General features: G+C 72.0%; 108 protein-coding genes (2 of these 108 running past the window's edge). 55 read left to right on the forward strand and 53 right to left on the reverse strand.

The features are described 5' to 3' along the window. Positions 1–380, forward strand: the 3' portion of a protein-coding gene (locus ABIA38_RS06085; protein WP_424637382.1) for a pyridoxamine 5'-phosphate oxidase family protein. It extends 277 nt beyond the left edge of the window; only the last 380 of its 657 coding nucleotides appear in the window; the start codon falls outside the window, past its left edge; its stop codon occupies positions 378–380. A gap of 37 nt (positions 381–417) precedes the next feature. Here ABIA38_RS06085 and ABIA38_RS06090 read toward each other — a convergent pair whose 3' ends face one another. The 5 genes from ABIA38_RS06090 to ABIA38_RS06110 form a co-directional block, all read right to left on the reverse strand. Next, positions 418–1,095: an ABC transporter gene (locus tag ABIA38_RS06090; protein WP_424637383.1), complete on the reverse strand. Its 678-nt coding sequence runs from the start codon at positions 1,093–1,095 to the stop codon at positions 418–420. Beyond that, positions 1,092–1,919 carry an ATP-binding cassette domain-containing protein gene (locus tag ABIA38_RS06095; RefSeq protein ID WP_424637384.1) on the reverse strand — a complete coding sequence of 276 codons (828 nt, stop codon included), beginning with the start codon at positions 1,917–1,919 and terminating at the stop codon, positions 1,092–1,094. The genes ABIA38_RS06090 and ABIA38_RS06095 overlap by 4 nt, the downstream gene beginning before the upstream one ends. Before the next feature lie 153 nt (positions 1,920–2,072). After that, positions 2,073–3,467, reverse strand: a complete 1,395-nt coding sequence (locus ABIA38_RS06100; RefSeq protein ID WP_424637498.1) for an alpha/beta hydrolase — start codon at positions 3,465–3,467, stop codon at positions 2,073–2,075. A gap of 638 nt (positions 3,468–4,105) precedes the next feature. Further along, entirely contained in the window at positions 4,106–4,867 is a 762-nt protein-coding gene (locus ABIA38_RS06105; RefSeq protein WP_424637385.1) for a group II truncated hemoglobin, read from the reverse strand. Between the two features lie 178 nt (positions 4,868–5,045). Next, complete coding sequence (locus tag ABIA38_RS06110) at positions 5,046–5,174, reverse strand: hypothetical protein (RefSeq protein ID WP_424637386.1); 129 nt, start codon at positions 5,172–5,174, stop codon at positions 5,046–5,048. Positions 5,175–5,340: 166 nt separating this feature from the next. Between ABIA38_RS06110 and ABIA38_RS06115 the strand changes: the two genes are divergently transcribed. Beyond that, positions 5,341–5,712 (forward strand): VOC family protein, encoded by a 372-nt coding sequence (locus tag ABIA38_RS06115; RefSeq protein ID WP_424637387.1) that lies wholly within the window; start codon positions 5,341–5,343, stop codon positions 5,710–5,712. A gap of 497 nt (positions 5,713–6,209) precedes the next feature. Here ABIA38_RS06115 and ABIA38_RS06120 read toward each other — a convergent pair whose 3' ends face one another. Further along, positions 6,210–7,886, reverse strand: coding sequence for an amidohydrolase (locus ABIA38_RS06120; protein WP_424637388.1), 1,677 nt, complete (start codon positions 7,884–7,886; stop codon positions 6,210–6,212). Continuing rightward, a complete protein-coding gene (locus ABIA38_RS06125) occupies positions 7,883–9,424 on the reverse strand; it encodes an APC family permease (protein WP_424637389.1) in 1,542 nt (513 codons plus the stop codon). Before ABIA38_RS06125 ends, ABIA38_RS06120 begins: the two co-directional genes overlap by 4 nt. Positions 9,425–9,570: 146 nt before the next feature. Here ABIA38_RS06125 and ABIA38_RS06130 point away from each other — a divergent pair, with 146 nt between their 5' ends. After that, on the forward strand, positions 9,571–10,254 hold the full coding sequence (locus tag ABIA38_RS06130) for a TetR/AcrR family transcriptional regulator (protein ID WP_424637390.1): 684 nt from the start codon (positions 9,571–9,573) through the stop codon (positions 10,252–10,254). A 191-nt stretch (positions 10,255–10,445) separates the two neighbouring features. Next, the gene (locus ABIA38_RS06135; protein WP_424637391.1) at positions 10,446–11,120 is read left to right on the forward strand and encodes a lysophospholipid acyltransferase family protein; all 675 of its coding nucleotides are present in this window, start codon (positions 10,446–10,448) and stop codon (positions 11,118–11,120) included. 567 nt (positions 11,121–11,687) lie between these two features. Here the strand turns inward: ABIA38_RS06135 and ABIA38_RS06140 are convergent. Then, entirely contained in the window at positions 11,688–12,554 is an 867-nt protein-coding gene (locus ABIA38_RS06140; RefSeq protein WP_424637392.1) for a spermidine synthase, read from the reverse strand. Positions 12,555–12,713: 159 nt separating this feature from the next. Here ABIA38_RS06140 and ABIA38_RS06145 point away from each other — a divergent pair, with 159 nt between their 5' ends. From ABIA38_RS06145 to ABIA38_RS06160, 4 genes are all read left to right on the forward strand, one after another. Then, positions 12,714–13,370 (forward strand): MBL fold metallo-hydrolase, encoded by a 657-nt coding sequence (locus ABIA38_RS06145; RefSeq protein ID WP_424637393.1) that lies wholly within the window; start codon positions 12,714–12,716, stop codon positions 13,368–13,370. Positions 13,371–13,742: 372 nt separating this feature from the next. Continuing rightward, positions 13,743–14,141: a hypothetical protein gene (locus tag ABIA38_RS06150; RefSeq protein WP_424637394.1), complete on the forward strand. Its 399-nt coding sequence runs from the start codon at positions 13,743–13,745 to the stop codon at positions 14,139–14,141. Positions 14,142–14,285: 144 nt separating this feature from the next. Further along, entirely contained in the window at positions 14,286–15,239 is a 954-nt protein-coding gene (locus ABIA38_RS06155; protein ID WP_424637395.1) for a hypothetical protein, read from the forward strand. A 77-nt stretch (positions 15,240–15,316) separates the two neighbouring features. After that, positions 15,317–15,799: a hypothetical protein gene (locus ABIA38_RS06160; protein WP_424637396.1), complete on the forward strand. Its 483-nt coding sequence runs from the start codon at positions 15,317–15,319 to the stop codon at positions 15,797–15,799. A gap of 79 nt (positions 15,800–15,878) precedes the next feature. On the opposite strand, the gene ABIA38_RS06165 is transcribed toward ABIA38_RS06160, so the two are convergent. The 3 genes from ABIA38_RS06165 to ABIA38_RS06175 all read right to left on the reverse strand — a co-directional run bounded on the left by ABIA38_RS06165 (position 15,879) and on the right by ABIA38_RS06175 (position 18,777). Beyond that, positions 15,879–16,943, reverse strand: a complete 1,065-nt coding sequence (locus ABIA38_RS06165) for an NAD(P)-dependent oxidoreductase (RefSeq protein WP_424637397.1) — start codon at positions 16,941–16,943, stop codon at positions 15,879–15,881. Between the two features lie 95 nt (positions 16,944–17,038). After that, a complete protein-coding gene (locus tag ABIA38_RS06170) occupies positions 17,039–17,509 on the reverse strand; it encodes a helix-turn-helix domain-containing protein (RefSeq protein ID WP_424637398.1) in 471 nt (156 codons plus the stop codon). A 113-nt stretch (positions 17,510–17,622) separates the two neighbouring features. Then, entirely contained in the window at positions 17,623–18,777 is a 1,155-nt protein-coding gene (locus ABIA38_RS06175) for a winged helix DNA-binding domain-containing protein (protein ID WP_424637399.1), read from the reverse strand. 117 nt (positions 18,778–18,894) lie between these two features. Here ABIA38_RS06175 and ABIA38_RS06180 point away from each other — a divergent pair, with 117 nt between their 5' ends. Both ABIA38_RS06180 and ABIA38_RS06185 read left to right on the forward strand, forming a co-directional pair. Beyond that, a complete protein-coding gene (locus ABIA38_RS06180) occupies positions 18,895–19,479 on the forward strand; it encodes a TetR/AcrR family transcriptional regulator (protein ID WP_424637400.1) in 585 nt (194 codons plus the stop codon). 134 nt (positions 19,480–19,613) lie between these two features. Continuing rightward, positions 19,614–20,375, forward strand: a complete 762-nt coding sequence (locus ABIA38_RS06185; RefSeq protein WP_424637401.1) for an SDR family NAD(P)-dependent oxidoreductase — start codon at positions 19,614–19,616, stop codon at positions 20,373–20,375. Between the two features lie 231 nt (positions 20,376–20,606). Here ABIA38_RS06185 and ABIA38_RS06190 read toward each other — a convergent pair whose 3' ends face one another. Then, positions 20,607–21,227, reverse strand: coding sequence for a TetR family transcriptional regulator (locus tag ABIA38_RS06190; RefSeq protein WP_424637402.1), 621 nt, complete (start codon positions 21,225–21,227; stop codon positions 20,607–20,609). Between the two features lie 140 nt (positions 21,228–21,367). Between ABIA38_RS06190 and ABIA38_RS06195 the strand changes: the two genes are divergently transcribed. Next, positions 21,368–22,306, forward strand: coding sequence for a zinc-binding dehydrogenase (locus ABIA38_RS06195; RefSeq protein ID WP_424637403.1), 939 nt, complete (start codon positions 21,368–21,370; stop codon positions 22,304–22,306). An 87-nt stretch (positions 22,307–22,393) separates the two neighbouring features. On the opposite strand, the gene ABIA38_RS06200 is transcribed toward ABIA38_RS06195, so the two are convergent. After that, the gene (locus tag ABIA38_RS06200) at positions 22,394–23,263 is read right to left on the reverse strand and encodes a helix-turn-helix domain-containing protein (protein ID WP_424637404.1); all 870 of its coding nucleotides are present in this window, start codon (positions 23,261–23,263) and stop codon (positions 22,394–22,396) included. A gap of 114 nt (positions 23,264–23,377) precedes the next feature. On the opposite strand from ABIA38_RS06200, the gene ABIA38_RS06205 reads away from it, so the two are divergent. Then, entirely contained in the window at positions 23,378–23,887 is a 510-nt protein-coding gene (locus ABIA38_RS06205; protein ID WP_424637405.1) for a VOC family protein, read from the forward strand. A 5-nt stretch (positions 23,888–23,892) separates the two neighbouring features. On the opposite strand, the gene ABIA38_RS06210 is transcribed toward ABIA38_RS06205, so the two are convergent. Further along, on the reverse strand, positions 23,893–24,450 hold the full coding sequence (locus ABIA38_RS06210) for a DUF6817 domain-containing protein (RefSeq protein WP_424637406.1): 558 nt from the start codon (positions 24,448–24,450) through the stop codon (positions 23,893–23,895). 282 nt (positions 24,451–24,732) lie between these two features. On the opposite strand from ABIA38_RS06210, the gene ABIA38_RS06215 reads away from it, so the two are divergent. After that, positions 24,733–25,290 carry a hypothetical protein gene (locus ABIA38_RS06215; RefSeq protein ID WP_424637407.1) on the forward strand — a complete coding sequence of 186 codons (558 nt, stop codon included), beginning with the start codon at positions 24,733–24,735 and terminating at the stop codon, positions 25,288–25,290. 16 nt (positions 25,291–25,306) lie between these two features. On the opposite strand, the gene ABIA38_RS06220 is transcribed toward ABIA38_RS06215, so the two are convergent. Further along, the gene (locus tag ABIA38_RS06220) at positions 25,307–26,539 is read right to left on the reverse strand and encodes a cytochrome P450 (protein WP_424637408.1); all 1,233 of its coding nucleotides are present in this window, start codon (positions 26,537–26,539) and stop codon (positions 25,307–25,309) included. Positions 26,540–26,701: 162 nt separating this feature from the next. Here ABIA38_RS06220 and ABIA38_RS06225 point away from each other — a divergent pair, with 162 nt between their 5' ends. Both ABIA38_RS06225 and ABIA38_RS06230 read left to right on the forward strand, forming a co-directional pair. Then, positions 26,702–27,613: a helix-turn-helix domain-containing protein gene (locus ABIA38_RS06225; protein WP_424637409.1), complete on the forward strand. Its 912-nt coding sequence runs from the start codon at positions 26,702–26,704 to the stop codon at positions 27,611–27,613. Between the two features lie 31 nt (positions 27,614–27,644). Next, positions 27,645–28,532 (forward strand): TIGR03854 family LLM class F420-dependent oxidoreductase, encoded by an 888-nt coding sequence (locus tag ABIA38_RS06230; protein ID WP_424637410.1) that lies wholly within the window; start codon positions 27,645–27,647, stop codon positions 28,530–28,532. A 93-nt stretch (positions 28,533–28,625) separates the two neighbouring features. On the opposite strand, the gene ABIA38_RS06235 is transcribed toward ABIA38_RS06230, so the two are convergent. From ABIA38_RS06235 to ABIA38_RS06245, 3 genes are all read right to left on the reverse strand, one after another. Further along, positions 28,626–29,048: a hypothetical protein gene (locus ABIA38_RS06235; protein ID WP_424637411.1), complete on the reverse strand. Its 423-nt coding sequence runs from the start codon at positions 29,046–29,048 to the stop codon at positions 28,626–28,628. A gap of 171 nt (positions 29,049–29,219) precedes the next feature. Next, complete coding sequence (locus tag ABIA38_RS06240) at positions 29,220–29,894, reverse strand: response regulator (protein WP_424637412.1); 675 nt, start codon at positions 29,892–29,894, stop codon at positions 29,220–29,222. Beyond that, positions 29,891–31,114 carry a sensor histidine kinase gene (locus ABIA38_RS06245; protein ID WP_424637413.1) on the reverse strand — a complete coding sequence of 408 codons (1,224 nt, stop codon included), beginning with the start codon at positions 31,112–31,114 and terminating at the stop codon, positions 29,891–29,893. The genes ABIA38_RS06240 and ABIA38_RS06245 overlap by 4 nt, the downstream gene beginning before the upstream one ends. A gap of 302 nt (positions 31,115–31,416) precedes the next feature. Between ABIA38_RS06245 and ABIA38_RS06250 the strand changes: the two genes are divergently transcribed. After that, positions 31,417–31,734, forward strand: a complete 318-nt coding sequence (locus ABIA38_RS06250; RefSeq protein WP_424637414.1) for a type II toxin-antitoxin system PemK/MazF family toxin — start codon at positions 31,417–31,419, stop codon at positions 31,732–31,734. A 48-nt stretch (positions 31,735–31,782) separates the two neighbouring features. On the opposite strand, the gene ABIA38_RS06255 is transcribed toward ABIA38_RS06250, so the two are convergent. Beyond that, positions 31,783–33,204 (reverse strand): ATP-binding protein, encoded by a 1,422-nt coding sequence (locus tag ABIA38_RS06255; protein WP_424637415.1) that lies wholly within the window; start codon positions 33,202–33,204, stop codon positions 31,783–31,785. Beyond that, a complete protein-coding gene (locus ABIA38_RS06260) occupies positions 33,201–34,928 on the reverse strand; it encodes an FAD-dependent oxidoreductase (protein WP_424637416.1) in 1,728 nt (575 codons plus the stop codon). Before ABIA38_RS06260 ends, ABIA38_RS06255 begins: the two co-directional genes overlap by 4 nt. A 196-nt stretch (positions 34,929–35,124) precedes the next feature. Here ABIA38_RS06260 and ABIA38_RS06265 point away from each other — a divergent pair, with 196 nt between their 5' ends. The 4 genes from ABIA38_RS06265 to ABIA38_RS06280 all read left to right on the forward strand — a co-directional run bounded on the left by ABIA38_RS06265 (position 35,125) and on the right by ABIA38_RS06280 (position 40,215). Continuing rightward, positions 35,125–35,706, forward strand: coding sequence for an ArsR/SmtB family transcription factor (locus ABIA38_RS06265; protein ID WP_424637417.1), 582 nt, complete (start codon positions 35,125–35,127; stop codon positions 35,704–35,706). Continuing rightward, positions 35,703–37,010 (forward strand): MFS transporter, encoded by a 1,308-nt coding sequence (locus ABIA38_RS06270; protein ID WP_424637418.1) that lies wholly within the window; start codon positions 35,703–35,705, stop codon positions 37,008–37,010. Before ABIA38_RS06265 ends, ABIA38_RS06270 begins: the two co-directional genes overlap by 4 nt. A 115-nt stretch (positions 37,011–37,125) precedes the next feature. Further along, positions 37,126–38,253, forward strand: a complete 1,128-nt coding sequence (locus ABIA38_RS06275; protein WP_424637419.1) for a uroporphyrinogen-III synthase — start codon at positions 37,126–37,128, stop codon at positions 38,251–38,253. 231 nt (positions 38,254–38,484) lie between these two features. Then, the gene (locus tag ABIA38_RS06280; protein ID WP_424637420.1) at positions 38,485–40,215 is read left to right on the forward strand and encodes a helix-turn-helix domain-containing protein; all 1,731 of its coding nucleotides are present in this window, start codon (positions 38,485–38,487) and stop codon (positions 40,213–40,215) included. A 47-nt stretch (positions 40,216–40,262) separates the two neighbouring features. Here the strand turns inward: ABIA38_RS06280 and ABIA38_RS06285 are convergent, their stop codons facing one another. The 4 genes from ABIA38_RS06285 to murJ all read right to left on the reverse strand — a co-directional run bounded on the left by ABIA38_RS06285 (position 40,263) and on the right by murJ (position 44,605). Continuing rightward, a complete protein-coding gene (locus ABIA38_RS06285) occupies positions 40,263–40,487 on the reverse strand; it encodes a hypothetical protein (RefSeq protein WP_424637421.1) in 225 nt (74 codons plus the stop codon). A 380-nt stretch (positions 40,488–40,867) separates the two neighbouring features. Further along, complete coding sequence (locus ABIA38_RS06290) at positions 40,868–41,713, reverse strand: DUF4097 family beta strand repeat-containing protein (RefSeq protein ID WP_424637422.1); 846 nt, start codon at positions 41,711–41,713, stop codon at positions 40,868–40,870. Positions 41,714–41,872: 159 nt separating this feature from the next. Continuing rightward, positions 41,873–42,388: a hypothetical protein gene (locus ABIA38_RS06295; protein WP_424637423.1), complete on the reverse strand. Its 516-nt coding sequence runs from the start codon at positions 42,386–42,388 to the stop codon at positions 41,873–41,875. Positions 42,389–42,769: 381 nt separating this feature from the next. Beyond that, entirely contained in the window at positions 42,770–44,605 is a 1,836-nt protein-coding gene (murJ, locus tag ABIA38_RS06300) for a murein biosynthesis integral membrane protein MurJ (RefSeq protein WP_424637424.1), read from the reverse strand. A 120-nt stretch (positions 44,606–44,725) separates the two neighbouring features. Between murJ and ABIA38_RS06305 the strand changes: the two genes are divergently transcribed. After that, positions 44,726–45,361, forward strand: coding sequence for a TetR/AcrR family transcriptional regulator (locus ABIA38_RS06305; RefSeq protein WP_424637425.1), 636 nt, complete (start codon positions 44,726–44,728; stop codon positions 45,359–45,361). A 2,128-nt stretch (positions 45,362–47,489) separates the two neighbouring features. Further along, complete coding sequence (locus tag ABIA38_RS06310) at positions 47,490–48,338, forward strand: helix-turn-helix domain-containing protein (RefSeq protein WP_424637426.1); 849 nt, start codon at positions 47,490–47,492, stop codon at positions 48,336–48,338. Positions 48,339–48,380: 42 nt separating this feature from the next. Here ABIA38_RS06310 and ABIA38_RS06315 read toward each other — a convergent pair whose 3' ends face one another. The 3 genes from ABIA38_RS06315 to ABIA38_RS06325 form a co-directional block, all read right to left on the reverse strand. Then, positions 48,381–49,073 (reverse strand): L,D-transpeptidase family protein, encoded by a 693-nt coding sequence (locus ABIA38_RS06315; RefSeq protein ID WP_424637427.1) that lies wholly within the window; start codon positions 49,071–49,073, stop codon positions 48,381–48,383. 209 nt (positions 49,074–49,282) lie between these two features. Further along, positions 49,283–50,689, reverse strand: a complete 1,407-nt coding sequence (locus ABIA38_RS06320) for an MFS transporter (protein WP_424637428.1) — start codon at positions 50,687–50,689, stop codon at positions 49,283–49,285. A 125-nt stretch (positions 50,690–50,814) separates the two neighbouring features. Next, positions 50,815–51,138: a cupin gene (locus tag ABIA38_RS06325; RefSeq protein WP_424637429.1), complete on the reverse strand. Its 324-nt coding sequence runs from the start codon at positions 51,136–51,138 to the stop codon at positions 50,815–50,817. Between the two features lie 241 nt (positions 51,139–51,379). On the opposite strand from ABIA38_RS06325, the gene ABIA38_RS06330 reads away from it, so the two are divergent. The 3 genes from ABIA38_RS06330 (at position 51,380) to ABIA38_RS06340 (ending at position 55,513) form a co-directional block, all read left to right on the forward strand. Further along, on the forward strand, positions 51,380–52,108 hold the full coding sequence (locus ABIA38_RS06330; RefSeq protein WP_424637430.1) for a TetR/AcrR family transcriptional regulator: 729 nt from the start codon (positions 51,380–51,382) through the stop codon (positions 52,106–52,108). Positions 52,109–52,632: 524 nt separating this feature from the next. Continuing rightward, the gene (locus tag ABIA38_RS06335; protein WP_424637431.1) at positions 52,633–54,408 is read left to right on the forward strand and encodes an LCP family protein; all 1,776 of its coding nucleotides are present in this window, start codon (positions 52,633–52,635) and stop codon (positions 54,406–54,408) included. 646 nt (positions 54,409–55,054) lie between these two features. Then, positions 55,055–55,513, forward strand: coding sequence for a CBS domain-containing protein (locus ABIA38_RS06340; protein WP_424637432.1), 459 nt, complete (start codon positions 55,055–55,057; stop codon positions 55,511–55,513). A gap of 51 nt (positions 55,514–55,564) precedes the next feature. On the opposite strand, the gene ABIA38_RS06345 is transcribed toward ABIA38_RS06340, so the two are convergent. Continuing rightward, the gene (locus tag ABIA38_RS06345; RefSeq protein WP_424637433.1) at positions 55,565–56,659 is read right to left on the reverse strand and encodes an alkene reductase; all 1,095 of its coding nucleotides are present in this window, start codon (positions 56,657–56,659) and stop codon (positions 55,565–55,567) included. A 90-nt stretch (positions 56,660–56,749) separates the two neighbouring features. Then, positions 56,750–57,166, reverse strand: a complete 417-nt coding sequence (locus ABIA38_RS06350; RefSeq protein WP_424637434.1) for a RidA family protein — start codon at positions 57,164–57,166, stop codon at positions 56,750–56,752. 194 nt (positions 57,167–57,360) lie between these two features. Between ABIA38_RS06350 and ABIA38_RS06355 the strand changes: the two genes are divergently transcribed. From ABIA38_RS06355 to ABIA38_RS06365, 3 genes are all read left to right on the forward strand, one after another. Further along, complete coding sequence (locus ABIA38_RS06355) at positions 57,361–57,789, forward strand: MarR family winged helix-turn-helix transcriptional regulator (protein WP_424637435.1); 429 nt, start codon at positions 57,361–57,363, stop codon at positions 57,787–57,789. A gap of 93 nt (positions 57,790–57,882) precedes the next feature. Further along, positions 57,883–58,515: a GNAT family N-acetyltransferase gene (locus tag ABIA38_RS06360; RefSeq protein WP_424637436.1), complete on the forward strand. Its 633-nt coding sequence runs from the start codon at positions 57,883–57,885 to the stop codon at positions 58,513–58,515. Positions 58,516–58,822: 307 nt separating this feature from the next. Next, positions 58,823–60,247: a PLP-dependent aminotransferase family protein gene (locus tag ABIA38_RS06365; protein ID WP_424637437.1), complete on the forward strand. Its 1,425-nt coding sequence runs from the start codon at positions 58,823–58,825 to the stop codon at positions 60,245–60,247. On the opposite strand, the gene ABIA38_RS06370 is transcribed toward ABIA38_RS06365, so the two are convergent. Together ABIA38_RS06370 and ABIA38_RS06375 are read right to left on the reverse strand one after the other, a co-directional pair. Continuing rightward, the gene (locus ABIA38_RS06370) at positions 60,193–60,891 is read right to left on the reverse strand and encodes a response regulator (protein ID WP_424637438.1); all 699 of its coding nucleotides are present in this window, start codon (positions 60,889–60,891) and stop codon (positions 60,193–60,195) included. The two genes, ABIA38_RS06365 and ABIA38_RS06370, sit on opposite strands and share 55 nt — an antisense overlap. Before the next feature lie 165 nt (positions 60,892–61,056). Beyond that, positions 61,057–62,373, reverse strand: a complete 1,317-nt coding sequence (locus ABIA38_RS06375) for a sensor histidine kinase (RefSeq protein WP_424637439.1) — start codon at positions 62,371–62,373, stop codon at positions 61,057–61,059. 161 nt (positions 62,374–62,534) lie between these two features. Here ABIA38_RS06375 and ABIA38_RS06380 point away from each other — a divergent pair, with 161 nt between their 5' ends. The 6 genes from ABIA38_RS06380 to ABIA38_RS06405 all read left to right on the forward strand — a co-directional run bounded on the left by ABIA38_RS06380 (position 62,535) and on the right by ABIA38_RS06405 (position 71,180). Next, positions 62,535–63,251 carry an ABC transporter ATP-binding protein gene (locus tag ABIA38_RS06380; protein WP_424637440.1) on the forward strand — a complete coding sequence of 239 codons (717 nt, stop codon included), beginning with the start codon at positions 62,535–62,537 and terminating at the stop codon, positions 63,249–63,251. Beyond that, positions 63,248–65,602, forward strand: a complete 2,355-nt coding sequence (locus ABIA38_RS06385) for an FtsX-like permease family protein (RefSeq protein WP_424637441.1) — start codon at positions 63,248–63,250, stop codon at positions 65,600–65,602. The genes ABIA38_RS06380 and ABIA38_RS06385 overlap by 4 nt, the downstream gene beginning before the upstream one ends. Positions 65,603–65,800: 198 nt before the next feature. Next, complete coding sequence (locus tag ABIA38_RS06390) at positions 65,801–66,721, forward strand: branched-chain amino acid transaminase (RefSeq protein WP_424637442.1); 921 nt, start codon at positions 65,801–65,803, stop codon at positions 66,719–66,721. 127 nt (positions 66,722–66,848) lie between these two features. Next, positions 66,849–67,082 carry a hypothetical protein gene (locus tag ABIA38_RS06395; protein ID WP_424637443.1) on the forward strand — a complete coding sequence of 78 codons (234 nt, stop codon included), beginning with the start codon at positions 66,849–66,851 and terminating at the stop codon, positions 67,080–67,082. 469 nt (positions 67,083–67,551) lie between these two features. Continuing rightward, entirely contained in the window at positions 67,552–69,285 is a 1,734-nt protein-coding gene (locus ABIA38_RS06400; RefSeq protein WP_424637444.1) for an ABC transporter ATP-binding protein, read from the forward strand. Then, positions 69,282–71,180, forward strand: coding sequence for an ABC transporter ATP-binding protein (locus ABIA38_RS06405; RefSeq protein ID WP_424637445.1), 1,899 nt, complete (start codon positions 69,282–69,284; stop codon positions 71,178–71,180). Before ABIA38_RS06400 ends, ABIA38_RS06405 begins: the two co-directional genes overlap by 4 nt. Positions 71,181–71,245: 65 nt before the next feature. Here the strand turns inward: ABIA38_RS06405 and ABIA38_RS06410 are convergent, their stop codons facing one another. Then, on the reverse strand, positions 71,246–72,499 hold the full coding sequence (locus ABIA38_RS06410) for an MFS transporter (RefSeq protein ID WP_424637446.1): 1,254 nt from the start codon (positions 72,497–72,499) through the stop codon (positions 71,246–71,248). A 210-nt stretch (positions 72,500–72,709) separates the two neighbouring features. On the opposite strand from ABIA38_RS06410, the gene ABIA38_RS06415 reads away from it, so the two are divergent. Beyond that, positions 72,710–73,405 carry a FadR/GntR family transcriptional regulator gene (locus ABIA38_RS06415; RefSeq protein ID WP_424637447.1) on the forward strand — a complete coding sequence of 232 codons (696 nt, stop codon included), beginning with the start codon at positions 72,710–72,712 and terminating at the stop codon, positions 73,403–73,405. Between the two features lie 57 nt (positions 73,406–73,462). Further along, a complete protein-coding gene (locus ABIA38_RS06420) occupies positions 73,463–74,677 on the forward strand; it encodes a threonine synthase (RefSeq protein ID WP_424637448.1) in 1,215 nt (404 codons plus the stop codon). Between the two features lie 34 nt (positions 74,678–74,711). On the opposite strand, the gene bioB is transcribed toward ABIA38_RS06420, so the two are convergent. The 4 genes from bioB to ABIA38_RS06440 form a co-directional block, all read right to left on the reverse strand. Further along, positions 74,712–75,773, reverse strand: a complete 1,062-nt coding sequence (gene bioB, locus ABIA38_RS06425) for a biotin synthase BioB (protein WP_424637449.1) — start codon at positions 75,771–75,773, stop codon at positions 74,712–74,714. Positions 75,774–75,975: 202 nt separating this feature from the next. Then, positions 75,976–76,590, reverse strand: a complete 615-nt coding sequence (locus tag ABIA38_RS06430) for a DJ-1/PfpI family protein (RefSeq protein ID WP_424637450.1) — start codon at positions 76,588–76,590, stop codon at positions 75,976–75,978. Between the two features lie 79 nt (positions 76,591–76,669). Continuing rightward, a complete protein-coding gene (locus ABIA38_RS06435) occupies positions 76,670–77,071 on the reverse strand; it encodes a pyridoxamine 5'-phosphate oxidase family protein (protein WP_424637451.1) in 402 nt (133 codons plus the stop codon). 136 nt (positions 77,072–77,207) lie between these two features. Beyond that, positions 77,208–78,095: an isocitrate lyase/PEP mutase family protein gene (locus tag ABIA38_RS06440; RefSeq protein WP_424637452.1), complete on the reverse strand. Its 888-nt coding sequence runs from the start codon at positions 78,093–78,095 to the stop codon at positions 77,208–77,210. A 206-nt stretch (positions 78,096–78,301) separates the two neighbouring features. On the opposite strand from ABIA38_RS06440, the gene ABIA38_RS06445 reads away from it, so the two are divergent. Further along, positions 78,302–79,795, forward strand: coding sequence for an AMP-binding protein (locus tag ABIA38_RS06445; RefSeq protein WP_424637453.1), 1,494 nt, complete (start codon positions 78,302–78,304; stop codon positions 79,793–79,795). A 284-nt stretch (positions 79,796–80,079) separates the two neighbouring features. On the opposite strand, the gene ABIA38_RS06450 is transcribed toward ABIA38_RS06445, so the two are convergent. Together ABIA38_RS06450 and ABIA38_RS06455 are read right to left on the reverse strand one after the other, a co-directional pair. After that, on the reverse strand, positions 80,080–80,748 hold the full coding sequence (locus ABIA38_RS06450) for a helix-turn-helix transcriptional regulator (protein WP_424637454.1): 669 nt from the start codon (positions 80,746–80,748) through the stop codon (positions 80,080–80,082). Between the two features lie 161 nt (positions 80,749–80,909). Beyond that, positions 80,910–81,518, reverse strand: coding sequence for a superoxide dismutase (locus ABIA38_RS06455; RefSeq protein WP_424637455.1), 609 nt, complete (start codon positions 81,516–81,518; stop codon positions 80,910–80,912). 135 nt (positions 81,519–81,653) lie between these two features. On the opposite strand from ABIA38_RS06455, the gene ABIA38_RS06460 reads away from it, so the two are divergent. From ABIA38_RS06460 to ABIA38_RS06470, 3 genes are all read left to right on the forward strand, one after another. Beyond that, positions 81,654–82,706 carry a questin oxidase family protein gene (locus ABIA38_RS06460; RefSeq protein ID WP_424637456.1) on the forward strand — a complete coding sequence of 351 codons (1,053 nt, stop codon included), beginning with the start codon at positions 81,654–81,656 and terminating at the stop codon, positions 82,704–82,706. A gap of 162 nt (positions 82,707–82,868) precedes the next feature. Continuing rightward, positions 82,869–83,183 (forward strand): hypothetical protein, encoded by a 315-nt coding sequence (locus tag ABIA38_RS06465; RefSeq protein WP_424637457.1) that lies wholly within the window; start codon positions 82,869–82,871, stop codon positions 83,181–83,183. 67 nt (positions 83,184–83,250) lie between these two features. Continuing rightward, positions 83,251–83,892: a uridine kinase gene (locus ABIA38_RS06470; RefSeq protein WP_424637458.1), complete on the forward strand. Its 642-nt coding sequence runs from the start codon at positions 83,251–83,253 to the stop codon at positions 83,890–83,892. Positions 83,893–83,900: 8 nt separating this feature from the next. Here the strand turns inward: ABIA38_RS06470 and ABIA38_RS06475 are convergent, their stop codons facing one another. Further along, positions 83,901–84,734, reverse strand: a complete 834-nt coding sequence (locus tag ABIA38_RS06475) for an aldo/keto reductase (RefSeq protein ID WP_424637459.1) — start codon at positions 84,732–84,734, stop codon at positions 83,901–83,903. An 89-nt stretch (positions 84,735–84,823) separates the two neighbouring features. Then, positions 84,824–86,095: an MFS transporter gene (locus tag ABIA38_RS06480; RefSeq protein WP_424637460.1), complete on the reverse strand. Its 1,272-nt coding sequence runs from the start codon at positions 86,093–86,095 to the stop codon at positions 84,824–84,826. Between the two features lie 130 nt (positions 86,096–86,225). Here ABIA38_RS06480 and ABIA38_RS06485 point away from each other — a divergent pair, with 130 nt between their 5' ends. Beyond that, positions 86,226–86,681: a MarR family winged helix-turn-helix transcriptional regulator gene (locus ABIA38_RS06485; RefSeq protein ID WP_424637461.1), complete on the forward strand. Its 456-nt coding sequence runs from the start codon at positions 86,226–86,228 to the stop codon at positions 86,679–86,681. A gap of 98 nt (positions 86,682–86,779) precedes the next feature. Here ABIA38_RS06485 and ABIA38_RS06490 read toward each other — a convergent pair whose 3' ends face one another. Next, positions 86,780–87,829: a lactonase family protein gene (locus ABIA38_RS06490; protein ID WP_424637462.1), complete on the reverse strand. Its 1,050-nt coding sequence runs from the start codon at positions 87,827–87,829 to the stop codon at positions 86,780–86,782. Positions 87,830–87,875: 46 nt separating this feature from the next. Next, positions 87,876–88,343, reverse strand: coding sequence for a hypothetical protein (locus ABIA38_RS06495; RefSeq protein WP_424637463.1), 468 nt, complete (start codon positions 88,341–88,343; stop codon positions 87,876–87,878). A gap of 198 nt (positions 88,344–88,541) precedes the next feature. Between ABIA38_RS06495 and ABIA38_RS06500 the strand changes: the two genes are divergently transcribed. Then, complete coding sequence (locus ABIA38_RS06500) at positions 88,542–88,775, forward strand: hypothetical protein (RefSeq protein WP_424637464.1); 234 nt, start codon at positions 88,542–88,544, stop codon at positions 88,773–88,775. A 114-nt stretch (positions 88,776–88,889) separates the two neighbouring features. Here ABIA38_RS06500 and ABIA38_RS06505 read toward each other — a convergent pair whose 3' ends face one another. Continuing rightward, a complete protein-coding gene (locus tag ABIA38_RS06505; protein WP_424637465.1) occupies positions 88,890–89,615 on the reverse strand; it encodes a DedA family protein in 726 nt (241 codons plus the stop codon). Positions 89,616–89,821: 206 nt separating this feature from the next. Here ABIA38_RS06505 and ABIA38_RS06510 point away from each other — a divergent pair, with 206 nt between their 5' ends. Continuing rightward, complete coding sequence (locus ABIA38_RS06510) at positions 89,822–90,292, forward strand: GNAT family N-acetyltransferase (protein ID WP_424637466.1); 471 nt, start codon at positions 89,822–89,824, stop codon at positions 90,290–90,292. A 79-nt stretch (positions 90,293–90,371) separates the two neighbouring features. On the opposite strand, the gene ABIA38_RS06515 is transcribed toward ABIA38_RS06510, so the two are convergent. Next, entirely contained in the window at positions 90,372–90,776 is a 405-nt protein-coding gene (locus ABIA38_RS06515; protein ID WP_424637467.1) for a PPOX class F420-dependent oxidoreductase, read from the reverse strand. A 115-nt stretch (positions 90,777–90,891) separates the two neighbouring features. Between ABIA38_RS06515 and ABIA38_RS06520 the strand changes: the two genes are divergently transcribed. Further along, positions 90,892–91,401 (forward strand): N-acetyltransferase family protein, encoded by a 510-nt coding sequence (locus tag ABIA38_RS06520; RefSeq protein ID WP_424637468.1) that lies wholly within the window; start codon positions 90,892–90,894, stop codon positions 91,399–91,401. Here the strand turns inward: ABIA38_RS06520 and ABIA38_RS06525 are convergent. Further along, entirely contained in the window at positions 91,398–92,075 is a 678-nt protein-coding gene (locus ABIA38_RS06525) for an SDR family oxidoreductase (protein WP_424637469.1), read from the reverse strand. The two genes, ABIA38_RS06520 and ABIA38_RS06525, sit on opposite strands and share 4 nt — an antisense overlap. A 138-nt stretch (positions 92,076–92,213) precedes the next feature. On the opposite strand from ABIA38_RS06525, the gene ABIA38_RS06530 reads away from it, so the two are divergent. Together ABIA38_RS06530 and ABIA38_RS06535 are read left to right on the forward strand one after the other, a co-directional pair. Next, positions 92,214–92,717 carry a GNAT family N-acetyltransferase gene (locus ABIA38_RS06530; protein ID WP_424637470.1) on the forward strand — a complete coding sequence of 168 codons (504 nt, stop codon included), beginning with the start codon at positions 92,214–92,216 and terminating at the stop codon, positions 92,715–92,717. Positions 92,718–92,895: 178 nt separating this feature from the next. Next, a complete protein-coding gene (locus tag ABIA38_RS06535) occupies positions 92,896–94,218 on the forward strand; it encodes a hypothetical protein (RefSeq protein WP_424637471.1) in 1,323 nt (440 codons plus the stop codon). A gap of 120 nt (positions 94,219–94,338) precedes the next feature. Here ABIA38_RS06535 and ABIA38_RS06540 read toward each other — a convergent pair whose 3' ends face one another. Further along, the gene (locus tag ABIA38_RS06540; protein ID WP_424637472.1) at positions 94,339–95,643 is read right to left on the reverse strand and encodes a bifunctional folylpolyglutamate synthase/dihydrofolate synthase; all 1,305 of its coding nucleotides are present in this window, start codon (positions 95,641–95,643) and stop codon (positions 94,339–94,341) included. 60 nt (positions 95,644–95,703) lie between these two features. Then, on the reverse strand, positions 95,704–96,162 hold the full coding sequence (locus tag ABIA38_RS06545) for a flavodoxin family protein (protein WP_424637473.1): 459 nt from the start codon (positions 96,160–96,162) through the stop codon (positions 95,704–95,706). A gap of 212 nt (positions 96,163–96,374) precedes the next feature. Here ABIA38_RS06545 and ABIA38_RS06550 point away from each other — a divergent pair, with 212 nt between their 5' ends. From ABIA38_RS06550 to ABIA38_RS06570, 5 genes are all read left to right on the forward strand, one after another. After that, the gene (locus ABIA38_RS06550; protein ID WP_424637474.1) at positions 96,375–96,725 is read left to right on the forward strand and encodes a hypothetical protein; all 351 of its coding nucleotides are present in this window, start codon (positions 96,375–96,377) and stop codon (positions 96,723–96,725) included. Between the two features lie 23 nt (positions 96,726–96,748). Continuing rightward, positions 96,749–96,943 carry a DUF2304 domain-containing protein gene (locus tag ABIA38_RS06555; protein ID WP_395865676.1) on the forward strand — a complete coding sequence of 65 codons (195 nt, stop codon included), beginning with the start codon at positions 96,749–96,751 and terminating at the stop codon, positions 96,941–96,943. A 104-nt stretch (positions 96,944–97,047) separates the two neighbouring features. Continuing rightward, positions 97,048–98,637: an ATP-binding protein gene (locus ABIA38_RS06560; RefSeq protein ID WP_424637475.1), complete on the forward strand. Its 1,590-nt coding sequence runs from the start codon at positions 97,048–97,050 to the stop codon at positions 98,635–98,637. Between the two features lie 183 nt (positions 98,638–98,820). After that, complete coding sequence (locus tag ABIA38_RS06565) at positions 98,821–101,340, forward strand: ATP-binding SpoIIE family protein phosphatase (RefSeq protein WP_424637476.1); 2,520 nt, start codon at positions 98,821–98,823, stop codon at positions 101,338–101,340. A gap of 291 nt (positions 101,341–101,631) precedes the next feature. Next, a complete protein-coding gene (locus ABIA38_RS06570) occupies positions 101,632–102,006 on the forward strand; it encodes an RNA polymerase-binding protein RbpA (RefSeq protein WP_360318572.1) in 375 nt (124 codons plus the stop codon). Positions 102,007–102,141: 135 nt separating this feature from the next. Here the strand turns inward: ABIA38_RS06570 and ABIA38_RS06575 are convergent, their stop codons facing one another. The 4 genes from ABIA38_RS06575 to ABIA38_RS06590 form a co-directional block, all read right to left on the reverse strand. Next, entirely contained in the window at positions 102,142–102,732 is a 591-nt protein-coding gene (locus ABIA38_RS06575) for an FxsA family protein (RefSeq protein ID WP_424637477.1), read from the reverse strand. A 4-nt stretch (positions 102,733–102,736) separates the two neighbouring features. Continuing rightward, the gene (locus ABIA38_RS06580; RefSeq protein WP_424637478.1) at positions 102,737–103,585 is read right to left on the reverse strand and encodes a polyprenol monophosphomannose synthase; all 849 of its coding nucleotides are present in this window, start codon (positions 103,583–103,585) and stop codon (positions 102,737–102,739) included. After that, a complete protein-coding gene (locus tag ABIA38_RS06585) occupies positions 103,582–104,007 on the reverse strand; it encodes a hypothetical protein (protein ID WP_424637479.1) in 426 nt (141 codons plus the stop codon). The genes ABIA38_RS06580 and ABIA38_RS06585 overlap by 4 nt, the downstream gene beginning before the upstream one ends. A gap of 807 nt (positions 104,008–104,814) precedes the next feature. Next, on the reverse strand, positions 104,815–106,302 hold the full coding sequence (locus ABIA38_RS06590) for a PLP-dependent aminotransferase family protein (protein ID WP_424637480.1): 1,488 nt from the start codon (positions 106,300–106,302) through the stop codon (positions 104,815–104,817). A gap of 178 nt (positions 106,303–106,480) precedes the next feature. Here ABIA38_RS06590 and ABIA38_RS06595 point away from each other — a divergent pair, with 178 nt between their 5' ends. Further along, the gene (locus ABIA38_RS06595) at positions 106,481–107,074 is read left to right on the forward strand and encodes a YczE/YyaS/YitT family protein (protein ID WP_424637499.1); all 594 of its coding nucleotides are present in this window, start codon (positions 106,481–106,483) and stop codon (positions 107,072–107,074) included. 6 nt (positions 107,075–107,080) lie between these two features. On the opposite strand, the gene ABIA38_RS06600 is transcribed toward ABIA38_RS06595, so the two are convergent. Further along, positions 107,081–108,703 (reverse strand): amidohydrolase, encoded by a 1,623-nt coding sequence (locus tag ABIA38_RS06600; RefSeq protein ID WP_424637481.1) that lies wholly within the window; start codon positions 108,701–108,703, stop codon positions 107,081–107,083. Between the two features lie 89 nt (positions 108,704–108,792). Then, positions 108,793–109,233, reverse strand: a complete 441-nt coding sequence (locus tag ABIA38_RS06605) for an Lrp/AsnC family transcriptional regulator (protein ID WP_424637482.1) — start codon at positions 109,231–109,233, stop codon at positions 108,793–108,795. Positions 109,234–109,305: 72 nt separating this feature from the next. Between ABIA38_RS06605 and ABIA38_RS06610 the strand changes: the two genes are divergently transcribed. From ABIA38_RS06610 to ABIA38_RS06620, 3 genes are all read left to right on the forward strand, one after another. After that, positions 109,306–110,280, forward strand: a complete 975-nt coding sequence (locus ABIA38_RS06610; RefSeq protein ID WP_424637483.1) for a tyrosine-type recombinase/integrase — start codon at positions 109,306–109,308, stop codon at positions 110,278–110,280. Positions 110,281–110,382: 102 nt separating this feature from the next. Beyond that, entirely contained in the window at positions 110,383–111,516 is a 1,134-nt protein-coding gene (locus ABIA38_RS06615; protein WP_424637484.1) for a CaiB/BaiF CoA transferase family protein, read from the forward strand. 133 nt (positions 111,517–111,649) lie between these two features. Then, positions 111,650–111,655: the beginning of a DUF3050 domain-containing protein gene (locus tag ABIA38_RS06620; RefSeq protein WP_424637485.1), read on the forward strand. It continues 834 nt past the right edge of the window; 6 of the gene's 840 nt are visible here — the first part of the coding sequence; it begins with the start codon at positions 111,650–111,652; its stop codon lies beyond the right edge, outside the window.

Here is a 111,655-nt window from a genome sequence, read left to right on the forward strand (position 1 = left end):
CGCTCGTGCTCTCCCGCTCGGCGATGCACCACTCGATGGACTACCGCTGTGTGATCGCGCACGGCCCGCTGACCTATGTCGGCGACCGGGACGAGCAGTTGCACGCCTACCGGGTGATCATCGACCACCTGGTGCCCGGTCGCGCCGACGACGTGCGGGCGCCCAACCCGAAGGAGAACGCGCAGACCGCGGTGTTGCGCCTCGACCTGGACGAGGTGGCCGCCAAGGTCCGCGACCACGGCCTGGCCGAGGACCCCGACGACCTCGAACTCCCGTACTACGCGGGGGTCGTGCCGCTGACCACCACGCGCGGCCCGATCCGCCCGGACCGCGACCAGGAACTCCCCGACCACCTCGCCCGCTGGCTCGGCGCGTCCTGACCCGGCGCGGCGACGCGCAACCGCCGGGCCCGCTCGGTCAGTCGTGTTCCACCCGGGCCGCCAGCCGGCAGGTCGCGGCGACGGCGACCACGAAGACGCCTGCGGTGATGGCCAGTTGGAGGGTGGGCAGGTCCACCTTGTCATTGCCGGCGGCGTCGGTGACCACCTTGAGCACCCGAGCCGTGGGGGTGCCCGGGGTGATCAACGCGGCCAACGTGGCCAGGGCGGCCGGCGGGACGGCGTAGGCCGGGCGGCGCAGCACCGGGCGGTTGGTCAGCGCGCCGATGGCCACGCCGGCCAGGATGGTGACCAGCTGGGCCACCGCGCCCGCCGCGATCGCCTCACCCCGACTCACGCCGTGTGTCGCGTGGTTGGCGATGCGGTCCGTGCCGGCCGCGAGCGCGCCGGTGCAGGCCGCGGCGAGCAGGCCGGACCCGCCCAGCGCGACCAGGAGTGCGGCCAGGTGGGCGCGGCCCGGGCCGACCGCGGCCGACGTGGTGTGTCGGGCCGCGGCGGGCTCGACCGTGACCGCCACCCGGGTCAGCCACACCGCGGTCGGCATGATCGCCGCCGCCGCCCACGCGAACGAGGACAACAACGGATCGCCGCCGGCCACCCCGATCGCCATCACCGCCGCGTACAACAACACCGGCGGCACCCAGCGGTAGGAACGCAGCAGCAGCGCCGCCTGATAACGCACCACGGCGGAGATCACGCGTGGTCCCCTTCCCGCTGGACCGAGCGCACGCTGACCCCGGGCACCGCGGTGAGCAGATGTCGCAGCAGCGCGTCCGAATGCGCCGTACTGCTGTGCAGGCGCAGTACGCCCGGCCTGGCCTGTTCGCGGACCGGATCGCCCGGGAGCCGGTCGAGTTCGGGGCCGTGGCCGGTGTCGATGTCGATCACCACACGAAGCGCCCGCACCCCGGGCACCACCGGGGCCACCGCACCCGCCTCGACCCGGTAGGACTCGGTCACCGCGTCGGCCAGCCGCCGGGGATCGTGATCGACGAAGACCACGGTGGCGCCGGCCTCGACCCGCTCGACCACGCAGCCGTCGAGCACATCGCGCGAGGCGGCGTCGAGCCCGGTCCACGCCTCGTCCAGGACCAGCAGGTCGGGCTCGGCCAGGAACGCCTGGGCCACGGCCACCTTTTGGCAGGTGCCCTTGGACAACCCGCGCAGCGGCGCGCGTACCTTGTCCGCGAAGCCGAGGCGTTCGGCCCAGTCCTGGGCCCGCCGCCGGCTCTCCCGCCCGGTGAGGCCGTGCATCCGGCCCAGATGGGTGAGGTATCGCAGTGCGGTGAGCGGCAGTTCGGGCGGGAAGCGCTCGGGTACGTAGGCGGCCGAACCGCGTTCGCCGACCGTGCCGGTGGTCGGTTCGCAGACGCCCGCCATGACCCGCAGCAGGGTGGACTTGCCGCTGCCGTTGCCGCCCTCGACCCGGACCAGGCCGCCGCGCGGCAGGTGCAGGTCGACCGCCCGCAACACCCATGGGCCGCGCAGGCCGTACCGCTTGCCGACACCCGTCAGGTGCACCGCCGTCCCCCTTCACCGGAACCTCGGCAGCAGACCCTACGGCAGCCCGCAGGCCGACGCACCCCGGCCGAACTGCCGTGCCGGGCCGGGCGCTTCGGCATATGCGTGCGGGCCCGCCGCCGAAGCGACGGGCCCGCGCGCGGTGCTCGGGTCCTACAGCGCGCCCTTGGCGACCTTCCCGGTGTCCGCCGTCGACTTGGCGGCGGCCGGGTTCGGTACCGGGTCGGGCTGCTTCTGGCAGACCGCGTCGGCCGGGCCGTGGCCGTTGCCCTTGGGCGTCTTCCCGGTGGCCAGGTACTCGTTCAGGTAGTTGTCCAGGCAGCTGCTGCCGCTCATCGAGATGCCGTGGTTGCGGCCTCCCTGCTCGACCACCAGGGCCGAGTCACGCAGCAGGCGGTGCATCGTGACGCCACCCTCGTACGGGGTCGCCGCGTCGTTGGTCGCCTGGAAGAGCAGCGTCTTGGGCAGCCGGTCGTTGGCCACGTTCACCGGCTTGAGGCTGGAGGTGGGCCAGAACGCGCACGCCGCGTTGAACCACACGTTGTTCCAGGTCAGGAACGGCGCCTTGGCGGCGGTCTGGACCGCGTCCTTGTGCCAGGTCCACCAGTCCTTCGGCCAGGCCGCGTCGCGGCACTGGGTGGCCAGGTAGCCGCTGTTGATGTTGTCGTTCTCCGGGCTCGCCGCGGCCAGGTCGTTGTACGCGGTGCGCAGCGGCTTGGTGACGTTGTTGACCACGTATCCCGAGAAGCCCTCGGCCAGTTCGGCCCAGTAGGAGTCGTTGTACCCGCCCTGCGCGAACGCGTCCTCCAGCTCCGAGGCGCCGACGACGCCCTCGGCCGGGGTCCGGCTCAGCTTGCCGCGCATCTCGTACCAGGCGCTCTCCACCTTCGCCGGGTCGGTGCCCAGGTGGTAGTTCGCGTCGTACTTGGCGACCCACTCGAAGAAGGCCTTCATGTTGTTGTCGAAGGCCACGTCCTGGGTGATCTGGCTGCCGTACCAGACGCTGTCCTTGCTCGGGTCGACGATGCTGTCCAGGACCAGGCGCTTGACCCGGCTCGGGAACAGCTTGGCGTAGACCGAGCCGAGGTAGGTGCCGTACGAGTAGCCGAAGTAGCTGAGCTGCTTGGCGCCGAGCGCGGCGCGGATCGAGTCCATGTCCGCGGCCTGGGCCGGGGTGTTCATGTACTTCAGGAAGTCGCCGTACTTGGTGCCGCACGCCTGTGCGAAGTCGTACACGCGCTTGATGTTGGCGAGTTCGTCACCGAAATCGTTCGGGACGGTGTCCGGACGGACCGGGTTGTTGAAGCCCGGGATGCAGTCCAGGTGCGGCTCGCTGGCGCCGGCGCCGCGCGGGTCGAAGCCGATCACGTCGAACTGCGCGGCCACCTCGGGGCGCAGGTTCTTCGCGACCGAGCCGGCCATGCCGCGGCCGGGGGCGCCGGGACCGCCGGGGTTGACCAGGAGCGGGCCGAGCGACTTGGCGGCGGTGTGCTGAATCCGCGACACCGCGATGCTGATCTGCTTGCCGCCGGGGTTGGCATGGTCCATCGGGACCTGGAGCGACCCGCATTCCATCTTCGGATACCGCGCGCTGCCGCAGTTCTTCCAGGTGATGGGGGTGGCCGTGGACTCCGCCGAGGCTGCGGGCGAGTCGTCCGCCAGGGCCGGCGGAGCGAAGGTAAGGAGCCCGCCCACCAGGGTCGTGGCGGCTGCGAACGCGACGAGAGTGTGTCTCTTCACGTGGGTGTTCCTCCATGTGACGGAGCTGTCACGAGTGACATCGACGCCGCAGATGCTGCCGTGTGGAAGACCCGTGCGACGAGGGGGCGGTAGATACGGGGCGCTAATCATTGCCAAGCAGAGTGGCTACCGTTACCCAGATTTTGGGTTTGCCGCGCCGAACGTCCGTTTGACGGTATATGTAAGCGAACTGACGGAGAGTCAGCCGCGCCCGCTCCGTGCCCGACGCGCGTAGCGAACCCGCGAGTCGCCGCGCTCGGTCGCGGGTTCGCGCCGCCTGCCCGGGAGTTCGCCGGCGGGGCGACGCCCGGGCGGGCGCGCCGGATCCGGTTCGGTGCCGGTTCGGTGCGGGTCCGCGTCCGGTCTGCGTACGGTCCCGGTCCGGATCCGGTACGGTCCGGGTCCGATTCCGGTCCGGATCCGGACCGGTCGCGCTCCCGTCCCGCTCAGCCCCGGTAGGGCGGCGTCTGGCCCCAATCCCAGCGCGGCATCGGGGTTTCGGGCAGCGGCGGCGGGTTGGGGCCGGAGTAGAGGATCGCCATCCGGGTGCCCCACTCCAGGTAGTACGCGAGCACGCCGCGGAACTCCGGGTCGGCGGGCAGGCCCACGTCGTCGGCCGTCTCCAGGAGCAGCGCCACCCACCGGCGGCGCTGCGTCTCGGTGATCCCCCGGCCCAGATGCCGCGAGGCCATGTGTCGGTGCCCGCCCGACTCGGTGCTGTAGCGGGCCGGTCCGCCGAACACCTCGGCCAGCCAGGACGCCACGTGTTCGGCGTGGTGCGCGTCCATGTCGGCGAACACCGGGGCCAGGATCTCGTCCCGGGCCACCCGCTCGTAGAAGGTGGTGAACAGCCGCTCGAACGCCGGTGCCCCGCCCGCCCATTCGTACAACGTCGGGTTCGAGCCGCCCCGGCCGACCACCTCGGTCACCGTGTAGTGCCGCATCTCCTCGATCGCCGATACATACGGCCGGATGGCGGCGAAGAACGCGGCGAAGTGTTCGCCCTTGCGGAAGCCGTTCAGGTGCTCGTCGGTCGACGTCCAGCGAATCCGCAGGACGTAGGCGGACGGCTCCTCCTGACACCGGCTCAGCTCGTAGTCCACACACTCCGGGGCGACCTCGAGCGACTTCGCCGCGCGAGCGTAGGCGGCCTCGAATTCGGCGCCGTCCGGCTCGGCGATCGTGTAGCGGATGTATTCGACGATCATGAACGGTCCCCCATGGCAAGGCGCTGGTTCGATCGTGTCAACCATAGGCAGGATCGCCCGCCGGATGATCATCGACGCGAGCCGGTTTCGCCATCCGCGTAAGGTTCACCGGTTCGCGCGGGACCGGCCGGTCCGCTCACCACGTGACCTCACCGCTTGTTCTCACCACGTGTCCTCATCACGTGTCCCAGTGCAGCACCTCCGAAGTGGGCACCCGCGGCCCGCGCTCGAACTCCGTATCGATCGTGCGTGCGAGCGGCAGCAGCGCCACCGGCACCCGCGTACTCGCCCAGGCGGAGCGGGACACCCCCCGGCTTCCTCGACGACAACCTCGCCGCCCTCACCTCCGCCGAGCGCTGCCGGCCGACCACCCTCCTCGGTAAGCTCCTCGCCGGGTAGGCCGTCGAAGTCGTCCCACCTCCACGCATCAAGACATCAAGGCGCCGAGGCACCAAGGCACGGAGGGACTGTCGTTGATCGGCCGATTGCAATGCGTCGTACTGGATTGCCCCAACGCCCGCGCGCTCGCCGGGTTCTACGCGGAGCTGCTCGGCGGCACGGTCGACCGCCCCGACCCCAGATGGGCGGTCGACGACAACTTCGCCACGCTGCACACCGAGTCCGCCCTCGTACTCGCCTTCCAGCGCGTCCCCGACCACCGGCCGCCCCGGTGGCCCTCCGCCGCGCACCCGCAACAGGTCCACCTGGACGTCGAGGTCCCCGATCTCGCCGAGGCCCACGACCGGGTGCTCGAACTCGGCGCCGCGCTACTGCACATCGACCCCCGCGGTTGGCGGGTGTACGCCGACCCGGCAGGCCATCCGTTCTGCCTGCTCGGCCGCTGACCGCGCCGAACCCGCCCGAACCGGCCCCGGGCAGTCCCCCTCTTTCCACCGGGCCCGACCCGCCGCGCAGCTCGACCACGAGGTGGCCCGGGTCCGCGAGTCGAGCCGGGAGCCGGCCGGCCCCGGATGTGCCGGAGCCCGTCCTCCGATCCCGCCGGGCGCGACGCGGCGGGATCGAGAGGACGGGCTCGGCCCGGCCCGATCGACGGGCCTACTGCGGGGGCGCGGGCGGTTCGGACGTACGCCCCGCAGAGTCACTCGCCCATTTGACCACCTGGCAGGCCAACCAGGCGATCTTGTGGCCTCGCGACCACGCGCGCGACCCGCTACCCGAGCCTCGTGGCGAGTTTGCCACCCGGCGCGTTGCGGATCACGATGCACGCGACCATACGGTCCGGCTTCGTCGTCCATGTCGCCGGGTCGGGCATGAACTCCCGGTGCGCCAACCGGGCCCGGTCCGGCTGCCGGTTCGGCACCGGAGCCGGCATCCGGTCGCACTACCGTCCGAACACCCGCTCACCGCCCACGAATGTCTCCAGCACCCGGGTCGCGCCGATCTCCTCCGCCGGTCCGGCGAACGGATCCCGATCGAGCACCACCAGGTCCGCCTGGTTGCCCACCACGATGCTGCCCGTGTCGTCCAGGTGGTTCACATACGCGCTGCCCGCCGTGTACGCCGCCAACGCCGCGTGCAGGTCGAGCCGTTGCTCCGGGAAGAAGGCCGGCGCCGATGAACCGAACTCCCGCCGATTCACCGCGACATGGATGCCCTGGAGCGGATCCGGGCTGGACACCGGCCAGTCGCTGCCCGCAACCAACGTCGCGCCGCTGCGCGCGAGTTCCCCGAACGGATATTGCCACGCGGCCCGTTCCGCGCCCAGGAACGGAATGGTCAGGGTGTCCATCTGCGGCTCGTGCGCGGCCCACAACGCCTGCATGTTCGCACTCGCCCCCAACTCCCGGAATCGCGCGATGTCGCCCGGATGCACCACCTGGAGGTGGGCCAGGTGCGGCCGGGTGTCCTTCCATCCGTTGGCCGCCCGCATCGCCGCGACCGCGTCCAGGGCCTCGCGTACCGCACGGTCGCCCAGCGCGTGGAAGTGCACCTGGAAGTCGTGCGCGTCCAGGGCGGTGACGTACGTCCGCAGCGCCGCCGGATCGATGAAGCTGATCCCACTGTTGTCCGACGCGCAACCGCACGCGGTCAGATACGGACTGAGCATCGCGGCGGTGAAGTTCTCCGCGACCCCGTCCTGCATGATCTTGACGGTCGTACAGGACAACCGCCCGCGCGTACCGGCCGCGCGCCGCGCCACCAGTTCCTCGATCTGCTCGATGCCCCGGTCGCGTTCCCACCACAGCGAGCCGACCACGCGCGCGGTCAGCAGCCCACGATCGACCGCCGTCAGGTAGGCGGTGGTGGCGTCGGTGATGTTGGCATGTGCCCCCAACAGCGCGTCCTGCCAGGCCGTGACGCCCAGCGAGTGCAATACCTCCTGCGCCCGCAGCAGCCCGGCCACCTGGTCCTCGGCGGTGAGCGCGGGCAACAACCGGCCGATCAGGTCGGCCGCGCCCTCCTGCAACACCCCGGTCGGCTCGCCGGCCGCGTCCCGCTCGATCCGACCGTCGACCGGGTCCGGGGTGTCCCGGGTGATCCCGGCCAGGCGCAGCGCCACGCCGTTCGCCCAGGCGCCGTGGTGGTCGCGATTGGGCAGGTATACCGGGCGGTCGGGGACGATGTCGTCCAGCATCGAGCGATGCGGCAGGCCGCCCGGGAATGCCTCCATGGACCAGCCGCCGCCGGTGATCCACTCGACGTCGGGATTGGCGTCGGCGTACCCGCGCACCGCCTGCCGATACTCGGCGAGCGTCTCGTATTCGGACAGGTCGCACTGGCCCATCTCGATGCCCCCGCCCACCGGGTGCACGTGCGCGTCCTGGAAGCCCGGGATCAGCAACTTCCCGGCCAGGTCGACCACTTCGGTCCGGGCGCCGATCAGCTCGCGGACCTCGTCGTGCCCGACCGCAACGATCCGCCCGCCACGCACCGCGACCGAACCGGCCCGGCTGCGCGCCGCGTCGACCGCATACACCGGCCCACCGGTGAACACGAGATCGGCGGCAGCGGCCGAAGCGACGGAAGTGGCAGAAGTTGCAGGTGTGTTGGTGCTCATGCGTTTCCCTTGAGGTCGAATGCGTCGAAGTCGGCGGCGTCGTGGTAGCGGTCCATCGGCAGCTCGATCGCGTCGGCGTCGGTGCCCCGACCGCTGACGAAGTAGGGCGACTTGCGTACGTATTTCGCGTAAGCCGCGAACCCGAGCCCGCTGAGGATCACCACCACCGGCACCGAGAACATGAACCAGCCGTTGTCCGGGCTGAGTTCGAAGCTGTCACTCATCGTCAGGTAGTCGTAGGCGAGATAGGCCCCGACCCCGAGCAGCGCGAATCCGCTCAGCCCGGGGACGACCACCGCCCGCACCCCCTCGCGCCGATCGGTGCGCAACGTCGGCCAAAACCGCACCGCGCAGGCGATCGCGGTGAGGCCGTAGTAGAAGGCCACGATCAGGCCGATCGAGTTGACCGCGGCCAGGATCATCTCGTTGAGCTTGGGGATGCCGATCGCCAGCACGGCGGTACCCGCGGCGATCGCCATGATCAACACGGTGCCGATCGCGGGCGAGCCGAACGTCGGATGGATCCGGGTCCACACCTTGCCTAGCGTCTGGTCGCGCCCCATCGCCAACATGCCGCGTGCGGTGGGGATGACCCCGGACTGGAGCGAGGCGATCGCGGAGAAGATCAGCGCGAGCAGCGGCAGGCTCGCCCACGGGTCGGCGGCCAGATGCGCGCCGAGGAAGGTCAGCCCCTGCGGCCCGTTCTCGGCCATCTCCGGGACGGTCATCACCCGTTGGAAGGCGATCGCGCCGAGCAGGAACATGCCCAGCATCACGAACAGCGCGATCAACCCGCCCCGGGCCGAGTCCTCGGGATTCCTGGTCTCCTCGGTGACGCTGAACGCCGCGTCCCAGCCCCAGAAGAAGAACACCGCGAGCACCAGGCCCTGGGCGAAGTGCGCGGCCGAGTCGATCTCGAACGGGTTGAACCAGGAGAACGAGAACGGCTGGTCGCCGGACACGATCGCCCAGACGCAGAAGACCAGCAGCACGCTGTACTCGAAGACGAGCAGGTAGGTCTGCAACCGGGTGGCCTGATGCACGCCGGTGACCGCGAGCACCGTGACCACCACCAGCACGATCAGGCCGAGCACGGTGCTGAGCTTGGTCGAGTTCGGGTCCAGTGCGACGCCGGCGAACTCGTGCCACCCCGCCCGGTTGGCGAATTGGAGCAGCACCGAGCCGGTGATCGCGCTGGTGTAGGCGAGGAAGATGATCGATCCGGCGAGCGCCACCCAGCCGGTGAGGAAGCCCGAGTACGGGCCGATCGACTTGCCGACCCAGACATAGCCGCTGCCACAGTTGGGCTCGACCCGGTTCAGTCGTGCGTACGCGCCGGCGATGCCGAGCATCGGCAGGAACGCGATCAGGATGATCACCGGCGTGGCCAGGCCCACGGTGGCGGCCAGGCTGCCCATGCCGACGCCGATGCTGGTGGTGGCCGCCGTACTGGACGCGGCCACCGCGATGCCGTCGACGACACCGAGCGACTTGCGCATCGTGGGCGGTTGATCGTCCCGGGGCAGGTTCGTTGACATCGGCGCTCCAAGGGAGGCTGAGGCGGACAGGGGGTGGACGCCGATGAAACAGCCTGCATCAGAATTACGTCAATGGTGTTGACGTAAGGCGTAGGGTATGGCGCAGCGCCGGGCGGACGGCGGCCGAACCGGCTACGGAGGATCGGGTGGATCGTGTCGCGGGCGAGCGTCGCCGGCGCAGACCGACCAAGTCGGGGACGGTGCTGTCCGAGGCCGTCATCGTCGAGTGCGCCGTACGGCTGATCGGCCACCACGGCGCGCAGGCGCTGACCGTGCGCAGGCTCGGCGCCGCGCTCGGGTGCGATCCGACCGCGATCTACCGCTACTTCCGCGGTACGGACGATCTGCTGCTCGCGATCGCCGACTTCCTGATCGGCGAGACGCTGGCCGGCTATCGACCCGGGCCCGACTGGGTGGCGTCGCTGCGCGAGTTGGGTCTGCGGGTGCGCGACGGCTATCTGCGTCATCCGCGCGTGGCCGCCATCGCCGCCGCGCGGGTGACCCGGCGACACCACGAGTTCCGGGCCGTGGAACTCGGCGTCGCGCTGCTCCTGTCGGCGGGCTTCTCCCCCGCCGACGCGGTCCGTTACTACCGCGCGTTCATCGACACGGTGCTCGCGCACGCGGCCCTGGAGGCGTCCTTCGTCGCGCTGGCCCCGGAGGTGCGGGCGGCCGACGACCGATCCTGGCAGGACATCTACCACTCGCTGCCCGGCGCGGACTATCCGGCGATCGGGACGGTCCGCGCGCATCTGGCCGCCGGGATGTCCGGCAGCCCGTTCGAGGATGTCCTGGACCTACTGCTCGAATCGCTCGCCCGGCGGGTCTGAACGACCGTCACCGATCGTGCGTTCGGGCCCGGATCGCGCCGGTCGAGGGATCGCCGAGGGCGGCAAGCCGTACTGTGATCGAGTTTTGACACAGCGTCAACACCGCAGGTGGGTACGCGCGTCGTGGGGGGTGCCGCAGACTCGATAAGGTTGCGCGTGTTTCCAGACCTCACCACTCCCACGGGGGATCCGTGCTGATCGACAAGTTCATGCATGGCGTCGTGGCGCCGACCGCGAAGGCGATCTACCGCCCGCGCACCGAGGGCCGCGAGAACGTACCGATGACCGGCCCGGTCATCATCGCCAGCAACCACCTGTCGTTCGTTGACAGCGTCGCGATCCCCGTGGTCATGCCGCGCAAGGTGTCGTTCCTCGCGAAGGCCGAGTACTTCGACGGCCCCGGGCTCAAGGGCCGGGTCAGCAAGGCGTTCTTCACCGGGATCGGCGCGGTGCCGGTGCCCCGGGGTGCGCACAGCGCCGCCAAGGCCGCCCTGGAGACCGCGCTTTCCGTCCTCGAACGCGGCGACGCGTTCGGGATCTACCCCGAGGGCACCCGCTCGCGCGACGGCCGGCTCTACCGGGGCCGAACGGGCGTTGCGTGGCTGGCGCTGGCGGCGCGGTGCCCGGTGGTACCGGTCGGCATCATCGGCACGGACCGGGTCCAGCCGATCGGCTCGAACATCCCGAAGTTGTCCCCGCGCATCCTGGTCCGCTTCGGCGAACCACTCGACTTCTCCCGCCACTACGGCCGCACGGACGTGGCCCGGGCCCGCCGGGAGATCACCGACGAAATCCTGGAAACAATCCAGAAGTTGTCCGGCCAGGACTACGCGGGCGTGTACAACGAGACGCCGGCGGACGCCTGAGCGGGGCGCCGGCCGGGGATTGAGCGGGGCGGCTGCGGACGGACGCTGCGCGAACGGCTGCGGAGGCCTGCGCGGGACGCCCGCAGAAGATCGGGCGAGACGCCGACGTCCGAGCCGGACGCCGGCCGGGGCTCGGCGGCCGGCTGCCGCGCCGCCCGGGTGCCCAGGCGGTCGGCCTGCTCGCGCTGATCGGCGCCGCCGCGCTGTGCTGCGCCCCGGCGGCCGGTCAGCGGGTGGACGTACGCGGACCGGACCGGACCTGACCGGATGAGCCTGCAGGGCGTCCTCGGCACCGCCGGCGCTGCGGCGGCCCTGACCGGCGGCACCCTCGGCGACCCACCCGGCCTGATCGCCCTCGTGGTCACGCGACCGCCCGATCCGGGAGGCCAGGGCCTACTTCAACCACGACATCTTCCGGGACCAACTCGCCACCTGACGCGCGGTGTGACTGCCCCGGAGCACCAACATGCCTCCCGGGGCCGTCACTTCCGCCCGCGTGACGTCACCGCAGGTCACCTGACCTGAGCTGATCTGACCGCACGTCACCGCAGGTCACCTCACGTAGCCTCACCCGATGCGGAACGTGCCCCCGGGCGGGGTCGGCGACGGGATGGCCGTCCGGTCGGTCACCGGCGGCACGTCCCGCGAGAACACGCGTGCCTCGATGCCGGAGAGCACCCGCGCCGGGATGGCGTCGCCGGCCGTACGCCGAGCCAACTGCGACACCGGCAGCACCGCCGCCGACGCCACCACGACCAGGTTCCCGAACCGCCTGCCGCGCAGTACCCCGGGCTCGGCCATCAACGCCACCTCGGGGAACACCGCACGCAGCGTGGCCACTTGGGCGCGCGCGAACTCGAGATCGCCGCCGTCGGCGATGTTCGCCGCGTACACCCCGCCCGGTCGCAGTACCCGCGCCGCGTCGGCGGCGAACTCACGCGACGTCAGATGAGCGGGCACCTGGGCTCCGCCGAACACGTCGGCGATCACCAGATCGGCCGAGTCCTCGGGCCGCGCGGCCAGTTCCTCCCGGGCGTCGCCGGTGCGTACGTCTATCGCGGCGCCCGCCGGCAGCGGAAGATGTTCCAACACCAGGGCGGCCAACTCGCCGTCGAGCTCGGCCACCGTCTGCAACGAGCCGGGCCGGGTGGCCGCGATGTAGCGAGGTAGGGTCAGTCCACCGCCGCCCAGGTGCAGCACGGCGAGCGGTTCGCCGGGGTCGGCGGCGAGGTCGACGACGTGACCGAGGCGCCGGGTGTACTCGAATTCCAGATGCGCGGGGTCGTCGAGATCCACATACGACTGCGGCGAATCGTTGAGCGTGAGCAACCACGCGCGGGGCCGGTCGATGTCGGGCATCAGCAACGCCGCGCCGAGATCCGTCGCCCGCCCCACCGGAATCGACTCGGGCGCTTCCTGCTGATCGTCGTACATGCAGTGATTGTCTCGCAGCCGACGGCCCCGCCCCGCCGCGCGGCGCCGGCGGCGGGGCGGGGCGTCGACGTACGTCGGCAGAGGTCGGCGTGATCGAATCGAGGGACGGCAATCGACGCCGCCGGATTTCACGAAGCCGACCGACCCGGGAGAGCAGCCATGCAATTCACCAAGCTCGGCCACGCCTGCGTACGCCTGACCACCGACCGCGCCACCATCGTGATCGACCCCGGCGCCTTCAGCGAACCGGACGCGCTGGTCGGTGCGGACGCGGTACTGATCACCCACGAACACTTCGACCACGTGGTCCCCGACGCACTGGAGGCCGCCGCCCGGGCCAACCCGGACCTGGAGATCTGGACCAACCCGAGCACCGCCGCCAACTTCACCCACCTCGGCGGCCGGGTCCGGGGCGTGACGCAGGGCGACACATTCGAAATCGGCGGCGCGCAGGGGGTGTCGGTGCACGTATACGGCGAAAAGCACGCCATGATCCACCCGGACATCGCGGTGATCGACAACGTCGGCTTCCTGGTCGACGGCCGCGTGTTCCATCCGGGCGACGCGCTCACGGTTCCGGAGGAGTCGGTACCGACGCTCCTGGTACCGGCGGGCGGCCCGTGGCTCAAGCTCGGCGAAGCGGCGAACTACATCCGCGAGGTGGCGCCGGCCCAGGCCGTACTGATCCACGACGCCATCTTCAACGAAACCGGCCTGGCCCTCGCCGAACACCTCCTGACCCAACTCGCCGGCACCGACGCCCGCCCGATCCGCCGCCTGGCCCCCGGCGACTCCCTGGCCCTCACGACGTCCTGATTGCGCACCGCTCTCGATTCAGAGCAGTGCTCTCGATTTGGCGCACCGCTCTCGGTACATCGCTCTTGATTCGGTGCAACGCTCTTGATTCGGTGCAACGCTCTTGATTCGGTATACCGCTCGTGCTTCGGTGCACTGCTCGTTCTCCAGTGCACTGCTCGTGCTCCGGTGCACTGCTCATGCTTCGGTGCACTGCTCTCGATCCAGTGCACTGATCGCATCTAGGTGCACCGCTCGCGGGCATGGCGGGCGGCCCCTCGCCGCCGCCCCCCGCACCACCACCCGCCCCGAGCCCCGGCCGCACCCCACCCCACCCGATCCAGTTCGCCCGATCCCCCATGCGCGCAATCCCCCACGGCTACGGTGATCGACATGACCGCCGACGAGGGCAACGCCGAGGGCAACGCCGAAAACCAGTGGCCGGTACCCCCGCCCTGGATGTGGGGCTGCGCCGACTGTGTCCACCTGTACCGAACGATGAAGCGCGTTCAGGACGAGACCAACGAGCGGCGCGGAACCGGCGAACGCGGCGTCGACGACGACCCCATGGACAGCACGATCGGCACCCGGATCCGGCTGGCCCACCACCTCGTCGCCGACCACCACGAAGACTTGCCCGATTGGCTGCCCGCCTGCGAACGTTGCGCCTGGCACCGCCGCATCCTGGCCCGGAGCCCGGACGAACAACCCGGCGACGCCGCCGTGTTGGTGGCCGACGAGCACCGAGCCCTCCATCTGTTCGTGCCGCCGCGCTCGCTCGGGCTGATGTAGACAGCGAGCGTGTGACGAGCATCGGCCGGCCGACTTCCTGGAACGGCACGCGGCACTGCTCGGCCGACTCGGGGCGTGACCCTTCCCGCCGAACACGATGTGATCTCATGGCCCGAAAGCCGGAGACCAACGGAGAGCCAGCTCGTGGACCACGCCCCCGCCGCCCCCACGGCCGCCGCGCCCACCCGACCGACGGGCGCCCGCGATACCGTCGACGCGCAGCAACTCCGGGAGTACAGCGCCCACATCGTGGCCCTGGACACCCGATTCGGCGCCGGCGAACTCCTCGGCCCGGCCGTACGCTCGGCCTGCTCCGCCCGACGCCGCGCCCTCGTCGGACCCGCCACCCGCGACGGTCTGGCCGCCGTCGCCGAGGCGCAGCAGATCGCGGGCTGGCTCGCCTACGACGCCGATCGGCACGGCCTGGCGCACCGGATGACGGCCGAGGCGGTCGAGACCGCGCGCCAGGCGGGCGACCGCTCCGCCGAACACTTCGCCCTGTCCCAACTCGCGATGCAGGCCATCCATTTGCGGCGGCCCGACCAGGCGTTGCGCATCTGCGACACGGTCCTCGAGGACGAACTACCGCCCGGCGTACGCACCTTGTTCGTGATGCGTCGAGCCCGGGCAGTCAACCAATACGGCGACCACGCCGCCGCCCGCCGCCTCATCGCCGAGACGTACAGCCGACACCTCCAAGGCGCCGGCAGCCGCGACCCGGCCTGGGCGTGGTGGCTCGACACCGCCGAAATCACCTGGCAGCACGCGATGATCCACGCCGACAACCACCAATGGACGCGGGCCATCCCACTGTTCGAGCAATCCGCCGCCGGCCGAATCCCGCACAGCCGCACGGCGCACAACGACCATGCCTACCTACTCCACGCGTTCGCCCACACCCGAGCCCGGACCGACGCCGCCGAACTCCTCACGTCCCGCGTCCTCCCGGCCCAACGCACGATCACCTCGACCCGCATCACCAACCTCCTGCACCAAACCGCCGCCCTGATGAACTCGACATCCCCACACCCGAGTTCCCAAGACCTGGCGCACGCCCTACGCGCGGCCCTCCGCCACGCATCGCTCCCCACCACGTGACCAACAACCACGCCCACCCGTACAACCCCACACGCCGCCCAGTGGTCGAACCAGGAACGTCCACCTTGGGGAGAACCATGCGCCACCGCCACACCGCAGCCCTCGCCACCGCAGCCGCGCTGCTCCTGCTCACCGCTTGCGGCAGCGACGGCGACACCAAGAGCGACGCGAAGGCGACAACCGCGAAGCCCGCCGCCACTACGCCCACCAAGGCGGCACCCGCGTCCACAACTCCGGCGCCGGCCACGACTCCCAAGACCCCGGGAAGCACCGGCAGCAAACCCGCCGCCGCTCTCGTCGGCACGCCCGACGCCGCCACCCAGGCCAAGTACATCGCCGAACTGACCGCGATAGACCCGGCCATCGTCGCCAACAAGATCGACCGCGCGGTCAGCCGGGGCCGCGACCAATGCACCTCCGTCAAGGAATGGCCCAACGACCACCCCAAGTTGGTCACCCTCACCGAGCAACGCTTCACCACCACCAACGGCCCGCTCGGCCAGACCAAAGCGGAAAAGGTCCTCGCCGCAGTCCGCAAACACATCTGCCCGCAGTACTGACCCACCCCGGACAAACCAGCGACCCCGAACCGGTCGGTACACGACGCCTCGGACGACATACGCGGGTGGGCGGCGGCCGTCACCCGGTCACCACGGGTACGCCGTCGGAGCGGTCGGCGAGCAGGGCCGCGATGTGGTCTGCGCAGCGGACGGCCGCCGTGGCCATTGCGCTCCTGGTCATCCCGGCGACATGCGGGGTGAGCAGGGCGTTCGGCAAGCCGAAGAGCGGCGAGGCGAAAGCGGCGTGTTCGTGCTCGAAGGTGTCGACGGCGGCGGCGGCGAGCGGGTGTGCGGGGTCGCGCAGAGCGTCGGCCAGCGCCTGTTCGTCGACGATCCCGCCTCGGGCGGTGTTCAGCAGGATCGACCCCGGACGCATCAGTGCCAGCTCCGCCCTGCCGATCAGCCCTCGGGTCTGCGGAGTGAGCGGCAGATGCAGGGAGACCACGTCACTGGTCTTCAGCAGCGCGGTGAGGGAGTGTGAGCGGGCCAGGGACGGCGACACCTCGGCCGGGCGCCGGGAGAGGGCCTGGACATCCATGCCCAGGGCGGTCGCCCGCTCGGCCAGTGCCAGACCGATCCGACCCGGCCCGACGATGCCCAGGGTCAGCTCCGCGAGTTCCACGGTCGGCGCGGCCGGTGTACGCCAGTTGCCACGGTGCGCGGCCTCGTTGTGCGCCGGGAGATCTCGGGTCAGGGCAAGCAACTGGGCCAAGGCGAACTCGGCGACAGCGTTCGTGTTGGACCCCGGGGTATGGGTGACGACGACGCCGTGACGGGCCGCAGCCACCAGATCGACGTGATCGGTGCCGGCCCCGGCCCGACCGACCACGCGGAGCCGGTTGGCCAACGCGGCGTCGGTCGCCGCAGCAAGGAACGCCGCACGCAACGGCACACCGGCACGGGACTTGACCGCGTGGTAGCCGAGCCCGTCCCGGACGACCTCGGCAACCAACGCCGACTCGTCGAAGGCATCGAATTCGGTGAAGTCCACCCGTCCGCCCCAGGCAGCCCGCACCCCGGCCCGATCGACCACCCGCCGAAGGTTCAACGTGACGGCGAGCCCATGGCCGAGCAAACGCGCCAACTCCCGAACAAGCAAATCACCAGGAGCCGCGTCCAACACCAGAATCCGGGCCCGCTTCACGTGATCCCCCCATCATCCTCTGGCACGGCCCCTCCCGGGATCCGGGGACTGGTCAACGAAAGCCCCGGCGCCCAGCCCCAGCCCAATCCCGAACCCTAACCTAGGGGCGGAGCCTCCGAATTGCGGTACCGAACCAGCGGCGCTGCAGGAACGAGATCGGCGATCGTGTGCGGGGTCATCGTGAACTCGATCGCCTTCTCCGTGTTGTCGCGATCCACCACGATCACCACCTTCGCGTCGAGGGCGTCCGCCAGCCTCAGCACGACCGGCAGTGTCGGCAACGTGCCGACCTGCTCGATCCGTGAGATCGCGCGCTGGTTCATGCCCGCGGCCTCTGCGAGTCGTCGCTGGGACCAGCCCTTCGCGATCCGCAGGTCGTAGACCGCCTGGGCGAAGTCCAGCGCTGCGCTCATCCACTCGGCCCCGGCTCGCGCCTCGACGGAGAGGCCGTCACCGACTTCCAGGCGCGTGTGGGCGGACGTCTTCGTTTCGGAGGGAGCCGGTGCTTCCAGCGCTGCCGTTACGCGTCGGGCGGATGCCCCCGCCTTCTTCTTCGTGTCGGTCATCTCTGGTGGTGTCCTCACTCTTTCTCGCACGGCGCGGGTCGTTCGGCAGATTCCCTTCCCGGCGACACCGGCCGCGCCCGGCCCGGCCGGTAAGGGCTGCGGGTGATCCGGCTTCAGTTCCAGTGGACTTCGTGGGGATGTGGGGTTGTGAAGGTGAGGAGGCGGGTGGCTTCTTCGGTGAGGGACTTTCGGGTTGTTCGGGTGAGGGGGCGGAAGGGGGTCAGTTCGAGCGTCAGGGGTGGGCCTGATTCCGTGGTGGTGGCGGACGGGGAGCCGGGGGATACCGGTTTGCCGGACTTGGTGAGGCGCCATTGGCCGGCGACCATACCGTCCACGAGGAATGTGGGGCGGATGATGCCGTTGATGGTGAAGACACGTTTGCGGTCCTCGTCGGAGATGATCCTGGTGCGGTCGGCGTGGGAGAGGAGGGCGTTGTCGAATTCCGGGAGGAATCGGGGCGGGGCCGGGGTGTCCTCCGGGGGCAGCGAGGCGTCCGGGAGGTCGTACAGGTCGCGGCCGGCTTCGTCGCGGTAGACCACCAGGTGCGGGCGCAGGCGGTCGACGGCCTCGCGTAGGCGGCCCAGGCCGGACCAGGTTTGCATGTCGGCGATCGTGGCCGGGCCGAACGCGGCGAGGTAGCGCAGCAGCATGGCGTCCGGGGTGGTTTCCGTGGCCAGTGGGCGGCCGAGCCAGTGGTCGGCGGGCGTACACGCGGATTGGCCGCTGTGGCCCCACAGCGCCCTCGGCGGGACCTGGACCAGGGCCGCCTGGCTGCGCAGCGCATGGGCGAGGGCCGCCGGGTCCTCGCCGGGGAATCGTTCCGCGAGCGCGAGGCCGAGGGCCTTGGCGGTCAGCGGTCGCTCGATCATCAACTCGCGTCCGGCGGCGACCAGTTGCGGTACGTCGACGACGGAGTCACCGAGGCCGTGCTGCGAATTGCGGTACAGGTTCGCGTCGTAGATCGGCTGGACGACCGGCCGCAGCGCGAGGCAGTCGGCGGCCGTCACCAGGTGCACCGTGCCGCGCATCAGGCCGATGCGGACCACCCGGCGCTCGGTCAGCAGGTCCGCCAGCCGCGCCGGGGCGAAGTCGGCGAGCCGGGTCCACAGGCCGATGTACGGCGGGTGCGGAGCCTGCGCCTGCATGCCGACCAGGTGCTCGATCGCCGCCTCCGCCGAGATCGGGTGCCGCCGGGTCAACAACTGGCGTTCGAGCAGCGCGCGGTTGAGTCGGCGGGTACTGAGGGTGGTGCCGGCGGTGATCTCCATGCGCAGCAGCCTAGGAGGGAATGCGGTCGGAAACGTTCCGCATTCGGTATTGGGCGTCGATCGACTCGCGTCAGCTTTTCTTGACCACTCGGTCTCGAATAGCCTACGGTCGTCCCCGTGGCCAGGACCAAGGAATTCGATCCCGACGCCGCCCTGCAGGCCGCTCTGGAGCTGTTCTGGGAGCGCGGCTACGAGGCGACCTCGATGGCGGACCTCGTGGCTCGCCTCGGCATCGCCCGAGCGAGCATCTACGCGACGTTCGGCAACAAACACGACCTCTACCTCGCGGCGCTCGACCGCTACCGCGAGGACCGCAACCCGGAGCTGTTCGAGGAGTTGTCCCAGCCGGGCCCGGTGCTGCCGGCCGTCCGGGGGCTCGTCGAGCGGTTCGCCCGCCAGGCGACCGACGAATCGACCCGACTGCTGGGCTGTTTCCTGACCAACACCGCCACCGAACTCGCCGCGCACGACCCGGGCGCGGCGCGGATCGTCGAGCACGGCTGGAGTCAGCTGGAGACCAATCTGACCCTCGCCCTCACCCGGGCCAGGGCGCAGGGCGAACTGGGCCCGGATCGCGATCCGCAGGCCCTCGCCCGCTTCCTCCTGGTGTTCCTGCAGGGGGTGCGCGTGGTCGGCAAGACCGGCCACGACCCGAACCGCCTGCGGGACGCGGCCGGGCAGGCACTCGCCCTGCTCACCTGAGGGATTCGACCAAGGGGTTCGGCTTGAGGGGTTCGACTGCGGGATTCGGCACGGCCCCCTTCCCCGCCCTGGGTGGCGCACACCTTCATACAAGACCGATCGATCCAATTAGTACAGACTCGGGAGTCACCACCATGTCCGCACGCTTCACCGCCAAGACCGTCCTCGTCACCGGTGCCGGCTCGGGTGCCGGCCGCGAGATCGCGCTCGCCTTCGCCCGGGAGGGCGCCGCGGTCGTGGTCGCGGGCCGCGGTGCCGCGCCGCTCGCGGAGACCGTCCGGCTGATCGAGGCCGAGGGCGGGCGCGGCGCCGCCGTCACCGCCGACGTGACCGATTCGGCGAGTGTGGCCGCGCTCGTCGCCCGCACCGTCGAGCTGTTCGGCGGCCTCGACGTCGCGGTCAACAACGCGGGCGTGATCGTCGGCGTCGGCCCGCTCGCCGACCTCGATGAAGCCGACTTCCGGGCCACGCTGGAGGTCAACGTGATCGGCACCTGGCTGTCGATGAAGCACCAGATCGGCCACATGCGGGCGAACGGCGGCGGCGCGATCGTCAACATCGCGTCCAACCTCGGCGCACACGGCCGGCGCGCCAACCTCGGCGCCTACGTCACATCCAAGGCCGCCGTCAGTACCCTCACCCGCAGTGCGGCGATCGACCACATCGGCGACGGCGTGCGAATCAACGCGGTCAGCCCCGGCCCGCTGGCCACCACGATGTCCCTGCGTCCGGGTGAGACCGACGCCGAGCGGGCGGACCGGATGAAGGACGAGAACCCGTCCGGCCGAGTCGGCGACCTGGCCGAACTCGCCGCCGCGGTCCTGTACTTGGCCTCCGCCGAGGCAGGCTTCGCGGTCGGCACCGACCTGGTCCTGGACGGCGGCGCAACCGCGTAACCCGGCCCACCGCCCCGGCCCACCGCCCCGGCGCAACCGCCTGGCCTCCCCACCGCCCCACCACCCCGAGCCCCGGCCCGGTCGCCGTCACACCGACGCGGCCGGGCCGTTTCGCTGCGTGCAAAGGACCAAAAGACCAGCCAGACCAACCAGACCAAGGACCAACGACCAAGGACCAACGACCAAGGGGACCAAGGGGACCAAGACCAACCGCGCCACCGCGAACCCCCGTCAGCCCATCTCCCCCACAACCACCAACTCCACCGCCGCCCCGATTGCCCCGAAGGCCCGCTCCAGGTGCCCCGCCAACCCCGGACCGGCCCCCTGCACGGTCCACTCCCGCAGCGCCCAGTGCCACGCCGCGACCATCGTGTCCAGCGACAGATGCAACAGGATCCGCTCCGGCGCGGCCGAACCGAGCCGGCCGGCGATCGTCTCGACGGCGGCGTCCGTCGTGTCCGCGCAGAACCGCAGGCTGTGCGCGTTCAGCGCGGGCGTGGCCTCGGCAATCCGCCGGCTGGCCGCGAACCGGTCCGCCCAGTCCTCCGGCATGCCCGCGAGGGTACTCGTCAGGGCCTCCTGATAGACCGTCAGAAGAAGCCCGGCCAAAGGGCGTTCGGCAAGGTCGACCAAAAATGCGGACCACAGCTCGCGTTCCGGAGCAAGCGCCACGTCCTCCTTGGACGCATACGTACGAAAGAACGTGCGCTTGGACACCTCGACCGCATTCACGATCTCGTCGAGCGTCGTCGCATCGAAGCCCTTTTCGGCGAACAGTGCCAACGCGGCCTGCGCCAACGCCTGCCGCGTGCGCAGCTTCTTGCGTTCCCGGAGCGGCAGTTCGGTGGTCATGCCGCCACCCTACCCCAACCTGCCGATCAGCAGCCAAAGCCACTTGTAAGCAAATGCCACTCAGTGGCATCATGGTTTCTCGGCGTCGGCACAAACCCGCCTGCGCCCGAACCTGCCCGACACCCATGCCCGGAGACCCCATGCGCGCCCTCGTCATCGACCACTCCGCCCCCGGCCATCTCTCCCTCGCCGCCAACGTCCCCGACCCCGAGCCCGCACCGCACGAAGCCCTCATCCGGGTCCAGGCGATCTCGATCAACGCCGGTGAGGTGCACTTCGCCGTGCCGTCCGGCGAATCGGGCACCGTGCCCGGGTGGGACGCGGCCGGTGTCGTCGAGCGGGCCGCCGCCGACGGCTCCGGGCCCGCCGTGGGCACCCCCGTGACCACCCTCGGCGCCGACGGAGCATGGGCCGAGCTGCGCGCGGTGGCCACGAATCAGCTCGGCGTACTGCCCGAGGGGATGCCCGCCGCGCACGCCGCCGCGCTACCCGTCGCGGCCCTGTCCGCACTGCGCGCGCTGCGCCGGATCGGCCCGATCCAGGGTCGGCGCGTCCTGATCACCGGCGCCGGCGGCGGGGTGGGCCGGTTTGCCGTACAACTGGCCGCGCTCGGCGGCGCCGAGGTGGTCGCCGCCACCGGGAACCCGGCCCAGGCCGACGCGTTGCGCGGGCTCGGCGCCACCGAGGTGCTCACGACCGGGCTCCCGTACGCGACCGTGCCGGTGTACGGCGTCCTGGACAACGTCGGTGGCCCGCACCTGACCGGCGCCTTCGACCTCCTCGCGGAGGGTGGGACGCTGATCGCGCTCGGCCACGCGACGGGCGTGGGCGAGGAATTCGCGTTCGGCGCGCTGTTCGGCACGGACGGTCGGCACGACCGCTCGCTGGTCACCTACTACCTGCTCGCCGACCTGGCGGGGGCCGACGCCGACCTCACCTGGCTCGCCGCCCGGACCGCGCGCGGCGACCTCGACCCGCAGATTTCCTGGCAGGGCTCGTGGACCCGGATCGCCGAGGCCGCCGACCTGCTCGCCGACCGCAAACTGGGCGGCAAGGCGGTCCTGGAGGTGACCGAGTAGCGGTCCTGGAGGTGACCGAGTAGAGGTCGGCACCGGGTACTGCCAGGGTGCCGGATTCCATGAGGTCTGCCCTCCAACCGGAAACCACTACATGTCAACGCTACGGACCCGGCCGACCTCCCGTGCGGCGAACCCGAGTTCCGCCCCGCGCCCCACCACGTGCGCGACCGTCGCCGGATCGGCCGGCGTACCCACCAACACCGTCGTCTCGGGCGCCTCCGCCGGCACCAGGAGCGAGACCGCGAACCGCAACATCACCCGCTCCCCGTCCCCGGCCCGCACCTCGACCGTGCGAGCCGTGAACACGCCCACCGCCCGGCACCGCCACCAGGCCGCCAAGTCCGGCCGCGCCGCCCGCAGTTCGGCCATCACGGCAAGCACCCGCGCATCCTCGGGGCGGGTCCGCAGGTGGCGGACCAGGTCCAGCGCCACCGCCTGGCGCCCCGGAAACCTGGCCTCGTACGCCGCGTCGGTCAGCAGCATCGACACCAGATTGCGGCGCTCCGTCGGCACCGCCCCCGGGTCGGGCCAGCTCGCCCGCCACGCGTCGTTCCAGGCCAACACGTCCAGCGCCCGGTCCAGCACCAGCGCCGGACTGGTCGGCCACGCCTCGACCAGCGCCCGCAGCCGGTCGGCCGGCGCCGCACTCGGAGCCACCGGCACATGGAATCCGGCCAGTTCGAGTACATACCGACGTGCGTCGGCGTCCAGGCGCAGGGCCCGGCACACCGATTCGAGCACCTGTCGGGATGTGTCCACCCGGCCCTGCTCCAGCCACGTGTACCAGGCCACCCCGACCCCGGCCAACACGGCGACCTCCTCGCGGCGCAGGCCCGGCGTGCGGCGGCGCGCCGAGCGGGGCAGCCCGACCTCCTCGGGCGCGAGCAGTTCACGATGCGCGCGCAGGAACCCGCCCAGCTCGTGCCGGCGACCCTGCTCGTCCTCGGTGGTGGCCATCCGCCCAGCCTATGACCGCTGCTCACCGTATGAACCGGAGCCTGGCCGGGCCCGGGCCGCGCCGCGAGGGTGGGACACGTACCACCGACCACCCGTACGAAGGAACCGACCACCATGAGCAACGAACCGACCACGGCCGGCCCGGACGGCGACGCCGGCACCGACATCGACACCCGCGCCGACGCCAACCCCGACCCGGACCCCACCGCCGACATCATGTGGCGGCGCGACAACGACTCGTCGACGCTCACCAGGCCGCGCGCCTTCCTCCGCGTCTTCGTCGAACCCGGCGGCCTGGAGGCGGCGGCCAAGTTCTACGAGGACCTCCAGGGTGTCGAGCGCGACATGTGGTTCACCTTCCGTGAGTACGGGCTCGCGCTCGCCGCGGTCGGTGGCTTCCTGCTGATCGAGGGCGAGGCGGCCACGGTGGAGCGCTTCCGCTCCACCACCGGCACCCTGCTCGTCCCCGAACTGGCGCCCTACCTGGAGCGACTGGTCGCGGCCGGGGCCGAGATCACCGACCCGCTGCGCCACGTTCCGACCGGGTCCGGACTCACCGCACGGCACCCGGACGGGACGATCGTGGAGTACGTCGAACACCGCCCGACGCCGGAAGGGCGCTGACGGGACTACCGCTTGGCCACCGCGGCATCGACCTCGACTTCGACATCGACGTCGCCCGCCAACCGCTCGCACTCGGCCCACGCCGCGGCGCTGAGCAGCGGGCGGAAGCCGGTCAGCAGGCCGTGGAGGTCCGCGCCCCAACGGGCGCGGGCCTGCGGGTCGATCCGGAGGATGTCGAGTTCGTTGGCCGCAGTGAGCTCGGCGAAGTCGCGCCGCTCGGCCTCGGTGGGCCGATACGTACGGCCGGTGAACCGGTCCCGGAACGGGCCGTCGACCAGGGTGGGGTGGCTCGCGGCGCGGTCGCAGCCGGCGTAGAAGTACACGATGCGTTCGGCCTCGACGCCGATCCGGCCGGCCAGTTCGGCGCGGCGGTCGAGCGGGAGCAGGGCGCGGGCGAAGCCGTCCGTGCCGTACAACGCGTGACACAGGCCGGCCGTACGCAACTCGGGGCGCGCGCCCCAGGTGTCGAGCAGGGCTTCGACCCGGCTCAGGTGGGCCAGCAGGGTTCCGCCCGGATGTTCGATGCGGTCCGCGCCGAGCATCCGGATGTAGTCGACGATCATGTGCCACCCCTTGCCATGTAGTGGGTCGGCGCCGACTGTCCGGTGGCCGCCCGATGACTTCGGGGTCACGATAGCGCTGACGGACCGTCAGATCCCAGTGGCTCGGCTGTACACATTGGCAGGAATCAGCACGGCGCCGGCCGCATTGCGGATAGCGTCGGAGGTCACCGGGCGCAACCGAACGGCTGACGAACGGCCGACCGGACGGCTGACGAACGGCGACCGGCGACCGGCGACCGGCGACCGGCGACCGAACGAGCAACGAGTACGGAGATCGACATCGTGGGACCGGACGACTTCTGCCTGGTGCTGTTGCGCCGCATGGCCGACTACCAGCCCGACCTGGTCGCGGACGCGGTACGCGAGCTGAAGTGCGATCGGACCCGGATGCGCGAGGTCAACGCACAGTGGCAACGGATGGTCCGCAGCCGGGCGATCGGCGGCCTGGAACGCGCCTACCGCGCCGCGTTGGGCGAACCGACCGGCCGGGCGCCGCGCGATATCGGCGATCTGCGGGCCGAGGCGCAGTGGTGGGAGTTGCCGCTGTGGCCGGATCTGCGCTTCGAGATCCTCACCGGCCCCGACCGCCGGATCTGGCAGGAGTGGTTGGTCCGCGCCGACCCCACCACCGCGCCGCCGGTCGAGACGGTGGCCGAACTGCGCCCGTGGGAGTTCGTGATCGCGGACGTCGCGCGGGCGTTCCCGCGGTTGCGGCACGTGGAGGGGTCCGCGCCCAGCAGGTGGGCGAGCCTGCTCACCGAGGGCGCGGCCGACTACCGTGCGGAGTTCGTCTGGGGCCTCCTGCAGAGTGTCACGCCGCTCGACGCGCGGACGCCGTAGCGGCGGGCGGGCCCGCTCACCCCCCGAACCGCACCCGCAACGACTCCGGTCCGCGCAGCGCCGTACCGAGCAGCCCCCGTACGCGCGTCGGCTCGGCCAGGCGCAGTGCCGGCAGCCTGACCAACAGCACCTTGAGCGCGGCCCGGATCTCCGCGACGGCCAGCCAGGTGCCCAGGCAGACGTGCGGTCCGTCGCCGAAGGCGAGCGTCGGCCGGACCCGCCGGCCGAGGTCGAACACGTCGGGGTCGGGGTAGTGCGCCGGGTCCCGGTTGGCCGCGGTGATCGCGAAGATCAGCGGGGTCTCCGCCGGGATGTCCAGCCCCAGGCCCTGCCAATTTTGCACCGGCGCGGGGCACATCCTGGGCAGCAGGCCCACCGGCGGCTCCCAGCGCAGCGACTCCTCGACCGCCCATTGCAGTTCCTCGTCCGGGTCGGCGAGCACCCGGGCCAGTTGCTCGGGGTGGGTGAGCAGGGCGTACAGGGCGTTGCCCAGGCCGAGGTAGGTGGTGTCGGCGCCGGCCGGGAAGAGCAGGCGCAGGAAGGACAGGATCTCCTCGTCGGTGAGCCGGCGGCCCTCGGCCTCGGTGCCGGCCAGGGTGGACAGCAGATCCTCGCCGGGGTCGACCCGGCGGCGCGCGACGATCGGCGTCACGTACTCGGTGAACTCGCGCGACGCGCGCTCGGCGGCGTCCGGCGCCATCGGGAAGTGGAAGAGGTCGACGGCCCAGCGCCGGAAGCGCTCCTCGTCGTCGACGGGCAGCCCGAGCAGGCGGGTGATCACCTGTACCGGGTAGCCGTGGGTGAACTCGGTGACCAGGTCGGCCTCCCCGTTCGCCTCGAACCGGTCGACGAGTTCGTGGGCGAGCGGTTCCAGGATCGCCTCGACCTGGTCGGTGACGATCGAGCGACGGAAGGCGGGCACCACGAGCTTCCGGTTGATCCGGTGTTCGGCGCCGCGCATGCACTGGATGGTGTGGCCGAGTACGGGTTCGGTGGTGGCCGCGTAGATCGCCGAGGCGGGGAACGACTCCTCGTCCTTGAACGCGGCGGTCACCAGGTCGTGGGTCAGGAACAACACCGCCTTGGTACCCAGGAACGGCACGATCGCGTACGGCTTTCGGGCCCGGGCCGCCGCGAGCACCTCGTGCAGGTTCGGGATGTCGTCGAAGGCGAAGTCGTGGCCCTCGATGTCGAATTGCGCGAGTTCGGCCACGTCCGTGGTTGCCGCCGACGTCTTTCGGGTCATCATCCGCACTCCCGGGTCGGGCCTCGGCGACGAACAGGCGCACAGACGTCCGGACATACGGACGTACAGATGCACAGACCTACATCTGTGACGAATATTCGTCGTCGAGGTGACGTATATTCGCTGACCTTAGGGATGACGCCGAGCCGGAACAAGGGGTGCTCCGTGGTCGCTTCACCGCCCACCGATCGGGTCGTGGCCGTCGTCGAGTTGCTCGCCGCCGCGCCGCGCGGGCTGAGTGTGTCGGAGGTGGCGGCCCGCCTGGAGTTGAACCGGTCCACCGCGACCGCCGTGCTGGCCGCGCTCGAGGCGCCGGGCTGGGTGCTGCGCGGGCCGGACCGGTTGTACACGCTGGGCGCGGGGCTGCTCGCGGTCGCCGACGCGGTGCGGGCGCGCGTACCGGTACCCGCCGGTACGGCCGAGGTGTTGGCGGCGTTGGCCGTGCGGGTGCGGTGCGGGGTGGCGTTGTCCCTGGTCGGGGTGGATCAGGTGGTGTTCCTGGCGGTGGAGCCGGGTCCGGGTCGGGTGCCGGCCGGGATCGAGGTGGGCACCCGGTTGCCGCTGCGACCACCCGCCGGAGCGTCGGTGTTGGCCTGGCGGTCGGCCGCCGAGCGGGCCGCGTGGCTGGCGCACGCGCCCGAGTCGGCCGCGACGCTGGACACCATCCGGGCGCACGGGGTGGCCGCATGGCGACCGCGATCCGACTCGGCTTCGGGCTCTGCTTCGGGCTCTGCTTCGGGTTCGGGCTCGGTCGAGCTGTTGGCGGTACTCCGGGACGTGGTACGCCTGTTGGCCGAGCATCCGGGGCGGGTCGGGTTGCGCGCCCGGGTGTGGGAGCAGTTGGCCGCGATCAGCGCGCACCCGTACACCGAGGCCGAGTTGGCCGCGGATCGGGAGTTGCCGCTGAGCTATCTGGCCGCACCGGTCCGGGACGCGCGGGGTCGGCCGACCCACGAGCTCCAGATCGGCCCGCTGCGCGCCGCCGTGGGCTGGACCGAACGCCACGCGTACATCGCCGAGTTGCGCGCCGCCGCGGACCACCTGTCCGGTATGTCGACCGCTCGGCCGGTTGCTTGACCGGGCCGGCCATCCGGGTTTGGCTGGGTCCATGAAACTGCGCATCGGTGTCGGCCTCGGGCCGCGCGACCCCGCCGACCCCGTCTCGTTCGGCGAACTGGTCGAGTACCTGGAGCGGCTCGGCGTGGACTCGCTGTGGTTGCCCGACCTGATCGGCGGCGATCTGCCCGATCCGCTCGTCGGCATCGGCTACGCGGCCGGACGTACCGAGCGGCTCAAGCTGGGCAGCGGGGTCACCGTGTTGCCCGGCCGCAATCCCGTCGCCGTGGCCAAGGAACTCGCCACGCTGGCCGCGCTCGCGCCGGGCCGGATCCTGCCGGTGTTCGGCGTGCAACACGCGACTGCGCGCGAGCGGCCCCTGTTCCCGATCCCGGGGCCGCGTGGCGAGGTGATGGACGAGACGCTCACCCTGGTGCGGCTGTTGCTCGAAGGCGACGATGTGACGTTCCAGGGCAAGTACTTCGGCTGCGCACACGCCACCGTCCGGCCGCGCCCCGCCCGCGCGTTGGACCTGTGGCTGGGCGGCAGCGGCCCGCGGTCGTTGCGCCGGGTCGGCCGACTGGCCGACGGCTGGCTCGGCGCGGCGCTGACCCCGGACGAGGCGGGCGCGGCGCGGCGCACGATCGAGGCCGCGGCGGCGGAGGCCGGGCGTACCGTGGACGACGACCACTACGGGATGAGCCTGGTGGTCGCGTTCGACGACGCGCCGGGCCACGGGTTCGAGGCGTTGCGCCGGCAGCGTCCCGATCTGGACGTGGCCGAGTTGGTGCCGACCGGCTGGGCCGCCGCGCGGGAGTCGATCGCCCGGTACGCGGATGCCGGGCTGAGCAAGTTCGTGGTCCGACCGGCCGGCCCGCCGCGCTCGTGGACCCAGTTCCTCGACGAGTTCGCCGCCGAACTCCTCCCGCTGCAGACCTGAACGATCCTGCCGCGTCCGGTCCTCGGGAGCCCATTCGCCCGGCCCCGGGGACCGACCGCCGGCTCCGGGCCCGCCCGCACCCCGCGCGTCGACTCAAAGGCGCGGTGCGCGCATGCGGGTCAGTCGGCCGCCCTCGTCGATGCCGCCGTCGACGGTACGGACCGTCAGGGAGCGGTAGATGCCCGGCACGGTGGCCACCCAGAAGCGCTCCCCGAAGATCGTCGCGGGGGCCTGGAGGACGAAGCGGCCCCGGCGGAACTCGACCTGCGGCGGCACACCGTCGTCCGGCAGCACGCCCCACGCCAGCGCCCAGGCCGGCTCGCCGCGGCCGGAGCGCAGCGCGCCGCGCAGCAGCGTCGGGCCGAACATCGCACCGGCCACCGCCACATCGATCAGCCGGTATCCGGTGTAGACCTCCAGCGCCGGGCGGCCCCGCGAGCCCCGGCCCACGCGCATCGTGCAGTCGCTCAACCGCAGGTAGAGCTCTGTGGTCGGCTGCTGCAAAACGTCGCCCATGGCGTGCCCCCGATCCGAACCCCCGACGGGACAGTCCCTCGGGCCCCACCAGGATCGGCCGGCGGGAACCTGCACCGCATCGGCTGTACGAACCGTTTCCACCGACCCGCGTACTCCCCCTGTAGGAGGGAGAAACCGCGCGCTTCTCACCCGAGCGAGCGAGGCGAACCCTCAGGTGGTCCCGGGGACGGCCAGGCCGGTCTCGTAGGCGCAGATCACCGCGTGCACCCGATCGCGCAGCCCGAGCTTGCCGAGAATGCTGCTGACGTGTGTCTTCACCGTGTGTTCGCTGACCACCAGGGCCTCGGCGATCTCCGCGTTGGACATCCCGAGCGCCAGACAGCGCATCGTCTCCCGCTCTCGGACGGTCAACACGGCCAACCGCTCGGAGGGTTCGGTGGGCTGCTCCGTACGCGGCACCCGACGCGTGTAGTCCGCGATCAGCCGCCGGGTCACCGACGGCGCCAGCAGCGCCTCGCCGCTCGCCACCATGCGCACCGCGTGCACCAGGTCGTCCCGGCGCACGTCCTTGAGCAGGAAACCGGCCGCTCCCGCGTAGAGCGCGTCGTAGACGTACTCGTCCACGTCGAACGTGGTCAACATGACGATCCGGCACGCGGGCGCCTCGACGGAGACCACCCGGGCCGCCTCGATGCCGTCCATCCTGGGCATCCGGATGTCCAGGAGCAGTACGTCCGGCCGGTGTGCGCGGACCGCCTCGACCGCCTCGATGCCGTCCCCGGCCTCGGCTACCACCGAGATGTCCGATTGCGCGTCGAGGATCATCGCGAAGCCGCTGCGCACCAGCCCCTGATCGTCGGCCACCACCACCCGGATCGGCGTCACGACGCGCGCACCGCGTCGAGCGGGATGCGCAGCGCGACCTCGAACCCGGGTCCGGTCACCCGGGGCCCGATGGTCACACTGCCCCCGCACGCGGTGGCCCGCTCGCGGATGCCGACCAGCCCGTGCCCGCCGCCCGGCCCCGGTCGCCCGCCCCGGCCGTCGTCGGTGATGGTGATCCTCATCGTGTCCTCGCCCCATTCGAGCCGCACCGTCGCCGTCGTGGCGTGTGCGTGTCTGACCGTGTTGGTCAGCGCCTCCTGGACGACACGGTACGCGGCGATCTCGGCGTCCGAACGCAGCGGTCGGCGCTCGCCGACGCTCTCGTAGACCACCCGCAGATCGGTCCGGCCCACCTCGGCGACCAGGTCGGCGATATTGGCCACGGTGGGCTGCGGCGCCCGGGTACCGGTCTCGTCGGCCTCCTTGAGCGTGCCCAGGATCCGCCGCAGTTGCACCATCGCGTCGCGTCCCGCGTCGGCGATCGCGTCGAACGCGGCCTCGGCGCGGGCCGGATCGCTGCGCACCACGACCGGCCCGGCCTCGGCCTGGACGGTCATCAGGCTCACCGCGTGCGCCAGGATGTCGTGCATGTCCCGGGCGATCCTGGCCCGTTCGCGTGCGGCGGCGCGGGCCGCCTCGGCGGCGGCCCGGCGGATCTCCAAGTCGCGTTCGTACTCGAGGCGCCGGGTGCGCTCCTCGATCCCGGCGATATAGGCCGTGCGATGCCGGGTGGCCAGGCCGAAGGCCGCCGCGGCGGTCAACGCCAGGATGTCGAACGTGGCCTGCTGCGGCGCCTGATGCTTGGCGTACTCCACCGTCAGCGTGATCGGCAGCGCGAGTGCCGCCAGGGTCAGCCGCTGCCGGCGTGGGCCGTGCGCGAAGACCGTGTAGATCGCGATGGTCATGCCGAACTGGAACTGTTGGCCGGGCCGATGGTGCAGCGCGGCGGACACCGAGAACACCGCGATCACGGACGAGACCAGGAACGGCGCGCGGCGCCGCCAGATCAGCGGGATCGCGGTGCCGCTCAACAGGAAGAAGCTCAGCCGATACGGCGACTTCCAGGCGACCAGGAACGGCAGCGACACCAAGCACCACACCGACAGTGCGATCAGCACGTCCACGAGTTGCGGATTGGTGCGCCGCATCAGCACGAGGGTGTGTTTGGCCCGACCTCGGACATGGTGATCGGCGCTGTGCTCGGCGAGGTGGTGGGACATGCTGCCTACTCCAGGGTGACGGGTACCGACAGTGTCGCGGTTGTGCGCCCCGCGCCGCCTCGCTCGCGCGAGGGATTCGGGCCGGCCCCGGGGTGTCGGCCGCGCGACGAGCCGGTTAACGGCGCGAATCGCTCCGCCGGCGGCGAACGCGCGCCTCGATGGCGATTCGGGTGGCGTCGCGTCTGGTACGACTGATCCATGGCTACCGGCAACCGCTTCGTCCCCGACCCCGACCGTCCGACCCGGACGGCGCGGCACGGCCGGTCGACCCTCGCCGGCTCGGCTCGGGCGGGGGCACAGCCGTGCGGCCACTGAAGCGGGGCCAGGTGTGGACGATCCCCACCGTCGGCCGCGAACGCACCTTCATGATCGTGCAGAACGACCACGTCGCCGCGCTGCATCCCGGCGCGGCGCTGTGCGCACTCGTGGACACCATCGGGGACCGGCGCGAGTCGCTGGTCACGGTCCGGATCACCACACCGGTCAACGGTGTGGTGCTGGCCCCCGACCTGTACACCTCCCGGCACCGCCGGTTCGAACAGGGCACCTATCTCGGCGACGTGACCCCGGAGGAGATGGAGCAGGTCGACGTGGCCCTGCGCGCGGTCCTGGGCCTGTGAGCACGGCCGCGACCGCGGTCGCGATCGCGGCCGGAAACTCCCGCCCGGCTACCTCGGCAGCGTGATCCGAAACGTCGTGCGCCCCGGCTCCGACTCCACCGTCACCGTGCCGTCGTGCCGCTGGACGATGATCCGGTAGGAGATGTCGAGCCCGAGCCCGGTGCCCTCGCCGAGGGCCTTCGTGGTGAAGAACGGCTCGAAGATGCGGTCCTGGAGGTCCGGCGGGATGCCCGGACCGCTGTCCTCGATCTCGATCACCACCGACGCGGCATCGGCGTGCGCCCGCAGGGTCAACGTGCCCTTGCCGCCCATCGCGTCGGCGGCGTTGTCGATCAGGTTGGTCCACACCTGGTTCAGCTCGGCCGGATACGCCTGGATCCTCGGCAGATCCGGGGCGTACTCGCGCTCGACCCGAATGTCCCGCAGCGGACCGGCCAGCATCGCCACCGTGCTGTCCAGGCCCTTGCGCAGGTCGGTCTCCTGGTAGGGGGCCCGGTCCATCTGGGTGTACTGCCCGGCGGCGGCCAGCAGTTCGGTGATCCGGCCGAGCGCGTCGGCGACCTCGTCGAGCAGCGCCTCGCCCTCCAGGTTGGCGGCCAGCCAGGTCAGCCCGGGCCGCGCGGCCGGGCCGAGCGCGGTGCCCGCGTCCCGGGCCCAGTCCTGGTACAGCCCCACGTTGACGAACGACGGCGCCGTCTCGTACGCATCCGGCAGCGCCAAGTCCTCGAAGACCTCGGCCACTTCGTCGGTACGGTCGGCGAACTCCAGCGGGCGCAACCGGGGCGGCTCGCCGGCGCGCCGCGCCAACACCTCGGCCTGCAACCGGTCCAGCGCCGCCAACGCCTCGGCGCTCGCCTGCGCCCGGGCCAACTCCGTACGGGCCGAGCGCAGTTCGCCGAGTCGGGTGCGCAGGCTCGCGGCGGCCCGCTCGGCCGCCGCCGCCGGGTTGCCCAGCTCGTGGGTAAGCCCCGCGGTGAGCGTGCCGAGCGCGACCATCCGTTCCCGCTGGCCCACCGCCGAGCCGTTGCGGCGCGCGCCCAGGAACATCCCGGCGACCAGGTGCGCGGCCATCGGGAACCATTCGGTGAAGGCCTGCGCGAGTTCGGCCGCGGGCAGTACGAAGAAGGTCGAGTCGACGTGCGTACGCGCGGTGTTGCCGTACGCGTGCACCGCCGGGTTCGCGCCGTCCTCGCCGTCGAGCGCGAGTGCGGCGCCGACGTAGGCGCCGCGCATCGACGAGCGGTGCACCTCCAACTCGCCGCCGCGCACCGTGCGGTTCATCGTGACCTCGCCGGTGAGCAGCACGAAGAAACACTCGCCGGGGTCGCCCTCGTGGTAGAGCGTGGTGTTCGCCGGAAACGCCACGACCCTGCCGTGCGCGCACAGCCAGTTCAGGTGTTCGTCGGGGAGCTTTTCGAACAGGAAGAGCGTGCGCAGTTCCTCGGGCGGCAACACGTCGCAGACACTCATCGTGAGCCCTCCTTCGCCGGGGTCCGGGTGTCCGTCGGCGTCGCGGTGTCCGCCGGGGTCCGGGTGTCCAGGGTGTCCAGGTAGCGGTGCACGAGCATCACCGTCATCGCGCCCTCGCCGACCGCCGAGGCGACCCGCTTGACCGAGGCCGCGCGCGAGTCGCCCGCGGCGAACACGCCCGGTACGGCCGTCTCCTGGACGAACGGCGGGCGCTGCCAGCCGTCGAGTTCGCCGTCGCAGTCGTCGAGCAGTTCGCCGCCGGTGAGGATGTAGCCGTCCCGGTCCCGGCGCACCCCGCTGCCGTCCAGCCACGCGGTGCGCGGGCTGGCGCCGATGAAGACGAACAGCCAGGACGCGGGGACCGTCTCCTCCTTGCCGGAGTCGCGGTCGCGCAGCGTGAGTTCGCGCAGTCGGCCGGTGCCGTGCGCGCGGGTGATCTCGGTGCGCACTCGCACCTCGACGTTGGGGATCTGGGCCAACTGCTCGATCAGGTAGTGCGACATGGACGCCTCCAGACCGGCCCCGCGCACCAGGATGATCACCCGGCGGGCGTAGCGGGCGAAGAACACCGCGGCCTGACCGGCCGAGTTGGCCGCGCCGACGATGTAGACGTCCTGGTCGCGGGTGTCCGGGCCGGTGGTCAGCGCGGCACCGTAGTAGACGCCCCGGTCGGTCAGTTCGGCCAGGCCCGGTGCGTCCAGGGTGCGGTAGGACACCCCGGTGGCGAGCACCACCGCGTGTCCCCGGGCGACGATGTCGCCGTCGCAGGAGACGGTCCGCACGTCGCCGTCCACGCCCAGGCCGGTCACATCGCGCGTACTGACCATCTCCGCGCCGAACTTGAGCGCCTGGCGGCGGGCCCGGCCGATGAACTGCGAGCCGGAGATGCCGTCCGGGAAGCCGAGGTAGTTCTCGATCCGCGAACTCTGCCCGGCCTGCCCGCCGGTGGCCTGCCGCTCGACGAGCAGCGTGCGCAGCCCCTCGCTGGCCGCGTACACCGCCGCGCCGAGCCCGGCCGGGCCGCCGCCGACGATCACCACGTCGTACAGGTCGTCCGACGCGGTCACCGACAGCCCGACGTACTCGGCCAGTTCGCCCTTGGACGGGGCCTTGAGCACGGTCGAGTCCGGCGCGATCACCACGGGCACGTCCGCCTCGGTGGTCCCGGTCTCGCGCAGCAGCCGGCGCGCCTCCGCCTGGGTCACGTCGTACCAGCGGTAGGGCACGCCGTTGTTGGCCAGGAAGTCGCGCAGTTCGAAGGAGGGCGCGGAAAAGCGCGCGCCGATCACCGTGGCCCAGCTCTCGTCCGGCACCGGCGCGGTCTCCCACGCGGTGATCAGCGAGTCCAGGACCGGGTAGAGCCGTTCCTCCGGTGGATCCCAGGGCTTGAGCAGGTAGTGGTCGATGTCCACGTCGTTGATCGCCCGGATCGCCGCGCCGGTGTCCGCGTAGGCGGTCAGCAGCACCCGTTTCGCGCGCGGGTACAGGTGCGCGGCCTGTTCCAGGAACGCGACGCCGTCCATCTGCGGCATCCGCTGGTCGGCGATCAGCACCGCGACCTGCTCGCCCCGCTCGTGCAGCTCGGCCAGCGCCTCCAGCGCCTGGGCGCCGGATTCGGCGCGCACGATGCGGTGCCGGTCGCCGTACTGCCGCCGCAGGTCACGGGCCACGGCGCGGGACACGGCCGGATCGTCGTCGACGGTGAGCAGGACGGGCTTGTCCACGGATTTCCTCACGCAGGGTTGGGCCAACAAAAGGGGACGACTGCCCGAAACCGGCCTCGACCACGCACCGGACAGCACGTCCGCCACGTTATCCGGTCGCCCCGCGCGGAGATCGTGGAGATCGCGGCCGCGACATGCAGAGGATTCTTTGCAGAGAGTTCTTTGCAGAGAAGTCTCTGTCTATTACAGTCGACCCATGACCGACGACCCCGCCCCGCGGCAGATAGACGCCCGGGGCCTGCGTGCCCTGGCCCACCCGCTACGCATGCAACTGCTCGAACTGCTCAAACTCGACGGACCGGCGACCGCCACCCATCTCGCCGCCCGGGTCGGCGAGAGCACCGGGACGGTGAGCTGGCATCTGCGCCACCTCGCCGAGCACGCCTTCATCGAGGACGTGCCCGAGCGCGGTACCAAGCGCGAGCGGTGGTGGCGGGCGGTGGTCAAGCCGCGCGCCCTGCACACCGCCGAGTTCCGCGCGGACCCGCAATCGCGCGGCGCGCTGGACGTCTACCTGACCGAGTCGTGGCGGCAGCAGGCCGCGCGCGTGGTCGAATCGTTCGCCGACGCCGACACGATGGGCCCCGAGTGGGTACGCGCCCGCAACGTCGCCGACTGGAGCGGCATTCGGCTGACCGCCGGGCAACTGGCCGAGCTCAACACCCGCGTGCTGGACCTGATCCGCGAGTACGAGCAACTGCCCGAGGAACCGGGCTCGGCCACCATCGTGCTCCAGTTCCAGTCCTTCCCGCGCCGACCGGAAGAGGATTCGCCGTGAGCGGCCTGCTGCGCCGGCATCGCGACTTCCGACTGTTGTGGTGCGGCGAGACGGCGGGCAAGTTCGGCGCGTCGGTCACCGGCGTGGCGATGCCGCTGATCGCCATCTCGACGCTGGACGCGAGCACCTTCGAGATCGGCCTGCTCGGCGCGGCGGCCTGGTTGCCGTGGCTGCTGATCGGCTTGCCGGTCGGCGTATGGGTGGACCGAATAGCCCGCCGCCCGATCATGCTCGCCGCCGCCGGGTCCTCGTGCGTACTGTTCCTGGCGGTACCGCTGGCGCACTGGGCGGGCCTGCTCAGCATCGGCCTGCTCCTGGCGATCACCCTGGCCACCGGGGTGTCCGCGGTGTTCTTCCAGACCGCGTACACCGCCTACCTGCCGAGCCTGGTGGCCCCCGCCGACCGGGCCGAGGGCAACAGCAAGCTGCACGGCAGCGCGTCCGCCGCGCAGATCGCCGGGGTCGGCGCGGGCGGCCTGATCGCGCAGGTCGCCGGCGCGGTGAACGGCATGTTCGTCAACGCGGGCACCTTCCTGAGCTCGTTCCTGTGCCTGCTCGGCATCCGCCACCGGGAGCCGGCGGCCAGGGCCGACCCCGAACGCCACGCCGAGCGTTCGCTGATCGGCGAGATCAACGAAGGTCTCCGACTGGTCGCCCGGGACCCATGGTTGCGCGCGTTCGCGCTGTTCGGCGGCACGGCCAATCTCGGGCTGATCGGCCTGCAATCGATGCAACTCGTCCTCCTGGTCCGCGAGATCGGAGTGGGCAAGGGCGTGGTCGGCAGCCTGATCGCGGCCGGCGCGCTGGGCGGGGTGGCGGGCGCGTTCGTCTCCCGGCGGGTCTCCGCCCGAATCGGCACGGCGCGGGCGTTCCTGGTCTTCGAGCCCGGCGTGACGCTCTTCGTGCTGCTGATCCCACTGACCACCGGCGGCGCGGGCCTGATCCTGTTCGTGCTCGGCTCGTTCGCCATGTCGGCGGGGGTGGTGGCGTCCAATGTGATCAAGGCGAGCTTCCAACAGCAGTACTGCCCACCGCGGTTGCTCGGCCGGATCACGGCGAGCTCACAGTTCGTCAACTACGGCACCATCCCGCTCGGCGCGGTCCTGGCCGGCACCCTGGGGTCCACGATCGGGGTACGCCCCACCCTGTGGGTGATGGCCGCCATCATCCCGGCCTCCACGCTCCTCCTGCTCCTGTCCCCCATCCGCCACTGCCGCGACCTGCCGACCGCGCCCACGGCGCAGGACGTGGTCGAGACCGGGGTCGAGGCGGCGCCGACCCCGAGCGCGGTGCCGCGCCGATGACCGGCTCTCCCCGAGGGCCCGCCGAGCTCCCCCGCCGCCGACCGAATCCTCGCGCCTTACCGGCAGGTGATCGGACGGCAACACGGGCGTAACGCCGACCCGTCAACCTCGCCACATGGCTACTCGTACCGGCACCTTCGCACCGCTCGTCGGGCTCACCGTCGGGGTCACCGCCGTCCGCCGGCGGGACGAACTCGTCGCCCTGCTCGTGGAGCGGGGGGCGAAGGTCGTGGGCGCGCCGACGATGAGCATCGTGCCGCTGCGCGAGGACCCGGTCCTGCGCCGGGCCACGGAGCGCTGCCTGGTCGAACCGCTCGACTACGTGGTGGCCACCACCGGCGCGGGGTGGCGCGGTTGGCTGACCGCGGCCGAGGCGTGGGGACATTCCGCGGCGGTACGGCGCGCGTGCGCGGCGGCGACGGTGCTCGGCCGGGGGCCCGAGGCGGCCGACGCGGTCCGGGCGACCGGCCTGCGGGAGCGGTACTCGCCGGATTCGGCGGCCGACGACGAGTTGTTGCACTGGTTGTCGACCCACGATCTGCGCGGACGCCGGATCGCGGTCCAGCAACACGGCGCACCCCTGCCGGGCTTCGCCGCCGCGCTGCGCGAACGCGGCGCCGAGGTCCTCGAGTTGCCGGTGTATCGGTGGGGCCCGCCGGAGGATCCGGCCGCCGTCCGCCGGCTGATCGAACAGGTGGTCCGGCGCGAGATGCACGCGCTCACCTTCACCAGCGCGCCGGCGGTCGGCGCGTTCCTGGCGCTCGCGGCCGAGTCGGACCGACGCGAGCCGGTACTGGCCGCGTTGCGCGCCGAGGTGCTGCCGGTGTGCCTCGGCGCGGCCTGCGCGAAGCCGCTGCTCGACGAGGGTGTGCCGGCGGTCTGGCCGGCGCACGGGCGACTGGGCTCGCTGGTGCGGATGGTCGCCGAGACGCTGCCGGCGCGGGTGCGGCGGGAGTTGCACACCGGTACCGACCGGCTGGTGCTCCAGGGCAACGCGGTACTGGTGCACGGCGGGGTGATCGCGCTGCCCCCGGTGCCGGCCGCGGTATTGCGCGCGCTGGCCGAGAAGCCCGGGTGGGTGCTGAGCCGCGCCGAACTGCTGCGCCGGGTCTGGCCCGGCACCGCCGCCGACGAACACGCGGTCGAGGCCGCGGTGGCCCGACTGCGCAGCGCCCTGGGACCGCACCGGGGCCTGGTCAAGACCGTCACCAAGCGCGGATATCGGTTGGCCGTGAGCACCTGAAGCACGCACCGCCGGACCCGAGCGGGGTCGTCTCCGCGCCGCCGTCGGATCCGCCGATGCGCGGCGGCTTCCAGGCGGCTTCGGTGGTCGGCGGGGTCCGTGCCGCCCGGCTGTGCGATGGTCGTTCCGGCGGAAGCGTCGTCTCCGCGCCGCTCCGTATTCATACGATCATCGGACGTTGATGGGCAACGGCTTGGGGGCACGGCGGTGCGGGTCGAGGATTTGTTGGGCATGCCCGAGCTGCGCCTGGCCCTGCTGGCGGGCACGGAGGGGCTCGGCCGCGAGGTATGCCGGGTGGTCGCGGCCGATCCGATCGACCCGGACGGGGCCCTGACCGGCGGCGAACTCGTGGTGGCCACCGGCGACCCGAACGAAGCCGGCCCGGATGGCGCGAACTTCGTCCGCTCCCTCACGGCGGGCGGCGCGACGGCCCTGGTGATCGCGCCCCGGGCGGTCGAGACGCCCCCGCGAATACGCAGCGCACCAAGACCGCCCGAGGCCGCGCCCACCACCCCCGACCCGGTCCCGGACGCCGTGCCCTACGCCCTGGTCGACGCATGCACCCGAGCCGGCCTCCCGCTCCTCCTGGCCCCGCCCTCGGTCTCACCCATCCGAATCACCGAGGTGATCGCAGGCCGCATCGCCACCGAACACGAACCGGCCACCGGACACCTGCCGACCCGCCAACGCCGCCTGATCGCCGCCTTGGCCGAGGGCGCGGACACCCAGGCCCTGCTCGACCTCCTGGCCCACGAACTGGGCACCCGGTGCCGGGTGATCACCCCCGCCGGGGGCGTACTCGCGGCCGCGAACCCGGCGGACGCGTCGGCGGCCGAGGCACATCGCCCGGGTCCGGGGCACGACACGGATCGCGGAACGCGCACGGCGCCCGCCGAGGCGGACCCGCGACACCCGGCGCCCGGCGGAACAAACGGGCCCGGTTCGAAGCCGAGTTCGGGCGATGCGACGCGAACGATCCGGCCGGTACCCGATTGCGTGCGCCTCGCGCGGGACGCGCTTGCCGCCGAGCGGTTGCCGGCGTTGATCGGTGGGGACACCGTGTTCGCGCTGGGGCGGGGAGCGGCCTTCGCGGGCTACCTGGTCTGTGGCGGGGATCGGCGAGCCGACCGGGCATTGGCGCAGTGCGCGGATCTCCTGCTGCTCGGCGGCGCCCGACACGCCGAGCGGTCGGCCGTACAGCGGGCCCACGCGTGGGAGTTGGTCGAGCTGATCGAGGCGGACGCGGCGCCGGCGGCGATCCGGGCCCGGCTCGGCGCGGCCGGCATCGGACCGGACGCCGCGCCGATCGTGATCTGTGCGGCGGGCGACGGGGCGGACGCGTGGACCGAGCGGCTGGTCGTGGACCTGATCGAGCAGACGTTGGCGGCGGAGCCGGCGGCCCGCTGGGTGGTGGCGTGCGGCAAGGCCGAGGTGGTCGTCCTGGGCGCCGGCGGCTCGGGCGCAGGCGCCGCGGCGCGGATCGCCGAGGCGCTGGCGCGGACCGCCCGCTGGTGGGAGCAACTGCTGGGCCCGGAGCGGGTAGCGATCGGCATCGCGGGCACGTCCCCCACGTGGGTGACGGCATTGGCCGAGGCCAGGGGCGCGCGGGACCTCGCATGGACGCGCCCCGGCCGGCTCACGGTGGCCGAGAGCCCGGAGATCGACGCCTACCCGGCGCTGTTGACCGCCGTACCCGCGCCCGTCCGCGCCGCGTTCGCCGACCGCGTCCTGGGCGGTCTACGCGCCTACGACGCCGAACACGGCACCGACCTGGTCGGCACCCTCGCCGCTTTCCTGGCCGCCAACGGGGCCTGGCAGCGCTGTGCCGGGATGCTCGGCGTACATGTCAGCGCGCTGCACCAACGGATGGGCCGGGTCCGGGATCTGACCGGCCGTGATCTGTTCTCGGCGCGGGATCGGGTGGATCTGCTGCTGGCCCTGGAGACGGACCCGAGCGGCTGAGCCGCACTCGGATCCGGGCCCGGGTCGCACCGATCCGACCTCGACGGCTACTTGGCGCCGCTGTCCTGGAGGTCGGCGAGCGAGGCAGCCCAGCGGAAATACTTGTTGCGGCCCAGGTCGCCGATGGTCTTGATCTTCAGCGACGCAAGGTGCTCCGCGTGCGCGTCGGTGATCCCGGCCAGTCCGGCCACCGGCGCGGCCAGCACCTCGCTCAGGGTCTTGTTCTCGTAGGCCTTGTCGAGCAGCTTGTCGAGATCGGCGGTCACGGGCATGGCGACTCCCTGCGAATTCGAGACGACGGCGGATGTCCGCGGCGGTTCGCCCCCATATTCCGCCGGGATTGTCAGCAAATCCGACATTTGCTGCGCCTCGCGTGTCGCCCCCCGCGCACGGCCGGCGGCCGGTTCCCCGCCCCGTCCGTCGGCCGCTCCCCCGGCCCGTCGGCCCGCGCGTCGGTGGGCGATCTTCCGCTGTCGATGCCACTGCTCCAGGGCGGCCAGCGCGGCCAGGATCAGTACCGCACACAGCAGCGGCGTCGGCACCGGATGCGGCAATGGCCAGACCCCACCGGACATTTCGGCTGCGGCCCACATGGGCTGTCCCTCCCCCGTACGTACTTCAAGGTCTTGCGGCGTGCTTCGGATGGGCCGGGTCAGGAACGCCGGATCACGATGTCGCCGGAGAGCGTGCGAGCGCGCACCTCGACCGTGTCATCGGTGGGCTCCGGGCCATCGGCCGAGGTCAACGAGTTGCGTACCTTGCCGGCCAGCGAGTTCAGGTCCAGCCAGGCCGCCGTGCCCTCGCGGATCCCCACCTCGAGTTCGCCGGACGCGGTCTCCAGGCGGACCGCGCCGTGCACCACCTCGCCGATCCGGACGCTGCCGGAGATCGTCTTGGCGCCGACGGTGGTCAGCGCCCGGTCCACGGCGATGTCGCCGATTGTGGTGTTCAGCCGCAGGTCGCCGCTGACCGCGCCGAGCGAGATGCCGCCCGTGGTGTTGCGGACCACCGCCGTGCCGTCGATCTTGCCGATCCGGATCTCGCCGGCCGCGGTGCTGACGTCGGTGTGGCCGACCGAGTGGGCCACCGAGACGTCGCCCGCGGTCGAGTTCAGCTTCAACGCGCCGGTCCGGTCGAGCCGGATGTCGCCCGCCGCGACGGTGAAGGCGACCTCGCCGACCCGGCCCTCGGCGTGGACGTCCGCCGCCGCTGCCTTGCCCTCGACCCGGGAACCGGTCGGCAACTCGACCGTCACGTCCACCGACGCGGTTCGGCCGAAGAACGAACGGGCCTTGCTCCTGGGCGCCTTCACCGCCAGCCGGCCCGACGCGTAGTGCACCGTGGTCAGTTCGGCGGCCTGTACGTCCGCGTTGTGCGTCGGATCACTGGGCCGCACGGTGACGACGGTGTCGGTACGGTCGCCGGCGCTGATCCGCAGTACGCCGACCACGAGGTCGATGGTGGCGAAGATCGGCTTGGGCGTATCGAAGGTGGGCATGACATCCCGTCCTGACGTGGGTGGTGGACGCGCTCTGCGAATCGAGAGGACCAGATCGATCGGGCCGATCGCGTCGATCGGATCGATCGGATCGGATCGATCGGATCGGATCGATCGGATCGGATCGATCGGATCGGATCGGATCGATCGGGCCGGGATCTACCGCACCCAGCCGGTATATCGTTGCGCGCCCCGCGAGGTGGCACGCCGCTCGCGTACCCGCTCCTCGGGTTCGAGCGCCGCGCCCACCACCCGGACCAGCCAGGCGTTGACCGAAAGCCCCTCACGCCCGGCGGCCCGCTCGATCCTCGGCTTCACGTGCTCGGACAGACGCAACGTGATCCGCGCGGTGCCACCCTCGTCGGCCTCGGGCGAGGGCGCGGCCGGCGGCGGGCCGGCCGGCGTGCTCGACTCCGCGAACGATGCCGACGTCGGCGGCGGCGACACCACGAAGTCCGGTTCCAGGCCCCGCAACCGAACATCGACCGACCCCGGCGCCAACTCGCGGCTGATCTCCTCCGCCGCGGCGGACAGCGCGCTCAGCAGGGCGAACCGCGACGCCGACGCCAACGGCGCGATCAACCGCTCGGCAAGCGCCTGCGCGTCGTCGCCGTTCGCCTCGGCGGCGCCCGCGAGCTCACGACAAAGCTTGTCGACATACGGCGAGAGGTCCATGACGTCATCATGACGCCACGATGACGTCATGGCAAGCGTCACCGACCCCATGCGTGACGTCATTCGGCCTCGAACGGTGGGTCGGATGACCGAGTCGAAAGACCGAGTCGCAAGACCGAGACGTGAAACCGAGTCGCAAGACCGAGACGTGAAACCGAGACGTGAAACCGAGACGTGAGACCGAGACATTGAGACCGACTCACTTAGCCAGGTCACGTAGCCGAGTCACCCAGCCGCGCCACGCAACTGGGCCGCGCAACCGGGTGAGCCGGCCGGGTCACGCAACCGACTCACCCTGCCGATTCACCCTGCCAGGTCGCCCACCCAGGTCACCCGGCCAAGTCGCCCAGCCGGCCGAGTCACCCACCCGGACCAGGCACGTCACCCCGCCAACCGAACCCGCATCCGCCCCCGAAGCGCGCCAACCACCGCCGCCACCTCGTCGATTCGCAACAGTCGGCCGACCCCCACGAACGCGACCGCCATCACCACCCCACCCAATCCGAGCTGGACGGCCGCCAACGCCGACCCCTCCCCCACCGCGCCCAACGGCCGACTCGCCGCGACCCCCGCCGCACCGGCCACCGCGCCGGCCGCGATCAGTCGCCCGTAGGTGCGGGCCGTACTGCGGCCCGTGGCCCCGCGCAGCCGGCGCCGCAACCGCCGCGCCGTGACCGCGAGCCCGATCGTGTAGGCCAGGGTGTACGCCAGCGCCATGCCGACCACCGCCCACGCGGCGGGCAACAACAGATACGCCGCGCCGGACAGCCCCGCATTCGCCCCGGCGATCCACACCGCGGCCAGGAACGGCGTACGCGTGTCCTCCATCGCGTAAAACCCGCGCAGCAGCACATATTGCGCGGAGAACGGGATCAGCCCGAGCGAGAAGCCGGCCAACACCCGGGCCATCACCGTCACATCCGCACTGCCCGTCTCGCCGTGCCGGAACATCAGCTCGGTCAGTTGCGGCCCGAAGCACAACAGTCCGAACGCCGCCGGCACGATCGCCACCCCCGACAGCCGTAGGCTGCGCGAGAGTTGCTCACGCAACTCCTCGGGGCGATGGTCGGCGACGGCCCGGCACATCCGCGGGAACAGCGCGGTCATCAGCGACACGGTGATCACCGATTGCGGCAGGATCCACAACGTCTGCGCGTTCCCGTAGGGCGTATATCCGGCACCGCCCGCCGCCCCGGCTCGCTCCGCCGCACTCCCGGCGGCCACCGTCAGGTTGACCACGACGGTGTAGCCGATCTGGTTGACCAGCGCGAACAGCAGTGTCCAGCGGGCCAGTCGGGCATCCTGGCGCAGCCCGCTCCCCCGCCAGTCGAACCTGAGCCGCACCCGCAGCCCACTCGCCCGCAGGTACGGGAACAGGCAGGCCGCCTGGACCACGATGCCCAGCGTCGTACCGATCCCGAGCAGCCGGATCTGCGCGGCGGACAACCCCTGCGCGCCCGCATCGTGCGTACAGCCGATGAACAGGGCGAACGTGGCGATCACCACCACGTTGTTGAGCACCGGCGTCCACATCATCGAGCCGAACCGGCCCCGCGCGTTGAGGATCTGACCGACCACGGTGAACACGCCGTAGAAGAAGATCTGCGGCAGGCAGTACCGAGCAAACGTCACCGCCGAGGCATAACCCCGCCCCGCCTCCCCGTCGGCCAGCTGACCACCCGTCAGCCGGATCAACTGGGGCGCGGCGAGCCAGGCGAGCACCGTGACCACGCCCAGTACCAATACGGTCAGCGTGAGCAACCGGTTGGCGTACGCCTCGCCTTCGCCCTCGTCCCGCATCGCGCGAATCATCCGTGGTACGAACACCGCGTTCAACGCACCACCCGCAAGCAGCGTGAACAACATGTTGGGAATCGTGTTGGCCACGTTGTAGGCATCGGCGGCCCCGGCGGTGCCGAGCGCGGCCACGATGAGCACGGTACGAAGCATCCCGGTGACGCGAGACAACACGGTTCCGGCCGCCATCACCAGCCCGGCCCGAGCCGCGCCACCGCCGGTGCCGGTGCCGGTGCCGGTGCCCCCACCGCCCCCGTCACCGGAGCCCGGCCTGCGACGATGGCGACCGCCGCCGAGCGGCGCGGGCGGATCCACCGCCGCGCCGACCCCCGGCGCCCGGGTCGACGGCCCGCCGTCGATCACCCCGAGCAGCAACGTCTCGGCGTTCGGATCACTGCCGCCCGGGTATCGCTCGGCCATCGTTCCCCCACCCCCACAAGTCCCGGGCCCGCCCCGACGACACTGTTGGCCCGTGCTCGGACGGTAGCCATTCGCACGATAGAACGCAACCGTATCGTCGTGTCGCAGTACGATCGGCGCATGCCCGCCGAAGCGAAGCCCTCGACCCGTCGACCCCCCGCCGGGGCCGCCGTCCTGCGCGAGGACGTCACCTCGGCGATCCGCGGCGCGGTATTCGAGGAACTCGCCTCGGTCGGCTACGGCCGGATGTCCATCGAGGCGGTCGCCCGCCGGGCCGGGGTCGGCAAGACCGCGGTCTATCGGCGCTGGCCGGCCAAGCTGGACATGGTGGTCGACCTGATCCTCGCGGTCGCCGTACAGGACCTGCCCGCCCCGGACACCGGATCGTTGCGCGGCGACCTGCGCCTACTGCTGACCGAGGCCGCCCGCGCACTGCGCCACCCACTGGCCGCGCAGATCATCCCCGACCTGCTGGCCGAGGCGGCCCGCAATCCGGAGATCACCGGCAAGCTGGACTCGGTACTACATGGCACTCAGCGCCGAATCGGCACCGCCGTCCTCCGAGCCGCCACCGAACGCGGCGAACTCCCCCCGAACCTGGATGTCGAACTCGCCCTCGACCTGATCGTCGGCCCCCTGTACTGGCGCCTGGCCGTCACCCGCGCACCCCTCACCGACAACCACCTCGACCGCCTCACCGCCGCCACCACGGCAGCCCTACTCGGCGCCGCACCCCCATCGGCCACCCCGAACTGACCCGTCTTGTCGTCTTGTTGTCGGGCGGCCCCGCCGCTCTCCACTCTCCACGCGTCGATCACGCGGGGCGGCGGCGGTCGTGGGCGCTGACACGCCGGGGCGCGGCCGAGGTCGGCTGTCGGGGGGCCGCGTGGGATTCGCGGTCGGGGGGGTGGTTGGCGGGTTGGCGTCGTGGTGTTGGGCTGGTGCCGTGGTGGCCCTGGGTCCGTTCGGCGGGGCCGGGTCGTGGCGGCTGCCCGCGTCTCGTCGTTGCTCGTCCCCTCCGGGGCCGGGGTCTTTGCTTGGTGCTTCGCATCCGTTGTTGCCCGTCCACTACGTGGCCGTCACTGCCCTGGTCGGCTTTGCTGGCTCGTGGTCGGGGGCGGTCGGCCGCTTGGCGTCGTGATGTGGGGCTGCTGCCGTGCTTGGCCCCGGGTCCGTTCGGCGGGGCCGACTCGTGACGGTGGCCACCGCCTCGTCGTTGCACGTCCCCTCCGGGGCCGGGGTCTTTGCTTGGTGCTCCGCATCCGTTGTTGCCCGTCCACTACGTGGCCGTTACTGCCCTCGTTGGCTTCCTCTGACTCGTGGTCGGGGGCCGTTGTCCCTTGGGCGTCGGGGGGTTCGGCCGCTGCGCAGGCGTTCGGGCCTCGCTGGGGTTGGGTCGCGGGTCTTGCGGTGTGCCTGTGGAGCGCAGTCTCGGGGTCTTGGGTCGGGTGTGTGTCCGGTGCTTGGGTTTCCGGCGTGGTGCGCGGCCTTTTCTGCCTTGTCGTGCCTCGGTTTCGGCTCGGGGAGCACGAAACCCGCACTCGTCGGCCCGTGCGGGCCCGGGTGCCGGGTAAAACCGCAGGTCACGCTTCGTCTCGAGCCTTGGGAGTCTCGTCGGGATCCGGTTTCGGTCCCGAGGAGAGAGCGGGAGCCGTGACGGGCTGTGAAACGCGCCATGGCCACCGGCCGCCGAGGCCGCCAAGCGGCCGACCGCCCCCGACCACGAACCAGCAAAGCCGACCAGGGCGGTAACGGCCACGTAGTGGACGGGCAACAACGGATGCGAAGCACCAAGCAAGACCCCGGCCCCGGAGGGGACGAGCAACGACGAGACGGCGGCCACCCACCGCGACCCGGCCCCGCCGAACGGACCCGGGACCAAGCACGGCAGCAGCCCCACACCACGACGCCAAGCGAACAACCGCCCCCGACCGCGAGCCAGGGAAGCCGACCCGGGTGGTAACGGCCACGTAGTGGACGGGCAACAACGGATGCGAAGCACCAAGCAAGACCCCGGCCCCGGAGGGGACGTGCAACGACGAGACGGTGGCAGCCGCCACGACCCGGCCCGCCGAACGGACCCGGGGCCAACTGCGCACCAGCCCCACACCACGAGGCCAAGCGGCCGACCGCCCCCGACCGCGAGCCAGGGAAGCCGTCCAGGGTGGTAACGGCCACGTAGTGGACGGGCAACAACGGATGCGAAGCACCAAGCAAAGACCCCGGCCCCGGAGGGGACGTGCAACGACGAGACGCGGGCAGCCGCCACGACCCGGCCCCGCCGAACGGACCCGGGGCCACCACGGCACCAGCCCAACCCCACGACGCCCAAGCGGCCGACCGCCCCCGGCCACGAGCCAGGGAAGCCGTCCAGGGCAGTGACGGCCACGTAGTGGACGGGCAACAACGGATGCGAAGCACCAAGCAAAAAACCCGGCCCCGGAGGGGACGAGCAACGACGAGACGGCGGCCACCCCCACGACCTAGCCCCGCCGAACGGACCCAGGGCCACCCCCACACCAGCCCAACCCCACGACGCCCAACCCGCCAACCACCCCCGCCCGACCCTCCAGCCCCGGTCCGACGCAGCCCAACCCCCCTCGCCCCGCCCGCGATTCACGCCCCCACCCCGGCCGCACCCCGGCGCGTCAGCGCCCACGACCCCCGCCGCCCCAAGTGATCGACGCACGACGCGCAAAGCGCAAAGCACGAAGCACGAAGCACGAAGCACGGAGAGCAAAGCGCGAGGCGCGAAGCGCGAAGACCGGCGAACCGCAGAACAAGACGCCCAGGCACCGCCTTTTCTCTCCCCCGCCCCCCTCCTCCGAGAAAAAATGCGCTGTCTCGGGAGCCGGCGGCGAAGTCGCCCAATAGGCTGCCGCCCGTGAGTGAGAACGAGCTTGGTGCGTACCTCCGCGACCGCCGCGGGGCGGTCAAGCCCGCCGATGTCGGGCTGCCCGACGGTGTCCGGCGCCGCACCCCGGGTCTGCGGCGATCCGAGTTGGCGACCCTGGCGGGGGTCAGCGTCGAGTACCTCGCCCGTCTCGAGCAGGGCCGCGACCGGAACCCCTCCGGTCAGGTCCTCGCCGCCCTCGCCGACGCGCTCCGGCTGACCGCGACCGAGCGTGCCCACGTCCGCCAACTGGCCAGGGCCGCCGTCGGCGAGATGTTCCCGGACCCGGCCGGCGAGCCGCCCGCGCGGGCCATCCGGCCCACCGTGCGCGCGCTCCTGGATCGGCTCGAACCGGCTCCGGCGCTGCTGGTCAACCGGCTCGGCGACGTGCTCGCGTTCACCAACGGCTACGAGCGGCTGGCCCGCCCGCTGGGCATCCTGGACCCGGACGAACCCAACCTCGCGCGCTACGTGTTCACCGATCCCCGCGCCCGCGCGGCCTATCCCGACTGGGAGCGCATAGCCGACGCGCACGCCGCGATCCTGCGCATGGCCGCGTCGTTCGCCGATCCCTACGTCCGCAACTTCCTCGACGGCCTGGCCGTCACCGCGGGCACCGCGTTCACCGACCGGCTGGCCGCCCCCGCGACCCCGCCGCGCCGGGTCGGCGTGGAGCGCCTGGCCCATCCCGAGGCGGGCGAACTGCGCCTGGAACGCGAGATCCTGGACCTCGCCGACGTCGACCAGACGCTGCTCGTCTACCTCCCGTGCGACGAACCCACGTCCGCCGCCCTGGACCACCTCACCGGCCGCCACCCGGGCGCCCTGCGCGCGGTCTGACCCGGCGGCGCAGCGCGGTCACAGCCGCCGAGTCGCCCGACCTCACGTACCGGACGTACCGGACGTACCGGGCCGGTGCCCCGACACGTACACCTCGTCGCCGGTGTGCAGCAGGTCCCAGTACGCCTTCGCGTCCGCCGGCCGCATGTTGACGCATCCATGTGATCCGGGCGGCGAGGAGATCGCCCCGTCGATCGCATGGAACGCGATGCCGCCGTCGAAGAACTGGCTGTACGGCATCGGCACGTCGTAGAGCGTCGAAACGTGGTTCTGCGCGCGGTAGTACACCTTGAACAGGCCGATGCGCGTCTCGAATCCGGCCCGCCCCGAACGGATGGCGACCGGTCCGTAGATCCGCTTCGCACCGTCCTGGATCCAGGTCAGCTGCCGATCCAGATCCACACACGCGATCCGACCCACGTCGGTCGGACACCCGCTGCCCCCACGTTGCAGCGTGGCGTACGTGACCGGCCCCGCGTACCCGGCCGCCGGCCGGATCCCGTGCTCGGCCTGGTAGGCGCGGATCGCCCGGCAGTCGGCCGGCGACTGCCGACCGTCCACGGCCAGCCCCAACGCCCGTTCGACCTGCCGCTGATAGGGCCCGGTCGGGGCCGTGCACGCCGCCGGCGCGGCGGCGTCCGCCGGGGCCGCGAGCACCACGCTCAGCGGCACCGCGACCACGGCGGCGGCCAGCACCGCCCCCGCTCGCCGGCACACACGTATGAACACACTCATCGCCTCTCCCTCCACGGCACCCACACCCTCGCGCGGCCTGCTCATCCGTCCTGCACCGGCGGGTGCGCGCACGTCCACGCCCCGTCACGTCACCGTCAGTCTGCCCCGCCGACCCACCACCGCACCCTCCCGACTCCGAAATGGACTGCGACACAAAGCAGTTCGCCCAGGTCGCGGGTCCTCCGTCCACGCTTCACTGCGCCCCCGCCTCACCCCGTCCCCGCATCGGCCGCCCGCACCAAGACCAGCGCCGCCAACGCCGCGATCACCGACAACCCACCCGCCGCCTCCAGCGCCACCGCGTACCCGTGCACCAACTCGCGCCGCGAGCCGCCGCCTTCCGGCCCGGTGACCGACGCGGCCAGCGTGACCAGCCCGGCCAAACCGATCGAACCACCGATCTGCCGCGAGCTGTTGATCAACCCGCCCGCCATCCCGGCCTCGTGCGCGGCCACTCCGGACGTCGCGGCCGTCCCCAACGGCACGAAGCACAGCCCGGCCCCGATGCTCGCCACCAACGACGGCCCCAGGATCGAGCGCAGGAACGTGCCGTCGACCTCGAACGTAAGCCCGAACCACCCGAACCCGACCGCCACCAACGCCCCACCAAGGGCAAGCAGCCGGCCGAGTCCCAGCCGGGCCACCGTCCTGGTCGCCACCACCGAACCGACCACGATCCCGAGCGAGAACGGCACGAACGCCGCACCGGCGGCGGCCGGCCCATAGCCGAGCACCTGTTGCAGATACAACGACGTGAAGTAGAACGCCGCGAACTGCCCGGAAAACAGCAGCATCATGAACAGATTCGCCCCGACCACCGGCCGATGGGCCAGCAACCCCATCCGCAACAGCGGTGCCGGGACGCGCAGTTCGACCAGTACAAAGGCGGCGAGCAGCACGACCGCAACAACCAGCGTCCCGATCGTCATCATCGACGTCCAGCCCTGCCGCTCGGCCCGCACCACCCCCAGGACCAGCGTGGTCGCCCCCGCGGTGACCAGCAGCGCCCCTCCCGGATCCAACCGGCGCGCCCCACCCGCGGCGGGCCGATCCGGCGTCAACCGCCGCGCCACGATCAGCGCGAACGCCACGATCGGCACATTGATCAGCATCACCGCCTGCCAGCCCACCGACTCGGTGAGCAGCCCGCCGATCAGCACCCCGAACGCCCCACCGGCCGCCGCCGTCGCGCCCCACAACCCGAGCGCCTTCGAACGCGCGGGCCCGGCCGGGAAGTTCACCGTGATCAGTGCGAAGGCCACCGGCGCGAGCGCGGCGGCGCCCACCCCCTGCACCGCACGAGCGGCCATCAGCGCGCCGGGCGAGGACGCGAAGCCGCCCGCCAGACCGGCCAGGCCGAACACCGTCAGCCCGGCGAGCAACGTGCGGCGCCGGCCGACCAGATCACCGAGCCGCCCGCCGAGCATCATCAGCCCGCCGAAGGTGAGCGCGTACGCGTTCACCACCCACGGCAACCCCTCCGCGCCGAACCCCAGATCATCGCGGATGTCCGGCAGCGCGACATTGACCACGGACATGTCCAGCGCGACGGTGAACTGCACGGTCAACACCACGACCAGCAACAACCGGGTCGCCACCGGCGAGTCCGAAGCCAAACCCGAATCCGAACCCGAAGCCGAAGCCGAGCCCGAAGCAAAAGCCGAGCCCGACGCCGCACCCGCACCCGCACCCGCACCCGCACCCGCACCCGCACCCGCACCCGCACCCGCGATCGTCGCCCTCACTCCTGCCCCACCGCACGCTCGACGCGCCGCTCCAGCCGAGTTCCGGAACGCAACGCGATGGACATCAACTCGGTCGGCACCACCGATTCGAGCCGATGCCAACGCCCGCACGGCACCACGAAGGCCGCACCGGGCCCGAGTTCCACCGGCGGCTCCGCACCGACGCCGTCCTCGGCGCGCAGCACGATCCGCAGGCCGCCCGTCCATACGCACACCACCTCGTCCGAGGCCGGGTGCATCTCCCAGTGGTCGGCGTGCAGATCGGCATCGGTCTCGACCCGGAAGGCCCCCACCTGCCACCCCTCGGAATCACCGGTCATCCGGCGTTCCCCGACACCTATCCGACCGCCTTCGGCCAGCCAAATCGCACGTTCGAACAGATCGACACGAGTCATCGAAGGAATCCCCTCAGTGCAGCGGAATCCGGGCGTGTTCGAGCACCCCGGAGCAACGTTGGCGTACTCTGTACGTGAACAACGCCCATCGAACACGTACGCCGTACGTACGTCAAGAAGCAACGAGAAGCAACGAGAAGCGAAAAGAAGCAAAAGGAGAGCCACCGTGCCCGCGCCCCGAAAGTTCAGCCGCGAACAATTGCGCACAGCGGCCCTGACCCTGGTCGACGCGCACGGCCTGGCCGCGTTGACCATGCGCAGCCTCGCGGCGGCGCTGGGCACCGGGGCGATGACGATCTACAACTACGTGGACGGCCGCGAGGGCCTGGAGGGCCTGCTCGTCGAGGCGGTGATGGCGGACGCCCTGCCCGCTGCCGACCCGACCGCCGCGCTCGCCGACTGGCGCGCCGACATCCGCCGCCTCGCCGAGGCGAACTGGCGCGCCGTCCGCGCCCATCCCGACGTCATCCCGCTGATCCTCACCCGCCGGATCGACGACGAGGCGACCCTGGCCCACGGCGAGGCCCTGCTCCGCGCCCTGGCCCGCAGCGGCCGACGCGGCCCCGATCTGCTGTACGCCTTCCGCACGGTGACCGCCTTCGTCACCGGCTTCGCCCAGGCCGAACTCGCCGGGCCGCAGTCGATCGCCCCCGCCGACGACGTCCAGGCGATCACCGCCCGAGCCCGCACCCTCCCCGCCGCCCGCTTCCCGTACCTGATCGAAATCGCCACGGCCGCCGCCGAGAGCACGCCGGACACCGAGTTCCACGCCGGCCTGGACCTCCTGCTCACCGCCCTGGAACAACACCCCATCCCCGGAGGCCCAACCCGACCCGCCAGCGAGGGCGAGGACCAGAGCAGAGGCGGGGGCGGAGGGCGATCAGCACGCCCATAGGCAATCCCCAGCCGCGAGAGAGCCCTGCGTCCGGAGCGGCCCGGACCGGGTGCTCGCGGGCGAGACCGAGCCCCCTATCCCCCGGACAGGTACGACCGCTCCATTTGCCGGGAATTGTCGGCCGGGGTCGCTCGTTGTACGGGGCAGTCGGTGAACGGGTGTCCCCGGGCCCAACCATTGCCGCTGCGAATTACCGTTCGGCTGGAGTCGCGGCGTGCCCACCGCCGAGAGGTGATCCCGCTCACCGACCCGAGAGCGACGGCGCCGCCTCCTCCCCCCGAGGGCGGCGCCGTCTTCGCGTCCCCGGGCCGTACACCGACTCGTGAGCGACGCCATATCCGCGCCCCGCCGCCGCACTGCAACCGCCGGGTATGGGCTTGTCGTCCGTTTCCCCGAAGGCCACCGCTGCCGGTGAACGATCGGCAGCCGGCACTTGTCCGGCCCGTTCCGGCCACCCGGTACGGTGTCGAGCCAATCTGCGATATCGCGGGTTCGGTCCGACGACAGCACTCTCGGGGGTCGTTTTGAATTCCGTTCCGGAGCGCGGCGGTCGCCGCCGGCGCACGTCCGCGGCGTCGGCGCAGCCGGCCGACTCCGAGGCGGTACCGACCGGTTCCGCATCGGCCGGCGGGCCCGAGCCCGACGGCGCCACCGGTGCCGGTGCCGACGCGGAGAGCGCGAGCAGCCCGGGCAGGCGGGCCGCCCGCAAAGGCAAGTCCACCGGTCACGGCAAGCCGCGACGCTTCCGCAAGCTCAAGATCACCGCGATCGTGTTGTCGCTGGCGCTGGTCGCGCTCGGCATCACCGGCTTCGTGATCTACCAGAAGCTCAACGGGAACATAAAACACAGCAAGCTCAACACCAGCGACGTGGATGTGCCCAAGGAGGCGCCGGACGCGTTCGGGCGCACCCCGCTGAACATCCTGATGATCGGCTCGGACGGCCGGGACAGCCCGGCCGACTGCAAGCTCGGCGGGGCGTGCGGCGACGGCGGCCCGCCGCGCGCGGACGTGCAGATGTTGCTGCACGTGTCGGCGGACCGCAGCAACGCGTCGCTGATCAGCATCCCGCGCGACACCCGGGTGCAGGTCCCGAGTTGCACCGACCCCAAGACCAAGCAGAAGTTCAACGCGATCAACACCACGATCAACGAGGCCCTCGGTCGGGGCGGACCCGGCTGCGTGGTGGGCGCGTGGCAGGCGCTCACCAAGATCCACATCGATCACTTCATGATGGTGACCTTCTCCGGTGTGGTCTCGATGGCCGACGCGGTCGGCGGGGTCGAGGTCTGCGTGCAGTCGAACATCCAGGACGAACAGATCGAGTACATCGACGGCGTCCGGCACGAGATCGGCTCGCACCTCAAGCTGACCGCGGGCAAGCACACCATCCAGGGTGAGGACGCCCTCAAGTGGCTGCGTACCCGGCACGCGTTCGAGGACGGCGGCGACATCGGCCGTACCCACGCGCAGCACATGTACCTGAACTCGATGGTGCGCACGCTCAAATCGAACAGTACGATCACCAACCCGATCAAACTGTTCAAGATCGCCGAGGCGGCGACCAACGCGCTGACCGTGGACGACGGTCTCAACGGCATCCCGAAGCTGACCTCGCTGGCGACCACGCTGAACAAGGTGAGCACCAACCGGATCACCTCGACCACGATGCCGACCGTTCCCGACCCGCAGGCGCCGAACGAGCACCTGGTGCCCGCCGCGTCCGCCGAGACGTTGTTCAAGATGGTCCGGTCCGATGTGGCCTTCGACAAGAACGGCCCGCCCCCGGGCACCGAGACCACCCCGCCGGCCCCGGCCGAGCAACCACCCGCGCCGACCCTGGACAAGAGCGCGGTCCGGATCACCGTGGTCAACGGCACCACCCGGACCAGCCTGCCCGGCACGGTCACCGACGGGCTGATCGCCCAGGGCTTCACCAAGACCACCAAGGATCCGAACCCGATCAAGCGGCAGACCACCACGCTGATCTTCCCGCCCGCCGACAAGGACCAGGCTCAGGCGGTCGCCGACGCACTCGGGCTGCCCGCGAGCGCGCTGTCCCCGCTGTCCACCGCGACCCACGTCACGCTGCAGATCGGCAGCGACTGGAGTTCCGGCGCGACCTTCAAGGGCGAGGGCGGCAAGGGCACGAGTACACCCCCGTCCACCCCGCCGTCGCCCCCGCCGGCGGGCGAACTCCCCAAGGACTCCGCCGCGTTGAACGCGTCCGAGGACGGCGCGTGCATGAAGGTCTACACCGAGGCGAAGGACCGGAACGGGAAGCCGATCTACACCTGGTAGCAGCGGTGGCCGGCCAGGCCGAGCCGGGCCGGCGACAGGGGCAACTCCCTGTGTCGCCGGCCGGCCAGCCAGCCGCCCGTACGGTCGGGCCGGTCCGTACGGGCGCCCGACCGACCCGATCGGCCCGACGGACCCGACCAGCGCAACGGCGCAACGGCGCAACCCGACCTGATCCGCGCCGGCGCCGGCGCCCGCACGCGCACCCGCACCCGCACCCCGCCAAGCCCGTTGTCGAGCACCCCGAACACGCCCGCAAATAAAGCAGATTCGCCCGGATATGTACCGACGCCCGGTCGGCCCGCCGTCGGAAAGACGGTAAATAGACGGTAAGGTGGCCGTACCGAAGACACACTGTCCGTCGGCTTCCGAGTCGATGCCGTCCTCGGTGGGCGACGACGCCGGCCAGGCCGGCGAGGTCCGAAGGCAGGTGCGCCGAATGCCCGTGCCCGCCTTTCGTCCGCCGACCAGCGCACAGCGCCACCACCCGTCGCGGGCCGCACCGCCGCGTCGAGCCCCGGGACCCCGCGGTCCGTTTCGCATACCGCGCCCGGCCGGTTCGAGGCCGTGCCACGCCCCGGTTCGGGTGCCCAGCCGACCGCCGCCGAACTCCCCGGTCTCCCCGGACGATTCGAAACAGGTGCCCTCGATGACCACCCGCCCCCACCATCCTCGCCCCACCACCCATGCCGTTCCCGCCGGCCCGCCCACCGTCGCGCAGGCCATGCGACCCGTCGAGTTGCGGATCCGCGCGACGGTCATGGTCGACAAGGCGATCGACCTGGTCCGGGTGGCCGACGCGGAGCAGGTGATCGTGCACGCCGAGGACGGCCGCTGCCTGGGCATCGTGCGCCGCGCGCAGTTCGCGCCCTACCTGACCCGCTCCTGGTACACCGCGCGCACCCCGATCGGGAACATCTCGCACGACCGCGGCCCGTTCGCCCGCCCGGAACTGCCCGCCGCCGAGGCGCTCGCCACGATGCGCGCGCGTGGTCTGCGGGTATGGGCCGTGACCGACGAGGCCGGCCGAGCCGTCGGCGTGCTGACCCCGGAGGCGCTGCGCGCCGTACTCGCCGGCGAGCCGAGCCCGCTGGGCGCGGTCGCGTAACGCCTCGACGCGCGGTAGGCAAGACGCCGAACTACGCCAAACCACTCCGAACTACGCCGAGGCCGGCGGATAGTCCACGTAGCCGCGCGCGCCGCCGCCGTAGATGTCCACCACCGGCGGCGGGGCCAGTTCGCGGCCGTGGGCGATGCGCGCGGGCAGATCCGGGTTGCTGATGAACAACCGGCCGAACGCCACCACGTCGGCCAGTTCGCCGGCGACCAGCCGTTCGGCGGTCGCCGGGTCGACCGGACTCGGGCCGTTGTGGTTGGCGATCAGTGTGCCGGACCAGCGCGGGCGCAGGTCGGCGAGTGCGGCGTAGTCCCCACGTTCGAGGATGTGCAGGTAGGCCAGCCCGAGCGGGTCCAGCGCGTCCACCAGGGCCCGGTAGGTGTCGCGCGCGTCGGTCTCGGCTATCTGGTTCTCCGGGTTGTCCGGCGAGATGCGCAGCGCCACCCGCTCTGCGCCGATCTCGGCGATCACCGCGTCCACCACCTCGAGGGTGAACCGCAGCCGGTTCTCCCGCGAGCCGCCGTAGCGGTCGGTGCGCAGATTGGTGTTCTCGGCGTGGAACTGCTTGAACAGGTAGCCGTTGGCACCGTGCAGTTCGATCCCGTCGAACCCGGCGTCGATCGCCCGGCGCGCGGCGCCCGCGAACGCGCCGACCAGCTCGCGAATCTCGGCGATGCTCAGCGCCCGCGGCGTGACATGCGGCAACAGCCCTTCGCTGGTGTAGATCGGCGCCTCGGTGATCGGCACCGCCGAGGGCGCGGTCGGCGTCTCGCCGCCCAGGGTGACCGGGTGCGTCATCCGGCCCGCGTGCCACAGCTGGGCGAAGATCCGGCCGCCGGCCGCATGTACCGCCGAGGTGATCTCCCGCCAACGCGCGGCCTGTTCGTCCGTCTGCAGGCCCGGAATCCCCGGACCGGACTTGCCGAGCGGGTGCACCGAGATGCCCTCGGTGATCAGCAGCCCGGCGCCGGCGCGCTGCGTGTAGTAATCGGCGGCATGCTCGCTCGGCACGCCGGTGGTGTCGTCGGCGCGGCCCCGGGTCATCGGGGCCATCGCGATCCGGTTGGGCAGGTTCAGCACACCGCGGCGGTACGGGGTCAGCAGCGGGTTCACGGTGGTGGTGGTAAAGGTGGTCAACGTATCTTCCGTTTCCTGCGATGGGTCGGGTCGGGTCGGGTCGGGTCGAGTCGGTGCGGCCGGTTCCGTTCCGGGCGCGCTGCCGTGGCTTCAGCGGGCGAGTGCGGTGACCTCGACCTCGATCAGCCAGTCCGGCTGGGCCAGTGAGGAGACCTCGACGAGGGTGTCCGCGGGATACGGCAGGGACAGGAACTCCTCGCGCAGCTCGATCAGCTTGTCCAGGTCCTCGGCCATGTTGCGGACGTAGATGCCGACCTTGACCACGTCGGCGAACGTCGCGCCCGCCGCCGCCAGTACGCGCTCCACGTTGCGGAAGGCCTGTCGGCCCTGGGCCAGGAAGCCGCCGTCGACGGTGCGCCCGCTCTCGTCGAAGCCGGCCTGACCGGACACGAAGATCAGCCCGCCGGCTCGGATCGCCTGGGAGATCCGGTACGACTCGTACCAGTCCGGCGTGGTCGCGATCCGCTCGATGCGGGTGGCGGCGTCGGTGACATCGGTGGTGGCCATGGTGCGCTCCTCGTTCAAAGTTCGAAATTCGAATCGGATCCTTGAGGATCCGTAGAAGTTGCATGCACATGCATTGTTTGCTTGCGCATGCATAATCTGGCACTACATGTAATCTGTTGTCAACAGCGACCTCCGCCCGGCCCACCCCGGCCCACGACGAGGGGCCGATCGAACCGGCGAAGAAGGACGGGGCGATGGACGCGAAGCTTTGGGAACAGGTCGTCGTACTGCACGCCCGCGTCGAGCACGACCTCGGCAGGACGCTGCAGCGGCGACACGGGATAGGCCTGTCCGAGTACCGCGCGCTGTCCCGCCTCGCGGTCGCGCCCGACGGCGAGCTGCGGATGCAGGAGTTGGCCGATTCGATCGGCCTCAACCAGAGCTCGGTCAGCCGCCTCGCGGTCCGCCTGGAAACCGACGGGCTCACCCGACGCGACCTGTGTCCCAAGGACCGCCGAGGGGTGTACAGCGTGATCACCGACGCGGGCCGCACCCGACTGGCCGAGGCCGACACCACCTACGCCGAGGCCCTCACCGCCGCACTGACCAGGGCGGCGGCCGATCCACAACTCGCGGAGGTGGCGACGGCACTGGGCGCCATGCCGCCGGTCGCGGTGAGCTGACCCGGACAGCCAAACCTATCGAACTAGAAACGCCCGTCTGTCATACGAACGTTTACGATACGCTGGTTGCCCCCTCACCCCGAAGGTGACGCGATGAACCCGGCGTACGGCCCAAACGAGCAGCGGAGCAACCCGGACGACGCTCCCGTGATCCAACGCGGGCTGCCGGCGGGCTCGCACCGGCGGGCGGCGGAGCTGTACTGGGAGGCTTTCGGCCGCAAGCTGGGCCCCGGGCTTGGTCCCGCCGAGGCCGGGATCACGTTCCTCGCCGAGCACCTGCACCCCGACCGCGCGATCGTCGCGCTCCGCAACGGCGTACTGGTCGGCCTGGCCGGCTACCGCGACGACGGACGCGGCCTCACCGGCGGCACGGTACGCGATGTACTGCGCGCGTACGGCGGCGTGCGCGCGCTGCACCGGGTCGCCCTGTTGGCCCTGTTCGAACGCCGGCCCGCACGCGGCGAGTTCCTCATGGACGGCATCGCCGTCGCCGCCGACCAACGCGGCACCGGCATCGGCGGCCTGCTCCTGGCGGAGATCGCCACACTGGCCCACGAACGCGGCTACCGCCGAATCCGCCTGGACGTGATCGACACCAACCCACGCGCCCGCGCCCTCTACGAACGACACGGCTTCACCGCCACAAAGACCGAACACGCCCCCTTCCTGCGCACCCTGATGGGCTTCAGCGCAACCACGACAATGACGCGCCGACTCCCGGGCTGAGACCCACCCAGCCCGTCGGGCGTTTGGCGACACCCGCGAACCAAGCCCACGATCCGGGGCCGACCAACCAATCCGGCCCGTCCGGCGCTTGACGACACCCCGGAACCAAGCCCACGATCCCGAACCGACCGACCCAATCAGCCCGTCCGGCGCTTGAGGACACCCGAGAACGCAACCCCCGGCACCCAAGCCCAACCAACCAACCAACCAACCCAGCCCATCCGGCGTTTGAGGACACACACCACCCGCCCACCCGAAGCGTGAAACCATCGACGCGGCAAGGATCCGCACGTCGAGGGAGCAATTCGTGGAGGTCGACCGGTTCGCCGTCGTACTGGCGGAACGTATGGGCCACCCCCGCCGCAACGAACGCAGGTCCCGCGGCGAACGTCTCTTCGACGCCCTCCGCGACCTCGTCGAAGCCGGTGACCTGCTCGCCGAGACCAAACTCCCCTCCGAGCGCGCCCTCGCCGAAGCCCTGGGGCTCAGCAGAGGCACCGTGGCGTCCGCCTACCTCTCCCTGACCCGAATCGGCCTGGTCGAACGCCGCCACGGCAGCGGCTCGTACGTACGTCCCGCCGGCCGCCCCACCTTCGCCCGCTGGCTGCGAGAGGGCACCATCGTGGTCGACCTGGCCAAATCGGTCGTACCCGACACCACTCTCCTGCCGCACACCTCGCTGCGCGTCGAGGACCTGCTCGACTCCCGCCCCTCCGACGGCTACGCCCCCGCCGGGGACCCACGGCTGCGCGACCTGATCGCCGCCCACCAACTGCCCGCCGGATTCGGCGCCGACGACATCGTGATCAGCTCGGGCGCGCAGCAGGCGATCCACCTGGTCGCCGACGCGCTGCTCGGACCCGGCGACCGGATCCTGGTCGAGTCGACCACCTACCCCGGGATGCTCGCCGCCGCGTACCGCTTCGGCGCCGAGGCGATCCCGGTACCCGGCGACCGGCACGGCTTCGATCCGGACGCCCTGCGCTCGGCGATCCGCCGACACCGGCCCGCGTACGTCTTTTCCCTCCCGGTACACAACCCGACCGGCGCGGTGGTCTCCTCCCGGCGCACCCGAGCGGTCGCCGAAGTCGCGGTCGCGGAGGGCACGTTGCTCGTGGAGGATCGTTCACTCGTCGAGCTGACCGACGGCCCGGTCGCCTCGGCCGCCGCGCACGCCCCCGAACTCACCATCTGCCTGGGCTCGTTGTCCAAGAGCACGTGGGGCGGCCTGCGCCTGGGCTGGGTCGCCGCGCCGGCCCGGGTACACGCCCTCCTGATCGAGGCCAAACAGCGTACCGACCTGGCCTGTTCGACGTTGGACCAACAACTCGCGATCCACCTGCTGCGCGACGCCGACCGCCCGGCCCGGGTCCGCGAATGGGTCGCCACGCTGGCCCGCCGCCGTGACCACTTCGCCGCCGAACTCGCCGAGCACCTGCCCGAATGGGAGTGGATCCCGCCGCGCGGCGGCCTGTCGTTGTGGGCCCGGCTGCCCGGCGTCGACGGCGAGGAGTTCGTCGCCACCGCACTGCGACACGGCGTCGCGGTATCCCCGGGCGCGGTCTTCGCCCCGATCTCCGGCGCCGCCGCCGACCACGTACGCCTCAGCTACGCGTGGCCCGAACCGGTGCTCTCCCAGGCGGTGGGCCTGCTCGCGGCGGCCTGGCGCGAAGCCCGTCAGGCCGGATCGGTCCCCTCGGCGTCGCCGGGGGTGACCAGCGCGCACTCATAGGCCAGCACCACCGCCTGGACCCGATCACGCACCCGCAACTTGCCCAGGATCCGGGTGACATGCGTCTTGACCGTCTCCCGGCTGAGCTGGAGCGTCTCGGCGAGTTCGGCGTTGCTGAGACCACGGGCGAGCAGCCGAAGCACCTCCAGTTCCCTGGGGGTCAGCGTGGCCAGCTCACGATGCGCATGCGGGCGCGCGGCGTCGCGGCGGGCGAATCGGGCGACCAGGCGGCGGGTGATGGTCGGCGCGAGGAGTGCGTCCCCGGAGCTGACCAGGCGTACGGACGCGACCAGTTGCTCGGGCGTGAGGTCCTTGAGCAGGAACCCGCTGGCCCCGGCGGTGAGCGCGGCGTAGACGTAGTGGTCCAGGTCGAACGTGGTGAGGATGACCACCCGGCAGGGCCGCCCGTCGAGCGCGGTGGGACCGTCGGCGACGATCCGCCGGGTGGCCTCCAGACCGTCGAGGCCGGGCATCCGGATGTCCATCAACACCACGTCGGGCCGCGATCGGCGCACCGCCGACACGGCCTCGTCCCCATCCGCGGCCTCCCCCACCACGTCGATCCCATGTGCCCCCAAAATCAGCCCGAACCCGGACCGAACCAAACTCTGATCATCGGCAACCACAACCCGCAGGCCCGACACCGCACCACCACTCCCCTTCCGCAACCATCCCGCGCAGCCACCCAAGGTGGCCGCAAGGCCGGACCAGCCCGCCCCGAAGCCTGCGATCCCGCAGCCATCGAGCCGAACGCAACGGGTGGAGCGGGCGAGCAAACCCTCCCAAGCCAAGTGCAACGCAACCGCAACTCACTCTGCGTCCAAGGGGATCCGGGCGAACACCCGGTAGCCCCCGGTCAGTCGCGGGCCCGCACGCAGTTCGCCGCCGTACATGCCGACCCGCTCGCCCAACCCGAGCAGCCCACGTCCCAGCCCGGATCGGTCGGCAAAGCCGGAATCCGCCGCGCCGTTGCCGTCGTCGACCACCTCCACGGTCACCTCCCTCGCGCCATAGGCCAACACGATCCCGATCGCGGCGTCCCCGGCGTATCTCAGCGCGTTGGTCAGCGCCTCCTGGACCACGCGGTACACCGCCAGGTCCACTCCCGCGGATACCGGGCGGGGGTCGCCCTCGATCACCACCTCCACCGCGCGCCCGGTGTCCCGTACCCGGCCCACCAGTTCGGGCAGCCGATCGACCCCCGGCTGCGGCTCGAGCGGCGCGACCGACCCCGACCCGCCGTCGTCGCCGAGCGGCCCGAGCCACCCCTCGACTCCAGACCCAAGCCCGAAACCAACGCCAACGCCAACACCCACCTCAACCCCGGCCCCACCCACTACCCCCGACGGCAAATCCCCCTCCGGTACCGCCAACACCCCCAGCAACTGCCGCAGTTCCGCCATCGCCTCCCGTCCACCCGCCTCCACCACGCGCAACGCCGTCTCGGCGGCGTCCGGGTTCGTCCGCAGCACCGTGCGCGCCGCGCCGGACTGGATCACCATCACGCTCACCGTGTGACTGACCACGTCGTGGAACTCCCGGGCGATCCGGGCACGTTCCTCGGCCACCGCGAGCCGTGCGGCGGTGTCGCGTTCCCGCTCGGCCCGCACCGCGCGTTCGTGCATCTCGCCGGCCCGGTTGCGCCAACTCGCCACCCGGCGACCGAACAGCCAGACCAGCGCCATGATCGTGAAGACCAGCAGCTGGTCCCCCTCGAACCGGACCGCCAACGCGACCGCAGCCGCCGCGAGCACCGCGATTCCGGAGACCGTGCCACGGTGGTACACCGCCACCGCATACGCACCGATCAACAGCCACACGACGCCGGTCCCGGTCCGGTTGACCGCATCGGCGCCCACCGAGGTGGTACAGGCCACGAGCACCTGCGCCGCAAGCATCGGCACCGGCGCGCGCAACCGCAGGAGCAGCGGCAACACCAGCACCGCCCCACCGGCGAGTTGCCCACGCCCGCCGTCGTTCAGGTCGATCCACAGGGCCGCCCCGATCGCCAACGGCGCGAGCAGCAGGTCGACCCCGAACGGTCCCGGTCGACGCAGGAATTCGGCCAACCGGCGCCCCCACCACGCCGCCCGCACTGCGCTGCTCGTCCCGGCCCCACCGCTCATCCCGGCATTGTCGCCCGCCGGCGAGGCCGGCCACATCCTTCGTGCGGCCCGTCCGCCGTCCCCCGAGCGAGCTACCCGCCACCGGGTCCCCCAGACGAGCCAACCAAGATGCCCCGAGCTGTGGACGACCGCCCCCGCCGCCCGCTCCTAGCGTCCGGGGCATGACGAATGTGGTGCGGCTGAACGCCGTGACGAAGCGCTACGGCGGGACCGGTCCCGCCGCCCTGCACGAGGTGTCCCTGGACGTCGGCGAGGGCGAGGCGGTGGCCGTGATGGGGCCGTCCGGCAGTGGCAAGTCCACCCTCCTGAACCTGATCGCCGGCCTGGACCGGCCGGGTTCGGGCACGGTCACGGTCGCCGGCACCGCCCTCGGCGATCTGTCCGAGACCGGCCTGGCCCGATTCCGCCGGGTGCACATCGGAATGGTGTTCCAGTTCTTCAACCTGCTCGACGACCTGACCGCGCTCGACAACGTGCTGTTGCCCGCCCAACTCGACCGGGTCCCGGCCGGGCGGGCGCGCAAGCGCGCGGGCGAACTGCTGGGCCTGCTGGGCATCGACGCGAAGGCCGACGCCTACCCGGCCCGACTGTCCGGGGGTGAGCGGCAGCGGGTCGCGATCGCCCGCGCGCTGATGAACCGGCCACCGGTGCTGCTCGCCGACGAGCCGACCGGCGCGGTGGACAGCGCGACCGGGCGCAAGGTAATGGACCTGTTCGGCGAGTTGAACCGGGACGGGCAGACCCTGATCGTGGTCACCCACGACCCGGCGGCCGCCGCGCGCTGCGCGACCCGCGTCCTGTACCTGTCCGACGGCGATCTGGCCCCGGCGCCGGCCGCCGCCCGCACCGCCCCCGGTAACGACCGGAGCGCCCGATGAGCGCCGTCCGCGCCATCGCCTGGCGGGCGATCACCCGACGCCGCCCGCAGACCGTGGTGATCCTCGTCGTCGCCCTCCTCTCCACCGCGACCGCCGTGCTCGGCCTGGGACTGTCGGCCGCCTCGCACGGCCCCTTCGATCGTGCCTTCGCCCGGTTGCACGGTGCGCATGCCGCCGTGACCACCGATCCGGACCGGGCCGGGGACGAGCGCCTCCGCGCGACCGAAGCGCTCGGCCGAGTCGCCGCGTTCGCGGGCCCGTTCCCGCAGGTACGGATCGTGACGCGGGAAGCCAACGGCCACGGCGCCGTATTCGCGGTGGTCGGCCGGGCCGATCCGGGCGGGCCGGTGGATCGTGTGGTGGTGAACTCGGGGCGCTGGGTGCGCGCGTCGGGCGAGATCGTACTCACCCAGACCTCCGGGCACACGCTCGGCGACGTGCTGAACGTCGGCGGCACCCGGTTGACCATCGTCGGCTTCGCGGGGTCGGTGACCGAGACCGCCCGGGGCTGGGTCACCCCCGAACAGGCGCTCGGGTTCGGCCCGGACGCCGATCCGCCCACTCGCCAGGTGCTCTACCGCTTCAAGGGCGGGAGCAGCGACGCCCAGGTGCGCGACGACGTGGCCGAGGTGACCCGGGCACTGCCGCCGGGGACCGTCCTCGCCGCCCCCTCCTACCTGCGGGCGCGGGATCGAGCGGCCGGCGACTCGGCGCTGTTCGTCCCGTTCGTCCTGGCCTTCGCCGCGCTCGGGTTGGCCATGTCCGTGCTGATCGTGTCCAACGTGGTCGGCGCGGCCGTGGTGGCCGGGTTCCGGACGATCGGCATTCACAGGACGCTCGGCTTCACGCCCGCCCAGGTGTGCGCGGTCTACGTCGCCCAGGCGGTGCTGCCCGCGCTGGTCGGTGCACTGGTCGGCCTGGGCGCCGGGCACGAGTTGGCGTCGGCGCTCCTGCCGAGCGCGGATCGGGCGTTCGGGGTGCCGTCGACCAGCCGAGTGCCGCTGTGGGTGGACGCGGCGGCCTTCGTCGGCACGATGGCCGTGGTCGGCGTTGCCGCGTTCCTGCCGGCGCTGCGCGCCGCGCGGCTGTCCGCGATCACCGCGATGGGTACGGGACGCGCGCCACGGGCCGGACACGGGTATCGGGTCGGCCGGTGGCTCGGCCGTACCCGCCTCCCCCGTCCCGCGTCCCTCGGCCTGGCCGGGTCGTTCGCCCGGCCTGCCCGGACCGCGCTGACCCTGGGCGCGGTGCTGGTCGGCGCGGTGAGCGTGACCTTCGCGGTCGGCCTCGGCAGCACCCTGTCCCGCGCGGAGCACGCCCTCAACCGCGCCGACGCGGTACCGGTCACCGTCGATCTGCGGCAGGACGCCGGCGGGGGCAAGTCGCCCGTGAGGGGCGGGACGATCGACAAGTCCGGCGCCGGGATCCCCCCGGTCGACCCCGCCCCGGTCGCCGCGGCGCTCCGCGCGGACCCCGGCACTCGCCGGTTCGCCGCGCTGACCCGGGTGTCGGCGGCGGTGCCGGGGCGGGCGGAGGGGGTCGATGTCGACGCCTATGCCGGCGATGCGTCCTGGGTCGGCTATCCCGTGGTGAGCGGCCGTTGGTTCCGCAGTCCCGGCGAGGCGGTGTTGCCGCATGCGCTGCTGCGCTCGACCGGGACCTCGGTCGGCGGGACGTTGGCCCTGGACGTCGGCGGTCGGCGGATCGCGGTGCGGGTGGTCGGTGAGGTGTTCGCCGATCGGGAGAACACCGTGCTGACCGACGTCGGCACGCTCGGAGAGGTGCGGCCCGCGCCGGCGACCACGATGTTCGAGGTGCAGGTGACGTCCGGTACCGATCCGGGGGCCTACGCAAGGCACCTGAACACGAATCGGGCGCTCGGCCTGGCCCCGCACTCGGCGTCCACCACCGCCCGTTCGGATGACGTGGTCGTGGTGATGCTGAGCCTGGTCGCCACCTTCACCGTGCTGCTCGCGGTGGTCGCCGCGCTGGGCGTGCTGAACACGGTGGTGCTGGATACGCGCGAGCGGGCCCATTCGATCGGCGTCCTGCGCACGGTGGGCATGACGCCGCGGCAGACCGCGGCGATGGTGCTCACGTCGATGGCCGGAGTCGGCGTGGTGGGCGGGGTGTTGGGCATCCCGGCGGGCGTGGCGCTGCATCACGCGGTGGCGCCGGCGATGGCGCGCACCGCCGACCTGCGGCTGCCGGATTCGATGATCGCGGTGTACGACGTGCCCTGGTACGCGGGCCTGCTCGCGGCGAGCGTGGCGCTGACCGTGCTCGGCGCGGCGGCTCCGGCGATCTGGGCCGCCCGGGCCCGGTTCGCCACCGTACTGCGCGCGGAGTGAGGGCTCGCGGCGACGACCCACGGGGGTGACCAACCTGCGGACGGCCCTAGTGGATTGCTACCGGCGCGGCTAATGTGCCACCCATCAAGTGGCTTATCGAGATATCGGTCAACAAGCCACTTGATCAAGGTCGATCGCTCCCTCGGGAAGGCGGCCGACCCGGCGAGCACGCACGAGCGCACCAGGGCGGGAGCAGCGATGGCATTGACCGAGGCGGACTGGATCTGGATGGGCGGCACGCTGGTGCCGTGGGCCGACGCGAAGGTGCACGTCCTGAGCAACGGGCTGCACTACGGGACGGGCGTCCTGGAGGGCACCCGGGCACACGAGACCCCGCGCGGCCCGGCGGTGTTCCGGCTCGACGACCACCTGCGCAGGCTGCACGACAGCGCGCGCATCCTGGGCTTCGAGATCCCGTACGACCTGGCCGCGCTGCGCACCGCGACGGTGGAGCTGATCGCCGCCAACGGGCACAGCGCGTGCTATCTGCGCCATCTCGCCCATGTGGGCTACGGCGAGATGGGGCCGGCCTTCCGGCCCGGGATGCCGATCGAGGTGAGCATCGCGGGCTGGGAGTGGCACGCCTATCTCGGCGACGGCACGAGCGAGCAGGGCATCCGACTGGCCACCAGTTCATGGCGGCGCAACGACCCCAACGCACTGCCGCCCGCGGCCAAGGCCACCGCCGGCTATCTCAACGGCGCGCTGGCCAAGACCGCGGCGCTGCAGGCCGGTTACCACGAGGCGCTGCTGCTCAACGCGGCCGGCTACGTCAGCGAGTGCACCGCGGCCAACATCTTCGCGGTGCGCGACGGCGTCCTGTACACCCCGCCCGCCGAGGCCGGCGCGCTGCGTGGGATCACCCAGGACACCGTGCTCACCCTCGCCGCCGACCTGGGGGTGGAGGTGCGGGTCGGCAATCTGCTCCGCTCGGACCTGTACACCGCCCAGGAGGTGCTGGTCTGCGGGACCGCCGCGGGCATCGTCCCGGTCGCCTCGCTGGACGACCGCGAGTTGGGCACCGGGCCGCTCACCCGCAAGCTCCAGGCGGCATACGCCGGAGCGGTCACCGGAACGGACCAGCGGTACGCACACTGGCTCACCTTCGTGCACCCGTAGCGGCGGGCCGAACGGGCCACGGCGACGGCCCTCGGCTACCACGAATGGCGGCAATTACCCATACTATTGCGCCGTTCCGGATATCTGCGCCCATGTCCTGCTTACGCACACCGCATGGGAGATGACAATGCGTATCCGTACCCCGCTGATCGCCGTCGCCGGCGCCGCTCTCTTCGCCTTCGTCGGCGCCGGTACCGCCCAGGCGCACGAACACGAACACGGCCGTGAACACGGCCGCGGCCACCACCACGGCGTCGTGGCGGCCCACCGCTCCGTCTCCGGCGTGGTGATCAAGGACGACTGTGGACGCGAGAAGCTGGTCGCGTTCCACGTCTCGGAGTCGTTCGCCGCCATCCGCTGACCCACGGCCGCCGATCCACCCGACCGGCGGCACCGCGGCCCGCACACCCCTCGGGGCGTGCGGGCCGCTTTTCTGTGTACGGTGCCCAACGGGCCGGCGACGGCCGCGCGCGGCGGCAGGCCCGGGACCTCGACGTTGACTTCAAGTCGACTTGAAGTCCTACGGTGTGCCCAGGCCGCCCGCGACGACGTCGACGGGCCCGCGTTCGGCACCTTCGACCGCACTCGGGGAGATCCGCCATGCACACCTCATCGACCGCCGCCGGGATGCTCGCGCACCGCCGACCGGCCACTCCGGAGAATCCCATCGACCGCCCCCGGCTCGGGCACTACCGTCGAATACCGGACCCGCCCCGGCGACGCGTCCTCGACGCGCGGCTCGGGCCGACGCCCCGCACGAAGCCCGCCCCGAGAGCGTGTACGGCGGCCGACCCGGGTCGGCCGTACACCCGCGACCCGAAGAGGACCTCGTGCTGATCCGACTGCTGCGCGACCATCTGCGCCCCTACGCCAAGCCGATCGGCCTGGTGGTGCTGCTGCAACTGGTGCAGACGCTGGCCACCCTCTATCTGCCCACCCTCAACGCCGACATCATCAACAACGGCGTCGTCGAAGGCGACACCGGCTACATCGTGCGGGTCGGCGGCGTGATGATCGGGGTCACCCTGATCCAGATCGGCTGCGCCGCGTTCGCCGTCTACTTCGGCGCCCGGATCGCGATGGGCGTAGGCCGCGACATCCGCGCCGCCGTGTTCAACCGGGTGCAGACCTTCTCCGCGCGCGAGGTCGGCCAGTTCGGCGCCCCGTCGCTGATCACCCGCACCACCAACGACGTACAGCAGATCCAGGTGCTGGCCCTGCTCGGGCTCACCATCATGGTGTCCGCGCCGATCATGTGCTTCGGCGGCATCCTGATGGCGGTCAACCAGGACGTCCCGATGTCCCTGCTGTTCCTGCTCATCGTGCCCGCGCTGATCCTGGCGGTGGGCTGGATCGTGCGCGCGATGCCGCCGCTGTTCCGGATCCTCCAGGACCGGATCGACAACGTGAACCGGATCATGCGCGAACAGATCACCGGGATCCGGGTGATCCGCGCGTTCGGCCGGGACGGCCACGAACAGGCCCGCTACGCCGATGCCAACGCCGAGATCCGCGACGTGTCGCTGTCCCTCGGCCGACTGCTGGCCTGCATGTACCCGTCGGTGCTGCTGGTGTGGGAGACCTCGGCGATCGTGATCGTGTGGATCGGCGGCCACCGGATCGGCGACCGGTCGATGGACATCGGCGCGCTGGTCGCGTTCCTGAGCTATCTGATGCAGATCCTGACCTCGGTGATGGTGGCCACCTTCATGACCATGATGATTCCGCGCGCGGCGGTCTGCGCGGACCGGATCACCGAGGTACTCGACACCGAGACCAGCCTGACCGTGGCCCAGGCACCGGTGACCGCGCTGCACGCGCACGGCCGGCTGGAGCTGCGCGACGTGAGCTTTTGCTACCCGGGCGCGGAGGAGCCGGTGTTGCGCGGCATCGAGCTGATCGCCCGACCCGGCGAGACCACCGCGGTGATCGGCAGCACCGGTGCGGGCAAGACCACACTGCTCAGCCTGATCCCCCGGCTCCTGGACGTGACCGACGGCGCGGTCCTGGTCGGCGGCGTGGACACCCGCGAACTCGAACCGGCGTTGTTGTCCCGCACGGTGGGCCTGGTTCCGCAGAAGCCCTACCTGTTCTCCGGCACGGTCGCCTCCAACCTGCGCTACGGCAATCCGGACGCCACCGACGAGGAGCTGTGGCGGGCCCTGGAGATCGCCCAGGCCCGGGAGTTCGTCGAGGCACTGCCCGAGCGGCTGGCCGCGCCGATCGCCCAGGGCGGCGGCAACGTCTCCGGCGGCCAACGGCAACGCCTGGCGATCGCCCGGCTGTTGGTGGTCAAACCGGAGATCTACCTGTTCGACGACTCGTTCTCCGCGCTCGACTACTCCACCGACGCGGCGCTGCGCGCGGCGCTGGTCGCGGAGACCGCCGAGGCGACGGTGGTGATCGTGGCCCAGCGGGTGGCCACCATCCGGCACGCGGACCGGATCGTGGTCCTGGACGAGGGCCGGGTGGTCGGCACCGGCACGCATACCGAGCTGATGGCCGGCAACGACACGTACCGCGAGATCGTGCTGTCCCAGCTCACCGAGGAGGAGGCAGCGTGACCACCACCGAAGAGAGCACCCACTCGGACGACTCGACCGAGGCCGCCGTCCCGGCCCGCCGCCCCGGCCCGCCGCCCGGCAGTGGGCCCGCCGCGCGCCTGATGGGCGGCGCCTCGACGGAGAAGTCGATGCACTTCAAGGCCTCGGGACTGCGGCTGCTCGGCATGATGGCGCCCGAGCGCAAACGGCTGTACGCACTCCTGCTGTGTGGCATCGCCGGCGTCGGGCTGGCCGTACTCACCCCGCGGTTGCTCGGCAAGGCCACCGACGCGATCTTCACCGGCGTCCGCGGCCACGAGGGCATCGACTTCGGCCAGGTCCGGACCATCCTGATCACCACCTTCGTGGTGGTCCTCGGTTCGGTGTTGTTCTCCTTCGTCCAGGGCCGGTTGACCGCGACCATCGTCCAGAGCACCACCTACCGGCTGCGCGAACAGGCCGAGACCAAGCTGTCCCGACTGCCGTTGAACTACTTCGACAAGCAGCCGCGCGGCGAGGTGCTCTCGCGCACCACCAACGACATCGACAACATCGCGCAGACCCTGCAGCAGGCGATGGGCCAGATCGTCCGCTCGGTGCTGACCATAGTCGGCGTGCTGGTGATGATGTTCTGGATCTCGCCGCTGCTCGCCCTGGTCGCGCTGATCAGCGTGCCGACCTCGATCGTGGTCACCATGGCGATCGGCAAGCGCGCCCAGCCGCAGTTCATCAAGCAGTGGTCGAACACCGGCAAGCTCAACGCGCACATCGAGGAGATGTACACCGGACACGCGCTGGTCAAGGTGTTCGGCCGGCAGAAGGAGTCGGCCGAGACCTTCGACAAGCACAACGACGCGTTGTACGCGGCCGGTTTCAAGGCCCAGTTCATCTCCGGGCTGATCCAGCCCGCGATGGCCTTCGTGGGCAACCTCAACTACGTGCTGATCGCGGTGATCGGCGGCCTGCGGGTGTCCTCCGGCGCGATGACGCTCGGCGACATCCAGGCCTTCGTCCAGTACTCCTACGAGTTCAACGGGCCGGTCACCCAGGTCGCCGCGATGTCCAACCTGCTCCAGTCCGGCGTCGCCTCGGCCGAGCGGGTCTTCGCGCTGCTCGACGCCAAGGAGCAGTCCCCCGACCCGCAGCCGCCGGTGCGCCTGGAGAAGGTCACCGGGCATGTCGCCTTCGAGGGCGTCTCGTTCCGGTACGACCCGGCCAAGCCGCTGATCGAGGACCTGCACCTGGAGGTACACCCCGGCCAGACGGTGGCCATCGTCGGCCCGACCGGCGCGGGCAAGACCACGCTGGTCAACCTGCTGATGCGGTTCTACGAGGTGACCGGCGGCCGGATCACCGTGGACGGCGTGGACATCGCCGGGATGGCCCGGGAGGACCTGCGCGCGCCGATCGGCATGGTGCTCCAGGACACCTGGCTGATCGGCGGCACGATCGCGGACAACATCGCCTACGGCGTCGGCGACGTCTCCCGCGAGCGGGTGGTCGCGGCGGCCAGGGCCACCCACGCGGACCGTTTCGTGCGCACCCTGCCGGACGGCTACGACACGGTGCTCGACGACGAGGCGGGCAACCTGAGCGCGGGCGAGAAGCAACTGCTCACCATCGCCCGGGCGTTCCTGACCGAGCCGCAGATCCTGGTGCTCGACGAGGCGACCAGTTCGGTGGACACCCGTACCGAGGTGCTGATCCAAAAGGCGATGAACTCGCTGCGCCGGGGCCGGACCAGCTTCGTGATCGCCCACCGGTTGTCCACGATCCGCGACGCGGACGTGATCCTGGTGATGGAGTCCGGCTCGATCGTCGAACAGGGCACCCACGACTCGCTGTTGGCGGCGAATGGGGCCTATGCCCGGTTGTACGCCTCGCAGTTCGCCCAGCCGGTGGCGGAGATCATCTAGCCGGGGCGGCGTCCGGTGTCCCGGGGCCGGCCGGCCTCGGGACACCCGGTCCGGGTGGGTCCGGATCAGGCCGTCGGCCGGGGCCCCGGCTCGGCGGCGCCGGCCGCGCCGCGGTTGGCGGACAACACCAGGCCGACCAGGAGTTGGCCGACGGCGGTGACCACCAGGGCGGCCATCGGCACCGTCCACCCACCGGTGGCGCCGTGCATCAGGCCGAGCGCGAACGGGCCGGTCGCGGCCACCGCGTAGCCGAGGGACTGGGCCAGCGTGGACAACGCGGTCGTCTCGGCGGCGCCGCTGCCACTGCCGCCGATCACCGAGAGCACCAGCGGGAAGGAACAAAAGCCCACCCCGACCGTCGCGGCCCACAACACGGGCAGCGCGACCGGCGCCAGGAGCAGCCCGGTGAACCCGATCAGCATGCTCGCCGAGACCAGGACGAAGGCCGGCCGCAACCGCCCGGTGGCCCGGACGAAGGCGAGCAGCCCGAAGGTCGCCGGGATGCCCGCGCCCTGGGTGATGGCCAACATCGCGCCCGCGCCGCCTCGGCTCATCCCCTGGTCCGAGAGCAGCGTCGGCAACCAGCCCACCAGCGCGTAGCAGTTCAGCGCCTGGAGCGCGAAATAGGCGGTGACGAGCCGGCCGAATCGGGTGCGCGCCATCGTCCACGGCGATACGTACGTCGTGCCGCCCTGCTTCGGGGTCAGCGCGTGCGGCGCCCGCACCAGCGACCACACCAGCAGCGCCAGCACGGCCGGCAGCGCGAACACGGCCAGCCCGAACGAGGGCGAGTCGAGCCCGTCCGCGACCGGTACGGCCACCGCCGCGGCGAGCGTCGCGCCCAGCGCCATCACCGTTGTGTAGACGCCCGTCAACATCGACACGCGGTGCGGGTAGTGCGCGCGTAGCAGCGCGGGGAGCAGTACGTTGCCCACCGCGAGCCCGGACATGCCGAGCACGGTGCCGGTGAGCAGCGCCCAGGTCGCCGGCACCGCCCGCACCCCGAGCCCGGCGGCCAGCGCGAACAGCGCGACCAGCACCGCCCGTTCGGTACCGAACCGGCGGGCCAGCGGCGACGCGGTCAGGCCCGCGCCGGCAAAGCACAGGGTCGGCAGGGTGGGCAGCAGCGAGGCGGTCACCGACCCGAAGCCGAGCGCGCCGCGCAGCGCCTCGAGCAGGGCCGCCGCGCTGCTGATCCCCAGCCGCAGGTTGAACGCGATCAGCACGATGCCCACGCCGGCCAGCCACCCGGCACGCCGACGACCGGCCGAATCGATACTCGGCGCCGGACGTGTGCCGGCGGTGGCTATGGAAGTCATGGCTCAAAGGTAAGACGTCTGACGATTGATGTCCAGGCGGCGTGCAGCGGCGTGCAAACGGCGTGCAGGCGATGCCCGGACGACGACCGAACGACGACCGGACTCGGACACTGCCCGCGTGACGCTCGGTGACATCCGATCATCGGACGTATCCCGGATGTATCCTGAAAACCCCCTCAGGTTCGATGTCCCAGGTCAGGAGCCCGCGCCATGAGCAGCCTCGAATCGGTGCGCCGGCCGGCGCTGTCCGCCGAGGTGATCGCCCGACTGCGCGAGCGGATCACCTCCGGCGACTGGCCGGTGGGCACCCGCATCCCGCCCGAGCCGGAGCTGATGAGCCAACTCCAGGTGGCCCGCGGCACGGTACGCGAGGCGGTCCGCGCGCTCGCCCACGCGGGTCTCCTGGACGTGCGCCAGGGCGACGGCACCTACGTCCGCGCGATCAGCGAGTTGTCCGGCGCGGTCGAGCGGCTCTACGGCGGCAGCGACCTCGGCCACGTGCTCGAAGTCCGCCAGGCGCTCGACCTCCAGGCCGCCCGGCTGGCCGCGATCCGGGCCGAGGAGGCCGACCTGGCCACCCTCGACGACGCGCTGCGCCGGCGCCGAACGGCCTGGGACGAGCGGGACTTCGACGCGTGGATCGCGGCCGACTGGGAGTTCCACCTGGGCGTCGCCGACGCGGCGCACAATCCCCTGCTGGCCGAGCTGTACCGCAATCTGTCCGGCCCGGTCCGCGACTCGGTGGCCGACTCCTGGACCGACCCGACCTACCAGGGCGCCAACCCGGCCGGCCACGAGGACCTCCTGCGCGCGCTGCGCGACCGCGACCCGGGCGAGGCCGCCCGCCAGGCCGACGCCAACCTGACCGACACACACGACTGGCACGCGGTCCGGGCCCGGAGCTGAGCCCGGGCGGCATACGATCCGCACCGGTGTCGGACCCGGCCCGTAGGCTCGACGGTCATGATCCTCGAAGACCGGTCCCTGGCCACCGTGCAGCGCTCGATGGGCGATCCGACGATCAGCTATCCGCTGTGGCCGCCGCTGGTTCTCGGGTGTCCGGCAACCGGCACCGACGAGATCGCCTATCCGGTCGAGGTGGACTACGCGTACGACCGGGTGCAGCCGGAGTTGTTCGCACCGACGACCGGGCCACGAGCCGGACTCGACCGCTGGGCACCGCTGTTGCCGCCGCTGCGCGCGCCCGGGCTCGGCGAGGGCGGCACGCCGCTGGTCGACCTCGGCGACGGGGTCTACGTCAAGGACGAGTCGCGCAACCCGACCTGGAGCCACAAGGACCGGATCAACCGCTGTACGGTCTCCGCCGCCGTCGTGCTCGGCGCGCCCGGCGTCGTGGTGTCCTCGTCCGGCAACCACGGCGCGTCGGCGGCGGCCTACGCGGCCCGGGCCGGGCTGCCCGCCATCGTGTTGGCCTCGGCCGGCGCACCGCCGGCGGTCGACTCGTTCCTGCACGCCTACGGCGCGACGGTGCTGACCGTGCCGGCCGAGGCGCGCTGGGGCCTGATGCGCGAGATCGTGGACCGGCTCGGCTTCCATCCGTTGAGCAATCTCACCGCCACGCACACCGGGCACCCGTTCGGCCCGGAGGGCTACAAGACCATCGCGTACGAGATCCACGCCGAACTCGGAGTCCCGGCAGCGGTGTTCGTCCCGACCGGCTATGGCGAACTGCTCTTCGGCGTAGGGAAGGGCTTCGCCGAACTGCGCCGCCTGGGGCTGACCGACCGGGTCCCTCGGCTGTTCTCCTGCGAGCCCGCGGCGGGCGGCCCGCTGGCCGCCGCGATGCGCACCGGGCTACCGGCCGCGCAGGTCCCGGTCGGCCCGACCGCGGCGTATGCGATCGACTGCGCCGTGGGCGGCTACCGCGGCGTGCACGCGCTGCGCGCGAGCAACGGCCGCGCGCTGCTCGTCAGCGACGCCGAACTGGCGGCGGCCCGCGCGGAGTTGGCCGGCCAGGGGATGTGGACGGAGACCTCCGCCGCAGCCGGCCTCGCGGGCCTGCGCGCCGAGGGCCCGAGCGCCGACGGCCCGGTTGTCTGCATCGCCACCTCCAGCGGCTTCAAGGACCTCGACACCGGCAGCCGGCCGGCGGACCCGATCGACCCGACCTGGCCGGCGATCGAACGCCGACTGCGCGCGGCCGGCATCAGCACGTAGTCGCCGCCCGGCCCGGGCCGCCACGGGAGTCGGCTCAGGCGTTGGCCGGCAGGTCGCTGCCCGCGCCCCGGCGGCGAATCGCCACCAGGTCGTGTCGGGCGTCCGGCAGGGTCTGCTCGTCGGCGCCCTCGATCACAAAGCCCGCGTCGGCGATCATCTGCCGGTCGTCCGCACCCGGTTGGCCCTCGCTGGTCAGGTAGTCGCCCAGGAACATCGAGTTGGCCAGGTGCAGCGCGAGCGGCTGGAGGCTGCGCAGGTGGATCTCCCGACCACCGGCCAACCGGACCTCGACGTCGGGGAAGACGAAGCGGAACAGCGCCAGGATGCGCAGGCAACGCTCCGGCGTCAGCTCCCAGTTGTCCGCGAGCGGCGTGCCCTTGAACGGGATCAGGAAGTTCACCGGAACCGAGTCCGGGTCCAACTCCCGCAAGGCGAAGGCCAGATCGACGATGTCCTGATCCGACTCGCCCATCCCGAAGATCGCCCCCGAACACGGCGAAAGCCCGGCCGAACCCGCGCGTTGGAGGGTGTCCGTCCGGTCGGTGAAGGTATGCGTCGAGCAGATGTCGGCGTAACGCGCCTCGCTCGTGTTGAGGTTGTGGCTGTAGGCGTGCGCCCCGGCCGCGGCGAGCCGTTCGGCCTGCCCGTCGGAGAGCAGCCCCAGGCAGACGCAGATCTCGACGTCCGGGCTGCCCTCCTGCACCGCGGCGATCGTGTCCTCGATCCGGGTGATGTCCCGGCTGCCCGGGCCACGCCCGCTCGCCACCAGACACACCCGCTTCGCCCCGGCCCGAACCGCCTGATCGGCGGTCTTGGCCGCCTCCTCCGGCGTGATCCACGAGTACTTGAGAATCTCCGCCGCCGACCCGAGCCGCTGTGAGCAGTAGGAGCAATCCTCCGGGCAGAGCCCACTCTTCATGTTGATGATGGTGTTCAGCTTCACCCGCCGGCCGAAGAAGTGCCGCCGTACCCGACCACCGGCCGCCACCACGTCGAGCAGTTCCCCGGCACCACCCAGGATCGCCGACAACTCGTCCCCGGAAGGCACTTCGCACCGCAACGCCTTCGCCACCAGGCCATCCAAATCCAAGTTCATACTCGGCAGCCTCGCCGATCTTCGCGCGTCACCCCCATGCGGCAACCAGACAAGATCGAACCCGCTCCTTTGTCTCGACCCTGGTAAACCGTGCGGCCACCTGCCCGTTACAGCCTGCTATGGCCCGTTATGAAGCCTGTGGTGACAGCTGTTGTGGCGCCGGTTGTGGCGATCACGAACACATACGTACGCGGCAACGCCCTCAGACTGTCGACACCCGCTCGCCGGAGCGCAGGACCGCGAACACGTGGTCGACCGTGGCGTCCTTCTCGCCGACCGGGGCCACGTAGTCGATCGCCGCGCGCGCCGCCGCCTCGCCCAGGGTCCGGGTGATCACCCAGGCGCCGAGGTACTGCGAGGCCAGGCAGCCGCCCGCGGTGGCGATGTTGCCGGCGGCGTGGAACGGGGCGTCCAACACCTCGACGCCCGCCGCCTCGACCCATGGCCGACTGGTCGCGTCCGTACACGCCGGCAGGTCCGTGAGCAGGCCGAGGCGGGCCAGGACCAGCGCGCCGGAGCACTGTGCGCCGACGAGTTGCCGGGTGGGGTCGAGCGGCAGGGCCGCGAGCAGGGCGTCGTCGGCGACCACGTCGCGGGTCTTGATGCCGCTGCCGATCAACACGACATCGGCTTCGGGGATGAAGTCGAGGCCGCGTTGCCCGGTGATCTCGACGCCGTTCATCGAGGTGACGGTGGGGTGGGGCGTGGTGATGTACGCCGTGAGCCCGTCGCGCCGGCAGCGGTTGATGATCGCCGCGGCGACGAAGCTGTCGAGTTCGTTGAAGCCGTCGAAGGTGACCACGGCAACCTGGGTCATCGGACGATCCCCGTTCGGTGAGTGGCTGGTTGGTTGGTTGGTTGGCTTTTTCGGTGCCGCTACGGGTTTCTCGGCGCCGCTACAGCGTGCCCATACGGTGGGTGACGGCGATCTCGATCGCCACGCGCTCCGGGTTGACGCGCGGTTCGCGGTAGCGCTCGGTGTAGCGCCGGACCGCCTCGGCGATCGCCTCCGGGTCCCGGTTGATCGTGGCGATGCCTTCGAGCGTGGACCAGCGGCGGCCGACGACCTGGGAGACCGCGACGCGGGCGCCCGGGCCGGCCGCGAGGATGTTGCGGACCTTCTTGCTCATCCCGTGCGCGATGACCCGGGCGATCCCGGCCTCTTCGTCGTAGGTGGCGCCCACCGGGACCAGGTGCGGCGTGCCGTCGGGGCGGTGGGTGACCAGGAGACACAGGTGTCGTTCCCGCCAGAAGGCCAGGAGGTCCGGGGTGGTGCTCGGCGGTACGTGCAGCGTCATCGGGTCGGGTCTTTCGCGATCGGGCCGGCCGGGGTCGGGCGAACCGGGCCGGCCCACCGCTCAGCAGTATGCCGCCCGCCGCGGCCGGGCCCGGGGCCGGCTCGGCCCGGGTCGGTGCGACTCGGCTCGCCCCGGCTCAGTCCCGTCGGTAGACCTCGGTCAGCGCGAGCGCCTGTGCCTGGGTCAGCGCGCGCCCGGGCCCGGGGTCGGTGCCCTGGGCGATCGCCCACGCGAGGTCCACCGCGCTCAGGATCGCGGTACGGAAGAGCAGCCCACCGGCGCTGATCCGGCCTACGCCCAGCTCCGCGAGGCGCGCACAGGTCGGGCCGGTGGGGGTGAAGAGGATGTTCAGCGGCGCGTCGGTGGCCGCCACCAGGGTCTCGATGGTGGCCTCGTGTTGAAGCCCGGGGACGAATACGCCGTCGGCGCCGGCCGCCCGATACGCCCGGATCCGCTCGGTCGTCTCGGCGAGCGAGGCCGCCGCGCCCGCCGTCAGGTAGGTATCCGCGCGCGCGTTGACGAACAACGTCGGCGCGGCCTCCTTGAGCGCGGCCACGAGTGCGGCGTGCCGCTCCACCGTACGCAGTGTCCCGTCGGCGCGCCCGTCCTCGAAGTTGACGCCGGCCACGCCGGCCCGCACCAGTTCGACGCCCAACGCGGCGATGTCCTCCGGGCGTTCGCCGAAGCCGCCCTCGATGTCCACGCTCACCGGCACCGGCAGTCGGGCAATGCCCGCGCCCAGCCGCAGCGTCTCGTCCCGGGTGCCGCCGACCCCATCCGGCTTGCCCGCCGAAACCGCGACCCCGAGGCTCGTCGTGGCCACCGCCGAAAACCCACGCTCGACCAGCGCCGAGGCGGACGCGTGATCCCATGCATTGGGCAGGAAGAGCGGCGCCCCGGGACGATGGAGATCCCGAAACTCGGCGAAGCGCGCGGCTTGCCGGGCAGCGCCGGGGTGGGACGGGCCGGCGTCGGCGTGGCCGGGGTCGGGGTGGCTGGGCTGGGAACGGCTCGCGCTGGTCATCGGGCGTGCTCCTCCGGCTCGCGTCGGACGGTTGATCGGGCCCGATCGCCTCTGCTCCGACATGAGCGAACAATGCCGGCTGAGCCCGACGCCCGCAGCCACCGGCAGGCCGTGCCGAGGCGATGGGCGCCGCCCGGACCATCGGGCCCCTGCCGAGCCGCCGCCGGCCGCTGCGGTAGCGTCCCGGCGAGAAGGTTGGAGGCCCGATGCTGCTGCACGAAATCCTGGTCGCCGCGGCTCGGGAAGTACCCGACCGTACGGCGTTGATCGTCCCCGCCACCCAACCCCACGCGCACCCCGCAACACCCGCGCCCGCACACACCTCGTGGACGTTCGCCGAGTTGGCCGCCCACGCCCGCGCGCTGGCCGCCTTCGTGGCCGCCCGCACCTCCCCCGGTGGCCGAGTCGGCATCCTCGCGCACAACCGGGCCGAGTATGTCGCCGCCTACTACGGCGTCCCCTGGGCCGGTCGCGTACTGGTGCCGCTCAACCCTCGGCTGCACCCGCGCGAGTGGGCCGATCAGCTGGCCCGCTCCGACGCCGAACTGCTGCTCGGAGACGCCGACTTGACCGCCGAACTCGGCTGGACCGGCGGCCCGACCATCGACCCGGCCGAGGCGATCACCACCCCCGCGCCCGACTTCGTCGCCGCCACCGACGAAACGGCGCCGACCTGGCTGCTGTTCACCTCCGGCACCACGGGCCGTCCCAAGGGCGTCCGGCTCACCCACCGCAGCCTGAGCGCGTCGATGCGCACATCGCTCGCGTGCCGTCCGGTCGACCCCGACACGGTCGTGCTGACCCCCTTCCCGCTCGCCCACGTGGCCGGCTACCAGGTACTCGCCCACCACCTGGCCCGCCGCCCGGCAGTCGTCCTGCACCGCTACCGGCCCGCCGAACTGGCCTCCATCGTCCGTGAGTTCGCGGTAACCAGCCTGTCCCTCGCGCCGACCATGATCGACGCCCTCCTCGATCACGTCCACGAGGGCGACGGGTTGCGTGAGCGGATCCGCTCGATCAGCTACGGCGCCTCGCCGATCACCCCCGAACTGATCCGCAGAGTGCACGAGTTGCTCGGCTGCGACCTGGGCCAGGGCTACGGGATGACCGAACTGTCCGGCAACGCGGTATTCCTGACCGCCGCCGACCACCGCCCCGAGCTGTACGCCGCCGCCGGCCGCCCCGGCCCCGGCGTCGAGATCCGCATCGTCGACGACGCGGGCCGGCCGCTGCCGATCGGCGCCACCGGCGAGATCTCGGTCCGGTCCGAGCAGGTCGCGGACGGCTACTGGCGGCTGGACACCGGCGAGTTCGCGGACGGCTGGTTCCGTACCGGCGACCTGGGCCGCCTCGACCCGGCGGGCTACCTGTACGTCCTGGACCGCAAGAAGGACGTGATCATCACCGGCGGGGAGAACGTCAGCGCCCGCGAGGTGGAGGCGGTCCTGCGCGAACACCCGGACGTCCGCGACGTCGCGGTGGTCGGCGAGCCGGACGCCCGGTGGGGTGAGCGGGTGGTCGCCGTGGTGGTGCCGGCACCGGGCCGAGCCGTCGACCCGGATGCCCTGGTGACGCTGTGCCGTTCGCGGTTGGCCGGCTTCAAGATCCCACGCCGGGTGCTGCTCACCGACGCCCTGCCGGTCACCGGCACCGGCAAGGTCAACAAGCCGGCACTACGCGAACAGGTGGCTGCTTGTTGAGCGGCTTCGCCGCTCTCCGCGCTTCGCGCGTCGATCACTTGGGGCAACCCAACTCGTGGGCGCTGACGCGCCGAACCGCAACCACCGTCGGCGACTTGGGGAAGGCCCGCCCCGAATCCGCAGCCAATCCACCAACTCCCGGCCGGCCACCCCGGGGGCCGCGGGGCCAGACCAGGTCGCCCCGCCGCCTCTGGAACCGCAGGCATCGAGGTGAACGCAACGGGTGGAGCGGGCGGGTACACAACCCAAGCCAAGTGCAACGCAACCGCAGCCCACCCCGAGAGCTACGAGCACGCCTCGCCCCCCGACCCCGCCGGCCGAATCTCGTACGCGCAATGCGGCGCCCCCGCCACCATGTGGCTCACCCGCCGCACCGTCGTATCCGGCAACGCCTCCCGCAGAAAGGCCAATTCGGAAGAGCACGCCGTGCCACACCGCACCGCCACGTCGAAGATCGCGCAGTTCTGCTCGACGATCAACCACCCCGCGCCGTCGGCCAGCGGTTCCGCCGCGGCCAGGTATCCGTCCTCGTCCAGGATCGCGGCTATCGCGGCGACCCGATCGGCCAGCCCGGCCGCCGTGGTCCGGGCCCGCGCCCGCTCCAGGCGGCGCTCCCGCCGACGGTCGAACAGCCGGTCCACAAAGCCGGGTTCCTCGGCCTGCGCGGTCTCCAGGAGGTCTCCGACCAGGTCGCCGTAGCGTCGCGGGAACAGGTTCGAGCCGGCCGCGGTCAATCGGTAGACGTGCTTGGGCCGCCCCGGCCCGAGCCGTACCTGCCGGTGGGTCACATAGCCCTCGGCGACCAGCCCGGCCAGTTGCTGGCGCATGCCGCTCGCGGTCATCCCGACCGCGTCGGCCAGTTCCTCCGCACGTAGTTCGCCCGCGCCCTTGAGGTGCCGCAATATCTCGCGCCGGGTCTCGGGCAACAGTGCGAACGCGTCCTGCTCGGTCACCCGCTCGCCTCTCTCCTCTGCCCCGAGTGTCTGCCCCGAGTGTCTGCCCCGAGTGTCTGCCCCATGTGCGTACCCCGAGTGCGTACCCCGAGTGTGCCCACCCACATATCGGTCGGGGCCGCACGGGAAACCCCGCGCGGCCCCGCCCGACACGTCGTTCCTCAGGCGCCCTTGGCGGCCGCGAGGCGCGTGGCGACGTCGTTCCAGTTGAAGACGTTCCACACGGCCTTGAAGAAGTCGGCCTTGACGTTCTTGTACTGCAGGTAGAAGGCGTGCTCCCAGGCGTCGATCGCCAGCAGCGGCACGGTGCCCTGCGGGATGTTGCCCTGGTGGTCGTAGACCTGGGTGACCACGATGCGCTGCGAGAGCGGCTCCCACGCGGCGACGGACCAGCCCGAGCCCTGCACGGTCATCGCGGTCTGCGTCATGTGCGCGCGGAACTGCTCGAAGCCGCCGAAGTCGACGCCGATCTGCTCGGCGAGGTCACCGGTGGGCTCGCCGTTGCCGGTCGGGCCCAGGTTGGTCCAGAACAGGCTGTGCAGCACGTGACCGGAGACGTGGAAGGCCAGGTCCTTCTCCAGCTTGGAGATGGTGCCGTAGGCCTCCTTGTCGCGGGCGTCCGCGAGCTGCTCGAGCGCCGTGTTGGCACCGGCCACATACGCCGCGTGGTGCTTGTCGTGGTGCAGCTCCATGATCGCGCCGCTGATGTGCGGCTCCAGGGCGGCGTAGTCGTAGGTCAGGTCGGGGAGCGTGTAGACCGTGTCGGCCACGGGAGTTCCTCCTGCGCAGTGGTTGCGGTGACGAGTCGACCCTATGCTTCTCGAAGGATCCCGGGCAAGTTAGGCAAGACTTAACTGTCCCAACCGGAAGCCCCGGATCCACCTGGGCACACGAAGGAGTTGACGATGCATCAGCAAGCCGCCGAAACCTTGGACGAAGCATTCGAGCGCCTGCACCGCACCGGTTCCGAGTTCGACGACCAACTGTCCAACCACGGGCCGATGGCCGTCGAGGCGCTCGTGCACTCGGGCCAGTGGGAAGCCGTGCCCGCTTGGCTCGACCTTTACACCCGCAGACTCGAACCGGCGCGGCGACCCACCGAACGGATCGCCCGCGACGCGTGGCACGAGGCGCTCGGCGACCGGGCCCGGGACGGCGACTGGATCGTGCTGTTCACCGACGAGATCGCCGAACGGCCGTGGCGCGAGCTGCTCGCGCTGTGGTGGCCGCGTCTGCTCCCGGGGTTGCCCGGCGGCGCCACACACGGGGTGATCCGGGTCGGCCACGCGGTCCGCGCGCTGCTCGACGCCGGCGAGAGTCCGGTCCGGCTCGCCGAGTTCGTGCACGCGATGGCCTACTTCGCGTCGAGCAACCAGGCGCTGCCCGAACTGCCTAGGCTCGCGGGGGGCCGCACGCCGTTCGAGGCGCTGGACGCCGTACCGCCGCTCCCGGTCGACGAGAAGGACCACATCAGCCGGCGACTGACCTTCCTGGCCGGCTGGGAGCCATGGCTGAGCGCCACCCTGTCCGTACAGCCGGCCGACACCCCCGAGCAGGCCCGCGACCTGCTCGCCGACGTCGTACACGCGGCCACCCTGCGCTACCTGCGCCGAGGACACGGCAACGCGGTGATGAACGTACACGGGGTGACCGCGCCCAACGCGGTGCTGCGCGTACTGCCCGCGCTGCCGGCCGAGCAGTGGATCCCGTCCTACCTGACCGCCTGGGCCACCGGCAGCGCGGTATTCGCGGTCTACATGGCCCGCGAGGACGCGCCCGGGGCACCCGCACCGGCCGCCGATCCGACCGAGGCATTGCACCGCGCCCGGGAGCATGCCGACGAGCATGTGATCAAGCTCGCGGACAGCGCGGCGGACGTATATGCCCGGTCCGGCGACCCGCGTGCCCTGTCGGCCGGCCTGTTCGCGGCCGAGCGCATCCCACCGCTCCGGGACTGACCGAACGGGCGGGCGAGCAGACGGGCAGGCGAGCGGGATGGGCGGCCGCGACACGCCCTCGTTCGAGGGAGATTCCCCCACTCGGCCTATCGAGTTGCGTTCGCTGGACCCGTACCGACCTCCCGCCCGCCGCCCGCGCGGGCCCCGACGAACGGACACCCGATGCGCCTGACCACACTCCTGGCCGCCACCGGCGCCACGACCGCCGCCGTCCTGCTCGCCCTCGGCTCGGCCGCCCCCGCGCTCGCCGCCGGCCGCGCGGACACGCTCGGCAGCGACACCAGCCGAGTCGGCGACATCACCGAGGCGGACATCGTCAAGGAGCTGCGCCCCGCCGTGATCGGCATCCACCAGGGCATCTCCGGCGGCTTCGTCGAGGTCCCGCCGCCGAACGTGTCGGTGCCGAACGTACCCGTGCCCAATGTCCAGGCACCGCACGTCCGGGCCCCGCAGCCGCCGCCCCTGCCCACCCGGTAATCGCCCGAGGAGCCCATGTCGAGAATGGGTCCATGATCGAACCGAACGGGCCCCGCCCGACCCGCCGATGGTGAGCGTACGACCGGTCACCCCGGCCGGTCTGGTGGACGAAATCGTGGACGCGATCACCGACCGCGCGGCCGACGTGCCGTGGACCCGGGTCGCCGTCGACGGCGCGGACGCGGCCGACCCGGGCGCGCTCGCCGACGCGCTGGTGGCGCCGCTGCGCCTGCGCGGGCGTCCCGTACTGCGGGTCCGGGCACACGACTTCCTGCGTCCCGCGTCGGTGCGCCTGGAGTACGGGCACACCGACGCGGAGTCCTACCTGTGGGGCTGGTTGGACGACGCCGGGCTGCGCCGCGAGGTACTGGAGCCGCTGGGCGCGGGCGGCAGCGGCCGGGTGCTGCCCAGCCTGTGGGACGCGGCCCGGGACCGGGCCACCCGCGCCGCGTACACCACGCTGCCCGAGGGCGGGGTGCTGCTCCTGGACGGGCCGCTCCTGCTCGGCAAGGGGCTGCCCCTGGAACTGACCGTCCACCTGTGGTTGTCCCCGGGAGCGCTGCGCCGCCGCACGCCCGCCGACCTGGAGTGGACGCTGGCGGCGCTGACCCGCTACGCGGAGGAGATCGTGCCCACGACCGAGGCGGACCTCGTGGTGCGCTACGACCATCCCGCGCATCCGGCGCTGGTCCGACGGCAACACCGCTGACCCGCGGCTCAGTTGAAGGTGTCCGGGTCCGGGCCGATCCGCCCGCCCCGGTCCAGGCGGGTGATCGCGTCGAGTTGGGCCGGGGTCAGCTCGAAGTCGAACACCTCGAAGTTCTCCCGGATCCGGGCGGGCGTGACCGATTTGGGGATCACCACGTTGCCCAGCTGCAGATGCCAGCGCAGCACCACCTGGGCGGCCGATTTGCCGTGCGCCCGGGCCGTGTCGGTGATCACCGGGTCGTCGAGCAGTGCCCCGCCCTGGCCCAGCGGGCTCCAGGCCTCGGTGGCGATCGAGTGCGCCCGGTCGTAGGCCCGGACCCGGCCCTGCTGGAGGTAGGGGTGCAACTCGACCTGGTTGACCGCGGGCACCACGGCGGTGTGTTCGAGCAGTCGGGTCAGGTGGTCGGGCTGGAAGTTGGACACCCCGATCGCCCGTACCCGGCCGTCCGCGAGCAACTTCTCGAACGCCCGCCAGGTGTCCAGGTAGCGGTCCCGGTTGGGGGTCGGCCAGTGGATCAGGTAGAGGTCCAGGTAGTCCAGGCCGAGCTTGGCCACACTCTCGTCGAACGCGGCCAGGGTCGCGTCGTAGCCCTGTGCGGTGTTCCAGAGTTTGGTGGTCACGAAGAGTTCCGCGCGCGGTAGACCCGAGCCGGCCAGGGCCCGGCCGACGCCGGCCTCGTTGGCGTAGGCGGCCGCGGTGTCGATGTTGCGGTAGCCCGTCTCCAGGGCGGTGGCCACGGCCGCGGTGGCCGCGTCGTTCTCGACCTGGAAGACCCCGAAGCCGAGCTGCGGGATGGTGACGCCGTTGTTCAGGGTGATGTCGGGTACCGGGGTGGCACTCATCAGACGGATGTCCTTCGTTGCGGAGGGCGAGCGGGGCAAAGCGGTGCGCGGGCACACGGATCGCCGAGCGGGAGTCGCGGGACCCCGACTCAACCGGAGAGTCGGGTGGACGGCTCGGCCGCTCGGTCCGGTGTGCCGGAGTCACCCTGCCCGCTCTGCCCGCCGGCGGCGTCGCCCACACCCGGGGTGTGCCGCGCGACCACCCGCGACCGGGTCGACGCACGTCGTTCCAGGCCGTGCGACACCAGTGCCAGGGCCAGCGCGCCCAGGGCCAGCCCGGCGCCGACCCAGTTCGCCGACTCGTAGCCGTGACCCGCGTCGATCACCAGTCCGCCCAGCCAGGCCGCGATCGCGTTGCCGAGGTTGAACGCGCCGATGTTGACCGCCGCCGCCAGGGTGGGCGCCTCGGCCGCGTGGTCCAACACCCGCTTCTGCAGCGGCGGCACGGTGGCGAAGCCGAGCGCCCCGATCAGGAACAGGGTGATCACCGAACCGGTCTTGTCGTGCGCGGTCACGGTGAACAGCGCCAATACACCGGCGAGCGCGAGCAGTGAGCCGAACAGCAGGTACATCGGGAAGCGGTCGGCCAATCGGCCGCCGGCACTGTTCCCGGTCATCATGCCCAGGCCGAACGCCACGAGCAGCCAGGTCACCGAGCCCTCGGAGTAGCCCGCGACGTCGGTCATCATCGGCTTGACGTAGGTGAGCGCCGCGAACACGCCACCGAAGCCGAGCACCGTCATGCCCATCGCGAGCAGCACCTGAACGTTGCCGAACACCGCGAGTTCGTGCCGTAGGTGCACGCCCTCGGGTTTGGGCTGCTCGGGCACCAGCCGGGCGATGCCCACCGCGCCGATCACGCCCAGCGCGGCCACCAGGAGGAAGGTCAGCCGCCAGCTCACCGACTGGCCGAGCAGCGTGCCCAGCGGCACGCCCACCACGTTGGCCAGGGTCAGCCCGACGAAGATCGTGGACAGCGCCGCCGCCTTCTTCTCCGGCGCGACCAGGTCGGCGGCGACCACCGAGCCGATCCCGAAGAACGCGCCGTGGGTGAAGGACGCGACCACCCGCCCGAGCATGATCACGCCGAACGCGGGGGCCAGCGCGGTCAGCACGTTGCCGAGCACGAACAGCCCCATCAGCAGGATCAACATCCGCTTGCGGGAGATCTTGGTGCCCAGGACGGTCAGCAGCGGGGCACCGACCAACACGCCGATCGCATATCCGCTGACCAGGAGTCCGGCGGTGGTGATCGAGACCTCGAAGGTGTCGGCGACCTCGGGCAGCAGGCCGAGGATGACGAACTCGGTGGTCCCGATACCGAAGGCGCCGATGGCGAGGGCCAGCAGGGCGAGAGGCACGAGGTCCCCCTTTCGGATGAGTTTCAACAGAGCACGGAGATTGCACGAACGACCAACAGGCGTCGACAATATTTGCAGACGCTGATCAATGCAAACGCGGGCTATCGCGGTTCGGGGGTATCCTGGCCGCATGGGACAACAGAGGCAGGCCATCGAACCGGCCCTCGCACAGGGCTGGTGCGCCCTGGCGGCGCTGCACAATCGGCTCGAGGCGCACATCGAACGCGCGCTCCAGAGCGAACACGACCTGAGCGTGCGCGAGTTCGCGGTCCTGGATGTGCTCGATCGGCAGGACGGCTACCACCTGCGGATGAACGAACTCTCCGAGGCGGTGGTACTGAGCCAGAGCGCGACCACGCGCCTGGTCACCCGCCTGGAGGAGCGCGGCCTGCTCTCGCGCTACCTGTGCGACACCGACCGTCGGGGCATCTACACCGAGGTCACCTCGGCGGGCTGCACGCTCCTGACCGCCGCGCGCCCCACCCACGACCGGGCCCTGCGCGAGTCCCTCGCCGACGCCGAGCAGTACCCCGAACTGGCGCCGCTGGTGCTGGCCGTGAAGTCGGTGAAGTCGCCGGCGCGGTAGATCCGCACGGGCCCGCGCGAACGGCGAACGCCGGACGGGCACCACGGCCTGTCCGGCGCCCGGATCACCGGTACCGCCCGGTATTTCCCGCTACTTCGCTAGGCGAGGATGCTCGTCGGGCTCCCCGTCGCCAGCGCCACGCCCAACGCGGTCAGCCGCCCCGTTCCCGGCGCACGGCGAAAGCCGGTGATCGTGTCGCCGCGCTGGTTCGCGACGTACAACACGTCCCCCACCAACGCCAGGTCCCGCGGCCAGGCCCCGCCCGTCGGCACCTCCTCGACCAGGGTCAGCTCCGGACCGTCCACGGCGAGCACCGACACGGTGTCCGGCCCGCGGTTGGCCACGTAGACGAAGCGCCCGTCCGCCGCCGCGACGATCCCCGACGGCGCGCCCTCGCCGCCGGAGAGTACGAACGGCTTGCCCGCGACGGTCAGCGCCCCGGTCGCCGGGTCGGCCCGCAGCGGGGTGACGGTGGTGTTCAACTCGCCCGCCAGCCAGGCCAGATCCTTGGGCCCGTAGGCGATGTGTCGCGGTCCGGTGCCGGCCGGCAGGGTCACCTTCGGCCCCTCGGCGATGGTCCCCGCCTCGGCGTCGAAGCTCAGGTGGTACACGGTGTCCGAGCCCAGGTCGCACACCACCAGCCACTCGCCGCCGGCCGCGAAGGTCACCTGATGAGCGTGCGCGGACGCCTGCCGGTCGGGCACCGGTCCGGATCCGGTCAGCCGTACGTGTGTCGCGGCCTCGCCCAGCGTGCCGTCGTCGGCGATCGGGTGCACGGTCACACTGCCGCCGCCGTAGTTGGCCACCACCACGAACCGCCCGGTGGGATCGGCCGCCAGGTGGCACGGCCCCGCGCCGAGCGTGGACACCTCGCCCAGCGGCACGAGCCGTTCGTCCTGCACCGAGTACGCGCCGACCGCGCCCTCGCCGCCCCGCTCGCTCACCGCGTACAGGAAACGACCCGAGGGGTGTCGGGCCAGATACGACGGCGAGATCGCCGGGATCGCCGCGGACGGCGTACCGAACAGCCCGCTCTCCGGGTCCTGTCGGCAAACCGTGATGCCGGTGCCGTGCCCCTCCATGTCGGGGGTGTACGAACCCACGTACACCAGCGGTCCGCGTCGGTCGGAAGCATTTGGTGAGGTCACACGGTTCTCCTGTGGTCTGGCCGATGCCGGCCGACGATCGATCGACTCATGATCCGGCTGATCCATCGGCCGAGCCGACGGCGCCGCCCACGCAGATCATCGCGGATCCAGGCCACCGCCGCGGCCGATGCCATGCTCCTCCCCGACCGCACCGCCCGCACACCCCGGCGCCGACCGGGTCGATCCCCCCGCGGACCGCGTGGCCCAACACCTCGGCGCCCAACAACGATTCCACCGCGTCCAGTTGGGCGACGCCATGCGCGGCCGCCGCGTCCACCCCGGCGCCGGCCGCGCTCCGGCGGCCGATGTCGCGCAGCACGACCTGCCGGATTCCGGCGAGCCGGCCGGCGATCAGCGCGGGCACCGGGTCGGTCGGCGCCGCGCCCGCCTCCTCGGCCAGGGTGTACGGCGGCGGATCGGTTGCGTCGCCCGGTCCGGCGGCGCTGTCCGGAATCCTGCCGCCTATGCGCCGGCCCCGGGCCGGCGCATAGGCCCCGGCCGCGCCGGCGCCCACCCATACCGCGCCGCAGTCGCGCGCGCCACCGCAGCGATGGCTGCCGGCGGTCGAGCGGGCTCTGACTGCGCCGAACGGGTGAAAAGACCGGCCGAACCGGTGCGAATTCCTCCGGGATCTTCGCGTGCGCGCCGTTCGTTGATCGATTATCGAGTGATCTCTCGGTATGACGGCGATCTGGGAACGGAGCACGGCGCGATGAGCGGCTTCCTCGACAAGGCCAAGAAGATGGCCGAGGACACGATGAACACCGGCAAGCAGAAGGTCGAGGAGGTCCAGGTGGGCCGGGACGCGAGCGCGCTGCTCAAGCAGCTGGGCGCGGCCTACTGGAAGGAGCAGCGCGGGGGCGGCTCGCACGAGGAGGTCACCCGGGTGTTGGGTCTGCTCGACGAGCACGTGGCCAAGCACGGCGACGCGGCCCTGCGCGGCTGAGCCAAGCACTCCGGGTGGTCCACCCGAGGGGGCCGGGTCCACGACCCCGCCCCCTACCTCTCGACACGTCGTCGCGCCCGGCCGACACGTGTCAGGTGCGTGCCCGGCGCCGGCTCAGGCGGCGCTGTCCTCCCGGACGGCCGCCGTGGCGCCGGCGAGGTCGCGTTGCGGGCCCGCCGGCGCGGGGTCCCCGAACGCCGCGGAGCTTGCCTCCTCGGCGCGGCGCCGCCGACGCCGGCGGATGAGGGTGACGATGCCGGCCACCACGCCGATCGCCACGATCGCGGCTCCTATCCAACCCGGCACGCTCGCCGCCGACGGGTAGGCGCTGCCCGCGAGCCGGCCCAGCATGATCGAGCCCGGCACCCACACCAGGACGCCGACCGCGTTCCACGGCGCGAACCGCCGATACGGCATGCCCGCCGCGCCGGCCAGGCGCGGCAGCAGGGTGCGGGCGAAGGCGACCCAGCGACCCAGCATCACGGTCACGCCGCCGGCGCCGCGACCGCGCGTGAACATCTCCTCCGCGCGTTCCCATCTGGGTTCGCCGACCTTGCGGCCCAGGCGCCCGGTTCTTATCCGTTCGCTGCGATGCCTGCCGGAAAGGTAGCCGAGGGTGTCCCCGACGACGGCGGCCGAGGTCGCGATGATCAGCACCGGCACCAGGGCCAGGTGTCCGGTGGAGGTGAGCAGTCCGCCGAGCAGGAGCACCGGTTCGGCGGGCATGAAGACGCCCAGGAGCAGTCCCGTCTCGATGACGGCGACCAGTGCGATCACGACATAGGCGTATAGCGGCGGGAGATCACCCAGCCGGTCCACCCACTCGTGCACGGCATCCACGTGGAACCTCCCCGTTAGGCCGCTTGCCATGTGGCTTGACAAGCATCCGCCTTCAATGGTGTCAACGGATCCTGCGCGCGGCCGAATTCCCGTCTACTCCCCAGGCGGTACGAACGTGGCCCGGGTCATCCGCCGCGGCCTCGCCCGGAGCCCCCGGGAGGGGGCCGGACGGATGGCCCCTAGGGGTCGCCTTTACGTTGGACGCCATGAACGACATCCGCATCCGGCCGGCGGGCCGAGACGACATCGCCGCCATCGTCGGCCTCCTGGTGGACGACACCCTGGGCTCGGGTCGGGACTCGATCGAGGACCTGACCCCCTACCTGGCCGCCTTCGACCGGGTGGCGGCCGACCCGAACCAGGAGCTCGTGGTGATGACCCGGCCGGATCGGGCGACCGGCGAGGCGAAGGTGATCGGCACGCTTCAGTTGACCATCATCCCCGGCCTGTCCCAGCGCGGTACCACCAGGGCTCTGGTCGAGGCGGTGCGCATCGACAGTGCCGAGCGCGGCGGCGGCCTGGGCACGGAGCTGATGCGTTGGACCATCGACCGGGCCCGCGAACGGGGCGCGACGATGGTGCAACTGACCTCCAACTCCACCCGGGAAAGCGCCCATCGTTTCTACCGCAACCTGGGCTTCACCGATTCGCACGTGGGATTCAAACTCGCCCTGTGACCGGGATCGGCCGGCCCCGGCCGACGAGCCTCGCCGACCCGGTCGGCGCTCGGGGACAACCCCGAGGCCGTCCCCGGGGTCAATCCCGATCGCCGAGCTCGACTCGGACGCCCACCGTCCCGTCGACCCCACGACGCAGCCGACTGCCGAGCAGGGTCAGCCGCCCGGTCAGGCCGAATTTGCGCCGGATCAGGGCGCGGCAGTGCTCCGTGCCGGCCGCGTCCAGGAGTTCGGCGTGGCCCGGCACCGCGTCGCCTCGGGCGTTGCCGCGCGCGTCGCACTCGGCGACGGTGACCCGGCCGCTGTTGCGGATCCGTTTGACCTTGCCGGAGTCGCGCACCGTCCACAGCGCGAGCGCGTCGCCGTCGCGGACGACCCATACCGGGGTGGGTACCGCGCGCCCGTCCCGGCGGAACGTGGTCAACAGGACGTACTTCCCGGCCGCGAGTCGATCCAGGTCCGCGGGCGGGCGGGGTGAAGTCATGCGCGTGAGTCTAGGGCGCTCGCACGGCGCGGATGCGGCGCACACGAAGCGGTCGCCAAGATCGTCCGCGGCCCGGACCTGCCTGCGCCGCCACCTCGGATGGGACGATGATCCGATGTCGCGCACATCGGAGGAAACCCACGTCCAGGTCCGGCCCGCCGGCGAGGCGGACGGGGCCGGCCTCGCCGAGATCGACCACCTCACCTGGTCGCCCGTCGTCACCCCCGCCCCGCGTTGGGCGGCGGACAAACAGTTCTTCCGGGACGCCGACCACGTGCGCGACACCCTCGTCGCGCACGAGGGTGGGCTCGTCGTCGGCTACGTACACCTGGAGCGCTCGACGTTGTGCCCGGCGTCGGGCCACGTCCAGATGGTCAGCGGGCTCGCGGTGCACCCCGACCACCAGGGCCGGCGGATCGGCCGGCTGTTGCTGCGCGCGGCCGAGGCCGAGGCGCGCCGCCGCGGGGCCCGGCGGATCACCCTGCGCGTGCTCGGCGGCAACACCTGCGCCCGAGCCCTGTACGTGTCCTGCGGGTATCGCATCGAGGGGGTCCTGGAGGGCGAGTTCCTGCTCGGAGGGCGCTATGTCGACGACGTGCTGATGGCGCTCGACCTGACCGATTAGGACTTGACCCCGGGCTTCGCCGCCGCGTAGCCGACCGCCTCGGCCACCGGGACGTCGCCGCCGACCGCCTCCAGGATCTTGCCGATCGTGCCGGGTCGGGCGACCAGTTCGGCCAGGATCGCGGCCACGTCGTCGCGCCGGATCGCGCCCCGGCCCTCGCTCTCGGAGAGCGCGATCAGCCCGGTGCCGGGGCCGTCGGTGAGCCGGCCCGGGCGCAGGATGGTCAGGTCGAGGGCGCCGCGCGAGCGCAGGTCCTCGTCGGCCTCGCCCTTGGCCTTGAGGTAGAGCGCGAAGTCCGGGTCGGTGTCGGCGGGCGGGTGGGTCGAGGCGCCGATCGAGGACACGATCACATAGCGCCGTACGCCGGCGTCCTCGGCCGCGTCGGCCAGCAGTACCGCGCCGCCGTAGTCGACGGTCATGGTGCGCTCGCGGGTGCTGTCCGGCCCCGCGCCGGCCGCGAACACCACCGCGTCGGCGCCGGTCAGGTGCTCGACGAGCTCCTCGACCGGGGCCCGCTCCAGGTCGCAGACGACCGGTTCGGCACCCGCCGCGATCAGTTCGTTCGCATGGTCCGGGTTGCGAATGAGCCCGACCACCGTGTGTCCGCGTTCGGCGAGCAACCGCTCCAGCCGAAGTGCGATCTTTCCGTGTCCACCCGCGATGACAATGCGCATGTATTACACCGTAAAGTCACGAACCGGTACATATCCCCGCACGCCCACGCGACACGATCAGGTTCCACTGATCGGGCGCGCCCGGACCCGGTCACCGGCACCCGATCCGCGCGTCGGCCGCCCCTACAGTCGGGTGTCATGACCATCCCACCGGGCCCGACGATCACCACCGACCTCACCCACACCCGCGACCTGCTCTTCGCGTACTTCAACGCCACCGCGAACGAAACCGGCCACCCGGGCTGGGCCACGCCCGACCTGCTGCCCGCCTGGGCCGTCGCCGACCACCTGGACCCGGCCGGTTACTACGGCCACCCCGGCGCCTACTTCACCGCCCTGCTGGACGGCCGCCCCGCCGGCGGCGTGGGCGTACACCTGCTCGACGCGTCCACCGTCGAGGTCAAGCGGCTGTACGTGCTCCCGCACGCCCGGGGCCACGGCATCGCCCGCGCGTTGATGACCCGCCTGCACGCGCACGCCCGCACGATCGGCGCCACCCGCAGCGTGCTCGACTGCCTCCCGCAGCGCACCGGTGCGATCAACCTGTACAAGGCGCTGGGCTACCGCGACATCCCGCCCTACGGCAACGACCACGGCCCGACCCCGCTCGACTGCTTCGAACTGTCCCTCGACACACCGTGACCCACCCGCCGCACGCGTCCCGAACCCCGGCGAAGTCGCCCACCGTCCCCCATTTGCCGTAACCTGCCACATCGCTTCTCCGCACGATCGGGCGGATTTCGCCCTTTGCCCTCCCTCGCGACCCGCAGCCGTTCTATCGTCGCCCCGTTCGGTGTCACCCGTACGGAAGGGGCCGGTCGTGACCCGAGGAGGCATCGGTGCGGCGCGCGTCGGCAAAGCGCTGGGGCTCGTCCCCCGGCAGGTCCGCCTCGCCGCCCGTACAGGACTGCTCGCCCAACACCAGGACGGCACCTTCGACGCCGACGCGGTCGCCCGCGCCGCCGCCGATCCCGGCCCCTTCCTCACCGCGCTCAGTCGCGAGGAACCGCTCACCGCCACCGAGGCCGCACAGCGCCTGGGCATCAGCCGGGAGCGCTTTCGCCGGGTCGCGCCGGCCGCCGGGCTGCCCGTCGTGGACCGGGTACGGGTCACCCGATACGGCCGTGACCTGGAGGTGCGCTACTACCGCACCGCCGACGTGGACACCCTGCACCCGCACATCGTCGCCGACCGCGAACTGCGCGAGGCGGCCCGTACGGTGGCCCGCTCGCTGGCCGCCACCAAGGCCGCCGCCACGCGCGCGCACAACCGCGAACGCGCGCACAACGCCCGCCACTACCTGGCCACGCTGGCCCCGGACCGGCAGGCGGACCCCGCCGACGTGATCGCGTTCGCCTGCGCCCTTGCCCGGCTGCACGGCACGGCGCCCGCTCGGCTGCGCCGCTTCATGGCCGACCCCCGGGTACGCGACATCGCCGAAATCGCCGAGCAGTGCCGCTACAAACCAGCCGAAATCGCGGACCTCCTGGCCGCCGCCACCCCGCGCGCGATCGCCGCCCTGCGTGCCCTGGCCCGGCCGCACCGGGTGTGGGCCACGCTCGGCGTGCCCGCCGAGGACATCGCCCACCGGGTGCCCTCCATCGACCACCACATCAGCGCCGCCCTGCTGGACGAGCTGGCCGCCGACCCGCCGCGCTGGCTCCTCGAGCTGCACGCCGACCGCGAACTGGAGCACGCCACCGCGGCGGTCACCCGCTGGCTCGACCGCGAATGGCACGCCCAACAACGCCGCGCCGAGGCGGTCTGCCGCGCCGCGGAGGCGGTGATCGACCACCTGACCGACGACGCGGTCGCCGAACTCTTCGGCCTCCCGGTGGAGTTGATCGTGTCGCTGCGCCCCCGCAGCAACAAATGGACGACGGCGTACGTGGAAGAACTCCTGCACACCCGCCCCCTGTGGCTGCGCAGCCGATCCCTGGCCCAGGAGGAGGTGGTCCGCCGCGAATCCGCCCGAGCCCGCCGCGAATCGGCCCGCACCCAGCGCCGGCTGAACTGGCGCCGCACCTGGGCGAGAGCCCTGTCCATCCCGTTGGAAGCGGTCCCCGACACGGTCGAACGCCCAACCCCGAAGGCCCTGCAAACAGCCCGCACCCACCCCCCACACTGGGCCCGCCCGCACTGACCACCCGGCCGCCGCGGGGCCGGATCAAATCCTCCCCGACGCCGGCGGAACCGCAGCCTTCGTCGCTGACGTAACGGGTGGGCCGGGTGGGCCGGGTGGGCCGGGTGGGCAAGAGTCCCCTCACTCAGGCGCAAGCCCAAGGGCCGTACGCGCCTCGCCCACCAGTTTGTGCGACCCCAGCACCACCACCAGGCCGCCGACCCCGGCGAGTTCGCCCGCCCGCCCGAGCGCGGAGACCACGTCCGGCTCGACATACGCCGCCCCGCCCGTGCGCAGCGCCGACAGGCGGTCCGGATCCGCCGCGTCCGCCGAGTCGCTCCGGGTCGACACCACCGGCCAATCCCTCGGCAGCTCGGCCAACATCCGCGCCGCGGGCTTCTCCCGCATGACGCCGAAGACGACCACCGCCGGCACCCGGTCCGCCGTCCGCACCTGCCGGGCGATCTCCGGCACCACCGTCGCCAAGCCCTGTACGTTCGTCGCCCCGTCCAACAACACCCGCCCCGACCAATCGCGCACGCGCGCGCCCGCGACCAGTTCCAGCCGCCCCGGCCACCGGGTCGACGCCACCCCCGCCCGCAACTGCCCGTCCGCATAGGCCGGCACGTGCCCCCGCTGGACCAACGCGTCCACCCCGGCCACGGCCAGCGCCAGGTTGTCGTACTGGTGCGCCCCCGGCAGCGCGCACACGAGATCCCGATGCACCCCCAGCGGCGTCCGCACATCCAGCCGACCGCCGTCCGTCGGCTCGACCCGGATCTCGCGCCCCAGCCGCCACACGGTCAGCCCCGCGTGCCCGGCCAACACCTCGTCCGCCGCCGCTGCGGCCTCCGCCGACAACCGGCCGAGCAGTACGTGGTCGCCGTCCCGCGCCGCCCCGACCTTGGCCCGAGCGATCTCCGCCTCGGTGCCGCCCAGCCGCTCGGTGTGGTCCAGGCCGACCCCGGTGACCACCTTGACGTCCAGCCCGAGCGAGCGCACCACCGTGTTCCGCCCGCCGATATTGGCCTCCGCCGCCACCAATCGCACCCCCGCCCGCCGAAAGTGCGCCACCGCGGCAGCCGCGTGCAGCGACGACCCGTTGAAGGTCGCCCCGGTCGCCTCGATCGCCCCGATCGCGGGCACCACCTCCTCGAACGCGGCCACGTACTCCGCCTCCGACACCGGCACCCCACCGATCCGGATCCGCTCCCGGGGCTCCTGGAGATGCGGACTGGGCATGCTGCCCACCCGCAACCCCATCCCGGTCAGCGCGGCGACGGCGAACGCGCACGTGGACCCCTTGCCATTGGTCCCCACCACCTGCATGCCGCGCAGCGCCCGTTCCGGATGACCCAGTTCGGCCAGCAATGCCGGGAAGTCCCGCCCACTGGCCCGCCGCCGGTGAAACTCACCGACCAACTCCACGCATTCGCGATAGTCCATGACCGCCGATCCTGTCACCGGCCGCCGACCGTCGACCACCCTGTGTCGCCCCGCCCGCCGCTACTCCCCGGTCATCAGTTCGGCCGCGACGACCGCCCCCAACTCGGTGCACGCCGCCAGGCCCGCGCGCGTGAGCGGTCCGGCGACCGCCACCGGCGGCCGGACCCGACGCCACTGCATCCCCGTCGCCACCGACTCGACCGAGCGCACCGCGCCGGTGGTGTCGCTGCCCCCGTGCACGTAGAGCCCGTACGGGCGCCGCGCGGTCTCGTCCCGGCACAGGTAGTAGGCCGAGTCGAAGAAGTGCTTCAGGCCGCCGGACATGTAGCCCAGGTTCGCCGGCGTGCCCAGCACGTACCCGTCCGCCTCCAGCACCTCCACCGGCGAGCAGGTCAGCGCGGCACGCACCCGCACCTCGACGCCCTCGATCTCCGGGTCCCGGGCGCCGGCGAGGGTCGCCTCCAGCATCTCGGCGAGCGTGGGCGAGGGCGTGTGATGCACGACGAGCAGGATGGCCATGGCCTCACGCTGCCAGAACCGGCCCGCGCCCGAAACGCCCCGCCCGCGCGGACGGCCCTGCCGAGTCCCCCGCGCGAGTGGACTATCCCGAAAAAGATGGCGATTCCACCCGTTTGATGCTTTGACTCGGTTGCACCATTTGTGACGATAAGAGCACTTTAGGTAATACGCCGATAGGCCAACCGGCCGGCACCTCGGGGAGAACCACGGACATGCGACTCACCCACATGCGACTGCTGCCCTACCCCCGCACCAAGCCCCCCACCACCCGCCCGCCCGACGCCGACCACGTCCCCGCACCCCTGCCCGCCCCGGCCGCCGCCGCCCCCGCGCTGCCGTCCCTCGTCTCGGTCGTCCGTCGCACGCTGGCCCCCGCCCGACACGCGCCGACCGTGCAGTCCCGCACCTTCCACATCGTCTACGCGCTCACCACGCTCCCCCTGGTGATCGCCCTCCACGCCGCCCTCTGGGCGCTGTCCACCCCCGGGCGCCTCGGCGCCACCGTCCTGATCCTCTACGGCCTCGGCCGCGCCGGGATCCTCACCCCGCACACCCCGCACTGAGTGCACCGTCCGAAGGAGCACCCATGGTTCTGTCCATCTCCGGCGTCCTGTTGCTCGGCGTCATCGCCTACGTCTTCTTCCGCAAGGACGGGTTGCGCATCCCGCACGCCCTGGTCTGCGCACTCTTCGGCTTCTACCTGGCAGGCAGCTCGATCGCCCCGCACATCACCGCGAGCGGCAACAGCATCGCCAACCTGCTCAGCGGTCTCAACTTCTGAGCACCGAGCGCGTCCCCCACCTTCCACGCCCACCTCCAGGCCCCGGCTCGCAGCCCGAACCGGGGCCTCCCGCCTACCCGTACCAACCCCCTCACGGAGACCGCATGTCCCCCGGCCCCAAATCCCTCGCCGCCATCGCCCAGCGCGCCAAGGACGGCATCGGCACCACCCGCACGCGCGCCCGGAGCATCCACCGCACCACGCGCGACACCTTCTCGCCGGTGTTCACCCTCGGCCGCGGCCTGAACCGACAGCTCGCCTGGGCCCGCGCGTGGTGGAAGAACGCCTCCGCGGACAAGCGCAAGGCCGGTGCCGCCGCCGTCGCCGCAGCTTTGTTGGCCCTCTACTTCCTGCCCTACGCCCCGCTGCTCGCGCTGCTTGCCGTGCTGGCCTCGGCCGCCTGGCTCGGCCACGAGGACAAGCCGCCCGCGCCCGACCCCGGTCCCGACCCCACCGACCTCAGGCTGCAGGCCGTCTACAACGGCCTGGTGCCCCACCTCGCCGACGACCACGACCCGGCCCGGCTGTTCCACCCCGGCGGCGCCTACCAGAACGCGTTCCGGCACTGGGAGTTCGACGGCGACCGGATCACCCGGCTCGAACTCGGCTACAGCCCCTACTTCACCGACGACGACCCCGCCGCGCGCGCCCGGATCGAACGTGTGCTCCAGGCCAAGGCCGGTCCCGGTCGCGAATACCGCTACGACTGGGAGACCGAGCACAACCAGCTCGTGGTCGCCGCACTGCCCCCGCTGCCGCCCGCCGTGCCGGCCCAGCAGTTCGTCACCGCGCCGTGCGAGATCCTGCTCGGCATCACCGACCCCGGCAGCACCAACCGGCGCATCCCGATCCGGGTCGACGGCGTCACCCGGGAACTGCCGCCGGTGATCTGGCGGACCGGAAACCGCAGTACCGACCCGCACCTGCTCGCGGTCGCCGCCCCCGGCGCGGGCAAGTCCAATCTGCTGCGCACGATCGCCCTCCAGGCCGCCCGCGACGGCGACATCGTGGTCATCGACGGGAGTGGTTCCGGGGACTACGCGTGCCTGGCCGGCCGACGCAACATCCTGCGCATCGAGACCGGCTACCAGGGTGCGCTGGAGACGCTGACCTGGCTGCGGCACGAGACCGAACGCCGGATCGCCGCCGTCACCCACGCCAAGCAGTACGGCGCACCGGTCCCGGACAACGCCCGCCGTCCCCTGTGGGTGATCCTCGACGAGATCACCGAGCTCTCCGACCTCGCCACCGGCCAGGGCGGCACCGACCCCCAGGAACTGCTCGACCTGCCGCTGCGCCTGGGCCGGGCCGGCCACATCGGGGTGATCACCAGCGCCCGTCCCACCCACCTGGACCGGCTGCGCCCCGCGCTGATCGCCGACACGCACACCCGCGTCGTGCTGGGCCCGCTCGACCCGGAGACCACCCGGACCGTCCTGGGCGCCGCGCCGGGCAGCTCCGGCGGCGAGGCGATGCCACCGGGGCGCGGCTTCGTCCGGATCGGCAACGGCCCGATCGTGCGCATCCAGATCCCGCACACCCCGGACCCGCTCGAGGAGGACACCCCCGAGGCCGAACGCAGGCGCCTGCTCGCACTGCTGCCGCGGCACACCGACGCCCCGGCCGACGCCGTCGAGGAGGCCACGATCTCGCTCGCCAAGGAACCGGTACGCGAACCCGAACCCACCGGCTGACCCGACCGCCGGCACCGCGCCGCGCCGCCCGCGCCGGCCGCCCCGAAGGCCCTCCGAGCCGACCGTGCCCGGAGGGCCTCGGCGTGTGCCCGCGCCACCACCAAATATCCAAAACGCACCACTCCGTCCCCACCCGCGCGCCATGATGGTGGCCCGCACCCCCACGGAGGACGTGGACGCCCAGTGTTCGACCTCGCCAACTTCACCGTCAGCGACATGGTGGTGTGCAGCTCCGAACTGCGCCGGGTCACCGCCGAATCGGCCACCACCGAGGACGCGGCCCGCGCGATCGTGCAGCACCTGCGCGCCACCTTCCGCGACCCGCGCACCGGGCAGCCCCAACTCGTCCTCGTTCGCCTGTTCCAGACCATGCCCTGGCGCAACCTGACCGCCGATCTGGCCCAGCGTGCCCTGCACCGGCAGCCCGACCTGGTCCCGCACCCCGATCTGCGCTGCCTGACCCTGCTGGCCACCACCGGCGACCGCCCCGAGTGGCGCGACCGCACCCGCTCGCGCGCCCACCAGGTGGTCGCCTTCCCCAGCGCCGAGGCGGTCCGCCGGGCACCGATGATCAGCGCCATGCTGGACCAACTCGGGGTCACCGCCGAGGAGATCGTGGCCGGCCCGCTGCCCACCGACAACGAGTGGGACCGGCACGACATCCACCACATCGCCGACGCGCTGACCAGTGACGCGGTGCCGGACAAGGCCTTCGTCCGGGACAACGCCATAAAGTCCGTGGTCGGCTACGCCGGCAAGTTGCCCGACGGCGAACTGTTCACCGTGGTGATGTTCACGCGTGTGCCCGTGCCGGCCCGGATCGCCGAACTCTTCCGCACCGTCGCGGTCTCCACCCGGCTTGCCCTGCTCCCGCTCGACACGGCACCCCTGTTCGCGGGCGGCCCCGGCCGGCACACCCCGATCACGCACGTCGCCGCCGCCCGCCTGGACGCGCTCGAACAACTCCTGGCCGCCCACGAGGGCACCACCGCGCAGCAGGCCCTGGTCGCCGAGGACGCGCGCGATCGGGTGCGCTCCCAGCAGGAGCAACTCGCGCACAAGCAGCGCCGGCTCGACCAGGAGACCCGGATCGTCGAAACCCTCTACAGCGTCGGCCAAAAGCTCACCCGCGAGCTCAACCTGGAACGCCTGGTCCAGGCCGCCACCGACGCGGCCACCTCGGTGATCGCCGCCGAACACGGCATCTTCCGCTACGTCGACTACGACACCGGCGGCGTGGCCGGCACCCGCTACGCGGTCACCAGCGCCGACCCCACCCTGATCGACCGCCTCCCGCGCCCCCGGCCCACCTCGGCCGGCCGGACCAGGCCGCAGACCACCGCCGTCCCGCCGGTCACCGTGCGCCGCGGCGACCTCACCGAGGACCCGGCCGCCGGCCGCCTGCTGCCCTACCGGGTCAGCGCCGCCGGCCGGCCGCCGGTACGCAGCCTGTTGACCATCCCGGTGACCACCGCGACCGGCGAGGACCTGGGGGCGTTCTCCTTCTGCCACACCCGGGCCGACGTGTTCACCGAACGGGACGAACAACTCGCCCTGGGCATCGCCGCCCAGGCCGCCACCGCGATCGAGAACGCCCGACTGTTCCGCAGCGTCCGCGACACCGCCGTCGAGCTCCAGCGCAGCCTGCTCCCCCAGGTCCCACCCGACCTGGACGAACTCGACATCGCCTTCCGCTACCTGCCCGGCGCCAAGGGCCAGCAGGTCGGCGGCGACTGGTTCGACGTGATCCCGCTGTCCGCGGGCCGGATCGCGCTCGTGGTCGGCGACGTGATGGGCCGAGGACTCCGGGCCGCCGCCGTGATGGGCCAACTGCGCGCCTCGGTCCGCGCGTACGCGGTGATGGACCTGCCGCCCGCGCAGGTCATGCGCCATCTCAACCGTCTGGTCACCGGGCTCGGCAGCGAGGACCAGATCATCACGTGCGTCTACGCCGTCTACGACCCGGGCGACGCGACCATCCACTGGTCCAATGCCGGGCACCTGCCGCCCGCGCTGATCAGTGCCGACGGCAAGGTGGAACTCCTGGAGGACGATCTGGGCGTCCCGCTCGGCCTGGACGGCACCACCTTCGAGGACGCGGTGATCGGCTTCGACACCGGCGATCAGCTCCTGCTGTACACGGACGGCCTGGTCGAATCGCACGACGCCTCGCTCACCGACCGCCTCCAGGAACTCACCGAGCACATCGACGGCACCACCGGCGGCGCCTACACCGTGGCCGACGTGGCGGACCTGTTGGCCAAGACGATGCTCACCGGCCAGGAACCCGACGACGTGGCACTGCTGCTGGTCCGCGCCCGGCACAGCGTCGAGCGCACCGCGTGTCTGGACCTGCCGCCCACGCCGCGCTCGGCCCGCGAGGCCCGTGACTTCGTGCGCGGCACGCTGGGCCGGTGGGAGTTGACCGAACACTGCGACACCACCTGCTCGGTGGTCACCGAACTCGTCTCCAACGCGGCCGAACACGCGCGCACGCCGATGGAGTTGCGGCTGCGCCACCACCCGGGGCGGCTGATCGTCGAGGTGGTCGACCACGACGGCCGGTTACCCAAGGAGATCGCCTCCCTCGGCCACGACGAGCGGCACCGCGGCCTGTGCATCGTGGCCGGGTTGGCCACCGACTGGGGAGTGCGGCCCACCGACACCGGCAAGATCGTCTGGGCGGAGATCCGCGACCGATGAAACTCGACCGGCGCACGCCCGCGCGCACCGCCGCCGTTCGCTGTGCGTGGCGGCGGGTGTCCCGAGCCGCCGGTCGGCGCGGAATTCGTGGCCGGCCGGCCGAGTTTTATGCCATGTTCTCGCATCGATGTGATGAATCATCCGTTTTCGGGTAGCTACCCTCCGTCACGGACCCCGGGCGGTCCCCGCCGGACCCTCGGCCGGGAATCTTCGGGGCCCGTCACGCGTTCAGCAATCGGACGAGACAGCAACACCTGTCGATGTGGGTTGACAAGCCAGGAGGCACGATTCATGAGTGAGCGAGCTCTCCGCGGCACACGCCTTGGCGCCACCAGCTACGAGACCGATCGCGGTATCGATCTGGCGCCGCGTCGCACCGTGGAGTACGACTGCCCCCGGGGGCACCGCTTCGAGATGCCGTTCTCCGTCGAGGCGGAGATCCCGTCGACGTGGGAGTGCCGCAGCTGCGGTGCGGTAGCGCAGCTGGTGGACGGCGCGCCGCCGGAGGAGAAGAAGAACAAGGCCACGCGGACACACTGGGACATGCTCATGGAGCGGCGGACCAGGGAAGAGCTGGAAGAGGTCCTCGCCGAGCGCCTCGCCGTACTGCGGTCGGGTGGGATCAATCTCCACCACGATCCGCGCAACAACCGCAAGAGCGCCTGAGCGAGCACCGCGCGAGCCCGCTCCGGGCCCGTGCGGATCCCGTCGACAGGTAGCACCGACGCCCGGGGCGCCGACGACCTTCACTCGGTCGTGGCGCCCCGGGCGTCGTGTTGGGGGCGGCAACAGCCGCCCACCTCAGGGCAGTTGCCCGGGCGGCTGCGGCGGGTCGTCGTCCCGCCGTGCGTCGGGGTCGATCACCTCGCCCTTGATGACGTCCGGGTCGATCACCTCGCCCGGCACGATCTTGCCGTCGGGACGATGGATCCGGACGTCCTGCACCATGCCGCCGAGGCGCGTGCTGCTCGCCACCTTCGCCGCCACCACCGTCCCGATCAGCTTGCGAACCAGCGGCCGGGTGAACGGGAGCACACACAGCAGCCCGAGCGCGTCGGTGATGAACCCGGGGATGATCAGCAACACGCCGCCCAGGATCACCACGCCCGCGTCCGCGGCGGCCCGGGTCGCCGCCTTGGCGTGGGCCTCGAGCGCGGCCGGGTCGGTCTGTCCCTCGCGCTGCGCCCGTTCGCTCAGCTCGCGCAACCGGGTCAGCACCCGACGGCCCTCGTACCGGATCACCAGCGAGCCCAGCGCGATACCGGCCAGGATCAGCAGGAAGGTGTCGAGCGCCCCGATCTCGCTGCCCACCAGGCCGATCACATAGATCTCGGCCAGCGGCAGGGCGACGATCGGCAGGAGCTTGACCGCTCGGCGCAGCGGGGTGCTCATGTGATCACGTCCTCGGCGGGGTGCTACCGGTGGTGCCGGTAGTGCTGTCGGCCCCGGGGTGACTGTCACTCTCGGGGTGGGGGTGCTGCGCGGCGGGTTCGTCGGGATACTTGCCGACCCGGCGGCCGACGCCCCACGCGGTGACCCGCCACAGCGCCTCGGCGACGATGGTGTTGCTCATCTTGCTGTTGCCGCGTTCGCGTTCGATGAAGGTGATCGGCACCTCCAGGACCCGGTAGCCCTTGCGGATCGCCCGCCAGGCCAGGTCCACCTGGAAGCAGTAGCCCTGCGAGGCGACCTCGTCCAGGCCGATGCCGAGCAGTGTCTCCTTGCGGAACGCCCGGAAGCCGCCGGTGACGTCGTGGATGTCGACGCCGAGCATCAGCCGCGAGTAGGTGCTGCCGCCCTTGGAGATGAGCTTGCGGTGGCCGGGCCAGTTGACCGCGCCGCCGCCGGGCACCCAGCGCGAGCCGAGCACCAGGTCCGCGTCCTTCACCGCCTCGAGCAGCCGGGGCAGCTGCTCGGGCTGGTGCGAACCGTCGGCGTCCATCTCCACCAGGATGTCGTAGCCGCGGTCGATGCCCCAGCGAAAGCCCGCGATGTAGGCGGCCCCCAGGCCTTCTTTGCCGGCCCGGTGCAGCACCTGGATGTGCGGGTCGTGCTCGGCGAGCGTGTCGGCGATGTCGCCGGTGCCGTCGGGGCTGTTGTCGTCGGCGATCAGCACGTCGACGTCGGGCACGGCGGCCCGCAGGCGGGCGACGATCGGCTCGATGTTCTCCGATTCGTTGTAGGTGGGGATGATGACGAGCACCTTGCCGAGATCGGCGAAGCTGGTCTGCTCGCTGTCGGTCACATCATCTCCTTGATGGCGTTGGCTTCGGCGTCGGCGCTGTCGACGCCGACGTCGGCTGGGGTCGGCGGGATGCCGAGGGTGCTGCTGCTTGGCGGCTTGCGTCGACGGCGCTGGATGCCGTACGCGCAGGCGAGGAGTCCGACGATAGCCAGGATCGACTCGGGAGCCGAACCGAGTCGGCGTGCCGGGGCGTGGTCGTGGCCCGGCGGCGCGGCGGCGAGCCGGGCGGCGGCCGGGATTTCGTGGCTGCGTTCGACCGGATTTCCCGGCGGCCTCGCGGGTGCGCCGCGCCGGGGGCCGGCGGTGCGCGGCGCGGGCCGGCCGGATTCGGGTGCCGGTCGGCGGGGGTGCCGGGCGGGCGCGGGGGTCGGCTCGACGGCCGGGGCGCGGGCGGGCGCCGGGGCGTGGTCGAACTGCGGCACCGAGTGGCCCCCTCGCTGGGTCGTCGCGATCGCTGCGGCCCGGGCGCGGCGCCGAGTTGCGCCGGTCGGGTGATGCAGTGACGTTACAACGTACGAGGTGGGAGTTCGGTTTCGGCTCATTGTCGACGGTGGGTGGCAGCGGGAGCTCGGTCGCCCTTCGGGCCGGCCCCGGACCGGCTGGCTGTCGGTCGCGGTGGTCGTTGTCTACTGGGCGACCGGGCTCTGCCGCGGTCTCACCTTCCGGCACGGGGTGTGCTCGCGTCCGGCGGGGCGGCTGCACGGGTGCCGCTCTGCCGTTCGTGGCCGCGTGGGGCGGCCTCCCGGGCGCGTGTCACGCCGGTTCCGGACCTGGCGCCCGGTGGCTGTGCCACCTGTGGCCCGGAGGCGTGCGCGTGCTCGGGGAGGTGTTCTCCTGCCGGTCGTCCTGCGGTGGACTGGGTCGAACGTACTGGGCGATGCGGGCGCGGTGTCAACATCGCACTGACCTGCGCAAATACGGTATCGGTGCAGGTCAGGGCCCGGGGTGGTGATACCCGGGTGTGGGTGGTATGCGCCCGCCGGGTGGCGCAATCGTTCCCCTAATGGGTCTCGAATGGGCCCCGCCGAGGCATCTGCGGCCATTGCCCGGGCGCTCGCGCCGAGGTGTGCGGCGCGGGTTCGGCGTCGGGCGGGCGCGGCGGATGTCGGCGTGTCGGCGTGGTGCGGGTCCCTGCGGTGTTGTACACGAAGTCCCTACGGTGTTGTACACGGATCGGGGCCCACCGCGCGAGCGCGGCCCCGGGTGCTTCGCCCGGCCGCGGGAACGGGTCAGGCCAGGCAGGCCGTCCCGGAGAAGCCCGCGTAGGCGTTGGGCCGGCTGTGCTCGGTCTCGCCCACCGCGGCGGCCAGTCGGCGGATGGCCTCGGTCAGGGTGGCCGCGTCGTGCGCGTAGGGCAGTCGTACGTGGTGCTCGAAGGTGCCGTCGATGCCGAAGTGGGTGCCCGCGGCGATCCGTACGCCGTGTCGGGCGGCGGTCTCGGCCAGGGTCAGGCTGGAGATGCCCTGGGTGCGCACCCACAGGGACAGCCCGCCGACCGGCATCGCGAAGGTCCAGTCCGGCAGTTGCTCGGCCAGCGCGTCGGCCAGCGCGGCTCGGGCGGTGCGCAGCGCGGGCAGCCGGGTCCGCAGGATGGCGTCCTCGTGGTCGGTGATCAGGTGGTGGGTGACCAGCTGGTCCAGGACGGGTGCGCCGACGTCGAAGGACACGCGGGTGGCCGAGATCCGCCGGACCAGGTCGGGGGTGGCCCGGATCCAGCCGATCCGCAGCCCGCCCCAGAAGGTCTTGGAGGTCGACCCGATGGTGATCACGTTGTTGGTGCGGTCGAACGCGGCCATCGGCAGCGGCCGGTCCACCGGGTCGATGTCCAGGGCCAGGTCGAAGCAGGTCTCGTCGATGATCAGCGTGGTGCCGGTGTTGCGGGCCAGGTCCACCAGGGTGCGCCGGATGCCCGGGTCGGCGAGGTGGCCGGTGGGGTTTTGGTAGTCGGGGATCAGGTAGGCCAGCCGGGGCGCCGCGGTGCGCAGCGTGTCGCGCCAGGTCTCGGCGTCCCAGCCGGTGTCCGTCATCGGCACCGGGACGGGTCGGTTGCCGGCCTGCCGGATGGCGTCCAACACGTTCGCGTAGGTGGGCGATTCGACCGCGACCCGGTCGCCGGGGCCGGACAGGGTGCGCAACACCAGGGTCACCGCGGCGAGCGCGCCGGGGGTGACCAGGATCTGGTCGGGCGTGGTGGGCACGCCGCGGCGGGTGTAGCGCTGGGCCAGCGTGTCGCGCAGCACCGGCAGGCCGCCGGGCAGGTAGCCGTGGCCGGTGGTGTAGGTGGGCAGCGAGTCGGTGGCGTCGGCGACCGCCTGGTGCAGCGCGCGGCCGGGGCCGGGCAGCGCGGCCACGCCGAGGTCGATCACCCCGGTGCTGGTGCTCGGGCTCAGTCCGCGGGTGGGGATCTCGGTATGGCTGCCGGGCAGCGTGGTCCAACTGCCCGAGCCGCGGCGGCTGGTCAGGTAGCCGTCGGTGCGCAGCAGTTCGTAGGCGGCGGCGACGGTGGTGCGGCTGATGCCGAGCCGGTCGGCGAGGCCGCGTTCGGCGGGCAGGCGCGCGGTCAGTGGGATCCGGCCGTCCAGGAGCAGTGCGCGGATGCGATCGGCCAGCGTGCGGTACGCCGGGCCGGTGCGCGCGGTGGACTGGGTCGTGGTGGTCCACGGGTGCAGGAGGTCGGCGAGGCGGGTGCTGCTGACGGTCAGGTGAGGCGCGCTCATCAGTCCACTCCTGTCGAATTGGCTATGGATCTGTGATCCGGTGTCAAGGATTCTTTCACCGTTGGCTCTTTTTTGGCAGTCAGTCGCTGTCCGGTGAAGAACGAGGTGCACGGTGGCTTGGTCGTGGGTCCGGCGCTTGGTCCAGTTGTATGCGGGGCTCACGCTCTACGGGTTCAGCATGGCGTTGCTGATTCGGGCCGAGTTGGGGCTCGATCCGTGGGATGTGTTCCATCAGGGGCTGGCCGAGCGGACCGGGTGGAGCTTCGGCACGGTGACGATCGTGGCCGGCGCGGCCGTGCTGCTGTTGTGGATACCGATGCGCCAGCGGCCGGGCCTGGGCACGGTGAGCAATGTGTTCGTGATCGGCATCGTGGTGGACGCGTCGTTGCGGTGGGTGCCGGCGCCGGACGCGTTCGGGTGGCGCCTGGCCTTCCTGGTCGCCGGCGTGGTGCTGAACGCGGTGGCGGGCGGGGCGTACATCGGGGCGCGGCTCGGGCCGGGGCCGCGGGACGGGCTGATGACGGGTCTGGTGCGGCGTACCGGGCGCTCGGTGCGGCTGATCCGGACCGGCATCGAGATCACCGTCCTGGGGGTGGGCTTCGTCCTCGGCGGGTCGGTGGGCCTGGGCACGGTGTTGTACGCGCTGACGATCGGGCCGCTGGTACAGGTGTTCCTGCCGCTGTTGACGGTGCGCGAGCGGCGGGCGGGCGCCGAGCCGGTGGGCGCGGCTCCGGTCGGCGATCCCGCCGCGGAGCCGGCGCCCGCCGGATAGCCCGGCTCAGGCCCGGCCGAGTACCCCTTCCGCCGCGTACACGGTCGTGCCGCGCACGGCTGTGCGCAGGCAGCGCGGCAGCGGCAGGTCGGGGTCCAGGTCGGGCAGTCCCGGGGTGCCCGAGCGGGGGTCGGTGGACCAGCCGGAGAGCCGGGTGTCCGGGGCCTGGACGACCAGTTCGGTGGTGTCCCACACGGCGTAGGTGGCCGGTGCCCCGGGGACCAGGACGCCGGCGTCGTCGCGGCCCGCGGCGCGGTGCCCGCCCCGGGTGTGCGCGGCGAACGCGGCGCGGACGCTGATCCGTTGCGCGGGCGTGCGGTGGAAGGCGGCGGCCCGGACGGTGCCCCACGGGTCGAGCGGGGTCACCGGCGCGTCGGAGCCGAACGCGAGCGGTACGCCGGCGGCGCTGAGCGCGGCCAACGGGTTCATCAGCGCGGCGCGTTCGGCCCCGAGCCGGCGTACGTACATGCCGTCCGGGCCGCCCCACGCGGCGTCGAAGGCGGGCTGTACGGAGGCGGTCAGGCCCAGTTCGGCGAAGGCCGCGACCGCGGCGGCGTCGAGCAGTTCGGCGTGCTCGACCCGGTGCCGCAGGGCCCGGAACGCCGCCCCGTGCGGCCCGTGCACCAGTGCGCGGGCAGCCTCGGTCACCGCGCCGATCGCCGCGTCGCCGATCGCGTGGAAGCCGGCCTGGACGCCGGCGCGGGTGCACGCGGTCAGGTGCCGGGCGACCTGCTCGGGGTCCAGGTGGGCCAGGCCGGTGCCGGCGGCGAGGTCGTCCGTGTAGGGCGCGTGCAGGCACGCGGTGTGCGAGCCGAGCGAGCCGTCGATGAACAGGTCGCCGCCGAGCCCGTGCGCGCCGAGTTCGGCGCGCAACTCGCGGGCCTGCTCGGCGTCCTCGGCGAGCGCGCCCCAGTAGCCGACCACATCCGGACCGGCCTCCTCGGCGGCCAGCGCGAGCAGCGCGCGGAAGTCGGCCTCGCCGGCGATCTCGGGCCCGCCGCACTCGTGCACCGTCCCGATGCCGAGCGCCGCCGCCCGGGCCCGCGCCACACGCTGCGCGGCGACCCGGTCGGCGATGCTCAGCGCGGCCGTGGCGGCGGCGCGCGCGACGTGGTGCACGCTGCCGGCCAGCGGCGCGTCGCCGTGCTCCCCGGGCACCAGGGCGAGCAGCGCGGGCGAACACGCCGCGGAGTGCACGTCGGTGCGCGAGAGGTAGACGGTGGCGCCGCCGGTGGCCCGGTCCAGTTCGGCGGGGGTGGGCGGGCGGCCCTCGGGCCAGCCGGTGTCGTCCCAGCCGTGCCCGAGTACGACATGGCCCGGGCCGTGCAGGCCGCGCCGCTTGGCGTGGTCCTCCAGCGCGGCCAGCGCGTAGGCCAGCGACGGTGCGCCGGACAGGTCGAGCCCGGTCAGCGCGAGCCCGGTCGCGGTGGCGTGTACGTGTGCGTCCACGAACGCGGGGGTGACCAGCGCACCGGCCAGGTCGAGCACCGCGTCGACGGCGTCCACGTGGGCCGCGGCGGCCCCCTCGGCGCCGATCCAGGCGATGGTGTCGTTCTCGACGACCATGGCGGTCGCGAAGGGATCGGCGGGGCTGTGTACGGCGCCGTTGCGCAGGAGGAGCGTGGTCATGGGCACCAGTGTGGCCCGCCGCGCGGCGACGCCGGGCCGGAGGTCACCCCTTCGAGTGCCTCGCACGGACCAGGGCGTGTCCTCAAGCCCTAGAACCGGGGCGCGCGGGCCTCGTAAGGCGTGGACAACACCACCGTGGTGCGCGTGGACACGCCCGCCTGGAGCCGGATTCGGGCCAGCAGCGTCTCCAGGTCCCCCGGGGTGGGGACGCGGACCTTGAGGATGTAGCTCTCGTCGCCGGCGACGCTGTGACACGCCTCCAACTCCTCGAGGTTCGCGAGCCGTTCGGGGGCGTCGTCGGGGGCGCTGGGATCGATCGGCTTGACCGAGATGAACGCGGTCAGCGGCAACCCGATGGCCTCGGTGTCGACCACGGCCGCGTAGCCGCGGATGACGCCGCGTTGTTCGAGTCGGCGTACCCGCTGGTGGGCGGCCGAGGTGGACAGGCCGGTGGCCTTGCCCAGGTCGGTGTAGCTCATCCGCCCGTCGAGCAGGAGCAGTTTGACGATCTGTCGGTCGAGGTCCTCCACACGAGGAACCTATGGCATCGGGGCGGCGCGCGCCGTCCCCGGTCCGTCGGCGCGGCCGGCTACAGTGCCGGCATGGCCACCGCGGACCGCGCCCCGGCGCTCGATCAGCTCGACCGGGCCCTGCTGCGGGTGACCGCGCGGGCCGACACGTCCGCCGCGCGGGCCAGGCAACTGCGGTGGGTGGTGGGCGAGTTGCGGCGGGCGCTGGCGATGGAGGAGTTCCCCGACGGGGCCGGCGACTCGCTCGCGGCGCTCCTGGCCGGCAAACCGATGCGGCGCTATCTGGACCTGGCTCGGGCCGGCCGACTGCGCACCCGGGCGGTCGCGGGGGCCGGCACGTCGACGGCGGCGAGCATGCGGGTACGGATGGACTGCCTGGACATCCTGGCCCGCGCCGGTTCGGTGCCGGTGGTGCTCCCCGAACGCCCGGCGATGCCCGACCTCAAACCCCCGGTGGGCGCCCGCCAGCGCTCGCTGCTGCTCGACTGGCTGACCGACCAGGCCGACCGCCCGGGCGCGGACGCGGGACGGGTGCGGCTGTTCGCCCTGGTCGGGGTGGTGCTCGACACGGGCGCGAGGGCGGGTGAACTGTGCGCACTTCGGCTGACCGACGTGGGTCGGGACGAGCAGGCGCTGCGCATCGTCCGGCACCCGCAGGCGCGCACGATCACCCCGGCGATGACCGAGATCCTGCCGTTGTCCACCCCGACGCGGTCCGCCCTCCGCCGCTGGCTGGACGTAAGGGAAGACCTGGTCTGGCACGCCCAGGGCGCGGTGACGGCGGTGTGGGTCTCCACCCGAGGCAACCACGCGGGACTCCCCGACGAGGACGGCAACCCGAGGCGACGCCCCCCGGGAATGCCGCTGATGCCAAGAGGCTTGGCCCGCGCCTACACCCGCACGGTGGTCCGCCTGAACGTGGAGATGGCGGGACGGGTGGGCTGGGAACCACTGCCGTACCGCTTGGAGCAACTACGCCGGGCGTGGGTGGCCGCGGGGCCGGAGCAGGCCGCGCCGAAGCCGGTAGAACCGCAACCATCGAGATGAACGCAACGGGTGGAGCGGGCGGGTACACCCTCCCGAGCCGAGTGCAACGTATGCTTGACTGTGCCAGGTAAATCGTGCGCGGGCGTGGGAGTAGCGGTGGCCGTGGGTGCGCTTGATGGGGTCAGGGTTGTCGAGTTGGCCGGGATCGGACCCGGGCCGTTCGTCGGGATGATGCTCGCCGACGCCGGCGCCGGGGTGATCCGCGTGGATCGCACCGGCGGCGCCGACATGCCCTCGATGGCCGTCGGGCGCGGCCGGCTGGGGACCGTCGAGGTCGACCTGAAGGATCCGGCCGGGCGCGCCGCGGTATTGGCCCTGATCGACCGGGCCGACGTGCTGGTCGAGGGCTTTCGCCCCGGCGTCGCCGAGCGGCTCGGGGTCGGCCCGGACGTGTGCCTGGAGCGCAACTCGCGGCTCGTGTACGCCCGGATGACCGGCTGGGGCCAGGACGGCCCACTCGCCCCGCGCGCCGGGCACGACATCAACTACATCTCGATCTCCGGCGTGCTCCACTCCTTCGCGCGCGCCGGCGAACGGCCCGTACCGCCGCTGAATCTGGTCGGCGACTACGGCGGCGGCGCGATGTTCTGCGCGTTCGGCATCCTCGCCGCGCTCCTGTCCGCCCGTACGTCCGGCCGCGGGCAGGTCGTCGACGCGGCGATGACCGACGGCTCGGCGACGCTGAGTACGTTCATCCACGGAATGCGCGGCCTGGGCGGCTGGGCGGGCGAGCCCGGGGCCAACCTGCTCGACACCGGCGCGCCGTTCTACGACGTGTACACCACCGCCGACGGGCGATACCTCTCGGTCGGCGCCATCGAGCCGCAGTTCTACGCCCTGTTCCTGGCCGGACTCGGCCTCGACGGCGAGGAGTTGCCGGCCCAGATGGACCGGGCCGGCTGGCCGCGCCTGCGCGAGCGGTTCACCGCGGTGATCGCGGAGCGTACGCGGGACGAATGGGCCGCGATCTTCGAGCCCGTCGACGCGTGCGTGACCCCCGTACTGACCTGGGACGAGGCCGCCGAGCACCCGCACAACGTGGCCCGAGGCACCTTCGTCCACCCCGACGGCACCCGCCAGCCCGCGCCGGCCCCCCGGCTCTTCGGCACCCCGTCGGTCGCCCGCGACGCCTCGGGTCGGGTGGACGCCGAACTCCTCGAAGCGTGGGGCCTGGCCCCCGAGCAGGCCGCCGTGCTCGCCCCGAAACCCGCCCCGGAACCCGCCCCCGAGGGCTGACCGCCCGACCGCACGCGCCGGTCGACGGGCAATCCGATACGCAACCCGACATCGTGACACCTTCGTCCGAACCATGTCCGCAGTTCGGTCACAAATGTTTCACCGAGTAGCCGAATCTCTACGATCGGTCGCCATGGAC

Origin of the sequence: Embleya sp. AB8 (genome assembly GCF_049739465.1) — a bacterium.
Taxonomy (GTDB): domain Bacteria; phylum Actinomycetota; class Actinomycetes; order Streptomycetales; family Streptomycetaceae; genus Embleya.

What these genes read in the sequence shown, in the direction of transcription:
- ABIA38_RS06100 (WP_424637498.1), bottom strand. Translation starts at nt 3,467, where the DNA reads ATGGACCATGCCAACCCCGGCGGCAAGCAGATCAGCATCGCGGTGTCG.
- ABIA38_RS06105 (WP_424637385.1), bottom strand. Translation starts at nt 4,867, where the DNA reads ATGATCGTCGAATACATCCGCTACACGATCGCCGAGCCGGACGGCGCC.
- ABIA38_RS06120 (WP_424637388.1), bottom strand. Translation starts at nt 7,886, where the DNA reads ATGAGCACCAACACACCTGCAACTTCTGCCACTTCCGTCGCTTCGGCC.
- ABIA38_RS06125 (WP_424637389.1), bottom strand. Translation starts at nt 9,424, where the DNA reads ATGTCAACGAACCTGCCCCGGGACGATCAACCGCCCACGATGCGCAAG.
- ABIA38_RS06140 (WP_424637392.1), bottom strand. Translation starts at nt 12,554, where the DNA reads ATGTACGACGATCAGCAGGAAGCGCCCGAGTCGATTCCGGTGGGGCGG.
- ABIA38_RS06145 (WP_424637393.1), top strand. Translation starts at nt 12,714, where the DNA reads ATGCAATTCACCAAGCTCGGCCACGCCTGCGTACGCCTGACCACCGAC.
- ABIA38_RS06150 (WP_424637394.1), top strand. Translation starts at nt 13,743, where the DNA reads ATGACCGCCGACGAGGGCAACGCCGAGGGCAACGCCGAAAACCAGTGG.
- ABIA38_RS06160 (WP_424637396.1), top strand. Translation starts at nt 15,317, where the DNA reads ATGCGCCACCGCCACACCGCAGCCCTCGCCACCGCAGCCGCGCTGCTC.
- ABIA38_RS06170 (WP_424637398.1), bottom strand. Translation starts at nt 17,509, where the DNA reads ATGACCGACACGAAGAAGAAGGCGGGGGCATCCGCCCGACGCGTAACG.
- ABIA38_RS06175 (WP_424637399.1), bottom strand. Translation starts at nt 18,777, where the DNA reads ATGGAGATCACCGCCGGCACCACCCTCAGTACCCGCCGACTCAACCGC.
- ABIA38_RS06185 (WP_424637401.1), top strand. Translation starts at nt 19,614, where the DNA reads ATGTCCGCACGCTTCACCGCCAAGACCGTCCTCGTCACCGGTGCCGGC.
- ABIA38_RS06190 (WP_424637402.1), bottom strand. Translation starts at nt 21,227, where the DNA reads ATGACCACCGAACTGCCGCTCCGGGAACGCAAGAAGCTGCGCACGCGG.
- ABIA38_RS06195 (WP_424637403.1), top strand. Translation starts at nt 21,368, where the DNA reads ATGCGCGCCCTCGTCATCGACCACTCCGCCCCCGGCCATCTCTCCCTC.
- ABIA38_RS06200 (WP_424637404.1), bottom strand. Translation starts at nt 23,263, where the DNA reads ATGGCCACCACCGAGGACGAGCAGGGTCGCCGGCACGAGCTGGGCGGG.
- ABIA38_RS06205 (WP_424637405.1), top strand. Translation starts at nt 23,378, where the DNA reads ATGAGCAACGAACCGACCACGGCCGGCCCGGACGGCGACGCCGGCACC.
- ABIA38_RS06210 (WP_424637406.1), bottom strand. Translation starts at nt 24,450, where the DNA reads ATGATCGTCGACTACATCCGGATGCTCGGCGCGGACCGCATCGAACAT.
- ABIA38_RS06220 (WP_424637408.1), bottom strand. Translation starts at nt 26,539, where the DNA reads ATGATGACCCGAAAGACGTCGGCGGCAACCACGGACGTGGCCGAACTC.
- ABIA38_RS06230 (WP_424637410.1), top strand. Translation starts at nt 27,645, where the DNA reads ATGAAACTGCGCATCGGTGTCGGCCTCGGGCCGCGCGACCCCGCCGAC.
- ABIA38_RS06235 (WP_424637411.1), bottom strand. Translation starts at nt 29,048, where the DNA reads ATGGGCGACGTTTTGCAGCAGCCGACCACAGAGCTCTACCTGCGGTTG.
- ABIA38_RS06245 (WP_424637413.1), bottom strand. Translation starts at nt 31,114, where the DNA reads ATGTCCCACCACCTCGCCGAGCACAGCGCCGATCACCATGTCCGAGGT.
- ABIA38_RS06255 (WP_424637415.1), bottom strand. Translation starts at nt 33,204, where the DNA reads ATGAGTGTCTGCGACGTGTTGCCGCCCGAGGAACTGCGCACGCTCTTC.
- ABIA38_RS06265 (WP_424637417.1), top strand. Translation starts at nt 35,125, where the DNA reads ATGACCGACGACCCCGCCCCGCGGCAGATAGACGCCCGGGGCCTGCGT.
- ABIA38_RS06275 (WP_424637419.1), top strand. Translation starts at nt 37,126, where the DNA reads ATGGCTACTCGTACCGGCACCTTCGCACCGCTCGTCGGGCTCACCGTC.
- ABIA38_RS06280 (WP_424637420.1), top strand. Translation starts at nt 38,485, where the DNA reads ATGCCCGAGCTGCGCCTGGCCCTGCTGGCGGGCACGGAGGGGCTCGGC.
- ABIA38_RS06285 (WP_424637421.1), bottom strand. Translation starts at nt 40,487, where the DNA reads ATGCCCGTGACCGCCGATCTCGACAAGCTGCTCGACAAGGCCTACGAG.
- ABIA38_RS06290 (WP_424637422.1), bottom strand. Translation starts at nt 41,713, where the DNA reads ATGCCCACCTTCGATACGCCCAAGCCGATCTTCGCCACCATCGACCTC.
- ABIA38_RS06295 (WP_424637423.1), bottom strand. Translation starts at nt 42,388, where the DNA reads ATGGACCTCTCGCCGTATGTCGACAAGCTTTGTCGTGAGCTCGCGGGC.
- murJ (WP_424637424.1), bottom strand. Translation starts at nt 44,605, where the DNA reads ATGGCCGAGCGATACCCGGGCGGCAGTGATCCGAACGCCGAGACGTTG.
- ABIA38_RS06305 (WP_424637425.1), top strand. Translation starts at nt 44,726, where the DNA reads ATGCCCGCCGAAGCGAAGCCCTCGACCCGTCGACCCCCCGCCGGGGCC.
- ABIA38_RS06315 (WP_424637427.1), bottom strand. Translation starts at nt 49,073, where the DNA reads ATGAGTGTGTTCATACGTGTGTGCCGGCGAGCGGGGGCGGTGCTGGCC.
- ABIA38_RS06325 (WP_424637429.1), bottom strand. Translation starts at nt 51,138, where the DNA reads ATGACCGGTGATTCCGAGGGGTGGCAGGTGGGGGCCTTCCGGGTCGAG.
- ABIA38_RS06340 (WP_424637432.1), top strand. Translation starts at nt 55,055, where the DNA reads ATGACCACCCGCCCCCACCATCCTCGCCCCACCACCCATGCCGTTCCC.
- ABIA38_RS06350 (WP_424637434.1), bottom strand. Translation starts at nt 57,166, where the DNA reads ATGGCCACCACCGATGTCACCGACGCCGCCACCCGCATCGAGCGGATC.
- ABIA38_RS06355 (WP_424637435.1), top strand. Translation starts at nt 57,361, where the DNA reads ATGGACGCGAAGCTTTGGGAACAGGTCGTCGTACTGCACGCCCGCGTC.
- ABIA38_RS06360 (WP_424637436.1), top strand. Translation starts at nt 57,883, where the DNA reads ATGAACCCGGCGTACGGCCCAAACGAGCAGCGGAGCAACCCGGACGAC.
- ABIA38_RS06375 (WP_424637439.1), bottom strand. Translation starts at nt 62,373, where the DNA reads ATGAGCGGTGGGGCCGGGACGAGCAGCGCAGTGCGGGCGGCGTGGTGG.
- ABIA38_RS06380 (WP_424637440.1), top strand. Translation starts at nt 62,535, where the DNA reads ATGACGAATGTGGTGCGGCTGAACGCCGTGACGAAGCGCTACGGCGGG.
- ABIA38_RS06385 (WP_424637441.1), top strand. Translation starts at nt 63,248, where the DNA reads ATGAGCGCCGTCCGCGCCATCGCCTGGCGGGCGATCACCCGACGCCGC.
- ABIA38_RS06390 (WP_424637442.1), top strand. Translation starts at nt 65,801, where the DNA reads ATGGCATTGACCGAGGCGGACTGGATCTGGATGGGCGGCACGCTGGTG.
- ABIA38_RS06395 (WP_424637443.1), top strand. Translation starts at nt 66,849, where the DNA reads ATGCGTATCCGTACCCCGCTGATCGCCGTCGCCGGCGCCGCTCTCTTC.
- ABIA38_RS06410 (WP_424637446.1), bottom strand. Translation starts at nt 72,499, where the DNA reads ATGACTTCCATAGCCACCGCCGGCACACGTCCGGCGCCGAGTATCGAT.
- ABIA38_RS06415 (WP_424637447.1), top strand. Translation starts at nt 72,710, where the DNA reads ATGAGCAGCCTCGAATCGGTGCGCCGGCCGGCGCTGTCCGCCGAGGTG.
- ABIA38_RS06420 (WP_424637448.1), top strand. Translation starts at nt 73,463, where the DNA reads ATGATCCTCGAAGACCGGTCCCTGGCCACCGTGCAGCGCTCGATGGGC.
- bioB (WP_424637449.1), bottom strand. Translation starts at nt 75,773, where the DNA reads ATGAACTTGGATTTGGATGGCCTGGTGGCGAAGGCGTTGCGGTGCGAA.
- ABIA38_RS06430 (WP_424637450.1), bottom strand. Translation starts at nt 76,590, where the DNA reads ATGACCCAGGTTGCCGTGGTCACCTTCGACGGCTTCAACGAACTCGAC.
- ABIA38_RS06435 (WP_424637451.1), bottom strand. Translation starts at nt 77,071, where the DNA reads ATGACGCTGCACGTACCGCCGAGCACCACCCCGGACCTCCTGGCCTTC.
- ABIA38_RS06440 (WP_424637452.1), bottom strand. Translation starts at nt 78,095, where the DNA reads ATGACCAGCGCGAGCCGTTCCCAGCCCAGCCACCCCGACCCCGGCCAC.
- ABIA38_RS06445 (WP_424637453.1), top strand. Translation starts at nt 78,302, where the DNA reads ATGCTGCTGCACGAAATCCTGGTCGCCGCGGCTCGGGAAGTACCCGAC.
- ABIA38_RS06460 (WP_424637456.1), top strand. Translation starts at nt 81,654, where the DNA reads ATGCATCAGCAAGCCGCCGAAACCTTGGACGAAGCATTCGAGCGCCTG.
- ABIA38_RS06465 (WP_424637457.1), top strand. Translation starts at nt 82,869, where the DNA reads ATGCGCCTGACCACACTCCTGGCCGCCACCGGCGCCACGACCGCCGCC.
- ABIA38_RS06470 (WP_424637458.1), top strand. Translation starts at nt 83,251, where the DNA reads ATGGTGAGCGTACGACCGGTCACCCCGGCCGGTCTGGTGGACGAAATC.
- ABIA38_RS06475 (WP_424637459.1), bottom strand. Translation starts at nt 84,734, where the DNA reads ATGAGTGCCACCCCGGTACCCGACATCACCCTGAACAACGGCGTCACC.
- ABIA38_RS06485 (WP_424637461.1), top strand. Translation starts at nt 86,226, where the DNA reads ATGGGACAACAGAGGCAGGCCATCGAACCGGCCCTCGCACAGGGCTGG.
- ABIA38_RS06500 (WP_424637464.1), top strand. Translation starts at nt 88,542, where the DNA reads ATGAGCGGCTTCCTCGACAAGGCCAAGAAGATGGCCGAGGACACGATG.
- ABIA38_RS06510 (WP_424637466.1), top strand. Translation starts at nt 89,822, where the DNA reads ATGAACGACATCCGCATCCGGCCGGCGGGCCGAGACGACATCGCCGCC.
- ABIA38_RS06515 (WP_424637467.1), bottom strand. Translation starts at nt 90,776, where the DNA reads ATGACTTCACCCCGCCCGCCCGCGGACCTGGATCGACTCGCGGCCGGG.
- ABIA38_RS06520 (WP_424637468.1), top strand. Translation starts at nt 90,892, where the DNA reads ATGTCGCGCACATCGGAGGAAACCCACGTCCAGGTCCGGCCCGCCGGC.
- ABIA38_RS06525 (WP_424637469.1), bottom strand. Translation starts at nt 92,075, where the DNA reads ATGCGCATTGTCATCGCGGGTGGACACGGAAAGATCGCACTTCGGCTG.
- ABIA38_RS06530 (WP_424637470.1), top strand. Translation starts at nt 92,214, where the DNA reads ATGACCATCCCACCGGGCCCGACGATCACCACCGACCTCACCCACACC.
- ABIA38_RS06540 (WP_424637472.1), bottom strand. Translation starts at nt 95,643, where the DNA reads ATGGACTATCGCGAATGCGTGGAGTTGGTCGGTGAGTTTCACCGGCGG.
- ABIA38_RS06545 (WP_424637473.1), bottom strand. Translation starts at nt 96,162, where the DNA reads ATGGCCATCCTGCTCGTCGTGCATCACACGCCCTCGCCCACGCTCGCC.
- ABIA38_RS06550 (WP_424637474.1), top strand. Translation starts at nt 96,375, where the DNA reads ATGCGACTCACCCACATGCGACTGCTGCCCTACCCCCGCACCAAGCCC.
- ABIA38_RS06555 (WP_395865676.1), top strand. Translation starts at nt 96,749, where the DNA reads ATGGTTCTGTCCATCTCCGGCGTCCTGTTGCTCGGCGTCATCGCCTAC.
- ABIA38_RS06560 (WP_424637475.1), top strand. Translation starts at nt 97,048, where the DNA reads ATGTCCCCCGGCCCCAAATCCCTCGCCGCCATCGCCCAGCGCGCCAAG.
- ABIA38_RS06570 (WP_360318572.1), top strand. Translation starts at nt 101,632, where the DNA reads ATGAGTGAGCGAGCTCTCCGCGGCACACGCCTTGGCGCCACCAGCTAC.
- ABIA38_RS06575 (WP_424637477.1), bottom strand. Translation starts at nt 102,732, where the DNA reads ATGAGCACCCCGCTGCGCCGAGCGGTCAAGCTCCTGCCGATCGTCGCC.
- ABIA38_RS06590 (WP_424637480.1), bottom strand. Translation starts at nt 106,302, where the DNA reads ATGAGCGCGCCTCACCTGACCGTCAGCAGCACCCGCCTCGCCGACCTC.
- ABIA38_RS06595 (WP_424637499.1), top strand. Translation starts at nt 106,481, where the DNA reads ATGGCGTTGCTGATTCGGGCCGAGTTGGGGCTCGATCCGTGGGATGTG.
- ABIA38_RS06600 (WP_424637481.1), bottom strand. Translation starts at nt 108,703, where the DNA reads ATGACCACGCTCCTCCTGCGCAACGGCGCCGTACACAGCCCCGCCGAT.
- ABIA38_RS06610 (WP_424637483.1), top strand. Translation starts at nt 109,306, where the DNA reads ATGGCCACCGCGGACCGCGCCCCGGCGCTCGATCAGCTCGACCGGGCC.